General features: G+C 60.4%; 102 protein-coding genes and 1 pseudogene (1 of these 103 running past the window's edge). 50 read left to right on the top strand and 53 right to left on the bottom strand.

Annotation, left to right across the window (positions count from 1 at the left end; all coding sequences use genetic code 11):
* Positions 1-135: 135 nt before the first annotated feature.
* The 6 genes from ACZ445_RS15340 to modA form a co-directional block, all read right to left on the bottom strand.
* Complete coding sequence (locus tag ACZ445_RS15340) at positions 136-840, bottom strand: YoaK family protein (RefSeq protein WP_179028760.1); 705 nt, start codon at positions 838-840, stop codon at positions 136-138.
* A gap of 69 nt (positions 841-909) precedes the next feature.
* Positions 910-2,532 (bottom strand): ABC-F family ATP-binding cassette domain-containing protein, encoded by a 1,623-nt coding sequence (locus ACZ445_RS15335; RefSeq protein ID WP_464707209.1) that lies wholly within the window; start codon positions 2,530-2,532, stop codon positions 910-912.
* A 124-nt stretch (positions 2,533-2,656) separates the two neighbouring features.
* The gene (locus ACZ445_RS15330; RefSeq protein ID WP_058427864.1) at positions 2,657-3,694 is read right to left on the bottom strand and encodes a DNA topoisomerase IB; all 1,038 of its coding nucleotides are present in this window, start codon (positions 3,692-3,694) and stop codon (positions 2,657-2,659) included.
* Between the two features lie 78 nt (positions 3,695-3,772).
* Positions 3,773-4,852, bottom strand: coding sequence for a molybdenum ABC transporter ATP-binding protein (gene modC, locus ACZ445_RS15325; RefSeq protein ID WP_464708617.1), 1,080 nt, complete (start codon positions 4,850-4,852; stop codon positions 3,773-3,775).
* A 5-nt stretch (positions 4,853-4,857) separates the two neighbouring features.
* Positions 4,858-5,538 (bottom strand): molybdate ABC transporter permease subunit, encoded by a 681-nt coding sequence (modB, locus tag ACZ445_RS15320; RefSeq protein WP_058427865.1) that lies wholly within the window; start codon positions 5,536-5,538, stop codon positions 4,858-4,860.
* Positions 5,539-6,312 (bottom strand): molybdate ABC transporter substrate-binding protein, encoded by a 774-nt coding sequence (modA, locus tag ACZ445_RS15315; protein WP_464707208.1) that lies wholly within the window; start codon positions 6,310-6,312, stop codon positions 5,539-5,541.
* Between the two features lie 202 nt (positions 6,313-6,514).
* Between modA and ACZ445_RS15310 the strand changes: the two genes are divergently transcribed.
* Both ACZ445_RS15310 and ACZ445_RS15305 read left to right on the top strand, forming a co-directional pair.
* On the top strand, positions 6,515-7,294 hold the full coding sequence (locus ACZ445_RS15310) for a hypothetical protein (protein WP_179028759.1): 780 nt from the start codon (positions 6,515-6,517) through the stop codon (positions 7,292-7,294).
* Positions 7,295-7,387: 93 nt separating this feature from the next.
* On the top strand, positions 7,388-10,270 hold the full coding sequence (locus ACZ445_RS15305) for a hypothetical protein (protein WP_464707206.1): 2,883 nt from the start codon (positions 7,388-7,390) through the stop codon (positions 10,268-10,270).
* Here ACZ445_RS15305 and ACZ445_RS15300 read toward each other — a convergent pair.
* Both ACZ445_RS15300 and ACZ445_RS15295 read right to left on the bottom strand, forming a co-directional pair.
* On the bottom strand, positions 10,267-11,337 hold the full coding sequence (locus ACZ445_RS15300; protein ID WP_179028756.1) for an NAD(P)H-dependent flavin oxidoreductase: 1,071 nt from the start codon (positions 11,335-11,337) through the stop codon (positions 10,267-10,269). The genes ACZ445_RS15305 and ACZ445_RS15300 overlap by 4 nt on opposite strands.
* Positions 11,338-11,446: 109 nt before the next feature.
* A complete protein-coding gene (locus ACZ445_RS15295; protein WP_058427869.1) occupies positions 11,447-12,325 on the bottom strand; it encodes an alpha/beta fold hydrolase in 879 nt (292 codons plus the stop codon).
* Positions 12,326-12,498: 173 nt separating this feature from the next.
* On the opposite strand from ACZ445_RS15295, the gene ACZ445_RS15290 reads away from it, so the two are divergent.
* Both ACZ445_RS15290 and ACZ445_RS15285 read left to right on the top strand, forming a co-directional pair.
* Entirely contained in the window at positions 12,499-13,092 is a 594-nt protein-coding gene (locus ACZ445_RS15290; protein WP_058427870.1) for a CGNR zinc finger domain-containing protein, read from the top strand.
* Positions 13,093-13,097: 5 nt separating this feature from the next.
* Positions 13,098-13,481 carry a GyrI-like domain-containing protein gene (locus tag ACZ445_RS15285; protein WP_464707205.1) on the top strand — a complete coding sequence of 128 codons (384 nt, stop codon included), beginning with the start codon at positions 13,098-13,100 and terminating at the stop codon, positions 13,479-13,481.
* Here ACZ445_RS15285 and ada read toward each other — a convergent pair.
* From ada to ACZ445_RS15265, 4 genes are all read right to left on the bottom strand, one after another.
* Positions 13,478-14,530 carry a bifunctional DNA-binding transcriptional regulator/O6-methylguanine-DNA methyltransferase Ada gene (gene ada / locus ACZ445_RS15280; RefSeq protein WP_464707204.1) on the bottom strand — a complete coding sequence of 351 codons (1,053 nt, stop codon included), beginning with the start codon at positions 14,528-14,530 and terminating at the stop codon, positions 13,478-13,480. The two genes, ACZ445_RS15285 and ada, sit on opposite strands and share 4 nt — an antisense overlap.
* Positions 14,531-14,605: 75 nt before the next feature.
* Positions 14,606-15,271, bottom strand: a complete 666-nt coding sequence (gene alkB / locus ACZ445_RS15275; RefSeq protein WP_058427872.1) for a DNA oxidative demethylase AlkB — start codon at positions 15,269-15,271, stop codon at positions 14,606-14,608.
* Positions 15,272-15,275: 4 nt separating this feature from the next.
* Positions 15,276-15,443: a hypothetical protein gene (locus tag ACZ445_RS15270; protein WP_012724160.1), complete on the bottom strand. Its 168-nt coding sequence runs from the start codon at positions 15,441-15,443 to the stop codon at positions 15,276-15,278.
* A 25-nt stretch (positions 15,444-15,468) separates the two neighbouring features.
* The gene (locus ACZ445_RS15265) at positions 15,469-15,771 is read right to left on the bottom strand and encodes a DUF1883 domain-containing protein (RefSeq protein WP_003191319.1); all 303 of its coding nucleotides are present in this window, start codon (positions 15,769-15,771) and stop codon (positions 15,469-15,471) included.
* A 213-nt stretch (positions 15,772-15,984) separates the two neighbouring features.
* Between ACZ445_RS15265 and ACZ445_RS15260 the strand changes: the two genes are divergently transcribed.
* The 4 genes from ACZ445_RS15260 to ACZ445_RS15245 all read left to right on the top strand — a co-directional run bounded on the left by ACZ445_RS15260 (position 15,985) and on the right by ACZ445_RS15245 (position 18,380).
* Positions 15,985-16,338, top strand: a complete 354-nt coding sequence (locus ACZ445_RS15260) for a hypothetical protein (RefSeq protein ID WP_058427873.1) — start codon at positions 15,985-15,987, stop codon at positions 16,336-16,338.
* A 173-nt stretch (positions 16,339-16,511) separates the two neighbouring features.
* The gene (locus tag ACZ445_RS15255) at positions 16,512-17,159 is read left to right on the top strand and encodes a c-type cytochrome (RefSeq protein ID WP_058427874.1); all 648 of its coding nucleotides are present in this window, start codon (positions 16,512-16,514) and stop codon (positions 17,157-17,159) included.
* Positions 17,156-18,073 carry a c-type cytochrome gene (locus ACZ445_RS15250; RefSeq protein ID WP_464707202.1) on the top strand — a complete coding sequence of 306 codons (918 nt, stop codon included), beginning with the start codon at positions 17,156-17,158 and terminating at the stop codon, positions 18,071-18,073. The genes ACZ445_RS15255 and ACZ445_RS15250 overlap by 4 nt, the downstream gene beginning before the upstream one ends.
* Before the next feature lie 76 nt (positions 18,074-18,149).
* The gene (locus tag ACZ445_RS15245; RefSeq protein ID WP_058427876.1) at positions 18,150-18,380 is read left to right on the top strand and encodes a hypothetical protein; all 231 of its coding nucleotides are present in this window, start codon (positions 18,150-18,152) and stop codon (positions 18,378-18,380) included.
* 9 nt (positions 18,381-18,389) lie between these two features.
* Here ACZ445_RS15245 and ACZ445_RS15240 read toward each other — a convergent pair whose 3' ends face one another.
* Together ACZ445_RS15240 and ACZ445_RS15235 are read right to left on the bottom strand one after the other, a co-directional pair.
* Positions 18,390-18,671 (bottom strand): hypothetical protein, encoded by a 282-nt coding sequence (locus tag ACZ445_RS15240; RefSeq protein ID WP_058427877.1) that lies wholly within the window; start codon positions 18,669-18,671, stop codon positions 18,390-18,392.
* Between the two features lie 142 nt (positions 18,672-18,813).
* Positions 18,814-18,999, bottom strand: coding sequence for a hypothetical protein (locus ACZ445_RS15235; protein WP_012724166.1), 186 nt, complete (start codon positions 18,997-18,999; stop codon positions 18,814-18,816).
* 310 nt (positions 19,000-19,309) lie between these two features.
* Between ACZ445_RS15235 and galU the strand changes: the two genes are divergently transcribed.
* A complete protein-coding gene (gene galU, locus ACZ445_RS15230) occupies positions 19,310-20,149 on the top strand; it encodes a UTP--glucose-1-phosphate uridylyltransferase GalU (protein ID WP_003173830.1) in 840 nt (279 codons plus the stop codon).
* 105 nt (positions 20,150-20,254) lie between these two features.
* Positions 20,255-21,613, top strand: a complete 1,359-nt coding sequence (gorA, locus tag ACZ445_RS15225) for a glutathione-disulfide reductase (protein ID WP_464707201.1) — start codon at positions 20,255-20,257, stop codon at positions 21,611-21,613.
* Here the strand turns inward: gorA and ACZ445_RS15220 are convergent, their stop codons facing one another.
* Positions 21,614-22,621, bottom strand: a complete 1,008-nt coding sequence (locus ACZ445_RS15220; protein WP_464707200.1) for a DNA-binding protein — start codon at positions 22,619-22,621, stop codon at positions 21,614-21,616. It abuts the gene before it with no gap.
* Positions 22,622-22,791: 170 nt separating this feature from the next.
* Between ACZ445_RS15220 and ACZ445_RS15215 the strand changes: the two genes are divergently transcribed.
* The 3 genes from ACZ445_RS15215 (at position 22,792) to ahpF (ending at position 26,126) form a co-directional block, all read left to right on the top strand.
* Positions 22,792-23,724: a site-specific integrase gene (locus ACZ445_RS15215; protein ID WP_058425831.1), complete on the top strand. Its 933-nt coding sequence runs from the start codon at positions 22,792-22,794 to the stop codon at positions 23,722-23,724.
* 144 nt (positions 23,725-23,868) lie between these two features.
* Positions 23,869-24,432 carry an alkyl hydroperoxide reductase subunit C gene (ahpC, locus tag ACZ445_RS15210; protein WP_010210361.1) on the top strand — a complete coding sequence of 188 codons (564 nt, stop codon included), beginning with the start codon at positions 23,869-23,871 and terminating at the stop codon, positions 24,430-24,432.
* Positions 24,433-24,560: 128 nt separating this feature from the next.
* A complete protein-coding gene (gene ahpF / locus ACZ445_RS15205) occupies positions 24,561-26,126 on the top strand; it encodes an alkyl hydroperoxide reductase subunit F (RefSeq protein WP_071488244.1) in 1,566 nt (521 codons plus the stop codon).
* A gap of 50 nt (positions 26,127-26,176) precedes the next feature.
* Here ahpF and gloA read toward each other — a convergent pair whose 3' ends face one another.
* Positions 26,177-26,698, bottom strand: coding sequence for a lactoylglutathione lyase (gloA, locus tag ACZ445_RS15200; protein WP_464707198.1), 522 nt, complete (start codon positions 26,696-26,698; stop codon positions 26,177-26,179).
* Between the two features lie 195 nt (positions 26,699-26,893).
* Between gloA and ACZ445_RS15195 the strand changes: the two genes are divergently transcribed.
* On the top strand, positions 26,894-27,430 hold the full coding sequence (locus ACZ445_RS15195) for a DUF4946 domain-containing protein (RefSeq protein WP_058425834.1): 537 nt from the start codon (positions 26,894-26,896) through the stop codon (positions 27,428-27,430).
* Positions 27,431-27,543: 113 nt separating this feature from the next.
* Here the strand turns inward: ACZ445_RS15195 and ACZ445_RS15190 are convergent, their stop codons facing one another.
* Both ACZ445_RS15190 and ACZ445_RS15185 read right to left on the bottom strand, forming a co-directional pair.
* Positions 27,544-27,906 carry a histone-like nucleoid-structuring protein, MvaT/MvaU family gene (locus ACZ445_RS15190; protein ID WP_058425835.1) on the bottom strand — a complete coding sequence of 121 codons (363 nt, stop codon included), beginning with the start codon at positions 27,904-27,906 and terminating at the stop codon, positions 27,544-27,546.
* A 198-nt stretch (positions 27,907-28,104) separates the two neighbouring features.
* Positions 28,105-29,646: an EAL domain-containing protein gene (locus tag ACZ445_RS15185; protein WP_310863044.1), complete on the bottom strand. Its 1,542-nt coding sequence runs from the start codon at positions 29,644-29,646 to the stop codon at positions 28,105-28,107.
* 173 nt (positions 29,647-29,819) lie between these two features.
* On the opposite strand from ACZ445_RS15185, the gene ACZ445_RS15180 reads away from it, so the two are divergent.
* From ACZ445_RS15180 to ACZ445_RS15160, 5 genes are read left to right on the top strand one after another with little or no spacing between them, the layout of a single operon-like run.
* On the top strand, positions 29,820-30,377 hold the full coding sequence (locus tag ACZ445_RS15180) for a fimbrial protein (protein ID WP_058425837.1): 558 nt from the start codon (positions 29,820-29,822) through the stop codon (positions 30,375-30,377).
* Between the two features lie 27 nt (positions 30,378-30,404).
* Positions 30,405-31,187, top strand: coding sequence for a fimbrial biogenesis chaperone (locus ACZ445_RS15175; RefSeq protein WP_058425838.1), 783 nt, complete (start codon positions 30,405-30,407; stop codon positions 31,185-31,187).
* Positions 31,188-31,189: 2 nt separating this feature from the next.
* Complete coding sequence (locus tag ACZ445_RS15170; protein WP_147467365.1) at positions 31,190-33,763, top strand: fimbria/pilus outer membrane usher protein; 2,574 nt, start codon at positions 31,190-31,192, stop codon at positions 33,761-33,763.
* Positions 33,760-34,788, top strand: a complete 1,029-nt coding sequence (locus ACZ445_RS15165) for a fimbrial protein (protein ID WP_160329171.1) — start codon at positions 33,760-33,762, stop codon at positions 34,786-34,788. The genes ACZ445_RS15170 and ACZ445_RS15165 overlap by 4 nt, the downstream gene beginning before the upstream one ends.
* Positions 34,785-35,522, top strand: a complete 738-nt coding sequence (locus ACZ445_RS15160; RefSeq protein ID WP_179028750.1) for a fimbrial biogenesis chaperone — start codon at positions 34,785-34,787, stop codon at positions 35,520-35,522. Before ACZ445_RS15165 ends, ACZ445_RS15160 begins: the two co-directional genes overlap by 4 nt.
* A gap of 103 nt (positions 35,523-35,625) precedes the next feature.
* On the opposite strand, the gene ACZ445_RS15155 is transcribed toward ACZ445_RS15160, so the two are convergent.
* Positions 35,626-36,513, bottom strand: coding sequence for a LysR family transcriptional regulator (locus ACZ445_RS15155; protein ID WP_179030334.1), 888 nt, complete (start codon positions 36,511-36,513; stop codon positions 35,626-35,628).
* 78 nt (positions 36,514-36,591) lie between these two features.
* On the opposite strand from ACZ445_RS15155, the gene ACZ445_RS15150 reads away from it, so the two are divergent.
* Together ACZ445_RS15150 and hppD are read left to right on the top strand one after the other, a co-directional pair.
* Positions 36,592-37,515, top strand: a complete 924-nt coding sequence (locus tag ACZ445_RS15150) for a DMT family transporter (protein WP_058425842.1) — start codon at positions 36,592-36,594, stop codon at positions 37,513-37,515.
* A 246-nt stretch (positions 37,516-37,761) separates the two neighbouring features.
* A complete protein-coding gene (gene hppD / locus ACZ445_RS15145; RefSeq protein WP_058425843.1) occupies positions 37,762-38,838 on the top strand; it encodes a 4-hydroxyphenylpyruvate dioxygenase in 1,077 nt (358 codons plus the stop codon).
* A 57-nt stretch (positions 38,839-38,895) separates the two neighbouring features.
* On the opposite strand, the gene rarD is transcribed toward hppD, so the two are convergent.
* From rarD to ACZ445_RS15130, 3 genes are all read right to left on the bottom strand, one after another.
* A complete protein-coding gene (gene rarD / locus ACZ445_RS15140; RefSeq protein WP_464707197.1) occupies positions 38,896-39,777 on the bottom strand; it encodes an EamA family transporter RarD in 882 nt (293 codons plus the stop codon).
* Positions 39,778-40,050: 273 nt separating this feature from the next.
* Complete coding sequence (locus ACZ445_RS15135) at positions 40,051-41,061, bottom strand: aldo/keto reductase (protein WP_464707195.1); 1,011 nt, start codon at positions 41,059-41,061, stop codon at positions 40,051-40,053.
* A gap of 81 nt (positions 41,062-41,142) precedes the next feature.
* A complete protein-coding gene (locus ACZ445_RS15130; protein WP_310863048.1) occupies positions 41,143-42,045 on the bottom strand; it encodes a LysR family transcriptional regulator in 903 nt (300 codons plus the stop codon).
* Between the two features lie 101 nt (positions 42,046-42,146).
* Between ACZ445_RS15130 and ACZ445_RS15125 the strand changes: the two genes are divergently transcribed.
* Positions 42,147-42,851, top strand: coding sequence for an SDR family oxidoreductase (locus ACZ445_RS15125; RefSeq protein ID WP_464707194.1), 705 nt, complete (start codon positions 42,147-42,149; stop codon positions 42,849-42,851).
* Between the two features lie 13 nt (positions 42,852-42,864).
* On the opposite strand, the gene ACZ445_RS15120 is transcribed toward ACZ445_RS15125, so the two are convergent.
* Positions 42,865-44,175, bottom strand: coding sequence for an MFS transporter (locus ACZ445_RS15120; RefSeq protein ID WP_058425847.1), 1,311 nt, complete (start codon positions 44,173-44,175; stop codon positions 42,865-42,867).
* A 160-nt stretch (positions 44,176-44,335) separates the two neighbouring features.
* On the opposite strand from ACZ445_RS15120, the gene ACZ445_RS15115 reads away from it, so the two are divergent.
* From ACZ445_RS15115 to ACZ445_RS15100, 4 genes are all read left to right on the top strand, one after another.
* Positions 44,336-45,442 (top strand): sugar diacid recognition domain-containing protein, encoded by a 1,107-nt coding sequence (locus tag ACZ445_RS15115; RefSeq protein WP_179029534.1) that lies wholly within the window; start codon positions 44,336-44,338, stop codon positions 45,440-45,442.
* A gap of 91 nt (positions 45,443-45,533) precedes the next feature.
* Entirely contained in the window at positions 45,534-46,673 is a 1,140-nt protein-coding gene (locus ACZ445_RS15110) for a glycerate kinase (RefSeq protein WP_179029535.1), read from the top strand.
* A 53-nt stretch (positions 46,674-46,726) separates the two neighbouring features.
* Positions 46,727-47,791, top strand: a complete 1,065-nt coding sequence (locus ACZ445_RS15105) for a DUF1176 domain-containing protein (RefSeq protein WP_464707193.1) — start codon at positions 46,727-46,729, stop codon at positions 47,789-47,791.
* Between the two features lie 61 nt (positions 47,792-47,852).
* Positions 47,853-48,365, top strand: a complete 513-nt coding sequence (locus tag ACZ445_RS15100; RefSeq protein ID WP_058425851.1) for a GNAT family N-acetyltransferase — start codon at positions 47,853-47,855, stop codon at positions 48,363-48,365.
* Positions 48,366-48,453: 88 nt separating this feature from the next.
* Here ACZ445_RS15100 and ACZ445_RS15095 read toward each other — a convergent pair whose 3' ends face one another.
* The 4 genes from ACZ445_RS15095 to ccoN all read right to left on the bottom strand — a co-directional run bounded on the left by ACZ445_RS15095 (position 48,454) and on the right by ccoN (position 51,448).
* Positions 48,454-48,897, bottom strand: a complete 444-nt coding sequence (locus tag ACZ445_RS15095) for a hypothetical protein (protein ID WP_058425852.1) — start codon at positions 48,895-48,897, stop codon at positions 48,454-48,456.
* 132 nt (positions 48,898-49,029) lie between these two features.
* Complete coding sequence (locus ACZ445_RS15090) at positions 49,030-49,719, bottom strand: aspartate/glutamate racemase family protein (protein WP_058425853.1); 690 nt, start codon at positions 49,717-49,719, stop codon at positions 49,030-49,032.
* 90 nt (positions 49,720-49,809) lie between these two features.
* The gene (locus tag ACZ445_RS15085; RefSeq protein ID WP_058425854.1) at positions 49,810-50,019 is read right to left on the bottom strand and encodes a cbb3-type cytochrome c oxidase subunit 3; all 210 of its coding nucleotides are present in this window, start codon (positions 50,017-50,019) and stop codon (positions 49,810-49,812) included.
* A 1-nt stretch (position 50,020) separates the two neighbouring features.
* Positions 50,021-51,448 carry a cytochrome-c oxidase, cbb3-type subunit I gene (gene ccoN, locus ACZ445_RS15080; RefSeq protein WP_464703629.1) on the bottom strand — a complete coding sequence of 476 codons (1,428 nt, stop codon included), beginning with the start codon at positions 51,446-51,448 and terminating at the stop codon, positions 50,021-50,023.
* Between the two features lie 166 nt (positions 51,449-51,614).
* Between ccoN and ACZ445_RS15075 the strand changes: the two genes are divergently transcribed.
* Positions 51,615-52,109 carry a hypothetical protein gene (locus tag ACZ445_RS15075; RefSeq protein ID WP_464703627.1) on the top strand — a complete coding sequence of 165 codons (495 nt, stop codon included), beginning with the start codon at positions 51,615-51,617 and terminating at the stop codon, positions 52,107-52,109.
* 90 nt (positions 52,110-52,199) lie between these two features.
* A complete protein-coding gene (locus ACZ445_RS15070) occupies positions 52,200-52,868 on the top strand; it encodes a DUF3313 domain-containing protein (RefSeq protein ID WP_464707192.1) in 669 nt (222 codons plus the stop codon).
* Between the two features lie 60 nt (positions 52,869-52,928).
* Here the strand turns inward: ACZ445_RS15070 and ACZ445_RS15065 are convergent, their stop codons facing one another.
* The 3 genes from ACZ445_RS15065 to ACZ445_RS15055 all read right to left on the bottom strand — a co-directional run bounded on the left by ACZ445_RS15065 (position 52,929) and on the right by ACZ445_RS15055 (position 58,873).
* Positions 52,929-54,329, bottom strand: a complete 1,401-nt coding sequence (locus ACZ445_RS15065; RefSeq protein WP_058425858.1) for a DUF1254 domain-containing protein — start codon at positions 54,327-54,329, stop codon at positions 52,929-52,931.
* 147 nt (positions 54,330-54,476) lie between these two features.
* Complete coding sequence (locus tag ACZ445_RS15060; RefSeq protein ID WP_058425859.1) at positions 54,477-54,842, bottom strand: response regulator; 366 nt, start codon at positions 54,840-54,842, stop codon at positions 54,477-54,479.
* A 218-nt stretch (positions 54,843-55,060) separates the two neighbouring features.
* Entirely contained in the window at positions 55,061-58,873 is a 3,813-nt protein-coding gene (locus ACZ445_RS15055; protein WP_464707190.1) for a hypothetical protein, read from the bottom strand.
* A gap of 270 nt (positions 58,874-59,143) precedes the next feature.
* Here ACZ445_RS15055 and ACZ445_RS15050 point away from each other — a divergent pair, with 270 nt between their 5' ends.
* The 5 genes from ACZ445_RS15050 (at position 59,144) to ACZ445_RS15030 (ending at position 65,717) form a co-directional block, all read left to right on the top strand.
* Entirely contained in the window at positions 59,144-62,641 is a 3,498-nt protein-coding gene (locus ACZ445_RS15050; RefSeq protein ID WP_464707189.1) for a response regulator, read from the top strand.
* Positions 62,642-63,472 carry a CheR family methyltransferase gene (locus ACZ445_RS15045; RefSeq protein WP_012724198.1) on the top strand — a complete coding sequence of 277 codons (831 nt, stop codon included), beginning with the start codon at positions 62,642-62,644 and terminating at the stop codon, positions 63,470-63,472. It abuts the gene before it with no gap.
* Positions 63,469-64,074, top strand: a complete 606-nt coding sequence (locus ACZ445_RS15040) for a chemotaxis protein CheB (RefSeq protein WP_058425862.1) — start codon at positions 63,469-63,471, stop codon at positions 64,072-64,074. The genes ACZ445_RS15045 and ACZ445_RS15040 overlap by 4 nt, the downstream gene beginning before the upstream one ends.
* Entirely contained in the window at positions 64,068-65,261 is a 1,194-nt protein-coding gene (locus ACZ445_RS15035) for a hybrid sensor histidine kinase/response regulator (RefSeq protein ID WP_248481497.1), read from the top strand. The genes ACZ445_RS15040 and ACZ445_RS15035 overlap by 7 nt, the downstream gene beginning before the upstream one ends.
* A gap of 78 nt (positions 65,262-65,339) precedes the next feature.
* Complete coding sequence (locus tag ACZ445_RS15030) at positions 65,340-65,717, top strand: response regulator (RefSeq protein ID WP_058425864.1); 378 nt, start codon at positions 65,340-65,342, stop codon at positions 65,715-65,717.
* Between the two features lie 30 nt (positions 65,718-65,747).
* Here ACZ445_RS15030 and ACZ445_RS15025 read toward each other — a convergent pair whose 3' ends face one another.
* From ACZ445_RS15025 to ACZ445_RS15010, 4 genes are all read right to left on the bottom strand, one after another.
* Positions 65,748-67,418, bottom strand: coding sequence for an ATP-binding protein (locus tag ACZ445_RS15025; protein ID WP_464707188.1), 1,671 nt, complete (start codon positions 67,416-67,418; stop codon positions 65,748-65,750).
* On the bottom strand, positions 67,415-68,917 hold the full coding sequence (locus tag ACZ445_RS15020) for an ATPase domain-containing protein (RefSeq protein ID WP_058425866.1): 1,503 nt from the start codon (positions 68,915-68,917) through the stop codon (positions 67,415-67,417). Before ACZ445_RS15020 ends, ACZ445_RS15025 begins: the two co-directional genes overlap by 4 nt.
* 106 nt (positions 68,918-69,023) lie before the next feature.
* Positions 69,024-70,082, bottom strand: coding sequence for a tetratricopeptide repeat protein (locus ACZ445_RS15015; RefSeq protein ID WP_058425867.1), 1,059 nt, complete (start codon positions 70,080-70,082; stop codon positions 69,024-69,026).
* 70 nt (positions 70,083-70,152) lie between these two features.
* A complete protein-coding gene (locus ACZ445_RS15010; RefSeq protein WP_058425868.1) occupies positions 70,153-71,046 on the bottom strand; it encodes a bestrophin family protein in 894 nt (297 codons plus the stop codon).
* Positions 71,047-71,246: 200 nt separating this feature from the next.
* On the opposite strand from ACZ445_RS15010, the gene ACZ445_RS15005 reads away from it, so the two are divergent.
* The 4 genes from ACZ445_RS15005 to ACZ445_RS14990 are packed head-to-tail and all read left to right on the top strand — an operon-like array spanning position 71,247 to position 75,133.
* Positions 71,247-72,014: an SDR family NAD(P)-dependent oxidoreductase gene (locus ACZ445_RS15005; protein WP_058425869.1), complete on the top strand. Its 768-nt coding sequence runs from the start codon at positions 71,247-71,249 to the stop codon at positions 72,012-72,014.
* A 12-nt stretch (positions 72,015-72,026) separates the two neighbouring features.
* On the top strand, positions 72,027-73,211 hold the full coding sequence (locus tag ACZ445_RS15000) for an acetyl-CoA C-acyltransferase (protein ID WP_464703618.1): 1,185 nt from the start codon (positions 72,027-72,029) through the stop codon (positions 73,209-73,211).
* 9 nt (positions 73,212-73,220) lie between these two features.
* Complete coding sequence (locus tag ACZ445_RS14995; protein WP_058425871.1) at positions 73,221-74,348, top strand: acyl-CoA dehydrogenase; 1,128 nt, start codon at positions 73,221-73,223, stop codon at positions 74,346-74,348.
* A gap of 11 nt (positions 74,349-74,359) precedes the next feature.
* Positions 74,360-75,133: an enoyl-CoA hydratase gene (locus ACZ445_RS14990; protein WP_058425872.1), complete on the top strand. Its 774-nt coding sequence runs from the start codon at positions 74,360-74,362 to the stop codon at positions 75,131-75,133.
* A gap of 111 nt (positions 75,134-75,244) precedes the next feature.
* Here ACZ445_RS14990 and ACZ445_RS14985 read toward each other — a convergent pair whose 3' ends face one another.
* From ACZ445_RS14985 to arnC, 12 genes are all read right to left on the bottom strand, one after another.
* Positions 75,245-76,396 carry an acyl-CoA dehydrogenase family protein gene (locus tag ACZ445_RS14985; RefSeq protein ID WP_058425873.1) on the bottom strand — a complete coding sequence of 384 codons (1,152 nt, stop codon included), beginning with the start codon at positions 76,394-76,396 and terminating at the stop codon, positions 75,245-75,247.
* Positions 76,397-76,399: 3 nt separating this feature from the next.
* Positions 76,400-77,503: an enoyl-CoA hydratase/isomerase family protein gene (locus tag ACZ445_RS14980; RefSeq protein WP_058425874.1), complete on the bottom strand. Its 1,104-nt coding sequence runs from the start codon at positions 77,501-77,503 to the stop codon at positions 76,400-76,402.
* 141 nt (positions 77,504-77,644) lie between these two features.
* On the bottom strand, positions 77,645-78,355 hold the full coding sequence (locus ACZ445_RS14975; protein WP_058425875.1) for an HPP family protein: 711 nt from the start codon (positions 78,353-78,355) through the stop codon (positions 77,645-77,647).
* 175 nt (positions 78,356-78,530) lie between these two features.
* The gene (locus ACZ445_RS14970; protein WP_122304964.1) at positions 78,531-78,764 is read right to left on the bottom strand and encodes a type VI secretion system contractile sheath small subunit; all 234 of its coding nucleotides are present in this window, start codon (positions 78,762-78,764) and stop codon (positions 78,531-78,533) included.
* Between the two features lie 168 nt (positions 78,765-78,932).
* On the bottom strand, positions 78,933-80,555 hold the full coding sequence (locus ACZ445_RS14965) for an ArnT family glycosyltransferase (RefSeq protein WP_058425877.1): 1,623 nt from the start codon (positions 80,553-80,555) through the stop codon (positions 78,933-78,935).
* A gap of 3 nt (positions 80,556-80,558) precedes the next feature.
* Positions 80,559-81,950 carry a UDP-glucose dehydrogenase family protein gene (locus ACZ445_RS14960; protein ID WP_058425878.1) on the bottom strand — a complete coding sequence of 464 codons (1,392 nt, stop codon included), beginning with the start codon at positions 81,948-81,950 and terminating at the stop codon, positions 80,559-80,561.
* The gene (gene arnF, locus ACZ445_RS14955; protein ID WP_058425879.1) at positions 81,947-82,360 is read right to left on the bottom strand and encodes a 4-amino-4-deoxy-L-arabinose-phosphoundecaprenol flippase subunit ArnF; all 414 of its coding nucleotides are present in this window, start codon (positions 82,358-82,360) and stop codon (positions 81,947-81,949) included. Before arnF ends, ACZ445_RS14960 begins: the two co-directional genes overlap by 4 nt.
* A complete protein-coding gene (arnE, locus tag ACZ445_RS14950; protein ID WP_058425880.1) occupies positions 82,357-82,704 on the bottom strand; it encodes a 4-amino-4-deoxy-L-arabinose-phosphoundecaprenol flippase subunit ArnE in 348 nt (115 codons plus the stop codon). Before arnE ends, arnF begins: the two co-directional genes overlap by 4 nt.
* Positions 82,701-84,356, bottom strand: a complete 1,656-nt coding sequence (arnT, locus tag ACZ445_RS14945; protein ID WP_464707186.1) for a lipid IV(A) 4-amino-4-deoxy-L-arabinosyltransferase — start codon at positions 84,354-84,356, stop codon at positions 82,701-82,703. Before arnT ends, arnE begins: the two co-directional genes overlap by 4 nt.
* Entirely contained in the window at positions 84,353-85,237 is an 885-nt protein-coding gene (arnD, locus tag ACZ445_RS14940) for a 4-deoxy-4-formamido-L-arabinose-phosphoundecaprenol deformylase (RefSeq protein ID WP_058425882.1), read from the bottom strand. The genes arnT and arnD overlap by 4 nt, the downstream gene beginning before the upstream one ends.
* Positions 85,237-87,228, bottom strand: coding sequence for a bifunctional UDP-4-amino-4-deoxy-L-arabinose formyltransferase/UDP-glucuronic acid oxidase ArnA (arnA, locus tag ACZ445_RS14935; RefSeq protein WP_058425883.1), 1,992 nt, complete (start codon positions 87,226-87,228; stop codon positions 85,237-85,239). Before arnA ends, arnD begins: the two co-directional genes overlap by 1 nt.
* A gap of 2 nt (positions 87,229-87,230) precedes the next feature.
* Positions 87,231-88,256 carry an undecaprenyl-phosphate 4-deoxy-4-formamido-L-arabinose transferase gene (gene arnC / locus ACZ445_RS14930; protein WP_464707185.1) on the bottom strand — a complete coding sequence of 342 codons (1,026 nt, stop codon included), beginning with the start codon at positions 88,254-88,256 and terminating at the stop codon, positions 87,231-87,233.
* A gap of 457 nt (positions 88,257-88,713) precedes the next feature.
* On the opposite strand from arnC, the gene ACZ445_RS14925 reads away from it, so the two are divergent.
* The 3 genes from ACZ445_RS14925 (at position 88,714) to ACZ445_RS14915 (ending at position 91,201) form a co-directional block, all read left to right on the top strand.
* Positions 88,714-89,526: a M949_RS01915 family surface polysaccharide biosynthesis protein gene (locus ACZ445_RS14925; protein WP_058425885.1), complete on the top strand. Its 813-nt coding sequence runs from the start codon at positions 88,714-88,716 to the stop codon at positions 89,524-89,526.
* Positions 89,527-89,633: 107 nt separating this feature from the next.
* The gene (locus tag ACZ445_RS14920; protein ID WP_058425886.1) at positions 89,634-90,548 is read left to right on the top strand and encodes a site-specific integrase; all 915 of its coding nucleotides are present in this window, start codon (positions 89,634-89,636) and stop codon (positions 90,546-90,548) included.
* Positions 90,549-90,589: 41 nt separating this feature from the next.
* Entirely contained in the window at positions 90,590-91,201 is a 612-nt protein-coding gene (locus tag ACZ445_RS14915) for a hypothetical protein (protein ID WP_058425887.1), read from the top strand.
* Between the two features lie 21 nt (positions 91,202-91,222).
* Here the strand turns inward: ACZ445_RS14915 and ACZ445_RS14910 are convergent, their stop codons facing one another.
* Positions 91,223-92,431 carry a multidrug effflux MFS transporter gene (locus ACZ445_RS14910; RefSeq protein WP_058425888.1) on the bottom strand — a complete coding sequence of 403 codons (1,209 nt, stop codon included), beginning with the start codon at positions 92,429-92,431 and terminating at the stop codon, positions 91,223-91,225.
* A 59-nt stretch (positions 92,432-92,490) separates the two neighbouring features.
* On the opposite strand from ACZ445_RS14910, the pseudogene ACZ445_RS14905 reads away from it, so the two are divergent.
* Positions 92,491-93,444: pseudogene (locus ACZ445_RS14905) on the top strand (MCP four helix bundle domain-containing protein); the annotation flags it as partial.
* On the top strand, positions 93,439-94,302 hold the full coding sequence (locus ACZ445_RS14900) for a methyl-accepting chemotaxis protein (protein ID WP_464705478.1): 864 nt from the start codon (positions 93,439-93,441) through the stop codon (positions 94,300-94,302). The pseudogene ACZ445_RS14905 and the gene ACZ445_RS14900, both read left to right, overlap by 6 nt.
* A gap of 59 nt (positions 94,303-94,361) precedes the next feature.
* Here ACZ445_RS14900 and ACZ445_RS14895 read toward each other — a convergent pair whose 3' ends face one another.
* Positions 94,362-94,721 (bottom strand): winged helix-turn-helix transcriptional regulator, encoded by a 360-nt coding sequence (locus tag ACZ445_RS14895; RefSeq protein ID WP_058425890.1) that lies wholly within the window; start codon positions 94,719-94,721, stop codon positions 94,362-94,364.
* A 101-nt stretch (positions 94,722-94,822) separates the two neighbouring features.
* Here ACZ445_RS14895 and ACZ445_RS14890 point away from each other — a divergent pair, with 101 nt between their 5' ends.
* Positions 94,823-95,572, top strand: a complete 750-nt coding sequence (locus ACZ445_RS14890) for an SDR family NAD(P)-dependent oxidoreductase (protein ID WP_058425891.1) — start codon at positions 94,823-94,825, stop codon at positions 95,570-95,572.
* 107 nt (positions 95,573-95,679) lie between these two features.
* Here the strand turns inward: ACZ445_RS14890 and ACZ445_RS14885 are convergent, their stop codons facing one another.
* Positions 95,680-96,294: a dTMP kinase gene (locus ACZ445_RS14885; RefSeq protein ID WP_058425892.1), complete on the bottom strand. Its 615-nt coding sequence runs from the start codon at positions 96,292-96,294 to the stop codon at positions 95,680-95,682.
* 539 nt (positions 96,295-96,833) lie between these two features.
* On the opposite strand from ACZ445_RS14885, the gene ACZ445_RS14880 reads away from it, so the two are divergent.
* Positions 96,834-98,966, top strand: a complete 2,133-nt coding sequence (locus tag ACZ445_RS14880; protein ID WP_310863059.1) for a hypothetical protein — start codon at positions 96,834-96,836, stop codon at positions 98,964-98,966.
* 218 nt (positions 98,967-99,184) lie between these two features.
* Positions 99,185-100,054: an isocitrate lyase/PEP mutase family protein gene (locus ACZ445_RS14875; RefSeq protein WP_058425894.1), complete on the top strand. Its 870-nt coding sequence runs from the start codon at positions 99,185-99,187 to the stop codon at positions 100,052-100,054.
* Positions 100,055-100,096: 42 nt separating this feature from the next.
* Here the strand turns inward: ACZ445_RS14875 and ACZ445_RS14870 are convergent, their stop codons facing one another.
* Entirely contained in the window at positions 100,097-103,096 is a 3,000-nt protein-coding gene (locus ACZ445_RS14870) for a type III effector HrpK domain-containing protein (protein WP_464707184.1), read from the bottom strand.
* A 494-nt stretch (positions 103,097-103,590) separates the two neighbouring features.
* On the opposite strand from ACZ445_RS14870, the gene ACZ445_RS14865 reads away from it, so the two are divergent.
* The gene (locus ACZ445_RS14865) at positions 103,591-104,913 is read left to right on the top strand and encodes an OprD family porin (protein ID WP_464707182.1); all 1,323 of its coding nucleotides are present in this window, start codon (positions 103,591-103,593) and stop codon (positions 104,911-104,913) included.
* Positions 104,914-104,963: 50 nt separating this feature from the next.
* On the opposite strand, the gene ACZ445_RS14860 is transcribed toward ACZ445_RS14865, so the two are convergent.
* Positions 104,964-106,319, bottom strand: coding sequence for a methyl-accepting chemotaxis protein (locus ACZ445_RS14860; RefSeq protein ID WP_464707181.1), 1,356 nt, complete (start codon positions 106,317-106,319; stop codon positions 104,964-104,966).
* 114 nt (positions 106,320-106,433) lie between these two features.
* A complete protein-coding gene (locus tag ACZ445_RS14855; protein ID WP_179030056.1) occupies positions 106,434-106,922 on the bottom strand; it encodes a winged helix-turn-helix transcriptional regulator in 489 nt (162 codons plus the stop codon).
* Between the two features lie 107 nt (positions 106,923-107,029).
* Here ACZ445_RS14855 and fabF point away from each other — a divergent pair, with 107 nt between their 5' ends.
* From fabF to ACZ445_RS14840, 3 genes are all read left to right on the top strand, one after another.
* Positions 107,030-108,298, top strand: coding sequence for a beta-ketoacyl-ACP synthase II (gene fabF / locus ACZ445_RS14850; protein WP_058425899.1), 1,269 nt, complete (start codon positions 107,030-107,032; stop codon positions 108,296-108,298).
* Between the two features lie 65 nt (positions 108,299-108,363).
* Positions 108,364-108,744 carry a RidA family protein gene (locus ACZ445_RS14845; RefSeq protein WP_028616142.1) on the top strand — a complete coding sequence of 127 codons (381 nt, stop codon included), beginning with the start codon at positions 108,364-108,366 and terminating at the stop codon, positions 108,742-108,744.
* Positions 108,745-108,814: 70 nt separating this feature from the next.
* Positions 108,815-110,794 carry a peptidase U32 family protein gene (locus tag ACZ445_RS14840; protein ID WP_071495638.1) on the top strand — a complete coding sequence of 660 codons (1,980 nt, stop codon included), beginning with the start codon at positions 108,815-108,817 and terminating at the stop codon, positions 110,792-110,794.
* On the opposite strand, the gene ACZ445_RS14835 is transcribed toward ACZ445_RS14840, so the two are convergent.
* Positions 110,772-111,674, bottom strand: a complete 903-nt coding sequence (locus ACZ445_RS14835; protein ID WP_464707179.1) for a DMT family transporter — start codon at positions 111,672-111,674, stop codon at positions 110,772-110,774. The genes ACZ445_RS14840 and ACZ445_RS14835 overlap by 23 nt on opposite strands.
* A gap of 109 nt (positions 111,675-111,783) precedes the next feature.
* On the opposite strand from ACZ445_RS14835, the gene ACZ445_RS14830 reads away from it, so the two are divergent.
* On the top strand, positions 111,784-111,928 hold the 5' portion of the coding sequence (locus ACZ445_RS14830) for an Lrp/AsnC family transcriptional regulator (RefSeq protein WP_058425903.1). It continues 305 nt past the right edge of the window; 145 of the gene's 450 nt are visible here — the first part of the coding sequence; its start codon is at positions 111,784-111,786; its stop codon lies beyond the right edge, outside the window.

The raw sequence follows: 111,928 nt of genomic DNA, 5'->3' as shown, positions 1-111,928 counted from the left end.
TAGTCGATTTAGGAAATGCCTGGCACGACAGCCGCGAGGCATTCGCTTATGATTCACCCGCTCGTCCGACATGATGGCTCTTTACCAGTACACGGACGTCGAGGCCTAAACGTCGGGCGAGCTCCTTTTTATCCCTCAGCGCGGCATGAAACCCAGGTGCCAGCGCCGAGGGATCTTCAGCGATACCAGCCCCAGCAGCCCCGCCAATACACCGCTGACGATCAGCGCCTTGAGCCCCAAGTGCTGCTCCAGCAGCGCACCGATTACTGCCCCCACGAACATCCCGGCCCAAGGGATCAACTGCACGCGCCAGCCATTGCGGCGCTCGCCGAGCAGCCAGCGCCCCAGCCCGCGGCCAAAGCGTGACAGTGCGCCGGTGACATAAGTCAGGCCCACCGGCAGCCCGTTGACCTCTTCCACCGCAGCATTGAGCATGCCCATCGCAATGATCGCCGCCAGCAGCGCGGGCAAGGTATCGGCGAAGGGCAGCAGTGCACCGCCGCACAGCAAGGCGGCAATACACAGCAGCAAGGGCAGGGCATGGCGACGGCTGAGTCGGCTGACCACCACGCCGAGCGCGTTACCCACCACAAAGGTTGCCACCAGCAACAGCAGCCGTCCTGTCAGGCCGAGATCGCCTGCACTGATTGCCACCGCCAGCCGCGTGGTATTGCCACTCATGAACGAAACAAAGTCGCCGCTGGCCATGAAGCCGATGGCATCGGTCATGCCCGCCAGCACCGACAGGCTGGCCACCAGCATCAGTCCGACGCGGCCACGCCAACGCTGTCGATGGGCCAGTGCGGCATTGACGTAGGGCTTTCGTGGCGAAGGCAACATAGGGCCGGGTTCCTCGGTGAGATTATCCGGCCACTACCGTAGGACGCTTTAAGCGCGCATGCAATGACCTCAGGCAGGCGTCAGGGTCCAACCCGCAGGATGCCAATTCAGAAAGTGCGTCGGCCTGATCGCCTGCACAAACGCCGCGTCATGGGACACCACCAGCATTGCCCCGGCAAAACCTTGCATGGCTTGCTCAAACGCCATCACCGATTCCAAGTCCAAATGGTTGGTCGGCTCGTCCAGCAACAGCAATTGCGCCGGCACTGCGCGCCACAAGGCAACCGCCATCGCAGCCTTCAAGCGTTCGCCGCCGCTGAGTTGCCCGGCGGGTTGGGTCACACGCAGGGCATCCAGTTGCAGCAGGGCCAGGCGCGTGCGCAATTCGCCTTCCGCCAGCGGGGTGTCCAGCAGGATCAGTTGTTCGACGATGGAACGGTGGTCGTCGAGCAGCGCGAGGTGCTGATCGATATAGGCGCTGGGCACGTGCACGTGGCATTCGCCGCTTTCCGCACGCCATTCTCCCGCCAGCACTTTGAGCAGCGTGGACTTGCCGCAACCGTTGGGTCCATGCACCGCCACCCGCACCGGGCCGGTGAGGTGCACGTTGAGGCAGGTCGACGGCAGCCAGGGTAATTGCGCGTTGATCAACGACAGCACCTGTCGGCCGTTGGGTACCGCTGACGCAGGCAATGCCACCAGCGTCGGCGTTTCATCCTCGACCCGTGCATAGGCTTGGCGCACCTGGGCATCCAGCTCCTGTTTGTGTTGCTCATGCGCGCTGCGCATGGTGCTGACGATCTGCGTGGCAGCGCCTTTCCAGCGCGCTTTGGTGAAGCGATCGACGTTGGCCGTTTCCGCATGCTTGCGTGAGCGGGCGGCATGGCGTTGCAGGTTGTCGTGGCCTTTTTGCAGGCGCCGCTTTTCGCGGCTGCGTTCCAGGCGAGCGTGTTCCAGCGCTGCGACAGCGGCGGTTTGTTCAGCCTCGCGCTGTTGTCGATAGGCGTCGTAGTTCCCGCCATACAGGTTTACGCCGAGCGGCGACAGTTCAATGATGCGCCCCATGGCGTTGAGTAATTGCCGGTCATGGCTGACCACCACCAGGCCGCCACGCCATTCGTCGAGGACACGCAGCAGCCAGGCGCGGCCATCGCTATCGAGGTGGTTGGTGGGCTCATCGAGCACCAGCAACTGTGGCGCGGCCAGCAGCGCGCCGATGATCGCAACCCTGGCTAACTGGCCGCCGCTGAGTTGACGGGCTGGGGTATCAACAGAAAGCCGCGACAACCCTGCGGCATTCAAGCTACTGCGCAAACGCTCGGCCAAGTCCCAACGATCATCGATCAATTCGAGGTCATCGATCTGTGGGGTGCCTCGGGCCATGCGCTCAAGGGCGGTCAATATCGCTGCGGTGCCGGTAAGATCGGCGACGGTATCGCCTGGCGCTACCACGACGTTCTGCGCTACATAGATCACGCTGCGCGGGCAATTCAAAGAGCCGGAGGAGGGCGACAACAGTCCCGCGATCAATTTGGCGAGTACACTTTTTCCTCGACCATTGCGCCCCACGATACCGGTGGGGGTGTAATCGATGGACAGGTTGAGGTCATCCAGCAGCGTCTCGCCATTGGCGAACCGGAAGGATAAATGTTGCAGGGAAACAAGCACAGGCAGCCGGTTGACGTCAGTCATCAGCACCTCCAAAAAAATGTCGGACAGGCCAACAAGCGCGCCAGGCGGCTCGTTGCGGTTACATTTTGGAAGGCTTAGTGGTTCACTTCGGCGGTCGTCCTGCGCATCAGATGAGAGGCAAAGCCTAACCCGCCTTGGCTTTTTTCGGCAAGTCTTGCGCCAGTTGCTCCAGGAACATCGCCAAGGCCACTTCTTCGGCCTTGAGCCCTTTGCGCAGTCTTGGTTTGGGCAATTTGGAGAGTTCGCCGAGGCTGAAATGCTCCAGCACGGCCGGGTGGATATAGCATTTGCGGCACACCGCCGGCGTGTTGCCCAACTGCCTGGCGACATCCTTGACCATCGCCACCACATGCCGCTTGGCATCCGACTCAGGCTGCCATTCCAGCTCGCGCAACACCGCCAGCGCCATGGCGGTGCCGGCCCAGGTGCGGTAGTCCTTGGCGGTGAAGTCGGCGCCGGTGAGGCGGTGCAGGTAGTCATTGACGTCCTGGGAACTGACGGTGTGCCGTACACCGTCTTCGTCCAGGTACTGGAACAGGTTCTGCCCCGGCAGCTCCATGCAGCGTTTGACCACCGTGGCCAGGCGCCGGTCCTTGACGCTGATCTGGTGCTCTACGCCGCTCTTTCCACGAAACTGGAACTGAATCTCGCTGCCTTTGACATCCACATGACGGGTGCGCAGGGTGGTCAGCCCGTAGGACTTGTTGTCCCGCGCATACTGAGTATTGCCGACCCGGATCAGCGTCGCGTCCAGCAGCATGACGACCGTGGCCAGGACTTTTTCGCGGGTAAACCCGGGTTCGGCGATTTGCGCTTCCAACTGCTTGCGCAGCTTCGGCAAGGCGTTGCCGAATTCCTGCAGGCGCGAGTACTTGTCGCTGTCGCGCACCTCACGCCAACGCGGGTGATAGCGGTACTGCTTGCGCCCGCGCGCATCGCGGCCGGTGGCTTGCAGATGGCCTTGCGGGTCGGCGCAGATCCACACGTCGGTATAGGCCGGCGGTACGGCCAGGGCATTCAGGCGCTTGATCTCGTCTGCGTCGCGGATGCGCTCGCCCTTGGGATCGAAGTACTGGAACTTGCCCCGCAGCGTCTTGCGACGGATGCCGGGCTGGGTGTCGTCAACGTAATGCAGGTCGCGGGGCAGCGCAGAGTCGGACATGGGGCGGGTTCCTTGGCAACACATCAGGCCGGTATGTCTGATTGACCGCAGCCGTATGCGGTCGTGCCAAAAGATTGCTCAAGCCAGCACGGCGACCGCCTTGATCTGCGCCCACAGCGCCTGGCCGGTGTGCAGTTGCAGTTGGTCGCGGGAGAAGCGCGTGATGCGCGCCAGCAACGGCGTGCCTCCCGCGTCCAGGCGTACCAGCACGTGGGCGCTGTTGTCCGCGGCAATTTCCTGGGTGACGGTGACTGGCAGACGGTTGAGGATGCTGCTGTGCTCTTCGGCTTGCAGGCTGAGGCTCACATCCCGCGCCTGTACCTTGATGCGCAGCGCTTTGCCCAACGCCAGCGGTGCGTGGGCCACGCGCATGTGCAGGGCGCTGGCGGGCAGTTGCAGGGTGAGCAATTGGTAGTGGTCGTCGTAGGCGCTGACCGTGCCGTTGATGACCACACCTGCATCGTCACCCCGCGCCAGGGGCAGGTCGAGCCGCGCCAACGTTTCACCGATGGGGCCGCTGGCCAGGGCCTTGCCGTCGCTGAGCAGCACGATGTGATCGGCCAGGCGTGCCACTTCATCCTGCGCATGGCTGACGTACAGCACCGGGATATCCAGTTCATCGTGCAGGCGTTCGAGGTACGGCAGGATTTCACCCTTGCGCTGGCTGTCGAGGGCGGCCAGCGGCTCATCCATCAGCAGCAGGCTCGGGCTGGTGAGCAAGGCGCGGGCGATGCCGATGCGCTGACGCTCACCGCCGGAGAGGTGCTGGGGGTGGCGGTCAAGCAGATGGCCGATGCCCAGCAACTCAGTCGCCTGGGCCATATCCACCCGGCGCTGTTGGCGGGGAATGCGCTTGAGGCCGAACTCCAGGTTGGCGCGCACTGACAGGTGCGGGAACAGGCTGGCCTCCTGAAACACGTAACCCAGCGCACGCTTATGCGGCGGCACGAACAGCCCGTTCCGACTGTCTTGCCAGACTTCATCATTGATCTGGATGAAGCCGTCCTCGGCGCGCTCCAGCCCGGCGATGCAACGCAGGCAGGTGGTCTTGCCGGAACCGGAATGCCCGTACAACGCAGTCACGCCACGGCCCGGCAGGTGCAGGTCCACATCGAGGGCAAAGCCCGAGTACTTGAGGTTCAGGCGCACATTGATCATCGACATCAGCTCCAGCCCATCCTGGTTTTACGGCTGGAGTAGAGCGCCAGCAACACCAGGAACGCGAACACCACCATGGAGCCGGCCAGCCAATGGGCCTGGGCGTATTCCATGGCTTCCACATGGTCGTAGATCTGCACGGAGACCACGCGGGTCTTGTCCGGGATATTGCCGCCGATCATCAGCACCACGCCGAATTCACCGACGGTGTGCGCAAAGCCCAGGATCGAGGCGGTGATAAAGCCGGGTCGGGCCAGGGGCAAAATCACCGTGAAGAACGTGTCCCAAGGATTGGCGCGCAAGGTCGCGGCCACTTCCAGCGGGCGAGTGCCGATGGCGGAGAAGGCGTTTTGCAACGGCTGCACCACAAACGGCATGGAATAGATCACCGAGCCGATCACCAGCCCGGCGAAGCTGAAGGTGAGGGTGCCCAGGCCCAGCCATTGGGTGAACTGGCCGAAGTAGCCATGGGGGCCCATGGTCAACAGCAGGTAGAAACCGATCACCGTCGGTGGCAACACCAACGGCAAGGCGACGACGGCGCCGATGGGGCCGCGCCACCAGGAGCGGGTGCGGGACAGCCACAGGGCGATCGGAGTGCCGATGACTAGCAGGATCACGGTGGTCAGTGAGGCCAGTTTGATGGTCAACCATATAGCGGAAAAATCGGCACTCGATAACGGCATTTATTTGGCCAGCTCGTAACCATAAGACTTGATGACGGCAGCGGCTTTAGGCCCCTTGAGGTACTCAACCAACGCCTTGGCAGCGGCGCTGTCTTTGCCCTTGTTGAGGATCACCGCGTCCTGTTTGATCGGGTCGTGCATGGAGGCCGGGACGATCCACGCCGAACCGCTGGTGACTTTGCCGTCTTTATAGATCTGCGACAAGGCTACAAAGCCCAGTTCGGCGTTGCCGGTGGACACGAACTGATAGGCCTGGGTGATGTTCTGTCCTTCGACGATCTTGTCCTTGACCTTGTTGGCCAGGCCCTCCTTGGCCAACACCTGGGTGGCCGCCAGGCCATAGGGTGCGGCTTTCGGGTTGGCAATCGACAGGTGCTTGAACTGGTTTTTCTTCAGCACATCACCTTTGGCGTCGACGTAACCTTCCTTCGCCGACCACAGCGCCAGGGTGCCGACGGCGTAGGTGAAGCGCGAACCCTTGACGGTGTCGCCTTCGCTTTCAAGCTTCTGCGGGGTGGTGTCGTCGGCGCTCAGGAACACTTCGAACGGCGCGCCGTTCTTGATCTGGGTGTAGAACTGGCCGGTAGCACCGTAGGCCGCGACCAGTTTATGCCCGGTGTCTTTTTCGAAGTCGGCGGCAATCGCCTGGATCGGTGCGGTGAAGTTGGCGGCCACGGCCACTTGGACTTCATCGGCGTGGGCGGCGGTGGCCACCAACGCGATCCACGTCGCCAGGCAGGTCGATACTAAACGCGGGGTGGTGCTGAAAGTCATATACGGCTCCGATGCCTGTGTAGTTGGAGAAGTGCTGGAGGGCTGCAAAACGCTGTATGTATAGGTATATAGCGAGTAAATGGCAAGCAGAAAAAAAGCCGTCGTCGATGCGCCGAGATTTCTCTGCAACGCTCTAGGGGTGACCTACATCCATGGGCAGCCGATGCAAGGATAGTGAGGCGCTTTCGGGAAGGAACAACCCATGGAGAAAAGCTACGCCTATGTGAGCGTCGGGGCGACCAGCCTTGCCTCGTCCGAGAGCCAGATACAGCGCTGGATCGATGAGCGTGTGCTTCAACGGTCCAGGCTGACACCAGAGGCCAAGGCGCTGATCAAGACCACTTCACGGATTCCAGTGAAGTTCTCGGTCTACGTTGACCGTGACATTACCGACCAACCGCCGATTATTGAGGCCTGGGAAGAATTACCGCTGTGGCATGTGCTCAATGAACGCTATGACTGGAAGAACTTCGTTGGCAAATGGCAAAAAACCTCGGTACGGGTTGAGCCCCGGATGCCACGCTATTACGGCGCTGTCGCCGAGCAACTGACGTTCACCCGATTCTTTCTCGACAGCATCCGCACCGCCAGTCAATCCAGGGTCACCACCGGCACGTCTTATTACCTGGTCTTGCCCGAGCGAAACCTGGTGAAGACCGAAGTGGTGCTGTGCAGTGTCTGGAGTACCACCAAGCGGTTGCTGGCGAAGATCTGGTTCGATGTGCCCCTGAATGCGTTGTCGTTAAGGGATTGGCCCAAGGCAATCAGTACCGCGTGGCCCGGTTTGCGGATTGGCGCGCGGTCGGGTGACTACATCGACTATTCCAGGGACCCGACAAAGAACCAGGTTTGGCTCGTACCCTTCGAAGAGCCCGTCGCCGATGTCGACTTTATGATTCTGCCCCGCTGGGTTTCCGGTTCAGTGGTGCTGCCCGACATCGATATCGGCGTCGATCAATGCGTGGTCGTGACCCTGCGGTGACTGCCCGGAACACCTGCGGAACAGACCTACACCGTCAATATCCCGCAGGCCTATTGGTCGCGAGCCAAATGGGCCTATTACCTGAGCGTCTACATGAATCATCGCTGCCAGTGGGTCAACTGTGGCGTGCTGGCCGACGACCAACTGATCTCGGTCAGCAGTGATCAGGAAAACCGCTGGTATGTGCGAAATGATGCGGCGCAGGCATTGATTACTGTACAGATCGTCGCCCGGGACACTACACAATGGCCACAACGCCTTCCGCCCGTCGATCAACTGCCGAGAGCACCCAGGGCCTGGCAGAAGTGGGATGGCTTGGCCCGAAGTGTGGGCAACGCCCAGCTCACCAAGACCTACATTCAATCGCTGGTCAAACGGTGCCTGGCCAAGACCGGCCTGCCGAACGGAACCACCGAGCGGATAGAGACCGGGAAACGTTTTCGCTACAAGTACCTGGTGGGTTACCCCATGCACTCGTCGGGCATGTCGGCCTACAGTCCACCGCGCTACAAATATTTCTCCTTCGCCCAGGTGATGATCGGCGAGCCACAGCGCAGTGCGTTTTACCGGGAAAAAGTCGGCGAAATACATTTGGACGGCGAGCCGCTGTCACCCTCCGAAATCAAAGCGTTGTCCGGTTTGCGGGATACCCTGGTCGCGGAATTCCTGGTCGATGTCGACAGCCTTTCCCATAGTGCGGACTTCAAGAAGTTGTTCGATGACACCTGCGATGCCGTCGCCCGGGTTCGAGTTGGCCAGTTCCTGGCGGATACCCAAGAGCAGGACGCTGAATTGCGCTCAGTCGCCTTTCGATACCTCAAGGGCGACCTCAAGCCACAGGCGTTGCTGTTCAAGGAGAAGGTGGTACCGAACGCCTTGGTCGTGGCGTTTTCGTCGAACAAAGCGTTGCTGGTATCGCTGAATATCGCAGGCCCCAAGTGGGTTGAATGGCTGCCCAGTACGGCGCCAGGTCAACCCAGTGAGAAGCTGATGGCCTTCATCGGTGCGCACCTGCCGCCCGTGGATAAATTCAGCCTGACGCGCAAGGATTTCCACCCCCGGAAAAAACGCTATGGCTATCACTACCGACGCTTTCCACCGCAACCGATTACGTTTCGAGCCACCGAAGACCTTGCGCTTGAGTTGCGCCAGGCGGCCATCGCGGAAATCAAGCAGCAGATGGACTACGCCGTATTTTCTTCCGACGAAGAGCGGCGCCGCGCAAAAACAGGCATGTTCAAAAGCCTTGTGCGGGTGGTGTCGGCATTGGTCATCGCGTCCATTGGCCCCACCGGTGGATTGGGTGCGCTGTTACTGTCAGGGATGATCCGGTTCGTCGCCAACGTCAGCGACGTGAGCTTTGACTATGCACTGGCGCAGAACAGTGATCGCCCGGAGGAGTACGCGGCCTACATTCATGAGTGCAAATTGGGGGTGTTGCTCGGGTTGGTCGATCTGGGGGTGGACGTGACTGTCGCCAGCCGCAAGCTGCGTGTCCTGCTCAAGCAGTCAACCCTGGCCGCCAAGTTTGCCGTGCCCGTGCTGAACGTACCGCAGCCCGTCGATACACCGGCGAGCGTAGCGCTCAATGACGACAGCCAGGATGTGTTCCTGCTTACGCCCACCTGGCTGGCAGCGATGCGTGAGCGCTTGCGCAAGACTTTCCGTAGTGACAATGAGTTGGCCGAACTGACGGGCTACCGTGAGGTTTCCAGCACCTGTGGTTACACCCAGGCCAGCCGCTGCGCCGAACACCTGTTGAAGAACGGCTGGGAGGTCCAGGGGATTGGCCTGCTGGTTTTTTCCGAACTGCATGACAACCAACCGCAACCGCACTTTGCGCTCTGCCTGCGTCACGAGGGTGATACCGCCATCATGGACAGCGCCCTCAGCCATCTTGATCCGGACGCCGACAAGCGCATCTATTTCGGCACGCTGGGTAGTTGGGAGCAGTACCTCAAGGCGCTGCCTGGATTGCAGAATAAAGTGGTCTGCTACAAGTTCTATGAGTCGCTGGCACACGCCAGTCATGAGGTCGATGGCGTCTTTGCACTGGGCATCAGTTGGGCAGGGTTTTTCAACCAAGGCAGTTGCAGCGTGATCAACTTGCCGTCGCGTTATACGGAACAGATCCACCGGCAGATCCAGCGACTGTGGAGCGAGGTGTTCCACCAACTCGGCCCTAGCCCGTTCGACAACTCCGCGCCCGCACAGGAAACGCTCCATTCGTTCAGCCAGGCTGACCTGTTGAGCCAGGTCAGTAACCTCACCAGCCTGGTGAGCGAGTCGGAGGAGTTGTTGCGCCGTACCCTTGGCGTCGAAGCCGTTCGCGACCTGCGGACGCAACTGTTGGGCCTCCTGCAAACCTGGCAAGGGGAGCCGAAGCCGGAGATTCTCGACCTGATAAGCGAGGTCATGAGCGCAGAAGCGGCCATGGTGCAACACGCGCTGATGCACCTTGAAATGCTGCAATCAGGACTGCCGGCGAACCTCACCGCAGGCGGTGACGCGTTAGTGGACTGCATTGATTGGATCGCCATGCGCGCCGAGCAGGAAGATGACAAGTGGCGCGAAGGCGTGCGCCAACTCGTGCAGCGGTATGTCACTGGCGACAAGGCCTCCGCCAGTCTTTGCGCGACAGAAGCACTGGACCTGTTGTACGAGCAGGCAAAGACAGACGCCGTGCTCGCCTTTCATCATTCCCGTTCGGTGAGCTACGGGCGCTTGTCACCGGCCAGTGGTCGAGCGTTATTCGCCACAGGGCTGGCGTCCGTTAGAGGCGTGGATCTCGCGCGCCAGCCCGAGAGCCTCTTCGCCCTGATCCTGCGCAGCCAGCCCTATGCCCATGACAACGAGCACTTTGCGCGGGTGGTGTATGGCATCAGCGCACTGCGCCAGAACCGTTTTGCGGTGCTGAGCCCGGCCCACGAAAGCCGGCTCAGTGGGTTTGAGCCGGTTGACGCGGTGCTGTTCTAGCGGCCGAAGCGGGCAAGGCGCTGTAGCGTTTGCTCCGCCAATTCGCGGGTCAGTTCATAGGTCGTGGTGTCTTTGCCCAGGCGCAGCGCCTGGCCGGACCACAGGTTGCTGAAGCCCGCTTCATCCTTGGCCTTGAGCGGTATCAGCGCACCGCCGGAGGTGGGGAACGCCGGTGCGGCCGGGTTGATCGCGCCCAACTCGCGCATCACCCGGTTGACGATGCCCCGTGCCGGGCGACCGGTGAACAGATTGGTCAGCGCGGTTTCGCTGGCCTGGGCATGGCGCAATGCATAGTAATGTGAAGCCGTGACGTTGGCTTCGGGAGTAAACAGGTACGCCGTGCCAATCTGCACCGCCGAGGCGCCAAGCGCAAAGGCCGCGACAATCCCACGCGCATCACCGATGCCGCCAGCGGCAATCACCGGCACGTTGACGGCGTCGACGACTTGCGGCAACAGGGCGAACAGGCCGATCTGGGTATTGAGGTCCTCGCTGAGGAACAAGCCACGGTGCCCGCCAGCTTCGCTGCCCATGGCGATGATCGCGTCGCAGCCGTGCTGTTCCAGCCAGATGGCTTCCTCAACAGTGGTCGCCGATGACAGCACTTTGGCGCCGGTGGCTTTTACCCGGTCCAGCAGGGACTTTTCCGGCAGGCCAAAGTGAAAGCTGACCACCTCTGGGCGGAATTCTTCGACGACCTGGCACGCCGCGTCATTGAACGGTTCACGATTGGAAAGCGGGGTGGGCGCATCAAAGTCGGCGCCCAGTTCGCGGTAGTAGGGTTCCAGCAGTGCCTTCCAACGGCGATCACGCTCGGGGTCTGGCGCGGGCGGTTGGTGGCAGAAGAAATTGACGTTGATCGGGCGCGGGCTGGCCTGGCGAATGGCGATCAGCGATTCGCGCAGTTGCGAGAGGCTCAGTGCGGCTGCCGGTAATGAGCCCAGCGCGCCCGCCTGGTTGGCGGCGATGACCATAGCGGTGGTCGTGCCCACCGCCATGGGAGCCTGGATGATCGGCAATTCAATGCCCAGCAGGTCGAGAAGGCGGGTGTCTGGCCAGGTGCTCATGGAATGCGTCTCCAGCGTTAGTGAGGCTTTTCGCTGTTTTAGCAGGGCCCATGGCCCCCGGCCACTCTGTTTTATTCACTGGACGAACGCGTCGTTTCGTGGTGCATCATCAATCGATGGCGTCGCCCAGCACGGCGTGAATGCGTTCGGCGATATGGGTTGCATGGGTTTCCAGGGCGAAGTGGCCGGTGTCGAGCAGTTCTACCACGGCATTCGGGTTGTCGGTTTTATAGGCATGGGCGCCTGGCGGGATAAAGAACGGGTCGTTCTGGCCCCAGATCACCAGCGTCGGTACGTGCGTGGCCTTGAAGAACGCCTGGAACGCCGGGTAGAGCGCAAGGTTGTTGCGATAGTCGAGGAACAGGTCCAGTTGGATCTCGTCATTGCCGGGGCGCTGCATGAGCAGTACATCGAGCATGTAGGATTCCGGGGCTACCCGCTCTGGCTGCTTTACGCCGTGCAGGTACTGGTAGCGCGTGCCTTCCAGGCTGATCACTGCGTTGCGGATCACCTCGCGGTTGGCCTGGCTCGGCTCGGCCCAATAGGTACGAATCGGCGCCCAGGCATCACCCAGGCCTTCCAGGTAGGCGTTACCGTTCTGCGACACCAGCGCGCTGACCCGTTCCGGATGCGCCACGGCCAGGCGCAGGCCCACCGGCGCGCCGTAGTCGAAGACATACAACGCGTAACGGCTCAACGCCAGCGCCTCGACAAAATGCCCGACCGTGATTGCCAGGTTATCGAAGCTGTAAACGTAATCGCGCTCGGCTGGCACCTCGGTGAAACCGAAGCCCGGCAGGTCCGGTGCAATGACCCGGAAGCGCGTGGCAAGCAGGGGGATCAGGTCGCGGTACATGTGCGACGAACTGGGAAAGCCGTGCAGTAGCAAGATGACCGGTGCCGTTGCAGCGCCGGCTTCGCGGTAGAACATGCGCACGCCATCGGCATCGACGTGGCGGTAGTGAACGACAGGGGTTGGAGTGGTCATGATGGAGAGCCCTTTGTAACTTGATTGAATTGATTTACGGGTTACGTTTTAAAAAGCTGCGCCGAATATTGTAACCTGTCAAACTATTTATTCAGGTTAGCAATGTGCTTTTTGTAACTATCCTGGTGTCTAAATAGCGGTTACGATGTGGCCGCTCACAAGAGGATTGCCCCATGACCCTTTCCCCACCCACTGCCGCCCCCTCGGAACCTCACGTCCTGGCCGATGACCCGGTGCTGGACATGCTCAACACCCTGGCGAATATCGACGGCGTGCCGTGGGATTTCTGGCAGGCCGATGCCGACGTGGCCGCCTGGCTGGTGCGCCTGCAGTGGGTTGAACAGAACGGCATCCCGTTGTTTGAACCGGGCGCCTTGCTCAGCGCCGCACGGGAGCTGCGCGAGGTGATTCGTGAGTTGGTGGCTGCGCGCAAAGCGCAACAACCCGGTAATCCGGCGGCACTGAACAGCTTTTTACGCAAGGCAGTGAGCCATCCGCAGTTGGTATGGCGTGCTGGCGAGACGCCAACGCTTGAGCGCCAGCGCAAGCAGCAGACGGCGGAACAGTTCCTGGCGCCGATTGCCGAGGCGGCCGCCACGTTGCTGGTGGAAGGGGATTTCAATCTGATCCGGCGCTGCGAGCATCCGGAATGCATCTTGTGGTTTTATGATCGCACCAAGGCCCACAAGCGCCGCTGGTGCAGCATGGCGTTATGTGGCAATCGGCATAAGGTCGCTGAATTTCGTAAACGCAAACTGAAGCTTTAAAGGAGATGACACCGTCAAGTGCGAAGATCGGCCCGATGTGGCAGCGATTTTTCAGTGAGGGACTGTACGAGGGCATCCCGGGAAAACCGCCGGCGTCACCCTTTTATGGGGTGTACAGCGGCTATGAGTCGGATGCGCATGGCGAATTTGACGTGATGGCGGGCGTTGCCACCGCCGAGCCGGCGGACGGGTTTGAAAGCCAGGTGATAGAAGCGGGACGCTACCTGGTGTTCGAAGCCCGTGGCCAGATGCCAGAGGCGATCATCAGCACCTGGCAACAGATCTGGACCCACTTCCAGCAGCCTGGCGCGCAGGCCCGTGCCTTTGTCACTGATTTCGAGGCGTACCAGGCGGACGACCTGGCGTGGATCCACATCGGGATCCGCTAGGTCTTCGACGCCTGTTCTCGGGCGAGCAACTGCTGCTTGCGTTCCACACCCCAGCGGTAGCCCGACAGCTCGCCATTGCTGCGCACCACGCGGTGGCAAGGGATTGCCACCGCCAGGCTGTTGGCGCCACAGGCCTGGGCCACCGCACGGAACGACTTCGGTGCGCCGATGCGCTCGGCGATCTGCGCGTAGCTGGCCGTGCTGCCCGCTGGAATCTCGCGCAAGGCTTGCCACACCCGCTCCTGGAATGCCGTGCCGCGCAGGTCCAGCGGCAGGTCCAGGCCAAGTGCGGGCGCTTCGACAAACCCTACGACCTGCGCAATCAATTGCTCGAAACCCGGGTCGGCGCCCACCAGTTCGGCCTTGGGAAATTGATCCTGTAGATCGCGCACCAGTTGGTCCGGATCATCCCCCAGCAGAATAGCGCAGACGCCGCGAGCGCTCTGCGCCACCAGGATCGCTCCCAGTGAGCACTGCCCGACGGCGAACAGGATCGCCGTATGGGTGCCGCCGGCCTTGTAGTCGCTGGGCTTCATGCCAAGCAGTTGGTCGGCGGACTCATAAAAGCGACTGTTGGAGTTGAAGCCGGCGTCATACAGTGCATCCGTCACCGAGTGCGCGCCCTTGAGACCGTCGCGCACTTTGCGCGAACGATGGGCGCTGGCATAGCCCTTGGGTGTCAGGCCGGTAACGGCTTTGAACACGCGGTGAAAATGAAAAGGGCTGAGGTTGGCGTGCTGCGCCAACGTGTTCAGGTTGGGCGGGGTGTCGGCCTGTTCGATATGCCGGCAAGCGTCGGCCACCAACTGCGCATGCTGTGCTGCGAGTTGAGTCTGATCGCCGGCCACGCGTTTGCTGGCGCGATAACCGGCGGCTTCGGCCTGCGCCGGGGTGTCGAAGAACTCGATGTTTTCCGGACGTGGCAAGCGTGACGCGCTACTGGGGCGGCAGTACACGCCGGTGGTCTTCACACCGTAGACGAACAGCGCATCGGCCTTGGGGTCGCGGGCCAGTATGGCGGCCCAGCGCGGATCTTGTTCGGTAGTCATGGTCGGCACTCTTGACGGCTCCTGGCCAGATTAGCCGGGTCGCGAACACCTGGCACTCTGAAGCTTGCGGTCAAATCAGCCGGCGGTGCGAAAGGTCAGGTTGATGCGTTGCGGACCCATTACCGGGTGCATGCCTTGCTTGATCGGCATCACGCCATGAAAGCGCAGGCGGTCCACGCCGCCCCAGACCACCACGTCGCCATGGAACAGCGAGACTTTGCGGGTCTTGTCGCTGCGCGCATGTCCACCAAACAGAAAAATCGCTGGCAGGCCGAGCGAGACGGACACCACCGGTTCGCTGTAGCGACGCTCATTCTTGTCTTGATGCAGCGACATTTTTGCGCCGGGTACATAACGGTTGATCAGGCAGGCGTCCGGGGCAAAGTCAAGGAACCCGGCCTCTGCAGCCGCCAGCACCGCCAACTGGCGCAGGGCGTCCGGCATCTGCGGCCAGGGTTGCTGGCTACGTGGGTCCACAGGTGAGTAACGGTAACCGGAGGTATCGGTAGTCCAGCCCAGGTCGCCACAACTGCTCAATGCCGCCGACAGGGTGAAACCTCCCGGTGTGACCATTTGCCGAAACGGTGATTGAGCTAATACACGTCGCAGTTCCGGCAGAAGACGCTCAATCCAGGGCAGGGCGTAACCCTTTAATACGTAGGACTGGTCACCAATTTTTTCGCACCCGGCGGGTTGCTGCAAGGCGTCGTCGGCGAACAGATCTTCGGTGGGGCCGGGCATCGGCTTACAGCGCCTTGCTCACATTGATGTCGGTGATTTCATCACTGGCATCGTGAATTTTCGCCAGCGCTTGCTTGGCTTCTTCGACGCTGTTGGTCTGCAGTTGTGCGAACTCAAAGCGACGTTCGCCGTTGAGCTTGTACTTGATTACGTATTTGGTAGTGGCGGTCACGGTCATTTCCTGTGGGGTGTTCGGGTCAGCTCAACTTGGAGCTGGTACGGCGCACAATGCGGATCTTGTGGGACAGCGCGGGTTTGCGGGTCACGCTGATGGCACGGCGCGTGACTACGTCCAGGGTGATGTTCCAGAAGCCCGTGCTCGGTGCGGTGATTTTGGCGGGGAACTTATCGAATGCGCCACCGTGGTAAGTGTGACGGCCGCCATTCTTGAAGCTGCGAAAATTCGCATCGCTCATCAGGCGGATATTACAAGTCTGCGAGCATTCGATGACAACAATGTCTCCCTCGTTGAGGTGCTCGCGCTGGTGGATGAATTTCATGAGGGTGTCTCCAGAAGGGCTTTTTCTGAAAAATCAGAACGATACGTAGGTTAAGATGGAGTTTATCAGCCCCAGCGCGTTTATTATCGGCCCGTCTTCAACAACGTCGACAATTTAAAACAGTTATTTACTGAGTTATCAGGGATAAATCCTACGTGGGCGGGAGAAAAATACCATCCCCGCTGTCGTAGGGTCTTTATCGGAGGTTTTTGTATGAAGTGGAGTGTGTTGGTTCTGGCCCTGGCGATTGGTGGGTGTGCTTCGGTTGCAGATATCAAGCAGACCCCGCCGACCCTGGCGGTCATTTCCGGGAAGAAACCGCAGGAATATGCTGCCTGTGTCGTGCGCAAACTATCCGCCACGCGCCGTCCACCGCAGATCGAGCCCCATAAGGACGGTGTGCAGGTGATCGTGCCGCAGAAATTCTCGGCTGACCCTTCGGCGATTTTCGAGATCGAAGACCGCTCCAGCGGCAGCAGTATCAAGCTCTACGAGAGCATGTCCAACGTGCCGATCCGTCCCGGTGATGTGAAGAAGGCCGGCGAAGAGTGCATTTCCGGCTCATAAGCGCCGTTTCACCGAGCCACTTCAAATCCGATCAAAAAGCCTGGCCCCGCCATTGTGGGACCGGGCTTTTTTGATGGCGTGTTTTGGGAGTTGTCGCGAGGGGCTCATTCCCCTACCATTTGTAGGCTTATGCCATAAACGCCTAAGCATATAACTATAAAAATGGAGTCGTGATGATGTCTTTGGAACGAGTACTGGTGGGCAGTGCGCTGATGTTGCTACTGGGCAATGCCAGCGCGTTGGATGGGAAGAAGATCTTCACCGAAGGCGGTTCGCAGCCCGGCGCCATGCCCTGCGTCGCCTGCCACGGTGCCGATGGCGCAGGGCTGGCCGCAGCGGGTTTTCCCCGGTTGGCGGGATTGCCTGCGCCCTACCTGCGTAAACAGCTGGAAGACTTCAAGCGCGGCAGTCGCGCCAACCCGGTGATGCAACCCTTGGCGACTGCGCTCACCGACGCTGAAATCGACGCGGTCAGTCAGGCGCTGGCGGCAATGCCTGGTGCGGTCCCGCAAGCGGTTCCTCGCAGCGAGATGCCTGTCGGCGCCGCGCAAAAACTCGCGCAGCAGGGCGCTTGGGAGCGCCAAATTCCGGCGTGTGCCAGTTGTCACGGCCCAGCCGGCACAGGAGTTGGCGATGCGTTTCCGCCGTTGGCCGGCCAGCCTGCCACTTACTTGGCGGCCCAGTTGACGGCCTGGCAAAACGGAACCCGTCACAATGATCCGAATGACTTGATGGGGCATATCGCCAAAGCCCTGACCCCGGAAGAAGTGCAGGGTGTAGCCCAGTATTTCGCAGCGTTGAAGTTGGAGGTCAAGCCATGAGCCCGTTGATATTGGCCTTGGGCCTGTTGGGCATGCCGTCTGCCCACGCTGCCACGATCGCGATGGAAGACCAGTCGCAGTTGCAGCCTGCCGTTGGCCACGCGCCGGTCAGTCAGTTCCAGCCACCTCAGGAAAGTGAGCTGCCCGACAACGCCTACGGCAAGCTGGTCAGGGACGGCTATGCGCTGTTCGTGGATACCCGGCGCCTGGCGCCGAAATTTGTCGGCAACGGGCTCAATTGCAGCAATTGCCATCTGGACCAGGGGCGCCTCGCCAATTCAGCGCCGTTATGGGCCGCTTACCCGATGTACCCGGCGTACCGAAAGAAGAACGACAAGGTCAATACCTTTGCCGAGCGATTGCAAGGCTGTTTTCAATTCAGCATGAATGGCGGTACGCCGCCGGCTGCTGACAGCCCGGAAATTACCGCGCTTTCGGTGTATGCCTACTGGCTGGCCAGTAAGGCGCCTTTAGGCGTTGAATTGCCGGGCCGTGGTTACCCCAACGTGGCGCAGCCAGCCAAGGGATACGACATTGCCCAGGGCGCCCAGGTGTACAAAGGGCAATGCGCCGTCTGTCATGGGGCAGAAGGGCAGGGTCAGAAGGTCGGTGACAGCTATGTCATGCCACCCCTGTGGGGCAAGGATTCCTACAATTGGGGCGCCGGCATGCACCGCATCAATACGGCGGCGTCCTTCATCAAGCACAACATGCCATTGGGCAAGGGCGGCAGCCTGAGCGACCAGCAAGCCTGGGACGTTGCGGCCTACGTCAACAGCCACGAACGACCGCAGGACCCGCGGCTAGTTGACGGTTCCGTGGAGAAGACCCGGGTTAAATTCCACGCCAATGACGGCATCAATCTCTACGGCCAAACCGTAGAAGGCGTGCTGATTGGGCAGGGCATCCGTTAAACTCTCGGCCATTCAATGTAAAAATGCCGCGCAAACCCTCGGTTTGTGCGGCATTTGTTTTTTCGGGAAGTCTTTTATGAAGCGTGAACACGTCAGGGCTCGCCAGGCCGAAGGCCAGATATCGGCCACTCATATCATCCAGAATCCGGCCGACTTGGGGGAGTGGATCGTATTCTTCAAGAAAAGCGGCGGCCGCAGCTTTTTCCTGGTGGACGATCAGGATGAAGTCGAGTCTTTCCCACGGCTGGATGACCTGGTGGAGACCATTCGTGGCCTGGGTATCAAGTTCGCCGATATCCAGTTGTAGCCGCGACGCTTACTTGCACACCACCACGACACTGCGGCTTTTGAAGTTGCCGACGTCCTGGCCCAGGGTCTTTTCACTTTCCTTGAGCGAAGGTGTGCCTTCGGTGCCGACGATACGGTAGCCAGTGCCTGCGCAAGAGGCATCAGCCTTCTCATAGCAACTGGCCCAGGAATTGGCTTCGCCCGAGCAGTCGATGGTCAGGCCTTGCTCACCGTTTTTCAGGTAGACGTCAGAGGTGGTGGTGCATCCGGCGAGTGCCAGTGCTGCAGTCAGTGCCAGAATCTTGTTCATGTAGGTTCATCATCGAGGGTGTTGGAAGGGCGCTGACACTGTCGTGGGGCGTTTCGGCGAGATTATAGCGAACTGCCATCTACGTACAGACAAACACAAAAAAGCCCCGTTCATCGGGGCCTTTTGCACAGGGCGTTGACGTTTACTTTCCCTTGGGCCGTTTGCTCGAAGCGTGGCCCGCTTCATCCACAAACACCTCAGCTACAGCGATAGCCTGGCTTTCGCTGGCGAATGCGCCGGCGACGCTGTCGCCGTGGAAGTTGATCAGGTGCCAACCGTCCGCTCGCTTGGTGATCAGGTAGCCGTTCACGCCTTTTGGTTCTGACATCTATCAAGTATCTCGTGGTCTGGTTCAAGGGCCTAATGATAGCGCCAAATGTCGCGGGGGCGCGCAAGTTATTCTAGGTCAGTGTTACCGCTGCAAAAGCGTGCTAAAAAGGTCGCAGCCCTTGGAAACACTGAGGTGCAGGCTTTTTTGGCCGTGCCGGTGCCGATGCGCTTCGTAAGATGCGCGGAACTTACGCCGACATTTTTTCTCTATGATGACATCGCAACGCCAGCAGGACCCATTGTAAGGTGACTGCGGCCTGATTAGACTGCGCCGAATTCCGTACGCACAGCCCTTTGTAAGGACTTATATGATCAAGAAATGCTTGTTCCCAGCAGCCGGTTACGGCACTCGCTTCTTGCCAGCGACCAAGGCCATGCCCAAAGAGATGCTGCCGGTGGTGAACAAGCCACTGATTCAGTACGGCGTCGAAGAGGCACTGGATGCCGGCCTGAATGAAATCTCCATCGTGACCGGCCGTGGTAAACGCGCGCTGGAAGACCACTTCGACATCAGCTACGAGCTGGAAAACCAGATCAAGGGCACCGATAAGGAAAAATACCTGGTCGGCATCCGCAAGCTGCTGGACGAGTGCTCGTTCTCTTACACCCGCCAGACCCAGATGAAAGGTCTCGGCCACGCGATCCTGACCGGCCGCCCGCTGATCGGTGACGAACCGTTCGCCGTGGTCCTGGCGGATGACCTGTGCGTGAACCTGGAAGGCGACGGCGTACTGACCCAGATGGTCAAGCTGTACCAGAAGTACCGTTGCACCATCGTTGCAGTGATGGAAGTGAACCCAACCGAAACCAATAAGTATGGCGTTATTGCCGGTGACGACATTGGCGATGGCCTGATCCGCGTACGTGACATGGTCGAGAAACCAGCGCCGGAAGACGCACCTTCCAACTTGGCGATCATCGGTCGTTACATCCTGACTCCGGACATCTTCAAGCTGATCGAAGAAACCGAGCCAGGCAAGGGCGGCGAGATCCAGATCACCGATGCCCTGCTCAAGCAAGCCAAAGACGGTTGCGTGATTGCCTACAAATTCAAGGGCCAGCGTTTCGACTGCGGTGGCGCCGAGGGCTACATCGAGGCGACCAACTTCTGCTACGAGCACTTCTACAAGACTGGCAAGGCTTACTGATCCACGATGTAGGCAGCCTGTTCCAAAAAAGCCACCTTCGGGTGGCTTTTTCGTTTTTCAGCCCCATGTAAGTCGGTATGCTGATGTCCTGCCGAGGAGAGTGAAATGGCCTACGATTTTGACCTGTATGTAATTGGCGCCGGTTCCGGTGGTGTGCGTGCGGCACGTTTTGCCGCAGGCTTTGGTGCCAAGGTGGCCGTGGCGGAAAGCCGCTATCTGGGCGGCACTTGTGTCAACGTCGGCTGCGTGCCGAAAAAACTGTTGGTGTACGGCGCACATTTTGCCGAGGATTTTGAGCAGGCCAGCGGTTTTGGCTGGTCGTTGGGCGAGGCGAATTTTGATTGGGCCACCCTGATCGCCAACAAGGATCGCGAGATCAATCGCCTCAATGGCATCTATCGCAACCTGTTGGTCAACAGTGGCGTGACCCTGCATGAAGGGCATGCACGCCTAGTGGATCCGCATCAGGTCGAAATCAATGGCCAGCGCTTTACCGCCAAATATATTCTGATCGCAACGGGTGGCTGGCCGCAGATTCCGGAGATTCCCGGACGCGAGCACGCCATTGGCTCCAATGAAGCGTTTTTCCTAAAGGAATTGCCCAAGCGTGTGCTGGTGGTCGGCGGCGGTTACATTGCCGTTGAGTTTGCCGGTATTTTCCACGGCCTGGGTGCCCAGACCTCGTTGCTGTATCGCGGCGACTTGTTCCTGCGCGGCTTCGACGGTTCGGTACGCACGCACTTGAAGGAAGAACTGACCAAGCGCGGCCTGGACCTGCAATTCAATGCCGACATCGAGCGCATCGACAAGCAGGCCGATGGCAGTCTCAAGGCTACCCTCAAAGACGGCCGGGTGTTGGAAGCTGATTGTGTGTTCTACGCCACCGGGCGGCGTCCGATGCTGGATAACCTGGGGTTGGAGAACACCGGCGTCAAACTCGACAAGCGTGGCTTCGTTGAGGTGGATGACCTGTACCAGACCGCCGAGTCCTCGATCCTCGCTATCGGCGATGTGATCGGTCGTGTGCAATTGACGCCGGTTGCCCTGGCCGAAGGCATGGCCGTGGCGCGTCGCCTGTTCAAGCCTGAGCAGTATCGCCCGGTGGATTACGCGATGATCCCGACGGCGGTGTTCAGCCTGCCGAACATTGGCACCGTGGGGCTCTCCGAAGAAGACGCGAAAGAGAAAGGCCACAAGGTGCAGGTCTTCGAAAGCCGTTTCCGGCCGATGAAGCTGACCCTGACCGAGTGCCAGGAAAAGACTCTGATGAAGCTGGTGGTCGACGCCGACACCGACAAAGTGCTGGGTTGCCACATGGTCGGCCCGGATGCGGGGGAAATCGTGCAGGGCCTGGCGATCGCGCTCAAGGCGGGCGCGACCAAGCAGCATTTCGATGAAACTATCGGCGTGCACCCGACGGCGGCGGAAGAGTTCGTCACCATGCGCACGCCTGTAGCAGGCTGATCAGACCTTGGGCGTTGCCTCTGGCGCCGCTGCAACGGCGGCAGCCAGACGCAACGCCTCGACACTGGCCTGGGCCTTGATCAGCGCCAGTTCCAGGGTTTTATTGACGTGCTGCTGTTCGCCCAGCGCTTCCTGGCGTGACTGGCTCTCCAGCGCCGCTACCCGCAGGCGCTCCTGAAGCAGGGTGCGTTCGCTGTCAATCAGGCTTAGCTGTTCAGTCAGCTTGAGTTGCTGGGCCTGATCCTTGCGGGATTGCTCCTGCAGTGCGGTCAACTCCTTCGCTGTCACCCGATGCTCAATCAACAGCCGCTCATTGTCGCGATGCAGTTGGGTGATTTCATCCTGGCGCACCATGGCGCTCTGTTGGGCCTGGCGCAGTTCTGCCTGTACCTGTTGCAACTGGCCTTCATGGCGGCGCTGTTCCTGTTCGCGCTGCTCCTTGATGGCATTGCGGTAATGCTCCAGCGCATCCCGGGCATGCAGGTGCTTTTCTTCCAGCGAACGAATCTGCTCGTCCTTGTCGTTGATCCTTAGCTCGTAGTCACTGCACGCCTGGCTCAGCCCGGCGTTACGGGTTTGTTCGGTCTGCAGGCTGGTGCTGGCGGTTTGCAGGGCGGCGCTTTCTTCTGCCAGGGCGGTGGCCTGGATATCGAACTGCCGTTGGAGTTGGTCATGGGCCTCCTCAAGGGCTTGCACCTGGGCGAGCAGGGCGGCCTTCTGCTGTTCGAACTGCGCCAGGGCCAGGTCGATTGGCTCCTGGGCTTTCTCTTTCAGGCGCTGGGCCAGTCGCGCCACCAGTTCGCCAAGCTCGTCGTCGATCGGCGCTTCGGTGATGGTGGTGCGGGTTTCGCTTTCATCCAGCTCTTTCAAATAACGATGAATGGTGGTTTTCGAGCCGGTATTGCCCATTTCGATGCGTACTGCGTCGATGCTGGGGTTCTCGCCGCGAGCGAGGATTGCCAAGCGGGCCGTTTGAACTACTGCTTTGTTAATGCCGCCGCGAGCCATGGGGTCTCCGTCGATTTCGTATTGTGGTACATGGTATGTATATACGTACAATATCATGAACAATAGTTCGTTTAAATTCATCATTTAACAGATTGGATATTGGCGTATTATCCCGCGTCATGCGTCATGAATCCGCTAATGCGTCAGTCAACAGTACGAATAGGCCTCCCATGAGCGATCTGGATCGTTATCTCAACGCCGCTACCCGCGATAACACCCGGCGTAGCTACCGCGCAGCGATTGAGCATTTCGAAGTGAGTTGGGGCGGGTTCCTGCCGGCGACCAGCGACAGCGTGGCGCGCTATCTGGTCGCCCATGCCGGTGTGCTGGCGGTCAACACGCTGAAGTTGCGGCTCTCGGCACTGGCGCAATGGCATACGAGCCAGGGGTTTCCTGACCCAACCAAGGCGTCCGTGGTGCGCAAGGTGCTCAAGGGCATTCGTGCAGTGCACCCGGCGCGGGAGAAGCAAGCCGAACCGTTGCAACTCAAGCATCTGGAGCAAGTGGTTGCTTCTCTTGACGCTGAAGCGATAGAAGCGGCGCAAACACAGGACCAGCCCCGATTGCTGCGTGCCAAGCGTGATACCGCGTTGATCTTGCTGGGATTCTGGCGTGGCTTTCGCAGTGATGAGCTGTGTCGCCTCTCTATCGAGCATGTACAAGCAATGCCCGGTGCAGGGATCAGCCTGTACCTACCCCGCAGCAAAAGCGACCGCGACAATCTCGGCAAGACCTATCACACCCCGGCACTCTTGCGCCTCTGCCCGGTGCTGGCCTATAGCGAGTGGCTCAATGCCTCGGCATTAGTGCGTGGCCCGGTGTTTCGCGGTATTGATCGCTGGGGCAACCTGGGGGAGGAGGGCCTGCATCCCAATAGTGTGATCCCGCTGCTGCGCCAGGCGCTCGAGCGTGCCGGTATCCCCGCCGAGCACTACACCAGCCACTCGCTGCGCCGGGGCTTTGCCACCTGGGCTCATCGCAGCGGTTGGGATTTGAAGTCGTTGATGAGTTACGTCGGCTGGAGCGACATGAAATCCGCCATGCGCTATGTTGAAGCGACGCCCTTTCTCGGCATGACCCTGGCGACCCAGCCGCTGCTTTGAGATTTCTTCTATTAATACAGTCACCTGATAGGGAAAACCAATCGTCAGCATCAGGTTTGCCAATGAGCCATCGGCGTAGAGAGTGGGTAGGATTCACCTCATCAACTTACTAAGCCCTTCTACAAACCTGACGGAGAGTCAACGATGCCTATCATCAACAGCCAAGTAAAACCGTTCAAAGCTACCGCCTACAAAAACGGCAACTTCGTAGATGTGTCCGACGCTGACCTGAAAGGCAAGTGGTCTGTTGTGTTCTTCTACCCAGCCGACTTCACCTTCGTTTGCCCAACCGAGCTGGAAGACCTGGCTGACAACTACGCCGAGTTCCAGAAACTGGGCGTCGAAATCTACAGCGTTTCCACCGACACCCACTTCGCCCACGCTGCCTGGCACAACACGTCGCCAGCCATCGGCAAAATCCAGTACACCATGATCGGCGACCCGACCCTGACCATCTCCCGCAACTTCGACGTACTGATCGAAGAAGCTGGCCTGGCAGACCGCGGTACTTTCGTGATCAACCCGGAAGGTCAGATCAAGATCGTCGAACTGAACGACGGCGGTGTTGGCCGTGACGCTTCCGAGCTGCTGCGCAAAATCAAGGCTGCTCAGTACGTTGCTGCTCACCCAGGCGAAGTCTGCCCAGCCAAGTGGAAAGAAGGCGAGGCCACCCTGGCTCCGTCCCTGGACCTGGTCGGCAAGATCTAAGTCTGTGAAGTCTCAAGGGCGGGAATCCGCACTTAAGTAAGCTGCATCCGCCCCCAAAAACGCCCGGGCGAGATTCGCTCGGGCGTTTTTTTGTCTGCAATAAACCGAATGAACAGGAAATCGCCCGTATGTTGGACGCCAATCTTAAAGCTCAGTTGAAGTCATACCTGGAACGGGTCACCCAGCCGATCGAGATCGTCGCCTCCCTAGACGACGGCGCGAAATCCCAGGAAATGCTTGCCCTTTTGCAGGATGTGGTCAGCCTCACCACGCTGATTACCCTGAAAACCGATGGCAACGATGCGCGCAAGCCTTCGTTCTCCATTAACCGCCCGGGTGCCGAGATCAGCCTGCGTTTTGCCGGCATCCCCATGGGCCATGAATTCACTTCGCTGGTGCTGGCCCTGCTGCAAGTCGGTGGCCACCCGTCGAAGGCCAGTGTCGAAGTGATTGAACAGATCCGCGCCCTCAAAGGCGAGTTCAGCTTCGAGACTTACTTCTCGCTGTCCTGCCAGAACTGCCCGGACGTGGTCCAGGCGTTGAACCTGATGGCCGTGCTCAACCCGAACATCCGCCACGTCGCCATCGACGGTGCACTGTTCCAGGCTGAGGTTGATGAACGCCAGGTTATGGCGGTGCCCAGCGTGTACCTCAATGGTGTGAACTTCGGTCAGGGCCGCATGGGCCTGGAAGAGATTCTCGCCAAGCTCGACACCAGCGGCATCGAAAAAGCCGCCGAGAAAATCAGCGCCAAAGAGGCCTTCGATGTGCTCGTCGTCGGCGGCGGCCCAGCCGGTTCGTCGGCTGCGATCTACGCGGCACGCAAAGGTATTCGCACCGGCGTCGCCGCAGAGCGTTTCGGCGGGCAAGTGCTGGACACTATGTCCATCGAGAACTTTATCTCGGTACAGGAAACCGAGGGGCCGAAACTGGCCAGTGCCCTGGAAGCCCACGTGCGTCAGTACGACGTAGACATCATGAACCTGCAGCGCGCCAGTGCCTTGATCCCGGCGAAAAACGCCGGTGACCTGCACGAAATTCGCTTCGAAAGCGGTGCGACCCTCAAGTCCAAGACCGTGATCCTGGCGACCGGCGCTCGCTGGAGAGAAATGGGTGTCCCGGGCGAGCAGGAATACAAGGCCAAGGGCGTGTGCTTCTGCCCCCACTGTGACGGTCCGTTGTTCAAGGGTAAGCGTGTGGCGGTGATCGGCGGGGGTAACTCCGGCGTGGAAGCGGCCATTGACCTGGCCGGTATCGTCAGCCACGTGACCTTGCTCGAGTTCGACAGCAAGTTGCGCGCCGACGCGGTGTTGCAGCGCAAGCTCTACAGCCTGCCGAACGTCGACGTGATCACCAGCGCGCTGACCAGCGAAGTGAAAGGTGATGGTCAGAAAGTCACCGGCCTGGCGTACAAGGACCGGGACAGCGGCGAGTTCAAGACCATCGACCTGGAAGGGATCTTTGTCCAGATCGGCTTGTTGCCCAACACCGACTGGCTCAAAGGCACCGTGGAACTGACGCCGCGTGGCGAGATCATCGTCGATGCCCGTGGCGAGACCTCACTGCCGGGTGTATTTGCTGCCGGTGACGTCACGACCGTGCCCTACAAGCAGATCGTGATTGCGGTGGGCGAGGGTGCCAAGGCTTCCCTGAGTGCGTTCGACCACCTGATTCGAACTTCCGCCCCGGCGTAAGGACGGCCGCGCAAATGAAAAACCCCATGAGCGATCATGGGGTTTTTTCGTTACAGCGGCGCGGGCTGGATAATTTCGACCCAGTACGCATCCGGGTCCTTGATGAACGCCAGGCTCTTCATGCGGCCATCGCTCAGGCGCTTCTGGAAATCGCAGCCCAGGGCTTCGAAGCGCTCGCAGGCGGCGACGATATCCGGCACCGAGATGCAGATATGGCCGAAACCACGCGGGTCGGTATTGCCGTTGTGATAGGCGAAGTCGACGTCGTTTTCGGTGCCGTGGTTGTGGGTCAGTTCCAGGATGCCTGGAATCGACTTCATCCACTGGGTGCGCTCGGCAGCATCGGCCGGGATCTGGGATTTATCGACCAGGGCGAGGAAGTACAGGCTGAACTCGGCTTCCGGGAAGTCGCGTTTTTCAACCAGGGAAAAGCCCAGGACGCGAGTGTAGAAGTCCAGCGACTTGGTAATGTCCTTGACCCGCAGCATGGTGTGGTTGAACACGAAGTCGGCGGTGGCGGTATCAGGTTGGGCAGTGACGCCCGGAAAGGTGTTCAGTTCGTGCAGGCTCATGGGCCCTCCAGAAAAAATGGGGCAAACGCGGCTCTGAAATGTGAGCGGTTCCTTGGCTTGCGGCTGGCATCCGTGCAGCCGGGCCATGATACGCAAGGCTCGGCTCGGTCGCCAGATGAAAAAGCCACGCAGGCCTTGCAGCCTGTCGAGGCTGGGGCTCAAACTTTGGCCATTGAACCTTGGGTGTTTTTTGTAATGACCGAATTTCGTAAACCGTTGTTGAGCATGCTGTGCTTGTGGTTGGGCAGTTCCTGCGTAGTGGCCGCCGAGCCCGAAATTCATTGGCCTAGTGGGTGGCAGGTTGAAGAAGTCGTGGCAGATGACCAGGCACGTGCCAAACCCCAGGCAGTGTCGCGGCAGCGGGCAATCAAGAATGATGAAAACGGTACGACCCTGATGGTCATGGAGTTGACCGGGACGCCCATTGAAGTTGGCCACCAGGTTAATCTTCAAGGCGTACTGCTGGAGATGCGCAAATCCATCCAGAAAGATTTCGCCCAGGGTGGTTATCAAAGCGTGTGCAGCAAGATGCACCCTACAACATTGAGCCGTCTTGAAGCGTTGGAAACTACTTGCGTGATAACCGAGAACGGGCGACACGTGCTCTCGCAAACATTGGTGGGCGCGGTTGATACCGATAAAGCGTATGTTTTTTCATACGCAGGTCAGGCCGAGGCGTACGAAGCAGGCAAGGAAGAAGTCAGTTCGGTGCGCGACAGCCTGAAACTTTAAGTGCGTGAGGCCTGTCGATTTTGAACAAAGTGAAATGTTATTTAAGTTCGATTTCGAACCTATAAAATAAAAAAAGCCCCGCGTCAGCGGGGCTCTTTATAAGTGCAGTACGATCAACCGCGAAGCCAGGAATCTACAGTGGCAGCGCCGTACTGTTCTTTCCAGGCCTTGAGGCCACGGTGGTTGCCGCCTTTGGTTTCGATCAATTCACCGGTGTGCGGGTTCTGGTAAACCTTGACCACACGCGCACGGCGCTGTTTAGGTGCGGCGGCAACAGCGCTGGACTTGCCCGGGTTTGGATCAAGGATGGAAATGATGTCGCGCAGGCCTTTGCCATAGCTCTTCATCAGGGCTTGAAGCTTTTCTTCGAATTCGATTTCTTTCTTCAGGCCAGCATCGTTCTTCAGGGATTCCAGCTGGGCAAGCTGCTCTTGAAGGGCTTTTTCTGCTGCGCGAAATTCGGCGAGTCTGGACAAAATCTGTACTCCAATAGTGTAGTTGGCTGATATCAACTGCAGACAAAGCTATAAGCCAAGCGCTTTAAGGCGACCCAGGAAAGAAGTCATCCCGCGAGTTCTGCACAGGCAGGAAAAATTGTAGTAGTTAATGCGTCACGAGTAAATCATGTCTTTTCTCTAGACCCAACTATTTCAGTGCAGGTAGTGCATGGCTATTCAATGACGCGCCAGCGATTTAATAAATTCATCACAGGGTAAAGGCTTTCCAAACAGGTAACCTTGCAGGAAGTCCACCCCTTGAGCGGCCAAGTATTCACACTGTTCGCGCGTCTCCACACCTTCTGCAACGATGCCCAAGTCGAGCTTGCCAGACAGCGCTATGATGCTGTCCAGAATATGCCCCGATAGTGCATCTGCACCGATCATGGCGACAAAACTCTGGTCGATCTTCAAGTAGTCCACATTGAAGTTGCGTAAGTACCCCAGGCTGGAATGACCGGTGCCAAAATCGTCAATGGCGATCATCACTCCCAATTGATGCAACGCGTCGAACAAGCGTCGGGTAATGTCTGTGGGTTCGATCAGCTCGCGCTCGGTCAACTCGAGCACCAGGGTCACCTGGCCCTCGGGAAAGGCGGCGAGAAACTCGCGGCAGTCCTCCACCAGTGCCAGGTCTTGGCAGTGGCGGGCGGTGATATTCACACCAATATGGAATCCCGGGCTGAAACGCGTGGCATGAGGCGCCAGTTGCGCGGCGGTCTGGCGCAGGAGGGCACGAGTCATCGGCACGATCAGGCCCGAATGCTCGGCGAGGGGGATAAACAGATCGGGTCGCACCAGCCCTTCCTTCGGGTGTTGCCAGCGCATCAGTACTTCGCAGCCCGCCCATTCGCCGGTATCACCGCGTACCACGGGCTGGAAGTACGGAATGAATTCGTTGGCGCCCAATGCCCGATACAGTTCATGGGTCGGAGCCGAAGAGCGTTTTTGCAACCAATTGGCCAGCACCCCAGCCAGCACGCCAAAGAACACCAACAGGCTGAACAACGCCGGGTATCGAGCCTGCATGTAGCGCCAGACTTCGCCGGCAGGCATGCCAGCGTCGACGCTGTAGCGATAACGCGAGGATGCGAGATGATGGTGCGCCACGGCAAATACCGGCACCGCGGTGTCATGCACTGTTCCATCGGCCCCCAGCCAATGGGGCCCTACTTGCAGCACCAGGTCGGCGTAACGGCTGATCAGCCGCAGGGCGTTGGTCAGGTGGTAGCCGTCGATCGACGCAAAAGCGGCCTTGTCACCCTCGACCAGCCGGTACACCAGCAGTGCGGTATCGGGCGTCACCGGGTTGCCATCCATTAACCACAACTTGCCGTCTACATAGTCATCCGGGTTGACCGGTGACGCGTATTGGTCGCCAAACAGCGAGCTGCAGTAGATGTTTCTCTGCCAGGACAAGGTGGTCGCCCGCACGAACGGGCGGCGCGTGACCTGTTCGCGCAACGCCAGCTGTGCGCCGTTATCACACGGCTGCCCTGCCAACGGCAGCAATGCCTGGGCGGCGAGGGCGGTGTTATCGAGCATCAAATCGAATTGGCGCACGGCTTCCTGTGCGGTCTGGGCGGTGCTTTGTTCAAGGGTGCGTTCGGCTTGCCAGTGGAGGATCACCACGCCCAATGCCAGCGGCACCATGGCGCAGAACACGCTGATCAGGTTGCGGGTGGCACGGCTGCGCGGGCCTTGGACGGTCAGGGGCATGGGATGTAAGCCTGTTGCGAGATGAGAGAGGCGTCAGCACGGCAGTCCGGACTTGCCTCGATGATAGTTGGAGTCGCCGCAATAAGCTCGGGATACCTAGCCGTTCGGTCAGTAGGCAGCCTTGCGCACGTTACTTATGATCAAAACGTCGGTTTTTCCAAGGCGGACTCATCATGAAAAGCAAAAGGCTGGCAGCGGCGTTTCTCGCATTCATGGGCATCACCGTCGGGCCTGCCATGGCAGCAGACGGCACCATCACCCTCAGTGGCGATATTGTGGGTAGCACGTGCCCGATTACCGGGGGGACCGGATCAGGGCCGGGCACCGGGGCGAGCTTTCCGGTAGCGCTGGAGAAAGTGCAAGCCTCCGCGCTGAAGGCGGCCGGGGATACTGCCGGCAGCAAGCCTTTTTTCATCTATGTTGGCGGCACGGCATCCCCTTGCGCGGCGTCTACGGTAGCGGTGTTGTTCGAGAGCACCAGCCCTGGGGTCAACCCGCTGACAGGTAACCTGCTCAACACGGCCGCTTCCGGTGCGGCGAATGTCGAGGTGCAGATCATCGATGGGGTCGTGAACCGGCCCATCGACCTGCGGCTGGGCACGACATCCACCCCCGCAATTCCGGACGATGGCATTGCAACGCTGCCATTTGCAGCGCGGTACATCGCTACTGGCGCGGCCGGCAATGGGCCAGTGCAGGCGGCGGTGCAGTACTCCGTGACCTTTCCCTGAGCGAGCCGGGAACAGGAGTGCGCAGCCATGGTGTCTTCGACAAAGGCCCGGCGCTACCTGGGCCTGCTGCTGGCAGTGTTGCTGCCCGGCGAACCGGCGACGGTGGATGCCGGTGTGATCATCAATGGTACGCGCCATATCTACCCTGAGCGCCAGGCTGAGATCACCATCCAGTTGACCAACGAAGACGGCGCCGCGCCACGCCTGGTGCAAGCGTGGGTCGAGCCCGCTGATCGGCGGACCGGGCCGGAAGACAGCCATGTGCCATTCAGCCTCTCGCCGCCGGTGTTTCGTATCGAGGCGGGCAAGGGCCACGCGATGCGACTGGTCTATTCCCGAGAGCCCTTGCCCGAAGACCGCGAAACACTGTTCTGGCTCAATGTACTGGAGGTGCCACCGCGGTTTCACCCATTGCCTACGCTGGGCGACGAGCAAGCCAATCAACTGCGGTTTGCGTTCCGCATCCGCACCAAGGTGTTTTTCCGTCCGGACCGGTTACCAGGGAAGCCTGATGGCGCACCCGGGCAGTTGCGCTGGTCGCTCTACAAGACGGCGGAGGGACGGGGGCTGGAGGTGTATAACCCGTCAGCCTTTCATGTCACGTTCAATGAGGTTGCGCTGGCCTTGGGGCCACGGGCCGATGCCCGCCTGTTGCGCAGCGACACCGGCATGGTTGCGCCGGGCGACACCTTGCGCCTGGCGGTGCACGAAGCCGCCATGCACATCCCGGCCGATGCCCAGGTGCATTTCCAGTACATCAACGACTATGGCGCGTTCTCACCGCCGCAGCGTGCTGCGCTGAGGTTCTGACCGTGAACAGGCAGTCAATGCTTGCCGGGCTGATCAGTGCAGCATTGACGTCGATTGAACACGTGACAGCCGCGGAGCCGGTGTTTGACCTGCAAGCCTTTTCCAGCGAGGGCGCGGCAGTCGATGTGTCTCGGTTCAGTCGCTACGACCTGATCAGCCCTGGCACCCATCTTATGGAGATCATTGTCAACGGCCAGCCCATGGGTCGCCGCGAAGTAACGTTCATGACCCCTGACGCACAAGCCGATGCTGTGCCCTGTGTCGATCGCGACTTGCTGCTGCAACTCGGTGTCGCACCGGAGCGCATCGGCACGCTGCTCACGGCTTCCGAGTGTCCCGCGCTGGAGGATTGGCTGCCCGCGGCGACGAGCCGTGTTGACGCCGCAGCCTTGGAATGGGCAGTGAGCCTGCCCCAGGTGTACGTCAAACAACTCCCCCGTGGCTTTATCGACCCGTCTTATTGGGATGAAGGCATCGACGCCGGCCTGCTCAATTACACCTTCAGCACTACCCGCATGACGGCGGGCGCGGGCACCGATCGCGCTTACCTGGGCCTGAATGCGGGCCTCAACCTCGGCCGCTGGCGCCTGCGGCACCAAGGCGCGCAGGCCTGGGATTCGGCGACCGGCCAGCCGCCCTATCAAAACACCTCGACCTTTGCGCAACGCAGCCTCCCAATGTGGCAGGCGCAGTTGCGCCTCGGCGACAGTTTCAGCAGCGGGCAGATCCTGGAAGGCATACGCGTACGGGGCGTGACCCTGGCCAGCGATGAGCGGATGCTGGCCCCGTCCCTTCAAGGTTATGCGCCCCTGGTGCGTGGCATGGCGGAGGGCAATGCCACCGTGACCATTCGCCAGAATGGCTACACACTCTACGAGACGACGGTGGCGCCAGGTCCGTTCGAGATCAATGACCTGCCAGCCACCGGTTATGGCGGTGACTTGACCGTCAGCGTGACTGAAGTGGATGGGCGCCGGAACACCTTTACGGTACCGTACTCCGCGACCCCGCTGTTATTGCGGGCCGGGGCTCGCCACTATCATGTGAGCCTGGGCCAGGTGAACCAGCTCGGGATGACTGCAGGCATGCCAGCGATGGTGCAGGGTACGCTGGCCCAAGGTGTGGCGGACGGGCTGACGGTATACGGTGGCGGCACCAAGACCCAGGGCTATCACCAGGGCAAATTGGGCGTTGCGCTGAGCACTGCGCTGGGCGTGTTGTCCCTGGAGGCAACCGGCTCCCGTACGCTGCTGGACGGGCAGGGCAACCGCTCGGGGCACAGCCTGGGCCTGGGTTATTACAAAAGCGTGCCGACCTCCGGTACTCACTTCGCACTGGGCATGTACCGCTACTCCACGCCGGGGTATTTCAGTTTGTACGATGCCCTGAGCGCACAGGAAGGCCTGAGAAAAGGCTATGGCGCGGACCGATTGGCCAGGCAGAAAAGTCGCCTCGATCTTAATGTCAGCCAGCAATTGGGCGGCGGCACGTTAACCCTGTCCGGCAGTTCCACCGCCTATTGGCAGCGGCAGCAGGGGCGCCAGACCACCTTTTCAGTGAGCTACGGGGCTACCTGGAAACGCCTGGGCTGGAATGTCTCGATGCAGCGTTCCCGTATCGAAGACACTCGCCTGCGCGACGAGCAGCGACGCAGCCCGAGGGAACACAGCGACGCGCTCTTCTTTGGTGATGTGGGCCAGCGCGGGCGGCTGGACAACCGCATCACCCTGACCTTGTCGATGCCGTTGGGGGCGGGACTGCGCGCCCCCACATTGACCAGCACCCAGCATTGGGACCGTGGCGACCGGCGCGGCAGCCAGCAGCAACTGGGTATCAATGGCCTGCTGGGGGAGGACGCCAGCGCACACTATGGCGTCTGGGCCAGCCGCAGTGCGGCGGCAGGTTCACGGGCCAGCGCAGTGAATGCCTACACTGGCTATCGCGGTGAGGCCGTGGCGATGCGCCTGGGTTATGGCCAATCCAGCCAGGGCGCGCAGCTGGCATTCAGCGCGGATGGCGCGGTGGTCGCTCATCCCGACGGATTGATCCTGTCCCAGAGCCTGGGCGAATCCGCCGCCCTGGTACACGCCCCCAACGCGCAGGGGGCGGCACTCAACAGCGGCAACGCGCATATCGGCGCGGATGGTTATGCGGTGGCGCCCAATCTGCAAGCGTTCCGGCGCAATGTGGTGACGCTCGATCCAAATGGCATGCCCGTGGACGTCGAGCTGCTGGAGTCCAGCCAAAGTGTCGTGCCCACCCTGGGCGCATTGACGCTGTTGCGCTTCAAGGTCGCCAGTGGTCGCGCCGTGATCGTCAAGGCGCGCCGGGACAACGGCCAGCCCTTGCCGTTTGCCGCGCAAGTGTTCGACGAACAAGGGCGCGAAGTCGGGGTAGTAGGGCAGGCCAGCAAGGCGTTTGTCAGGGATATCAGCGATAGCGGTCGGCTCACCGTCCGCTGGAGCGATGCGGTAGATGGACGTTGCGCCATTGTTTACCAATTGCCATCCAGACCTTCCGCCGAGCGCCAGCGCAGCGCGCAGGTGTGGGAGGGGCGATGCGTGGCCATCCCATGAAGTGCCTTGCTACCTGTGGACTGGCGTTGCTATCGACGGCGCTGACGCTGCCAATGGCTCAGGCAGGCGGGGACTGCGATGCCGCCGGCCCGACGGTAATCAACGTGCCCGCCATCGACCCGCTGCCCGCCAACCCCAGGCCCGGGCAGGTACTGGGCAACCCGGATGGCTACACGTTTGACGTTCCCAATGCGATGGTTTGCCGATACGACGATGTGTTCAGTGAGTATTGGAGCTACATATCCCTGAGCAGTGACCTGAACTTCACGGGTAGCTATTTTTTTCACTATGGGGTGCGGATGCCCATTTACCGGACGACGGTGGTGGGTGTTGGAATGGGCATGATTGCCGAAGACCGTGACAACAGGGCGCCCCAGGCGGTCAGTACCGGTATCAGCGTCTTGCATCCACCCATATACCCGGGGCTACCCAGATGGGGCTTGCGGGGCAGGTTGTTCTTCTTTGTCACCGGTACTATCCAGGGCGGCCTTATTGACCCCCGACCGATCGCCCGCTTCGCCGTGCGCTCGGCAACAGGTGAGCACATGATCACCCTGGGCGGCACATTGATCGGGCCGCCGCGCAAACCGACCTGTTCCGTCTCCACACCCAGCCTGGCAATGCGCCTGGGGACGGTGTCGGCGCGTGATTTCAGCGGCATCGGCAGCACCGCCGGAGCCGTCACCGAGACCATCGTGTTGCAATGTGCCGGCGGCACCGGTGCCAGCCTGGATGTGCTGGTGACCCTGACCGACCAGACCGCGCCGGCCAATCGCAGCAATCGCCTGTCTCTCACTGGCGATTCGACGGCCCGGGGCGTGGCCCTGCAGTTGCTGCACCAGGAGCGGCTGCTGAGCTACGGCCCGGACTCCAGCGCAATCGGCACGCCCAACCAGTGGTTGGCGGGCACTACGGATAACGGCACCTTTACCATTCCACTCACTGCACGCTACGTGCAAACGGCTGCACGCATCCAGGCCGGTACGGCCAATGGGCAGGCGACGTTCACCCTGAGTTATCGATGAGTAAGGGCGTGTTACGCTGGACGACGGCGTGTTTCAGTGTGCTGTGGACTGCCATCGCCAGCAGCGATGTGGTGCTGGACCGCACACGCATAATCTACCCCATGGGCACCCGTGAAGTGAGCGTGCAACTGACCAACGAAGCCGACAGCCCGAGGCTGGTCCAGGCCTGGATCGATACCGGTGACGCGCAATTGCCACCGGAATACAGCGATGTGCCGTTCACCCTCACGCCGCCGATCAAGCGCATCGACCCAGGCAAAGGTGCACCGTTGCGTATTGTCTACCAGCCAAGCGAAGCGCCTGTACCGGTTGCCGACCAGGAAGCCCTGTACTGGCTCAACGTGCTGAGTGTTCGACCCACTGCCACCGACGCCACGGGCGGCAATACCTTGCAATGGGCGATTCGGACGCGGATCAAACTGTTCCTGCGGCCGGTGGCGCTTGCCAACGGCGCAGCGGATGCCGCGAGCGGATTGACCTGGCGCCTGGTCGGCGGGCAGCGAACAGTTGTGCAAGTGCACAACCCCAGCGCGTTTCACGTGACCCTGGCGTCGGTGGTACTGGTTGTCGAAGGCGTCGAATACCCACATCACAACCCACCCATGGTCGCACCACGGTCTGCTACCCAACTGTCCTTCGACGCGCCCCTGAAGGCGCCATCCGGCGCTGCCAGCCTGCGCTTCAGTACCGTGGATGACAGCGGAGCGCTGCGCCATCACCGCCAGCCGCTATAACGGTCAGCCCTTTCAACGTCTTTCATTAATGGCGAACACTGCAACTGTGGCTCGCCACAGGGTACTTATCGCCTGTTCTGCCTAAAGACCTTGAAAAGGCCGGCTATGACGGTGCGACAGGTGCGAAGTCCAGGCCCTGTGCCACACGAATAAACGCCAGTGTGGCAGGGGACGCCTGGCGGCGATCCAGTACTGCCAGGCCGATCGAACGGGTAATGGCCGGTGCCAGTGGGCGCGCCACATAACACGGGTCGGGTGTGACCGGTAGGGAACCCTGGGCCACCACGCTGACGCCATCGCCACGGCTCACCGCTTCCAGCGTGCTGAGCAGTTGCGCGTAACGGTAACGCACATTCGGCGTCAGCCGGGCGCTGACGAACAGGCGCGAGACCAGCTCCGACGAACCGGCCTCGGTCAGGATAAAGGGCGCCTCGCACAGGTCTTCAAGGCGCAGGGCAGGCTGCTCTGCCAGAGGATGGCTGGCCGGCAACAGCGCGACCATCTGATCGGTGAACAACGCGAAGGTGTCGAACCGCTCCTGCTCCAGCACCACGAAGCCCACGTCGATGCGCCGCTCATCCAGCCATTGGATGACCTGGCGGTCCGGGCCTTCATCGACATGCACCTCAATGTCAGGGTAGGCCTGGCGAAACGGCCGAAGGATCTGCGGCAACAGCCGATTGGACGACGTTGGCCCGAAGGAGCCGATACGCAGCGTGCCGCGCTTCAAGCCTCGGGCATCGGCGGCCTCCTGCTCCAGGGTGTTGGCCAGGCCAAGCATGGCGCGGGCGCGCAACAGCAACTGTTCGCCAATGTCGGTCAACGCCACATGGGCTTGATGACGACGGAACAACTCCACCCCCAACGCCTGTTCCAGGCCCTTGATGGCATGGGACACCGCCGATTGGCTGATACCCAGGCGGTTGGCGGCATGGGTAAAGCCTTGCAGCTCCGCGACCAGGGAGAAAATTTCCAGTTGGGTCAGGGTCATGAGTGTTTACTCATTTTACGATGATCAGGTATTGGGCAGACACTAGGCTAACCCGTCCAGCGCCAGAGCAATACCCCGATGAAACCTTCCACCGATTGTTTGACCTACCTGAAGCTCGCTGCCGTCTCCATGATCTGGGGCGGCACCTTTGCCGCCGGGCGTTATTTGTCCGGTGCCTTCGACCCGCTGCTGGCGGCCAGCCTGCGTTTTGTGCTGGCCAGCGTCGCGCTGTTGCTGTTCATGGCGTTTGCGCGCATTCCCCTGGCCCGTCCAAACCTGCCGCAGTTGGGGCGGCTGGCAGTGCTGGGATTTTTCGGCATCTTTTTCTACAACCTGTGCTTTTTCTATGGCTTGCAGTACATCGGCGCGTCGCGGGCGTCGCTGATCGTTGCCTTGAACCCAGCGGTGATTGGCATGGCATCCTGCCTGTTATTCAAGGAGCGCCTGGGGCCTGGCAAGGCGCTGGGAATCGCGTTGTGCCTGGCGGGCGCGGCGGTTGTCATCGTCAACCGCGACCCACGGGGGCTGCAGGGTGCGACCGACGCCTGGCGCGGCGATCTGCTGATCGCCGGCTGCGTGGCGGGGTGGGGCATCTATTCGCTGGGTGCACGCGCACTTAACCAGAGCCTGGGCCCCTTGCAGACCGTCACCTGGTCGGTGTTGCTGGGAACGCTGATGCTCACGGCCACCACGCTGCTGAGCGGACGGCTCACCCTGGTTGCGCTCACTGCCATCCACCTGCCGCAGTTGTACAGCCTGCTTTACCTCGGCGTGCTGGGCTCGGCCCTGGCGTATATCGGCTATTACGATGGCATCCGGCGTATCGGCGCGACCCGCAGCGGCGTGTTCATCGCGCTCAATCCGCTGACGGCGGTGATCTGTGGCGCCGTGCTGCTGGACGAGCCGTTCACCCTGCCCATGCTGCTGGGTGGGGCGGTCATCCTGGCGGGCATCTACCTGTGCAATAAACCCCTTGCACGGGTGCGGGTAATGGGGATTTGATAAGAGTACGGACAAACGCGGTTACGCTGTGTAGAATCGATTTACGCATACAAGAATATGGGCTTGCGCTCACGCAAGCCTAAGCCGTCAGAGACCGATGACATCATGAAGCTACTCGGCTCCCCCCTCATCTTTGGTGACTTCCTCGCCCGCAGTGTGCGAGGTCTTTCCTGTGCGCCGCCCGTGCTCCCCATCCTTGCTGGCAATTGAAACCTTCAAAACACAAGAATGATGAGGCGCCAAATCATGGCAGATCTATACGAAAACCCAATGGGCCTGATGGGCTTTGAATTCATCGAATTCGCGTCGCCGACGCCAGGCACCCTGGAGCCGATCTTCGAGATCATGGGCTTCACCAAGGTCGCGACCCACCGTTCCAAGAACGTGCACCTGTATCGCCAGGGCGAGATCAACCTGATCCTCAATAACGAACCCAACAGCATCGCTTCCTACTTCGCGGCCGAACACGGCCCGTCGGTGTGCGGCATGGCGTTCCGCGTCAAGGACTCGCAAAAAGCCTACAACCGCGCGCTGGAACTGGGCGCCCAGCCGATCCACATCGAAACCGGCCCGATGGAGCTGAACCTGCCAGCCATCAAGGGTATCGGCGGCGCGCCGCTGTACCTGATCGACCGTTTCGGCGAAGGCAGCTCGATCTACGACATCGACTTCGTCTACCTCGAAGGCGTGGAGCGCAACCCAGTGGGTGCGGGGCTGAAGGTCATCGACCATCTCACCCACAACGTGTATCGCGGCCGCATGGTCTATTGGGCGAACTTCTACGAGAAGCTGTTCAATTTCCGTGAAGCGCGTTACTTCGATATCAAGGGCGAGTACACCGGCCTGACGTCCAAGGCCATGAGCGCGCCGGATGGCATGATCCGCATCCCACTGAACGAAGAGTCGTCCAAGGGCGCCGGCCAGATCGAAGAGTTCCTGATGCAGTTCAACGGCGAGGGCATCCAGCACGTGGCGTTCCTCACCGACGACCTGGTCAAGACCTGGGACGCGTTGAAGAAAATCGGCATGCGTTTCATGACCGCGCCGCCAGACACCTACTACGAAATGCTCGAAGGCCGCCTGCCCAACCATGGCGAACCGGTGGATCAACTGCAGGCACGCGGCATTCTGCTGGACGGTTCCTCGGTCGAAGGCGACAAGCGCCTGCTGCTGCAGATCTTCTCGGAAACCCTCATGGGGCCGGTGTTCTTCGAGTTCATCCAGCGTAAAGGCGATGATGGCTTTGGCGAGGGCAACTTCAAGGCGTTGTTCGAGTCGATCGAACGCGACCAGGTGCGTCGTGGTGTACTGACCACCGACTAACGCACACAAAAAAGCCCGGCCGAGGGTAACCTGGCCGGGCTTTTTGCTGCCTGCCGATCAGGCTTTGCGCTGGCGTACCAGGTGTTTGAAGCCTTCGAACACCAGCACCATCACCGCCAGCCAGATCGGGATGTAGGTCAACCATTCGCCGCCCTTGATCCCTTCACCCAGGATCAACGCCACCCCCAGCAACAGCACCGGCTCAACGTAGCTGAGCAGCCCGAACAGGCTGAACGCCAGCAAGCGGCTGGCGATGATGTAGCTCACCAGCGCCGAAGCGCTGATCAGGCCCAGCATCGGAATCAGCGCGTACAGCTTGGGGTGCGCATCCAGCACCGCAAAGCCTTGCTCGCCGCTTTGCACAAACCACCAGGCCACCGGCAGCATCAACGCCATGTCCAGCCAGAGGCCGCCCAGGTGGTCGGTCTTGAGGTACTTGCGCACGATGAAATAGACCGGATAGCCGATGATCACCACCAGCGTGGCCCAGGAAAACCCGCCAGCCTGGTACAACTCGTTGAGCACCCCCAGGCCTGCAAAAAAGACGGCGATCTGTTGCAAGTACGACAATTGTTCGCCCCATACCAGGCGGCCGGTCAGGACCATGGTCAGCGGCAACAGGAAGTAACCCACCGACACATCCAGGCTGCGCCCATTCAGCGGTGCCCACATGAACAGCCACAGCTGCACGCCCAGCAGGGCGGAAGACACCAGCACACCACCAATCAATGCGGGCCTGGCAGCCAGCATCCGCAGCAGCTCCCACACTCGTCGCCATTCGCCACTGACCATCATGAACACCGTCATGCACGGCACGGTGAGCAACATGCGCCAGCCGAAAATCTCCAGGCCACTCAAGGGCGTGAGTAGCGACGTGAAGTAATACATCACGGCAAACAATACCGAGGCCAAGACCGATAACACGACACCTTTAGACACGCTGTCCTCGCGAAAAAACATTGATACGAAAAGAGGGGGATTTAAGCAGGGGATTATGGTGCTTTTACTACGAGAGGGTTGCGCTGTTTTGGGGCATTTTTTAGCAAATTTTCGCGTTAGTCCGCTGCGGGGGCGGGCTAACTGTGGCGAGCGGGCTTGCCCCGCGTTGGAATGCGCAGCGCTCCCAGCTTTTTTGGGGCGGCTACGCAACCCAACGCGGGACAAGCCCGCTCGCCACAATACTGTGTTCTGCTCAATAACAGGGTTACCGGCTTAAGCGCGCGCCACGCGCCCCGACACGAAGTGCCCGACATCATTGAACCCCGGCGTCGACGAATGCCCCGGCGTCACCAGCGAATCGATGAACGCTTCATCCTCCGCCGTGATCTTCACCTCCAACGCTCCAAGGTAGGCATCCCATTGCGCCTCGGTGCGTGGCCCGACAATCGCCGAGCTCACCGCCGAATTGTTCAATACCCACGCAATCGCAAACTCCACGATTCCCACGCCACGCCCTTGGGTGTATTGCTGGATCTGCTGGGCGATGCGTAGCGATTCGACGCGCCATTCGGTTTCCAGGATGCGTTTGTCCTGGCGCGCCGCACGGCTGCCGGCCTCGGGGGTGACGTCCGGCGCGTATTTGCCACTGAGCACGCCACGGGCCAATGGGCTGTAAGGCACCACGCCCAGGCCGTAGGCGGCTGCGGCAGTGATCTGCTCGACTTCGGCCTGGCGATTGACGATGTTGTACAGCGGTTGGCTGATGATCGGCTTGTCGACACCCAGGCGTTCGGCCACGCGAATCACCTCGGCAATGCGCCAGCCGCGATAGTTCGACAGGCCCCAGTAGCGGATCTTGCCCTGGCGGATCAGGTCTCCAATCGCCGCCACCGTCACTTCCAGCGGGGTGTTGTGGTCTTCACGGTGCAGGTAGTAGATGTCCAGGTAATCGGTATCGAGCCGGGTCAGGCTGGCTTCCAGTGCGTTGAACATGCGCTTGCGGCTCAAGCCGCTGCGGTTGGGCAAACCGTCCACCGGGCCGATGCCGACCTTGGACGCCACCACCCAATCCTGGCGATTGCGCACGATGGCTTCGCCGACGATTTCCTCGGAACGTCCGCCGGTGTAGACGTCTGCCGTGTCGATGAAATTGATGCCCTGGTCCCAGGCCTTGTCGATGATGCGCAGCGAGTCCTCGGTGTTGGTCTGTTCGCCAAACATCATGGTGCCCAGGGTCAAGGCGCTGACCTTCAACCCGGAATGGCCCAATGTGCGGTAAATCATGGATAACTCCTCAAGGCGGGGAAACGTGCCCCATGCAATACCAGACTCAGCGGCTCTGGGACAAGCCCTGGGCGCGTTTCTTCATGGGCTCAGCAGGGTCTTGCAGCGCGCTTGTAAAAAACGATGCAGCACCTTCACCCGTTCCGATACTTGAAGACGGTGAGGGCACATCAGGTTGAACGGCGTCGGCTCGCCTTGCCAATCCGGCAGCAACGGCACCAGCCGTCCGGCCTGGATGTCCTGGGCGATATCCAGGTTGGCTTTGTAGGCGATGCCGTGACCGGCCAACGCCCAGCGCCGCACGATTTCACCGTCATCGCTCAAGTAATCGCCCGAGACTTCAACCTCCTGCAGCAGCGCGCCCTGGCGAAAATACCAAGTGTTGTTGGCCCGTCCCTGACGCATGTAGCGCAGCGCGTTGTGCTGCGCCAGATCAGCCGGAACCCGGGGAGTGCCGTGACGCGCCAGGTAATCCGGGCTGGCGCAGGGGATGCGGTGGTGGTCAGGCACCACTGGCAGCGCGACCAGGCTGGAATCCCGGGGGACGCCAAAGCGCAAGGCGATGTCCACGGTGTCGCGGAACAGGTCAGCGTTGCTGTCGTTGAGCAGCAATTGCAGGCGAATGTTCGGGTGTTCGAGCTTGAACGCATCCAGCCAGCCCAGCAGCACATTGCGCCCGAAGTCCGAGGGCGCTGCCAGTTGCAGCAAACCGCTGAGGCTCTGGCCCTGCTGCTTGATCGCCTGTTCGCCCTCGGACAGCGCTTCCAGCGCTACGCGCACGCTCTCCAGGTAGCGGCGACCTTCTTCGGTCAGGCGCATGCTGCGGGTGGAGCGCGCCAGCAGGCGAATGCCCAGGCGGGTTTCCAGGCGCTTGAGGGCGATACTCGCGGCAGCCGGGGTCAAGCCGAGGCCGCGGGCGGCTGCAGACAGGCTTCCGGTGTCGGCGGTGCGCACGAAGACTTCAAGGTCGAGGGTCGAGCTCATTTGTAAAAATCCTTTAAAGATCTTGTCGTTTTACCGGGATTTTTCGCTGATTGCCAAGCTGTGAAGATGAACGCTCACTTTCTTAATTCAGGAATTTCCCCATGACTTCTTCCCTCAACGGCAAAACCGTCATCGTGATTGGCGGCAGCAGCGGAATCGGCGCGGCCGTGGCCAAGGCCGCTGCTGCGCGCGGGGCGCAGGTGGTGTTGGCCGGGCGGCGTTTGACCAGCGGCGTGGAAAACGGCCTGCGCAGCGAACCGGTGGACGTCACCGACGCAGGGTCCTTGCAACAATTGTTCGAACGCGTGGGGCGGTTCGATCACCTGGTCTACACCTCAGGGCCCACCGTGCGTGCCAAGACCTTGATCGAAACCGATCTGAGCGAGGCCCAGGACAACTTCAACGTAAAACTCTGGGGCTCGCTGCGGGCGATCCAACTGGCGCTGCCGTTCCTGGATGAGCACGGCAGCATCAGCCTGACCTCTGGGCAACTGGGACGTAAATTGGCGCCAGGCCAGTTCATCAAGACCGGCATCAACGCCGCCACCGAAGCGCTGGGCAAACAGTTGGCGAAGGAGTTGGCACCGCGCCGGGTCAACGTGGTCAGCCCAGGGGTGATCGATACACCGGCGTATGCCGGGCTTGCAGAGGCGCAGCGCCTGGCGATGTTTGCCAAGGCCGGCGCCGCGCTGCCGGTCGGGCGAGTAGGGCAAGCAGAGGAAGTGGCGGCGGGGTATGTGCTGGCCATGGAAAATGGCTTTATGACCGGCGCCGTGATCGATATCGACGGCGGTGGTCTGCTCTGATTGCCGCAGCGACCTAAGCCTTCAGGGTACGCGTCATCCGCAACGCCAATACGCTACCGGCGACAATCACCGCCGCCAGCAAGTACAGCGCCACATCCGTGGACCCGGTGGCATCCTTCACAAAGCCCACGATGTAGGGGCTGAGGAAGCCGGCCATCTGGCCCATGGAGTTGATCAACGCCAGGCCGCCTGCCGCCGCGCCCGCACTGAGCATGGCGGTGGGCACCGGCCAGAACATCGGCAGGCCGGTCAGCGCACCCATGGTCGCGATGGTCAGGCCGAGGATCGCAATCGCCGGCGTGGTGGCGAAGTTCACCGCAATCACCAGGCCAATAGCGCCCATCAACATCGGTACCACCAAGTGCCAGCGGCGCTCCTTGCGCAAGTCGGCGGAGCGACCCACCAGCAGCATGAACACCGCGGCCAGCAGGTAGGGGATTGCACTGAGCCAGCCGATCACCAGGTTATCGCTGAACCCCAGGTTCTTGATGATCGACGGCAGCCAGAAATTGATGGCGTACACGCCGCTCTGGATGCAGAAGTAGATCAGGCCGAACGCCCAAATTGCCGGGTTCTTGAACACTTCGGCCAGCGAATCAGTGGTGGTTTTCGGCTTGTTGGCCAGATCGGTCGCCTGGTCGGCTTCCAGCACCGCGCGTTCGTGGGGCTTGAGCCACTTGGCGTGGGCAAAGCTGTCGCTGAGCAGGAAGTAGGCGAGGGCGCCCAGGATCACGGTCGGAATGCCTTGCAGCAGGAACATCCACTGCCAGCCGGCCAAGCCGCCCTGGCCGGCAGCAAAGTGGTTGAGGATCCAGCCGGAGAACGGGCTGCCGAGCAAACCGGAGACCGGAATGGCCGACATGAACAGCGCCATGATCCGCCCACGGCGGAAGGTCGGGAACCATTGCGAGAGGTACAGCACCACGCCGGGGAAGAAGCCCGCTTCAGCGGCACCGGTGAACAGGCGCAGGGTGTAGAAGTGCGTCGGTGTGGTGACGAACAGCAGGCAGGTGGACAGCGTGCCCCAGACGATCATCATCAACGCAATCCAGCGGCGTGGACCGAATTTGGTCAACGCCAGGTTGCTCGGCACACCGCACAGCACGTAGCCGATAAAGAAGATCCCGGCACCGAGGCCGTACACGGTTTCGCTGAATTTCAACGCGTCGAGCATTTGCAGCTTGGCAAAGCCGACGTTTACCCGGTCGAGGTAGTTGAACAGATAGCAGATGAAAATGAAGGGGATCAGGCGCAGGGTAATGCGCTTGTAGATGGCGTTTTTATCGTCATCGGTGGCCAGTGTGGCTGCGGCGCTCTGTGACATGGGAGTCTCTCTTTATTATGATTTTTCGCGATGCGAGGGTAACGTTGATCGCCTGAAGAGTCTCGGCCCTCCGGCGGGCCGCTGTCTTTGTGCTTGCGCACAGCGAACCCTGCTTTGCGCTGTGCCGATGAACAACCACCCATTCAAGGAATTTAGCCGCATGTTCGAGCTGGATCATGACCTGGCGCAGGATATCGTCGATCGGACCATGGCGATCCTGCCCCACAACGTCAACGTCATGGACAGCCAGGGCCTGATTCTCGGCAGCGGCGAACCCGAACGTATCAACACCCGCCATGAAGGCGCGCAACTGGTGCTCGCCAATGGCCGTGTGGTGGAAATCGATGGCCAGACCGCCAAGCACCTCAAGGGCGTGCAACCGGGCATCAACCTGCCGCTGCTGCATGACGGGCGCCTGATCGGCGTGCTGGGCATCACAGGCGAGCCGGAAGGCCTGCGCACCTACGCCGAGCTGGTACGTATGACCGCCGAGATGCTGGTGAGCCACCGCCACCAGCAGGCCGAGCAACAGTGGCGGCGCCAGCGTTGCGATGACCTGCTGGCCCTGCTGCTGGCAGAAAGCGGCGACTCGCCACGGCTGGTGGACGAAGCCCAGCAACTGGGGCTCAAGCCGCAGATGGCGCGCACGCCGTATCTGTTCGAGCTCGGTACGGGGCAATCGGCAGAGGCGTTGGGTAGCTGGCTGACTTCGCGTTATCCGGACAGTTGGTGTGTCAGCTCGGCGCAGTACTCGTTGTTGTGGTGCCGTCCGGCCGCGGTGCCGGTCGACAACCCACGCCTGCTGGAAAAACTCGAAGGCCTTGGCTGGAGCATCCTGCGCGTCGCCGTGGGCGGGCAAGCGGATGGGCTGGCGGGGCTGCGCCGCTGCTACCGGCGCGTCGGTGATTTGCTCGCTTACGGTCGCGATGTGCTACCGCAGTCACGCCTGCTCACGCTCAACCGCTATCGCCTGCCAGTGATGCTCTGGCGCCATCGCAACGACGACGCCCTCGATGAACTGCTCAACCCGCTGCGCAAAGTGTTGGCCAAGGACGGCAATGGTCAACTACTGGCCACGCTGCGCAGTTGGTGCGAACACGACGGGCAAAGCCAGGCCTGCGCCGACGCCCTGGGTATTCACCGCAACAGCCTGCGCTACCGCATGGAGCGCATCGCTGAACTCAGTGGCGTCGACCCGCTGACCCTGGATGGCATGCTCGCCCTTTACCTGGGTGTACAGCTGCTGCCCCAGCCTTTGTCGGAATGAACAACAAAGCACCGCCGCACTTGTGCATCGGACCGGCGTCAGCGGCGGTGGCAACTGGCAGCATGGGCGTCATAAAAACCGGAGAAAGCCCATGAAAATCATCATCGCCCCCGACTCGTTCAAGGACAGCCTGAGTGCCGAAGGCGTCGCCCAGGCTATTGCCGAAGGGCTGGTACAGGTGTGGCCCGATGCCGAGTTGGTCCAATGCCCAATGGCGGACGGTGGTGAAGGCACAGTGGATGCGGTGCTGGCGGCGTGCAAGGGCCAATTGCGCCGACACAGCGTGTGCGGGCCGCTCGGCGCCCCTGTTGAAGCGCGCTGGGGTTGGTTGGCCGACAGCCACACCGCGATCATCGAAATGGCCGAGGCCAGCGGCCTGCAACTGGTGCCGCCGAGCCTGCGCGACGCATGCACAACCACCACCCACGGCACCGGCGAACTGATCCGCGCGGCACTGGATGCCGGCGCTGAACGCATCATCCTGGCGATTGGCGGCAGTGCCACCAACGATGGCGGCGCCGGCGCGATGCAGGCACTCGGTGTGCAACTGTTCGACGCCGACGACCAACCGCTGGCACCTGGTGGCCTGGCCCTGGCCCGCCTGGCGCGGGTCAGCCTGGAACAGCTTGACCCACGCCTTTCGCAGGTACGCTTTGAAATCGCCGCAGACGTCAACAACCCGCTGTGCGGCCCCCACGGCGCCTCGGCGATTTTCGGCCCGCAAAAAGGCGCGAATCCCGAGCAAGTCCAACAACTCGACGCCGCCCTTGGCCACTTCGCCGATCATTGCGCCAACGTGCTATCCAAAGATGTACGCGACGAACCCGGCAGCGGCGCCGCAGGTGGCTTGGGCTTTGCGGCCAAGGCCTTCCTGGGCGCGCAGTTCCGCGCTGGCGTAGAGGTAGTGGCCGAACTGGTTGGCCTGGACGCCGCCGTACGCGGCGCCGACCTGGTGATCACCGGCGAAGGCCGTTTCGACGCCCAGACCCTGCGCGGCAAAACCCCGTTCGGCGTGGCGCGCATCGCCCGGCAGCACAGCGTACCCGTCATCGTGATCGCCGGCACTTTGGGCGATGGCTACGAGCAGATGTATGCCCATGGCGTGGATGCGGCATTTGCCTTGCCTAGCGGTCCGATGAGTCTGGAGCAGGCCTGCGCTGAGGCGCCGCGTCTGCTCAGCGAACGGGCAGCCGATATTGCGCGACTGTGGCGCACCGCAGGCAAGCACTGACGTATAACCCCGAACATGGGACAATCCGCGCCTTTTCGACACGGAGAGTCCCCATGCTGCGCCCCGCCTTCCTGGTCCTGTTACTCACCGGCGCCACCACCCCGGTCTTCGCCCAACCATCCTCCGAAACCGTACCGCTGCTGCGCGAGATCAAGCAGTGGGTGGTCGGTTGCGACAACCTGCGCAATTGTCATGCCCTCAGCGCGCCCAGCGGCGTGGATGAAGAGGACTACAGCTCGTTGACGTTGCACATCTGGCATCAGGCTGGCCCGCAAGGGTATCCGCGTTTGCGCTTCGATCATCGAGGTCAGGACGTGGACCTTTCAACTTTGACGCTGGACGGCCAGCCCCTGGGCCTGGAGCTGACGCGGGAATTGCACGTCGAGCGAGATGACCAGGGCGGTGATCCCGAGGTGCAGTCGTATGGGGTGATTGATGACGCAGGGACGCGGCGCTGGTTGCAGCGGCTGCGCAACGGCCAGCGCCTGCAGTTGCCGGGTGATGAGCAGGCGCATGTATCGCTGAGCGGGTTGAGTGCTGCGCTGCTGTTGATGGATGCAGTGCAGGGTCGCGTGGACAACGTGACGGCCCTGGCCCGACCCGGCAAGGGCGCGGCCAGCGAGGTGCCGCCACGGGTACCAGCGCCGGTACTGCGCAAGTTTACGGCTGCACCGCCGTTGACCGCGCGGGAGCAGGCCGGGCTGGTGGCTGCCGCCTTGCAGGCCGTTACGCCGGAAGAGGGGGATCCCGAGGCAAAAGCGGGTGCCCTGACGGCGCGCCAGGCCATGACCGTGACACGTTATGACTGTGCGGCCTACAACTGCGAGTTCAATGTCAGCAGCCGTGAGCGACAGGCGCCCTATACGGAAACCTTGATGGACCTGCAGCCGCTGCCCTTGGAAGACGCCGCGCTGCAGGGCTCGGTCGGGTATGACGAGACGTCTGGCACCCTGAGTTACTTCTATAAGCAGCGTGGCGTCGGTGACTGTGGCGGCGGGGCCGCCTGGGTGTTCGACGGCAAGCGTTTCCAGCTCAGCGAGTTCCACCGGATGCCGCGTTGCACCGGAGTCGGCTACGGTGACTGGCCATCGCTATGGTCAACCGTGCCAGCCCCCTAGCCATCGGCTCAATGTCGCCCCTACACTGGTCGGCCACGTGTCTTTCAAAGGATGAAACACCATGCACACGCCTGAACCCCATGTCGTGATCCAGCGCTTCACCGAGGCCCACCTTGACGGCGTCGCCGCGCTCTACAACGAACCGGCCGTGTGCCGTCAGGTGCTGCAAATGCCTTTCCAGTCGGTCGAAATGTGGCGCAAACGCCTGGTGATGGACAACGAGCGGCGCCTGCAACTGGTGGCGGTGCATGGCGGTGAGGTGATCGGCCAGTTGGGCCTGGAACAGTACCTGCGCGTGCGCCAGGCCCATGTCGGTTCGTTCGGCATGGGCGTGGCAACGGCGTGGCAAGGCAAAGGTGTTGGCTCACGGCTGTTGACGGCCGCGCTGGACGTGGCCGACAACTGGATGAACCTGCACCGCGTTGAACTCACGGTGTACGCCGACAATGAGTCGGCACAGCGGCTGTATCGCAAGTTCGGCTTTGAGGTTGAAGGGGTATTGCGTGATTACGCCTTGCGTGACGGCCGGTTTGTCGACACCGTGAGCATGGCTCGCCTGCGCCAGTCGGCTTAGCCCTGCAAACCGAACGCCACCGTCGTCGGAGTGAGGCAGGCCTGCCCGACAGCGGTGGCGTTTACCTTGTTAGTGTTCACACAAAAAATCACAAAGCTACATTGCACGTTCCCGAAATCTTGCACGTGCTTTTGATATCGGGTTCGGATGTACGGAATGTGAAATCTTTAAACTCAACCCTGAACTGTGTTCTGTTGTTACTGACTGTCAGGGTGAAAAATTGAGATTCATCAGCACCGTAAATCTGGTCGATATTAGGCGCTCCCCAGTATGTAATTGAGTACGCAGCGCCAGTCCATACGGTGTGGGTGCCGTCAACCTGGTCGTCTCTAAAAATAAGTATCATCCTTCGCGCCAACGCACCGTTATCCAGCATATCCGCCCTGAGGATATGTTTGAAATAGAGATGGTCAGAGTGAAAAACCTGCGTACTACGGAAGGGATCGTGTGGGGGCGGCGGGACGACATCCGTGATAATCGCGTTGAACTCACCCGTCGCATTCTTTGCGAGGGTAGTTGGCAAAATAATCATAGCGAGTTCTCCCTAGTTAATATGAAGGTGGTGCGTCGCTAGTGTTGGTTCATTCTGCCTAACCGTAAACTGTCATTTCTAACAGGGTGTTTGCAGTCGACACCGTGAGCCGACGCGCCTGCGCAAGTTGGCTTAGTCCAGGGCAAACGCCACCGCAGCCTGCGCATGCAGCTCGGTGGTGTCCAGCAGCGGCAGGTGGCTGTGTTCGGGCTTGATCAGCAAGCCGATTTCCGTGCAACCGAGGATGATCGCCTGGGCACCACGTGCGGCCAGGGACTTGATGACGCCTTGGTAGACCTTGCGTGACGCATCGCTGATGACGCCGACGCACAATTCCTCGTAGATGATCCGGTGCACGGCCTGGCGCTCTTCGGCCTCCGGCACCAGCACGGTCAGGCCTTGGGCGGCCAGGCGCGACTTGAGGAAATCCTGCTCCATGGTAAACGCCGTACCGAGCAGGCCGACCGTCAGCGTGCCGGCCTCCACGGCAGCCGCACCCGCCGCATCGGCGATATGCAGGAAGGGAATCGACACCGCCGCCTCGATACGCGGAGCCACCAAATGCATGGTGTTGGTACACAGCACCACACAGTCGGCGCCACCGGCTTGCAAACGGCGCGCAGCGTCTTCGAGGATCAACGCGGCATCATCCCAGCGTCCGGCGTGTTGCGCCTGTTCCACCGGGCCAAAGTCCACGCTGTACATCAACAGTTGCGCCGAGCGCAGCGGGCCGAGCTGGTCGCGTATGCGCTGGTTGATGATGCGGTAGTACTCGGCGCTGGACTCCCAGCTCATGCCGCCGATAAGGCCGATGGTACGCATGCGATGCTCCTGACAAGGAAAGTCGCTTCACCTTACCCATCGACCATTGATCAGTCATACGCAGTTGCCCACGAAATGACCGGTGCAGTTTCACATGTCCAGGTTGGTCCACCCGGGTTTGGCCTCTTCCGGTGCCACTGCGTTCACCTGCTTGCCGGTCGCCAACTCCACCCGCCGCGCCACTTCCGGGTCATCGGCGAAAGGCATCAGGCTGGCGTCGTCCAGGCTCTGTTCGGACTGACCGCGCAAGCAATACTCCACCGCGCCATACAGGCACACCACCATCAGCAGGCCCCACATGTCAGGCGATCCGCGCATCAAGCTGCGCCATTTGCAGATTCGCGACACGCACGGTGCGCCAGGTGTTGTAGGCCATCAACAGCATACCTGTCAGAAAGAACACACCACCGGCAAACCGCACCACAAACCCCGGGTGGCTGGCCTGCAAGGCCTCGACAAACGAATAGGTAAGGGTGCCGTCATCGTTGACCGCGCGCCACATCAAGCCCTGGGTGATGCCGTTGACCCACATCGACGCGATGTAGAGCACGGTGCCGATGGTGGCCAGCCAGAAGTGCAGGTTGATCAGCCCCACGCTGTGCATCTGTTCGCGGCCGAACACCTTTGGGATCATGTGGTACAGCGAGCCGAAGGTGATCATCGCCACCCAACCCAGGGCCCCGGCGTGTACGTGGCCGATGGTCCAGTCGGTGTAGTGGGAGAGGGCGTTGACGGTCTTGATCGCCATCATCGGCCCCTCGAACGTCGACATGCCGTAGAACGCCAGGGACAGCACCAGAAAGCGCAGGATCGGGTCGGTGCGCAACTGATGCCAGGCGCCGGACAAGGTCATCATGCCGTTGATCATCCCGCCCCAGCTTGGCGCCAGCAGGATCAGCGACATGGCCATGCCCAGCGATTGCGCCCAGTCGGGCAGGGCGGTGTAGTGCAAATGGTGCGGGCCGGCCCAGATATACAGCGTAATCAGCGCCCAGAAATGCACGATGGACAAGCGATAGGAGTACACCGGGCGTCCTACCTGTTTCGGTACGAAGTAATACATCATCCCCAGGAAACCGGTGGTCAGGAAAAACCCCACGGCGTTATGCCCGTACCACCATTGCACCATGGCATCGGTCGCCCCGGAATACACCGGATAGGACTTGAACCAATCCACCGGAATCGCCAGGTGGTTGACCACATGCAGCATGGCGATCACCAGAATGAACGCGCCGAAGAACCAGTTGCCCACGTAGATGTGCTGTGTCTTGCGCCGCACCACGGTGGTGAAAAACACAATGGCATAGGCCACCCAGACCACCGCCATCCACACCGCGCCGGAGAATTCGATCTCGGCATACTCCTTGGTGGTGGTGTAGCCCAGCGGCAGGCTGACCAGCATGATCACGATCACCGACTGCCAACCCCAAAAGGTAAACGCCGCGAGACGGTCGGAAAACAGCCGCACCTGGCAGGTACGCTGTACCGCGTAATAGCTGGCGGCAAACTGCGCGCTGCCGGCAAAACCGAAAATCACCAGGCTGGTGTGCAGGGGGCGTAAGCGGCCAAAGGTGGTCCAGGGCAAATCCAGGTTCATCTGCGGCCAGACCAGTTGCGAGGCGATCCACACGCCCATGGCCATGCCCACCACGCCCCAGGCGATCGTGGCAATGATGAATTGGCGGACGACTTTATAGTTGTAGGCCTGTCCGATTGTTGTGCTGCTCATGCTCAGTCCTCCCACGGTTCCAAGTGGCGGCACTGTAGGAAGCATGGGTAAAACAAAACAGGCTCAGAAAAACCTCATTGTTGCGGATCAGTTTTAAGCCGTACGTCGAATGGCTGCATCTGCCATGATCAGGCTTCGCAACCAGGCTCACCCAAGGAACGCCGCAATGGACGATGTACAGCAACTGGGCGAGATGCTTCGTCATTACGCCGACAGCGAAGCGCACAAGAAGCAGCAGTTCGACGTGCAGTCGGCCCGTTGGGCGCAGAAGCTCGATCAGCTGTTCGGACAGATCGAACAGTGGCTCGAGCCCGTGAAAACGGTCGGGTTGCTGGAGGTGCATCGTGAGGCGTACGTCGCCAGCGGGCCGAGCGTGCCGGTGGAGACCTCGACGTTCAAGACCGAGAAACTGACTGTACAGATCACTGGCAAACCGGTGGAGTTCGTGCCGGAGGTGATGGGCGTGGGGGGCTTGATCTCTGTGTCGGTCATGGGCCTGACCGCGGCACGTCACGGCAGCGTGTCGTTGGTATTGCCCGCGGATAAGAACGACTGGCTGTGGAAGAAGACCAATGGCCTCAAAGACCCGGACACGTTTGGCTTCGACGCCAACTTGTTGGCCTCGCAGTTGCAAAGCCTGATCCCCCGCGAACGCAGCTGAACCGTCGAATGATGGGCGCAGGGTTATTTTGCCAGGATTGGCTATACCTACAGCTCAGTGTTCCAACGTCGACCGCCAGGGAGTTCAAAGATGAAACTTAGGCATTTGCTCAGCACGTTGTGCATCGCTTCGCTCGGGCTGGCGGGGTGTGCCAGCAAGATTACCCCGCCGGATGAGTATTCCGGCTTTCTCTCGGACTACAGCCGGCTCAAGGAAGCCCAGTCTCCATCGGGAGCCGAGGTGATGCGCTGGGTCGATCCCGAGCTGGACCTGAGCCGCTATCACGCGGTGTACGTCGAACCGACCCAGTTTTACCCTAAGCCCCAGGCCACAGCGAAAATTCCGCAGGCCACCCTCAACGACATCAACACCTACTACAACCAGGCACTCAAGCGTGAGCTGGAAAAATCCCTGCCCTTGGCCCATGCGCCAGGCCCTGGCGTGATCGTGGTGCGTGCGGCAATCACCGCCGTGAGCAGCAAGACCGAAGGCCTCAAACCCTATGAGTATATTCCGGTGGCCTTGGTCGTGGCGGCGGTAAGCACCGGCACCGGCATCCGTGATCAGGAAACCACCCTGGGCACCGAGGCGCAGTTCCTCGATGGCGCCAATGGCAAGGTGCTCGCCCAGGTGGTGCGCAAAGGCACTGGCAACCCGCTGTCCAACGATTCGCAGGTGATGAAGGCCGATGACGTGAAAAGCGTGATTGATGGCTGGGCGTCGGACCTGCATCAGTCGTACGTGAAACTTACCCGCTAGAACGTGCGAGAAGGTGAGGGCTGCGGTGCCCTCACCATTGTTGCGACCGGGTACGTGGCGTTACTTGAGCGGCGTCAACGGCGGCAGCTTCCATTGACCGTTACCCACCTCAGGCTTGGGCAGGTAAATGCGCAATACCGCGTAGAACGGACCGGGTGGCGCCGGCAACCAGTTGCTTTGCTCAGCCTTCGGTGGCTCGTGGTGCTGCAGGGCCAATGTCAGGCCGCCATCGGCGTCACGCTTGAGGTTGGGCAGCATCCGCGAATTGATCAGGTAGCGTTTCTTGTGGTTGGGCACCAACAGCTTGGTCTTGGCGTCGTACATGGTCAGCGACCAGAACGCATCGGCCGGCGGCAGTTGGTCCTTGGCAAAGTGCACGGTGTAGCTGTGGCGTGCGCCGTTGGCGGGTTTGCCTTCGCTGTCGACGAAGTAGCTCATGTAGGCGGCTTCGTCGGAGGAGTTACCGAAAATGCCGATGTTGGCGCCGGCATAGCGGTACAGGTAGTTGTTGTTCAGGTGGTCGCGGCTGCCGAACAGATCACCGCTGGTGATCTGGTGAGTGTCGACTTTGTCTTTCTTGAACGCGGCAAATTCGGCATGGGCGTCGGCAATGCCTTCATCCAGGGCCTTGCGCTGTTCGGCGGTCAGCTCCTTGACCTTGAACGGCGCGCCCGGGGCGATACCGATCTTGGCAAACCGGGCCAGCAGGTCTTTTTCGCTGTCCTGCGGCGCGGCGAAGGCCAGCATGAAGTTCAGGTAGCGAAACAGTTGAGGGCCTTCGGTCATGGTCGCCGTGGGCTTTGGCCATTCGACCTTGGGGGCCTTGGCTGGCGCGGGTTGTTTCACGTAGCTGCTCAGTGGCTGCACTTTGTAGCCGGCCTGGATCTGCTTGACCTTGCCCAGGTCTTTTTCATCAAACAACTGCGTGCGGTACAGGGCGTAGGCGATATTGCTTTCGCTGTAGATCACGCGGTCGACATTCACCGGCTGCTGACCCTTCCAGTCCGGGCCGGCGATCATGTAGTGGCCGCCGTTGTTACCGGTGCTGCGGGTGCCCAGGTAAGCGAAGTTCTGCGTATAAAGGTCGATCAACTGCACCGAGTAGTAGCGGTCGTCTTCGATCCTGGGCAGGGTCAGCACCAGCGGTTCGCGGCGCAGGTCCATCCAGACGAACGAGTAGGGCGTGTCAGAGTTGGGCGTGACGAATGCCGTGTCCTTGGGCGTGAACACCTGTGCGGTATTGCCGATCTGGTTGAACGGCGCCTTGAAGTTGGCACCGCCCTTGTCAACGGCCTGGGTATAGAGCGTCTTGTACATGTCCACCACCGGAAACCCATACAGGTAGGCTTCCTTGGCAATGGCCCGGGCTTCGGCCGGGGTTGCCGTGAAGTCGGCCCAGGCGCCGGTACTCATGAGTATCGAGAGGCTCGCCAACAGCAGGCGCGTCGGTTTTCCAATCATGTTGTTGCGTCCTTCCTGAGTGCGTTTTGTAGGGAAGCGTCTGAATAGCGCTGAGTTTCCGATGTTATTGACCGAAGGTCACGTTAATCTCTGAACACTTGACGCAAAAATGCCGCCCATGCAGGCGGCACCGTGTACAGGTCTGAATTAAAGTGCGGGTAGCATCGATTTGACTTTGTCGCGTAATTGATCGATCGAGAACGGCTTGGCGATCACCTGCATGCCGGCGGGCACGTCGATGTTCTCCGCATAGCCGCTGGCGAAAAGAATCGGCAGGGCTGCACGCAATTCGCGGACCTTGGCAGCCAGTTGCTTGCCGTCCATGTCCGGCAAGCCAACGTCGGTCATCATCAGATCGATCACCTGGTCGGTGTCTTGCACCAGTGCGAGCGCCTCTTCAGCATCGCCGGCCTCCAGCACGTTGAATTCCAACTCCTCCAGGACATCGACGATAAGCATGCGCACGATGGCATCGTCTTCGACGACAAGGATGGTGGAGGCGGTGGTGGACATAAAAAATTCCCGAGAGTTGAAAGGATTGGCCGTGAACAGTGGAAAGACCATCCTCTAATGAGTCGCGGCGATCTCGGCAAGTTCCCTCGCCGAGGTCGGTATTGTGCCGGTGTTGGGAAGGAATGTCCCGTCTGAGTCTGTGGTCGGGTTTCTACCGGGCTCGCAAGGGACTGCGGCATCTCCAGGAATCGGATGATGCCGGTACTACCCGTCAGACGTCAGGCGACACTTGAGGCCAATCGGGGGGCGGGGATTGATAGCGGGATGGCCACCAGATCATGCACGCCGTTGATGCTGCCGACGGTGTTCATCAGGTTCAACTCACTGAAGTCCGAGACAGAATAGGTCAAGGCCCCCGGATTCGGACGGAATAATGCGCTCGTTGAACCGGTGCTCATTGCACTTTCCACACCGGCGCGCATAGACGCCTCGGACTTGAATGTTGCCAACCCGAAGTTGGGGTCGAAGTAGAACCATTCTTTTTCGCCGCCCTTGACGACAACGCCTGCGGTAATACCGTGTGTTGTATTACCTATCATCAGGCTGGTCGACGTGTTGGCATTCGCCAGTTGCTCGATGATTTGCGCAGCCGTCCGCTGCTGTTTGTATTGGCCTACATGAAAGTCATGCCTGAGCTTGGCCTGGAAACTTTGCATAGTCTTTTGAAATGTCTGGGTGGCGGGATGCTCGGGATGAGCCATTACTGTGAAAAGATTCTCCAACAGCGTGGTTTGCTTGCCCTCCTGAATGGCGTAGGCCATCGAGTTAGCAAACACCGCACACTGCCCACCCGAGAGAGGACTGACTTGGCTGAGGTACAAACCTTGTGGCATCGGGACGAACGTTCCGCCCGCGGCCTTGATGTTATCGCCGAATTTTTTGGCCAGGGACAAGTTGAGCGTGATCGCGCGCTTTTCAACCTGTCGGTACAGACAGCCCATTTGTTGCGTCGTCAACCCACGTTGCAAAGCCAGCTCCTGGAGTTCAGGGACTCTCAACCCTTCCTCGTACCCCTTTATCGAGTCGGGCGTTCCGTACTTGTAACCCTGTTTGAAACTGTCCGCATCCAGCGCCTTGAGGTTTTCCATTTTGGTGTAGAACGTATTCGGCAGTTCTTCCAAGTCTTCGATGCGGCGAATCAGGCTTCCCAACTGTTGCGCACTTGGACCGGCTTGCAGTGAAAGTGTCTTGAGCTGTTCAACGCTCAGGGAGGTTGAGTACCCCGTAATCGACGGCGGTGTCTGGCTGTTATAACCACGGTTGAATCCTTCGGCATCCGTTTTCAATGCGCTTAACCGCAAGTCTTCGAATGCCTTTGCGAAATTGGGGTTGGGTTGGGTGCCGGGACGGGGGGAACTCCACCAACCGGTGAACCACTCGATGCTTCCCGACTCCGTCAACCCTTTGATTTCCCCCCCGGAGGCCGCGACAGAGGGCGTGAAGTTCTCCAGCGGGGCTCCGTAGGGTTGAGCCTTGATCGGGTCGTAGCGGTACCATTGTCCATCGTTGAACACGGCAGCCGTCTGGACCTTTGTTTCGCCGACCTTATAGCTGCCTATTGCGGCTATGTCGTACTGATGGCTGAGGTTTTTCAGCAGCCCATGACTGTCTGATGTGCCCCGCAGCATTTGTATGCCTTTCTCCAGTGCCCGAGGGCTTTTGCCCAGTAGCCTTGCGCCGCCAAATACGAGGTCGTCTGCGCCGCCCAACGGGTTGAATGCACTGAGGGTCGCCGCTCCAATCACGCGCGCGCCCTTGGCCAGCTTTATGGCCGAAGAGCCGGCGATTGCACCCACCTTGACCAGCTTGGCGGCAGTCGCTGCGCCAGCGGTCAGGAACCCCAGGACATCCATCGTCAGATCGAGAGCGCCCGCAACATAGTTGCCGCTTATGAAATTGGCAATGGCCGATCTAAGCGGGACCAGGTCCAGGAAAAAGTTGGCCGCGCGATCCTGTGCTTCAAACTGTTTGTCCAACTGCGTAGTGCCTTTGGCCTCTTTCACAACATCGGCGTTGTCGATATCCAGATGCTCAACGAACGCATCGGCAATGTATTGGCTGCGGTCGCTGCTGAAGCTTTTTGGCGTGACTGCGCTGTCGCCCTTGCTTTCCTTTTGGCTTTCCTGGCTATAGCGGGGCGGCCGGAACTCGGTTCGTTGAGTTTGCCGTGAGCCTGGACCATAGCTGGTTTCGTCGTAACTATTACCGCTGCTCAGCTTGGTGATCGTGCCTTCCTTGATGTCAACTTCATAAACAGACGCCACGCCGTCGCGCTCGGTTTTTATCGAAAAGGTGGCGTATTTGTGGAGAAGTGTTTTATCCGTGAGATTGATTCTGTACACGGACTCATGAAAGAAGCGCAGCTTTCCATATTCCAGGTCTTTGCGTTGATCCAGGGGGAGTTTGGATATGAGGTGCCTGACGGTTGCACTCAAGCCTTTCTTTCGCGAAACAATGGCTTCGTCGAATTGTTGTTTGAATGCTGCATTCACGCCGAGAACAGGATCTTTATTGATCTCGGAGAGGGGGATACGGGAGTCACTGGTCGTCCAGGTGTAATGAGGGTTTTCCATCATCGCGATGTCCAGCATCGAGAAATACCCTTCTGGCCGCAAGTTCGGGTCATAGAGCGGCATCGCCGCGGATTGATGGCCGGATGTCTGGAGTTTCAACAGGGGTTGCTCAAACGGAATGCCTTCACCAAAGCGTTCTTTCAGTTTGGCGATGGCGATGTCCTTACGGCTGGGTATCTCAGCATTGGCTAATGTTTGTGCGTTGATCTGCTCTGCAAACTCGCGGTTGTATTGGGTCCTCAGCCCATCCAGTTCTACGTCTGTGTACTGTTTGTCATCTTTTCTCTCGATCAGGCCGTTGACAATCCCCCAATCGACCAGTGCGGTTTTCTGGGCAACCTCGGTTACCGCTGGATCAACCTGGGCGGCCTTTTCGGCCTTGATCATGATTTCGTCAAAGCCCATGGTCATCGCCGACCCGGGGGACAGCGCTTCCTGGATATCCACTGCGATCTGCAGACGGGCCCAGGCCGGGCTGCCATACGTGATGTTGTCGGGAAGGCCTTTTACCTTAAACGCAGGCGCTGTCTGCCCGAAAATTATCGTTGCGGCAGCGTCGGCCATCTCCGGGCTGGCCCGGCCATCGTCTATCAGGGATTTGACTGTCGCATTGACCACGCTTGACGGGCGTGCTCCCCAAAGGTGCGGTTCAACCCTTTTTCGCTGCGGGTTTGTAATAGCTTCGGGGTTCAGGACCAGGTTGATCGCCGCCAGGGCGTAGTCATGGGTGCTGGTGTCTGTGTCGATACCCTTCATATGCGCTTGCATTGCCCGACCAAACGCCTGCCCTCGGGGGCTGTTCAGGATTGACTCCAACGCTTTGATGGGGTCTGCCTTGGCCTCACCAGCCAAGGGTTTGTTGTCATTGAGGAACTCAAGGATTCCCAGGCTGTGGCCCGTCTCGGGTAAGTCCGTGTGATCCTTGATGTAGTGGAGAGCCGCTGCCTGCAGCATTCGCTGATCGTCAGTACTCAAGGGTACAGGCCAGGACAGCGCTCCCCCGAAATTCCCAAACGGGTTCGCCAACCCTCTCTCGTCGACGGCATCTGCTAAAGCGGTCAAGGAAAAATGGTTGGTGGGTAGGCCCAGGCCGATGCCGCGGATGAAACGCTCCAGTGTGACAGGGGTGTCAGGCTGTGCTGGAAAGGATGAATGCGGGTGGATGTCCATTGCTGTGGTCTTGAGTGCGTTCAGCACCGCCGGGGGAGATGCATTGTGTCCCAGTGTCCTGGCAATTTTGTGCAGCGCGTGCGACAGGCTATGCAGGTTGCGCGCATTGCCAATCAAGGTTTTGCCGGAGGGGGTGGCGGTTGTGAGAGAAGTTGGTTGTGACGCGGCGTTGGGCTGTTGTTCTGCGACGCTTTTGGACGAGGTGGATTGGGGCAGTTGATGGGGTTGACTGACCACATGCGTGGGTAGGTTGAGAGCTGATGTGGACACCGAGGAGAGACTGGTCATGGCTGGATACCCTTTGAAGTTGGACGTTATCCGCGCATTTGCTTGCGCACGGCTCCCTTTTTCAAGGCGCATCATTGAGTGCCATGCCCTGCGACCTGCGTTCCTGTGCCTGGGCGTTCGCTAATGTAAGAAGCCAAATCAGTGTCTTGATTTGACGTGCGGTCTCACAATCGGCGGTGATTCACCTGACAGTATTTGGCATAAAAATAGCGTTCGACCCCAACTTTGGGGCAAACTCCTGGGTTTTCTGCACTTGGCCAAGGCATGCCCATGACTCCCGCTTCCTCCGTCGACGAAAAGAGCTTTCGTAATCTGCTGAGCCGAAACGTTGCATTGCCCTTGGGTGTGGGCGTGCTCAGCGCGGTGTTTTTCGTGTGCCTGATCACTTACCTGTTGTCGGTGATCCAATGGGTTGAACACACCGACCGGGTTATCAATAACCTCAATGAATCGTCCAAACTGACCGTGGACCTGGAAACCGGTATGCGTGGCTTCCTGATCACCGGCGACGAGCATTTCCTCGACCCGTACGAAGTGGCCAAGCCGCGCATCATCGCCGACCTGCGTAACCTGCAGGAACTGGTGGCGGACAACCCGCAGCAGGTGGATCGCCTCAAGCGCCTGGAAGCCCTGCAGGCTGAGTGGAACAACTACGCCCAGTCGATGATAGATATGCAGCGCACCAGCGGTGACTACCGCAGCGCGGTCAAGGCCGGCCGTGGCAAGCGCCTGACCGATGAAATCCGCAAGGAATACGAAGACGCGGTGGCGATGGAGCAGCAGTTTCGCATCACCCGCAATGAACAAGTCACTCGCACCACGGTGATCAGTGTCACCCTGTACTTGGCCTTTGTACTGGGCTTGAGTGGCTTTCTGGCGTATATCGGTCGGAAAAACTTAATAGCACTTTCAGAGAGTTACAGCGCAAACCTCGCGTCCCAACAGAAGATTGCGCGACGCCTGGAGCAACAAGCCTGGTTGCGAAACGGCCAGACCGAACTGGCTGAACAGGTGCTCGGCCAACTGACCCTGAATATGCTCGGGCGCAACATCCTTCAATTTTTTGCCCAGTACATGGGCTCGGCCGTTGCCGCGCTCTATGTGCGTGAAGAACACGGCGGCCTCAAGCGCGTGGCCACCTATGGTTTCTCCCGCGAACAGGAACAGCGGGAACAAGCGATCTACAGCGATGAAGGCATCGTTGGTCAGGCGGCCCAGCTTGATCGCCTGATTCGCCTGGATGACGTGCCCGTGGATTACTTCAAGGTCAGCTCCGGCCTGGGTGAAGGGCCGACACGCAGCGTACTGGTCATGCCCACCAGTGATGATGACCGCGTCAATGGCGTGGTCGAACTGGGCTTCCTGCGCCCTCTGGAAGAACGTGACGAAGAACTGCTGGAGTTGATCGCCGGCAATATCGGCACCTCCATCGAAGCCGCACGTTATCGCCAGCGCCTACAGGAAGTGTTGGCCGAGACCCAGCAGCTCAACGAAGAGCTGCAAGTGCAGCAGGAAGAACTCAAGACCGCCAACGAAGAGCTGGAAGAACAGTCGCGCATCCTCAAGGAGTCCCAGGCCCACCTGGAAACCCAGCAGGCCGAACTGGAGCAGACTAACGAGCAACTCGCCGAACAGGCCGAGACCCTGGCCGAACAACGCGACGCCATGGACCGCAAGAACATCGAGCTCAACCAGGCCCAGCTCGAACTGGAGGACCGCGCCGAAGAATTGCAGCGCTCCAGCAAATACAAATCCGAATTCCTCGCCAACATGTCCCACGAGCTGCGCACGCCGCTGAACAGTTCGTTGATCCTGGCCAAGTTGCTGGCCGAGAACCCCCAGGAAAACCTCAGCGCCGAACAGGTCAAGTTTGCCGAGTCGATCTATTCCGCCGGCAATGACCTGCTCAACCTGATCAACGACATCCTGGATATTTCCAAGGTAGAGGCCGGCAAGCTGGAAATGCGCCCGGAAAATTCCAGCGTGGCACGGCTTGTCGACGGCCTGCGCGGCATGTTCGAGCCGCTGGCGGCCGATCGCAAGCTGGGCTTCCAGGTAGAGGTGCAGGAAGGCACGCCGACTATGCTGTTTACCGACCGCCAGCGCCTGGAGCAGATCCTCAAGAACCTGCTGTCCAATGCGGTCAAGTTCACCGAACAGGGCGAGGTCAGCCTGTCGGTGTCGCGAGCATCGGAGGAGGGGATTGCCTTTACCGTGCGCGACTCCGGCATCGGCATTGCGCCGGACCAGCAGGAAAGCATCTTCGAAGCGTTCCGCCAGGCCGACGGCACCACCAATCGCCGTTACGGCGGCACCGGCCTGGGCCTGTCGATTTCCCGCGACCTGGCGGCCCTGTTGGGTGGCTATATCAGCGTGACCAGTGCCCCTGGCAAAGGCAGCACCTTTACGCTGGTACTGCCGGAACATTATGCAGAGCCGGGGGAAGACGCAGCGCCGATCGAGCCGCCGCGCCAAGTGGTGGTGGCGCCCGCACCGGCTCCGGCCAAGGTGTCGCCGCTGCCGGTGGCCGATGCCAGCCTGATCCCGCGCTTCGCCGATGACCGCGACAAGGCCCCGTTCACCACGCGCTGCATCCTGGTGGTGGAAGACGAACCGAACTTCGCCCGCATCCTGTTCGACCTGGCCCATGAGCTGGGCTACCACTGCCTGGTGGCCCACGGGGCGGACGAGGGCTACAGCCTGGCCGAGGAATATGTACCTGACGCCATCCTGCTGGACATGCGCCTGCCGGACCATTCCGGGCTGACCGTACTGCAACGCCTCAAGGAACACGCCAATACCCGGCACATCCCGGTGCATGTGATTTCCGTGGAAGACCGCGTCGAAGCCGCCATGCATATGGGCGCCATCGGCTATGCGGTCAAACCCACCACCCGCGAAGAGCTCAAGGACGTGTTCGCGCGCCTGGAAGCCAAGCTGACCCAGAAGGTCAAGCGCGTGCTGCTGGTGGAGGACGATGACCTGCAACGCGACAGCATTGCCCGCCTGATCGGCGACGATGACATCGAGATCACCGACGTTGGCTATGCCCAGGCCGCCCTGGACCTGCTGCGCACCAATGTCTATGACTGCATGATCATCGACCTCAAGCTGCCGGACATGCTCGGCAACGAGTTGCTCAAGCGCATGGCCACCGAGGACATCTGCTCGTTCCCACCGGTGATCGTCTACACCGGACGCAACCTGACCCGCGATGAAGAAGCCGAACTGCGCAAGTATTCGCGCTCGATCATCATCAAGGGTGCCCGCTCGCCGGAGCGCCTGCTGGATGAGGTCACACTCTTTCTGCACAAAGTCGAATCCCAGCTGTCCCATGATCGCCAGAAGATGCTCAAGACCGCTCGCAGCCGCGACAAGGTCTTCGAGGGGCGCAAGATCCTGCTGGTGGACGACGATGTGCGCAATATCTTCGCCCTGACCAGCGCCCTGGAGCACAAAGGCGCGGTGGTAGTCATCGGGCGTAACGGCCGTGAGGCCATCGACAAACTCAATGAAGTCGAGGATATCGACCTGGTGCTGATGGACGTGATGATGCCGGAAATGGACGGTTACGAGGCCACTGCCTTGATCCGCCAGGACCCGCGCTGGAAAAAGCTGCCGATCATCGCGGTGACGGCCAAGGCCATGAAAGACGATCAGGAGCGCTGCCTCGCGGCCGGTTCCAACGATTACCTGGCCAAGCCGATCGACCTGGATCGCCTGTTCTCACTGATTCGCGTGTGGCTACCGAAGATGGAACGCATTTAAGTGGAGCGAAGTTTCTTGGAAAAAAGCAGCGATATTGAGCTGCGCCTGTTGATCGAGGCGATTTACCTCAAGTACAGCTATGACTTCCGGGACTACTCCGGGGCGTCGGTCAAGCGCCGTGTGGCGCATGCCTTGCGCCAGTTTGATTGCGCGACCATTTCCGCCTTGCAGGAGCGGGTGCTGCACGACCCGGCGGCGTTCATGCAGTTGCTGCAGTTCCTGACGATCCCGGTCAGCGAGATGTTTCGCGACCCGTCGCACTTTCTGGCGATCCGCCAGGAAGTGGTGCCGCTGCTCAAGACCTACCCGTCGATCAAGATCTGGATCGCCGGCTGCAGCACCGGCGAGGAGGTGTACTCCATGGCCATCCTGCTGCGCGAAGAGGGGTTGCTGGAGCGTACGATCATCTACGCCACCGACATCAACCCGGCGTCGCTGGACAAGGCCAAGCAGGGGATCTTTTCGCTGGAGAACGTACGCGCCTATACCGCCAACTATCAGCAGGCCGGTGGGCAACGTTCATTTGCCGACTACTACACTGCGGCTTACGATTACGCGATCTTCGATAAAACGCTGCGTGAGAATGTCACGTTTGCCGACCACAGCCTGGCGACCGATAGTGTATTCTCAGAAACTCAATTAATTTCATGTCGTAACGTATTGATTTATTTCAATAAAAAGTTGCAGGATCGAGCGTTTGGATTGTTCCATGAGTCGCTGTGTCATCGCGGCTTCCTGGTGCTGGGCAGCAAGGAGACCCTGGATTTCTCCGCGTATGGCAAGCAATTCGAACCGTTGGTCAAACAGGAACGGATCTACCGAAAGCTATGAATCAAGAGGCTGCCAGCCCGGCACAGGTCCGGGGCATAGAGGCTATTGTCATCGGCGCCTCCGCCGGTGGCGTAGAGGCATTGCTGACGGTATTTGCCCAATTGCCTGCTGACTTCGGCCTGCCGATCATCACCGTGCTGCACCTGCCCGACGAGCGCCGCAGCCAGTTGGCCGAGGTGTTTGATCGCCGCGTTGCCATGCCGGTGGTGGAAGCGCGCGACAAGGAAGTGCTCAAGCCAGGCACGCTGTACTTCGCCGGGCCTGGTTATCACCTGTCGGTGGAGCATGATCGCAGCCTGTCCCTGAGTCAGGAGGACCGCGTGCATCATTCGCGCCCGGCAATCGACTTCCTGTTTCAATCCGCCGCCGATGCCTACGGCACGGGCTTGCTCGCCATCCTCTTGACCGGTGCCAACCAGGACGGCGCCCATGGCCTGGCCCATGTCAAGCAGCAGGGCGGAACCACCGTGGTGCAAGAGCCCACTGAAGCACGTGTCGCCGTCATGCCCCGTGCGGCCCTGGCACTGCACACACCCGATTACATTCTGACGTTGAGCCGAATCGGCTCATTGCTGGCTTCGCTGGAATATTCCCCATGTTAAGTACTGTCCAGGCCAAACTGCTGATCGTCGACGATCTGCCGGAAAACCTGCTCGCCCTTGAAGCGCTGATCAAGCGCGAGGACCGCCAGGTATTCAAGGCATTGAGCGCCGACGAGGCCTTGTCCCTGTTGCTGGAGCACGAGTTCGCCATGGCGATCCTCGACGTGCAGATGCCCGGCATGAACGGGTTTGAACTGGCCGAACTGATGCGCGGTACCGAGAAAACCAAGAACATCCCGATTGTGTTCGTCAGCGCCGCCGGCCGCGAACTCAATTACGCCTTCAAGGGCTACGAAAGCGGCGCCGTGGACTTCCTGCACAAGCCGCTGGATATCCATGCGGTGAAGAGCAAGGTCAACGTGTTCGTCGACCTGTACCGTCAGAGCAAGGCCATGAAGCTACAGGTCGAAGCCCTGGAGCGCAGCCGTCGCGAGCAGGAACTGCTGCTGACGCGTCTGCAGGCCACCCAGGCCGAACTGGAGCAGGCGGTGCGCATGCGTGACGACTTCATGTCGATCGTCGCCCACGAAGTGCGTACGCCGCTCAATGGGCTGATCCTCGAAACCCAGTTGCGCAAGATGCACCTGGCCCGGGACAACGCCGCCGCGTTCACCCTGGAGAAGATGCACGCCATGGTCGACCGGGACGAGCGACAGATCCAGAGCCTGATCCGCCTGATTGAAGACATGCTCGACGTGTCACGCATTCGTACCGGCAAACTGTCGATCCGTCCGGCACGTTTTGACCTGACACAGCTTGTCAGCAGCCTGGTGCAGAACTTCGCGCCCCAGGTAGCGGCGGCGGATTCATCCATGACGCTGGTTGCCGACGGCCCGGTAGAGGGGCACTGGGATGAGTTCCGTATCGAGCAAGTGGTCACTAACCTATTGACCAATGCCCTGCGCTACGGGGCCAAGAGCCCGGTGGAAGTGCGCGTGTACAGCGAGCATGACGAAGCCCGCGTAGAGGTGCGCGATCACGGCATTGGTATCAGCGAAGACAACCAGAAGCGTATCTTCCAGCAGTTCGAACGGGTATCGGCCAGCCAGGTTGCGGCCGGCTTGGGCCTGGGGCTGTTCATTTCCGAGCAGATCGTTGCAGCCCATGGTGGCACCATAGAAGTCGAGAGCCGGATAGGCGAGGGCGCCTTGTTCAGGGTGTGCCTGCCCCTGCAGGCGACGGCATGAATTCAATCGTCACCTCGACGCAACCTCTGCGTGACCCCATGGTCGTAATTGCAGCTATTGACCAGACAAAGGCTTCCCATGAGTGAAGATGCACAAGATGTCGTTCTGATCGTCGAGGACGACGAATCCATTATGTTTGTGCTGGGTGAATACCTGGCCGGCCTGGGCTATCGGGTGTTGAAGGCGATCGACGGGGAGCAGGCCTTCGAAATCCTCGCCACCAAGCCGCACCTGGACCTGATGGTCACTGATTACCGCTTGCCGGGAGGGATCTCTGGTGTGCAGATCGCCGAGCCCGCGCTGCTGTTGCGGCCGGAGCTGAAGGTGATCTTTATCAGCGGATACCCGCAGGAAATCCTCGAGTGCAACAGCCCGATCACGCGCAACGCGCCGATCCTGGCCAAGCCGTTTGATCTGGATACGCTGCAAGAGCATATCCAGCGGTTGCTGGCGTGAAACCCTGAGAAGGGCTGCTTCCTTGCAGCCCTAATCCCTGATCATTTCCCGTACTTTTGCCGTCAACAGATCGAAAGTGAACGGCTTGGTAATCAGTTGCATACCCGGGTCCAGGAACCCGCCCCGCACCGCCGCATGTTCGGCATACCCCGTGATAAAAAGCACCTTGAGCTCGGGGCGGATCTGTCTGCCGATTTCCGCCAATTGACGACCATTCATACCGGGCAGGCCAACGTCGCTGATCATCAGGTCGATGCGCTGTTCCGACTCGATAATAGGCACGGCGGTATTGGCGTCGACAGCTTCCACAAACCCATAGCCCAACTCTTTGAGCACCGCGCTGACCAGCACGCGCACGGCCGGGTCGTCTTCGACGATCAACACGGTTTCACCGGCATTGGCGAACGGCAACAACGCCGGATCCACCACGGCATCGGCGACAACTTCACCGATGAACCTTGGCAGGAAAAGGCTCACCGTGGTGCCTTTTCCCACTTCACTGTGGATGGTCACATGCCCATGGGACTGGCGGGCAAAGCCATAGATCATTGAAAGCCCAAGGCCCGTACCCTGGCCGATGGGCTTGGTGGTGAAAAACGGATCGAACACGCGCCCCATCACGCTTTCTGGGATGCCACAGCCGGTGTCGCTGACGCTCAACTCAACATAGTCACCGGGTTTCAAGGTGCCGTAGGCGGCGGTGAACACGCTGTCGAGGTGGCGGTTGGTGGTCTCAACGCACAAGCTGCCGCCGCCGGGCATGGCGTCGCGGGCATTGATGACCAGGTTGAGCAGGGCGCTTTCCAATTGGTTGGGATCGGCCTCGGCCGTCCACAGGTCAGTCGCAAGGCGCATGTCCAAGCGAATGCTTTCGTTGATGCTGCGTTGCAGCAGCTCCCCCATCGAAGTCACCAGCCGGTTGATCTCCACGGGTTTGGAGTCGAGGGATTGGCGGCGGGAAAAAGCCAGCAGGCGGTGGGTGAGGCCGGCGGCACGGTTGGCCGAGGTCACCCCGAGGTCGATCAGGCTGTCGAGATCGTCCAACTTGCCACGGGCCACGCGCCTGCGCAGCAGCTCCAGGCTGCCGATGATGCCGGTGAGCATATTGTTGAAGTCATGGGCGATACCGCCGGTCAATTGGCCGACCGCTTCCATTTTTTGTGATTGGCGCAGTGCCTCTTCGTTGCTGCGCAATTGGGCGGTACGTTCCTCGACTTGCTGTTCAAGAGTTTCCAGCGTGCGTTGCAGGCGCAGTTCACTTTCGCTGAGGTCGATCAGGCGGTCGCGGGCGTCGTATTGCCGACGACGACCGCGCAGGGCGGCGCTGACCAGGCTGATCAACGTCACCGGATGGAACGGCCGCTCCAGGAAGGTCACGTTGCCGAGCATGCCGCTCAGGTGGGACGAACCATTCTGCTCGCTGCCGCCATGGTGGGTCATCAGCACGATGGGCAGGTCCGACCAGGCCGCCTGTTGATGCAGGTATTCCAGCAATGGTTCCAGGTCCACCCCGCGCAAAGCCTCCGCGGCAATGATCAGCAGCCCGGCACCGTCTTCCAGCGCCTCGCACAACGCCCCCAGGTCGCTGGCGACGATACCGCTGTAGCCGGCTTCGTTAAGCATCATCAGCGCCAATGAGCCGTCACGCCCCATCGGCGCCAATACAATTGCTCGCTCGGAGACTGGAGAGAGGCCCGTCACGCGTCCTCATCCTTGAGTAGGGGCGAGCCGGCGCCCATGTAGGTCGGGATGCCGCGCAGTACGCCCTGGAAGTTATCCAGCGGTTCGCCGACGGTCATGCCCTGGCTGCCGATCCGGTATTCGCGAATAGTGGCCTCATGGGAGCCGGTGCGTTTCTTGATGATCGAGATCGCCCGGCGCACCTTGCCCAATGCCTCGAAGTAACGCAGCAGAATGACAGTATCCGCCAGGTAAGTGATGTCGACGGGGGTCTGCATATCGCCGACCAGTCCGTGTTGCGCGACGGTCATGAACGTGGCGGCGCCCCGGCGGTTGAGGTACAGCAGTAACTCGTGCATGTGCAGGATCAACGCGTTTTCTTCGGGCATGGCCGCCTGGTAGCCGTTGATACTGTCGATGACCACGGTTTTGATCCCGCGCTCATCCACGCAGCGTCGCACCCGATGTGAAAACTCGCCCGGCGACAACTCGGCAGCATCGACTTGTTCGATCAGCAAATTACCGGTTTGCTGCAGGGCCGCCAGGTCGATACCCATGTTCTTCATGCGTTCGAACAACAGCCCCAGCTCTTCATCGAAGATAAACAGCGCAGCTTTCTCGCCACGCGCTACGGCGGCGGCGGCGAAAATCATCGAGATCAACGATTTGCCGGTGCCGGCCGGGCCGAGGATCAGGCTGCTGGAGCCGGTCTCGACGCCTCCGCCCATGAGGGCATCCAATTCCTTGATGCCACTGCTCAAGGTATCGCGTTGATAGCCGCCGCGATGCTCAGCCGCCACTAGGCGTGGGAACACGTGGACGCCGTCCTGCATGATAGTGAAGTCGTGGAAGCCGCCACGATATTTCTGGCCACGGTACTTCACCACCCGTACACGCCGGCGTTCGGCGCCGTAGTTGGGGGTCAGTTCTTCCAGGCGGATAACACCGTGGGCAACACTGTGCACGGTCTTGTCGAGGGACTCGGTGGTCAGGTCGTCCAGCAACAGGACGGTGGCGTCGTAGCGCACAAAGTAGTGTTTGATCGCCAGGATCTGCCGGCGATAACGCAGGGAGCTTTGCGCAAGCAGGCGGATTTCCGAGAGGCTGTCGATCACCACCCGGGTTGGCTTGACCCGTTCCACCACTTCGAAGATCTGCCGGGTGGCTTCGCCCAGCTCAAGGTCGGAGGAATACAGCAGGCTCTGCTGGTGGTCAGCGTTGAGCAGACTCTCCGGTGGCGTCAGCTCGAAGATATGAATGTTGTCATCCAGGTCCCAACCGTGGGACTTGGCGCCTTGCCGCAATTCGCGTTCGGTTTCCGACAGGGTGATGTACAGCGATCGCTCGCCTTCGCGGGCCCCTGCCTGCAGGAAGTGCAGGGCAACCGTGGTTTTACCGGTGCCGGGCTCACCTTCCAGCAGAAACAGGTGGCTGCGCGAGAGTCCTCCGGCAAGAATGTCATCAAGACCTTCAATGCCGGTGGCTGCTTTTTCGGATAACTGCGCTTTGGATGTAGACAAGAAGTGCCCTCAGGTCACATACGAGTAGAGGATGCACGCCCATGTGGACGTGCCATGTTCTCTTGACCGTAGCGATTTGTGGCGGTTCAACAAATTCTGAGTCGGCCTACAGGCCTTGCTGCAATGCAGGGTCGTCCGGATTCTGTTGCTCAAGCTGCGCGAGCAGTACCTGGACGTTCTGCAACTGGCCGCCCTCTTTCCAGTAATTGACCAGCAAAACCCGGGCTTTGCGATTGGCCGGGTGGCGTTGGATGATTTCTTCCAATTGGCGTTGCGCAGCCTCCAATTCCTCTTGTGCATGCAGCGTCGTCGCGAGGTCGTAGCGATAATCCTGATTGTCAGGCTCCAGTTCTACCGCCTTGGACAGGCCGAGCAACGCATAGGGGCGTTCGCCATGGTGCAGCAGCCACATGCCCAGCGCATGTTGCAGGTAGGCCGACTCCGGGTGTGCGGCCAACTGGCGTGCCAGCAATTGGCGGGATTCCTCGGTCTTGCCTTGTTTGTCCAGCAACTCGATCTGCGCGACCACGGCTTGCAGGTTATCCGGTTGCAGGCGCATGGCCTGTTCAAGTGCGTTTTGCGCCTCCGGTAACAGGGCGCTGTGGATATACAGGCGCGCCAGTTGAATCCAGCCTTCGGCCGTTTCGGGCTGGGCCTTGAGCTTTTTCACGAACTCATCCAGCACCTGCTGCAACGGCCCGAAGTACAGGCCCAGGGTATCGGGCGACAGGCCAAGCAAGGCGTTGGCGGCGGCAAACCGCACGTCCTGCTCGGGGTCGTCCAGCACCGGGCCGAGCAGCAGTGTGCGTTGGCCGGTGGGCACCAGGCCGACAATACTGTGGATAGCGGCCTCGCGTACCAGCGGTGATTCGCTGGCCAGGTCCTTGTCCGCCAGCTTCAGGGCCTGGGGGCTGGGGTAGTTGGGCAGTTCGGCATGCAACGCCGCGCGGCGCTCGGGCGACAGATCCGGTCGGCCCAGTTGCTGGTACAGCACGCGTGCTGCTCCGGGTTCACCGTTGCGCGCCTGTTTCAAGGCTTTTGAATACCCATGGGCAATGGCCGCAGGCACGGCCACCGGGGTGGCGCGGGAGAAATACCAGGTGATCAGCACAATCAACAGCAGGGCGCACAGGCCGACGATGGAGTAACGGCGTGACTTTGACATGCAGGCGTCCGAAAGCGTGGGCAGCAAAGCCGACAGCTTCGGTCAGACCACGGCGGGTGTCAAACCTGCGTCAGGTGAGCACGTACTCCACCGGTTCCAGGGGCGGCGGCAGTGCGGTTTCGCCGAGGGCGGCCAATACTTCGCGTTCCAGGGTGCGCAGGATGGCGTTGCAGGGCAGGTCATTCTCGTCAAAACCGAACGGGTCCTCCAAGTCATCACCGATTTCATCGAGGCCGAAGAATGTATAGCTGACGATGGCGGTGAACACGGGCGTCAACCAGCCCAGCGGCTCAGCCATGGCAAACGGCAGCAAAATGCAGAACAGGTAAATGGTGCGATGCAGCAGCAGGGTGTAGGGGAAGGGCAGCGGCGTGTTCTTGATGCGCTCGCAGGACGCCTGTACCTGGCTGAGGCTGATCAGCCGGGTTTCCCATTGGGTGTAGCGCCACTCGCTGATCACCCCTTGCTCGGCGAGCACCGAAAACCGCGCGCCCAGCTGTTGCAGCAGGCTGTCGGGGAGGTTGGGGTGGTTGGCCTGGAACGTGCCCCACGGCTTGATGGCCCGGGCTTCATCCTCATGGCGCAAGCGTGCGATCAGGCCGTGGGCAAAGCCACACACGCTACGCAGCAGGCCCGTCCGCTCGGCCGGATCACTGAGTACCTGGGTTTCGCGGATCAGCGAACGCACTTCGATGACCATCTGGCCCAATTGCTTGCGGCCTTCCCACCAGCGGTCATAGCAGGCGTTGTTGCGAAAACTCATGAAGATCGACAACGACAGCCCGAGCAAGGTGAACGGCGTGGCATTGACCTTGGAGAAGTACGCCGGGTGCAGGGTTTCCACCAGCACGATCACCGACGCCAGCAGCGTGACCAGCAGGCTGCGCAGGGCGATACGCTTGGCAATCGAGCCCTTGAGTGAGAACAGGATGCCGAGGAGGTTGGGTTTGGGGCGGACTATCATGCAGGGGCGGACTTCTTTGGTGGCGCAGGCCATCAGGTTAGAAGCAAGTGTCGTCGCCGTCCAATCGCTTGGACCGACCGGCTGATCGGTGGGGTCGATGACTGGCCAAAACAGTCAGGCAGGTTGAAGGCTTTGACCATTGTCGGCGGGCGGCTCTGGGGCGACTATCTCGACGATTCGGACCGTTCAAGGAAACAACAATGCAGATTGAAAACAAGAGCTTCCTGGTCAGCGGCGGCGCATCAGGCCTCGGCGCGGCGACTGCCGAGATGCTGATTGGCGCCGGCGCCAAGGTCATGCTGGTGGACCTGAATGCCGACGCCGTGGCAGCCAAGGCCAGGCAGCTTGGCGACAACGCCCGCAGCTGCGTGGCGGATATCAGCCAGGAAGCGGCTGCCGAGGCGGCGGTGCAGGCGACGCTTGCGGCGTTTGGCGGTTTGCACGGGCTGGTGAACTGCGCCGGTGTGGTGCGTGGCGAGAAAATCCTTGGCAAGAACGGCCCCCACGGGCTGCCGAGCTTTGCCCAGGTGATCAACGTCAACCTGATCGGCAGCTTCAACCTGCTGCGCCTGGCCGCCGCCGCCATCGCCGAAACCGAGCCGAATGCCGACGGCGAACGCGGCGTGATCATCAATACCGCGTCGGTGGCCGCATTTGACGGGCAGATCGGCCAGGCGGCGTATGCCGCGTCCAAGGGCGCCATTGCCAGTCTGACGCTGCCTGCGGCCCGCGAGCTGGCGCGCTTTGGTATTCGCGTGATGACCATCGCCCCCGGCATCTTTGAGACCCCGATGATGGCCGGCATGACGCCGGAAGTGCGCGACTCCCTGGCCGCTGGCGTGCCATTCCCGCCGCGCCTGGGCAAACCCGCCGAATACGCCGCGCTGGTGCGGCACATCATTGAAAACAGCATGCTCAATGGTGAGGTGATCCGTCTTGACGGCGCCTTGCGCATGGCGGCCAAGTAAGGAGCAATTCCCATGACCGATCCTATCGTTATCGTCAGCGCCGTGCGCACGCCCATGGGCGGCTTCCAGGGTGACCTCAAGGGCCTGACCGCGCCGCAGCTGGGTTCCGCTGCGATTCGCGCCGCCGTCGAGCGTGCCGGTGTTGCCCCCGATGCCGTCGATGAAGTGCTGTTCGGCTGCGTACTGCCTGCCGGCCTCGGCCAGGCGCCGGCACGTCAGGCCGCGCTGGGCGCCGGGCTGGACAACGGCACGCGCTGCACCACCCTCAACAAGATGTGCGGTTCGGGGATGGAGGCGGCGATCCTGGCCCATGATTCATTGCTGGCCGGCAGCGTCGACGTGGTGATTGCCGGTGGCATGGAAAGCATGTCCAACGCGCCGTACCTGCTCGACCGTGCGCGCAGCGGCTACCGCATGGGCCACGGCAAGGTGCTCGATCACATGTTCCTCGACGGCCTGGAAGACGCCTACGACAAGGGCCGCTTGATGGGCACCTTTGCCGAAGACTGCGCCCTGCATAACGGATTTACGCGCGAGGCCCAGGACGCGTTCGCTATCGCTTCGCTGACCCGTGCGCAAGACGCCATTACCCATGGCAGCTTTGCCGCAGAAATCGTTCCGGTACAGGTCACCGTGGGCAAAGAGCAGAAAACCATCCTGCATGACGAACAGCCGCCCAAGGCCAAGCTGGACAAGATCACCAGCCTGAAACCGGCCTTCCGCGAAGGCGGCACCGTAACAGCGGCCAACGCCAGTTCGATTTCCGACGGTGCGGCGGCCTTGTTGCTGATGCGCCAGTCCGAAGCGCAGAAACGTGGCCTCAGGCCCTTGGCGGTGATCCATGGGCATGCAGCATTCGCCGACGAACCGGGGCTGTTCCCGGTGGCACCGGTGGGGGCGATCCGCAAGCTGATGAACAAGACCGGCTGGAGCCTGGATGAAGTCGATCTGTTCGAGATCAACGAAGCCTTTGCCGTGGTCAGCCTGGTGACCATGAGCAAGCTGGAGATTCCCCACGCCAAGGTCAATGTGCATGGCGGTGCCTGCGCCCTGGGCCATCCGATCGGTGCCTCCGGTGCGCGGATCCTCGTGACCTTGCTCTCGGCCCTGCGCCAGAAGGGCCTCAAGCGTGGCGTCGCCGCTATCTGCATCGGCGGTGGTGAAGCCACGGCCATGGCCGTCGAATGCCTGTATTAAGGAACCACCATGCTGCCCAATGACGAACAACTGCAAATCAGCGACGCTGCCCGGCAATTTGCCCAGGAGCGCCTGAAACCTTTTGCTGCCGAGTGGGATCGCGAGCACCGCTTCCCCAAGGAAGCGATTGGTGAGATGGCCGAGCTGGGCTTTTTCGGCATGCTGGTGCCGGAACAATGGGGCGGATGCGACACCGGCTACCTGGCCTACGCCATGGCGCTGGAAGAAATCGCCGCCGGTGACGGCGCCTGCTCGACCATCATGAGCGTGCACAACTCGGTGGGTTGCGTGCCGATTCTCAAGTTTGGTAACGACCAGCAGAAAGAGCAGTTCCTCAAGCCCCTGGCCAGTGGTGTCATGCTCGGCGCGTTCGCATTGACCGAGCCGCAGGCCGGCTCTGATGCCAGTAGCCTGAAAACCCGCGCACGCCTTGAAGGCGACCATTACGTGCTGAACGGCTGCAAACAGTTCATCACCTCCGGGCAGAACGCCGGCGTGGTGATTGTGTTTGCCGTGACCGACCCGGCAGCGGGCAAGCGCGGGATCAGCGCGTTTATCGTGCCGACTGATTCGCCGGGCTACCGCGTGGCGCGAGTTGAAGACAAGCTCGGCCAGCATGCCTCCGATACCTGCCAGATCCTGTTTGAAGACGTAAAGGTTCCTGTTGCCAACCGCCTGGGGGAGGAGGGCGAAGGCTACAGGATTGCCCTGGCCAACCTCGAAGGTGGCCGCGTGGGCATCGCCTCGCAATCGGTGGGCATGGCCCGCGCCGCTTTTGAAGCGGCTCGTGATTACGCAAGGGAGCGCGAAAGCTTCGGCAAGCCGATCATCGAGCACCAGGCCGTCGCTTTTCGCCTGGCGGACATGGCCACGCAAATCGCGGTTGCCCGGCAGATGGTGCATTACGCCGCCGCACTGCGCGACAGCGGCAAGCCGGCACTGGTGGAAGCCTCAATGGCCAAGCTGTTTGCTTCGGAAATGGCCGAGAAAGTCTGTTCGGCCGCCTTGCAAACCCTGGGCGGTTACGGTTACCTGAGCGACTTCCCACTGGAGCGGATCTACCGCGACGTGCGGGTCTGCCAGATTTACGAAGGCACCAGCGATATCCAGCGCATGGTCATCTCACGCAATCTCTAAGGAGCCGATACATGAGTTACGAAACCATTTTGCTCGAAATCCAGGGCCGCGTCGGGCTGATTACCCTCAATCGCCCGCAGGCCTTGAACGCCCTGAACGCGCAACTGGTCAGCGAGCTGAACCAGGCACTGGACGGCCTGGAGGCCAACCCGGAAATCGGCTGCATCGTATTGACCGGCTCGAAAAAAGCCTTCGCCGCCGGGGCTGACATCAAGGAAATGGCCGAGCTGACCTACCCGCAGATCTACCTCGACGACCTGTTCAGCGACAGCGACCGCGTGGCCAACCGCCGCAAGCCGATCATCGCCGCCGTCAACGGCTTCGCCCTGGGCGGCGGTTGCGAACTGGCGTTGATGTGCGACTTTATCCTGGCCGGTGACGGCGCCAAGTTCGGCCAGCCGGAAATCAACCTCGGCGTACTGCCGGGCATGGGCGGCACTCAACGCCTGACCCGTGCGGTGGGCAAAGCCAAGGCCATGGAAATGTGCCTGACCGGCCGCTTTATCGATGCGGTGGAGGCGGAGCGTTGCGGGATCGTCGCGCGTATCGTACCGGCCGATGAACTGCTGGAAGAAGCGCTGAAAGTCGCAACGCTGATTGCCGGCAAGTCGGTGCCGATCAGCATGATGGTCAAGGAAAGCGTGAACCGTGCGTTTGAAGTGAGCCTGTCCGAAGGCGTGCGCTTTGAGCGCCGGGTGTTCCATGCGGCGTTCGCCACGCAGGATCAGAAGGAAGGCATGGCGGCGTTTGTGGCCAAGCGGGCGCCGGCGTTCAAAGACAAATAACCCGACACTCAGTACTAAATGTGGGAGGGGGCTTGCCCCCGATAGCAGTGGATCAGTCAGTTTACCTGTTACTGACCCACTGCTATCGGGGGAAAGCCCCCTCCCACACTGTTAGAGCTGATAGTTCTTCAGCTCCCTGGCAATCACCATCCGCTGAATCTCGCTGGTCCCTTCGTAAATCTGCGTGATCCGCGCATCCCGGTAGTAACGCTCCACCGGGTAATCCTCCAGGTATCCGTACCCACCGTGAATTTGCATCGCCGATGAGCACACCTTCTCGGCCATTTCCGAGGCAAACAGCTTGGCCTGGGACGCTTCCGACAAGCAGGGTTTGCCGGCACTGCGCAGGCGTGCGGCGTGCAGGATCAGCAAGCGCGCGGCGTTGAGCTGGGTTTGCATGTCGGCCAGCAAATTGGCCACGCTCTGGTGCTCGATGATTGCCTTGTTGAACTGCATCCGATCCCGTGCATAGACAAGCGCGGCTTCAAACGCCGCGCGTGCAATGCCTAAAGCCTGGGCGGCAATACCGATGCGGCCACCCTCCAGGTTGGACAGCGCAATGGCCAGGCCTTTGCCACGCTCGCCCAGCAGATTCGCCTCAGGCACGCTGCATTGGTTGAGGGTCACGGCGCAGGTATCGGACGCACGGATGCCCATCTTGTGCTCGGTACGATCCACTACGAATCCCGGGGTTTCGGTGGGCACCAGGAACGCCGAGAGGCCTTTCTTGCCCAGGTCGGGATCAGTCACCGCAAATACGATTGCCAGTTTGGCGCGCTTGCCATTGCTGACGAACTGCTTGGCCCCGTTGATCACCCACTGGCCGTTGCGCAGTTCGGCACGGGTACGCAGGTTGTGTGCTTCGGAACCGGCTTGGGGTTCGGTCAGGCAGAAGCAGCCAATCGCCTGGCCGCTGGCGAGATCGGCCAGCCAGGTCTGTTTTTGTGCATCTGTGCCATAGTTGAGAATCGGTCCGCAACCCACTGAATTATGGATACTCATCAGTGCGCCAGTGGCGCCGTCACCCGCGGAAATTTCTTCGACGGCGAGGGCATAGGCGACGTAATCGACATAAGTGCCGCCCCATTCTTCCGGCACCACCATGCCCAGCAGGCCCAGTTCGCCCATCTTTGCGACCAGGGCGTCGTCGATCCAGCCGGCTTTCTCCCAGGCTTGGGCATGCGGGGCGATTTCACCCCGGGCGAAGTCACGCGCCATGTCGCGGATCATCACTTGTTCTTCTGTGTATTCAATGTCTTGCATGGCTTATTTCGCAACCTTCTCGAAGTGATGAAAGAAGCTCTCGACGTGGCTGAGGGCCAGCCCGTGCAGGGTGGGCGGGTTCCAGCGTGGGCTTTTGTCTTTGTCGATGATCAGGGCACGCACACCTTCAATCAGGTCGCCGCGCTCGAACCATTGGCGATCAAGGTGCAGCTCCAGGGCAAAACAGTCTTCCAGGGGCAGGCGGCGGCCGCGGCGCAACATCTCCAATGTGACCGCCATGGCCAGGGGCGAGCGGGTCAGCATTAGGTTGGCGGTGGTCAGCGCCCATTCATGGCTGTCGGCAACGGTGACTTGCTGCAGTTGCTCGACGATGCTCGGTACATCCGGCAGCGCAAAAAAGTGGTCGATGGCGGGGCGCAGAGCGGCCAGCGGCGCATCGGGCAATTGCTGCACGGCCAGTTTGGCGAGCACGCCTTGCAGGTCCTTGAGCGGCGAGTCGTGCCATTGCAGGCGGTCGAGCTTCTGGTCAAGATCTGTGAACTTGTGGCTTTCCAGGTACCAATCGGCCAACCCGCAATACAGCGCGTCGGCGGCGCGGATCTGTACCCCGGTGACGCCCAGGTAGATTCCCAACTCGCCGGGGATACGCGGCAGGAAGTAGCTGCCGCCCACATCAGGGAAGTAACCGATGGCCACTTCCGGCATCGCGAGGCGACTGCGCTCGGTGACCACACGCAGATCAGCGCCTTGCACCAGGCCCATGCCGCCGCCCAGGACAAACCCGTCCATCAGTGCCACGACTGGCTTGCGGTAGTGGTGGATGGCCAGATCGAGTGCGTATTCCTCGACGAAAAAGTCCTGATGCAGGGTGTCGCCGTTCTTGAAACTGTCGTACAGCGAGCGGATATCGCCACCGGCACAGAAGGCTTTTTCACCGGCGCCGCGCAGGACTATGGCATACACCTGCGGATCATCAGCCCACGCCTGCAACTGGGACGTGAGGCTGCGCACCATGTTCAGGGTGATGGCGTTCAAGCCGGCGGGGCGATTGAGGGTGAGGTGGCCGATGTGGTTGCGGACCTCGGCGAGAACTTCGTCCTGAAGTATTTCGGCGTGGCTTGCTTCGGATGAAACCTGAGCAGTCATCGATAACTCCCTGCTTTTATTGTTCTTTATCAAGATGTTCACGGATGAACCTTCTCGCGATCGTACCAGTGCAAATTTGCCCAGTACAACCTTCAATCCTGCAGGTCGTTTTTGCATTTATGCAATAGGCACGCGCCGGGCTCAAGGCACCCGGCTGGCCAGTGTTTCACCGATGCTGCGGCGCCTGGCGTGGGTTTCCGCCGCATGGATCAACTCTTCCAGTTCGCTGGGTTCCACATCGTAGAACTGCTCCATGTCCGCCAGTGCCAATTTCAAATCAGCGGCGGTAATGGCAGGGTCTCGGCCGGCTCTGGGGTTGAACGGGAGAGGTGCCGGTGCTGGCGCCGCGCCTTTGGGATAACGCGTGCGCGTGGCGTTGTTGTACGCCAGTGCGCAGGCCAGCAGCGCACCTGCGCCGAGCAATACCGCGCCCAGTTCGTACCAGCCCAGGGCTGCTGAAGCCGGGTCTGCCAGGACCAGCGTCATGGCCAGGCCGCCGGCGGGTGGGTGCAGGCAGCGCAACCAGCACATCAGCATGACGGTCATGCCCGCCGCCAGGCAGGCCCCGCCCAGGGACGCACCGAGGACACGCGTCACCAGCAAGGCAATCACGCCAGCGCACAGGTAGCTGCCGATAATCGACCAGGGTTGCGCCAAGGCACCCGATGACACGGCGAACAACAAGACGGCCGACGCACCCAGCGGGCCAAGCAGGTGCAGCGCGACATCCATGCCAAACACCTGGGAGCACACCCAGACGCTGAACAAGGTGCCAAGCGCCATACCGATTGCGGCACGGCTCCATTCGGTGGGGCGGGTGTTGATAGCAGCGGGGAACCAGCGAGCGAGCATTGGAAGGCAGTCCATAAACAGCGGGCAAAAAAAAGGCTTGTCTGGTTGCCCGGAAAAGCCCTTTGAAAGTTCCAACATTTGGGGGAAGGAACCCATGCAGTGTGCCGTGCGTGGAACAGAGGCGCCAATGCATATTAATGAAGGTTGAATGCAAAAATAATGAATTGGAATACGGTCAGACGGCTATCGAGCAGCAGACCTTACCCAGCACTCGATTACTGAACTCTTCATCCAAAAAACGCTTGCGCAGGTTCTCCTGCAAACCAGGCTCACTCGCCAGCGGGCCTTTCAACGCCACCAACGCGTCGCGCAATCCCATCAGCCGGTCCAGCGGTGGCAGGGAAATATAGCCGACATGCACTTCGGTGCTGGTCAAGGCTGGGTTATCAAGCGAAGCATCATCTGGCACGGTGTTGTCCTCTCGTCCTTGTGGTCACCCATGACCTGTGGCGGTACATGAATACCGCACCAGGCAAGCGAGTTTACCGTCGGGTTTTGGACGCAGGAAAGTGAAACGGTACCAGTCATTACGTAAAGCTGCGTGGGAATTTTCCGCGCCGGCAGTACCGGTGCAGGTTCAAGGTTGCACAGGTTTGGCCAGGTGCAGCAGCACGTAAGGGTTACGGTCGAATTCGCCGGTCAGGGTCGGCGTGATGGAACGAAAGCGCGGGTCTTGCAATCCTTCGTAATCCGCTTGGCTCATCACCAGCCAGGCGGGTCCCTGGAGTGGCTTGAGGTCGGCGGCTTGCTGAGTGAACAACGGCACCTGGTCGCAGTCGAGGTTGACCATGTACTTGATGGCCTTGGCGTCTTTGCCCAAGCCATGCAGCACCACCGGCGCGCGCTGCTGCATCACTTGCTCATGAACCTGCAAGGTAAAGGTGCGGGTGTCGTAGATACTGCGCTCCAGCGGCTCGACCACCAGGATATAGGTGGCCCAAACCGCCAGTACCGCGGCAAAGGCCGGCCCGACCGGACGCAGGCGGCGCTTGAAGAGTGTCACCAAGGCCACCACCTGCAGGCCCGCCAGCACGCCGAACACCCCGCCCAGATGGCTCAACTGCTCAGGGTAGCGCGGTCGTGCCAATAAAAGGCCGATGATCAACAGCGTCGGCAGCAGCGTCCAGATCCCCAGCAGCAGCCCACGCAGCCCGGCGAAGAGCCGTCCGTGTGCGACCTGGAACGGGTACGCCGCAATGATCGCCGCCATGGGCAACATCGGCAGCACGTAACGTGCTTTTTTCGCCTGGGGAATCGACAGGCCGACCATCACCAGCAAGCCAGCGGCGGCGCAATACCACACCAACTGCAATGCCGGTCCCGGTGCGCGGCGCCCGCTGAGCAGCATGGCCAGCAGTACCAGCAGCGCCATCGGATACGCCAAGGCGTAGTTGCCCAGCGAACTGGTGAAGTAGTACAGCGTGCCGCTCGAACCTTCGCTGCCATCCATGCGACCGAGGAACTGCATGCGGATCACGTCCTGCATGAAGCTTTCGCCGCCGCTCAACTTGGCCATCAGCAACAGCAGGCCCACGCATGCCACCAGCAGCGCCAGGGCCAGCAAGCCGAAACTGAACAGCTGGCGCCATTGTCGGTTGATCAGGTAGTAGCTGCAGAGCACGCCCGTAGGAATCACCAGGCCAATCGGCCCGCGCACGGCAAAGCCCAGGATCAGCAGCAGGTACAGCCAATGCAGGCGTTTAGCCGCGCCGAAGTGGTCATGGGCATAACCCAGGTAAAACACCGCCAGGGCGATGGCGGCCAGCATCTGGTCGAGGGACACCGCACGGGTTTCGCTGATGAAGTTGCTGCTCAACAACAGGAGCGCAATGCTCAGCAGCCCCCAGCGTTGGGAGTAGGGTGCCGTCAGGCGATAAACCAGGGTGACGATAAACGCCGAGGCGATCGCCGTGGGCAACCAGGCCGTGAGGCTGGTGACCTGGCCCAGGGGCAATGAAACCAGCCAGGTCAACAGTGTCGAGGTGGCCAGGTAATCCGCGTAAGGCTGCCCATAGGTGGTGGGGAAGACGCTGGGGCCATGCCGCAGCATTTCCTGGGCAAACAACACGAAGCGCGAGTCGAAGCCAATGATTGCCTGGTGCCAGTTGCCGGCGATAAACAGCAACAACGCCAGCAATCCCAAACCGAGGGATTGGCGGCGAATCGTTGCATTCAGCGGGGACGGTTGAACTCTGTTCACGTCTCAGGCTTCCACGACCTGGCCTGCACCCTGGGCGACCCATTGCTGCTGGGGAATCGGCAGTTGGCAGGAATCGCCACGGCCGATCGGGTAGTACTGGAAGCCTTTGCGCGCCAGGCGCTCGCCGTCGTAGAGGTTGCGCCCGTCGAAGATCACCGGGGTTTTCAGGCGCTGGTGGATCAGGTCGAAGTCCGGCGCCTTGAATTGCTGCCATTCGGTGCAGACGATCAGCGCATCGGCGCCGCCCAGGGTCGATTCCGGGGTGCCCATGAGCATCAGCCGTGGGTCATCGCCGTAGATGCGCTGGGTTTCCTGCATGGCTTCCGGGTCGAATGCCCGCACGTTGGCGCCGGCAGCCCACAATGCCTCCATCAGCACTCGGCTGGGGGCATCGCGCATGTCGTCGGTGTTGGGCTTGAACGCCAGACCCCACAGGGCAAAGGTCTTGCCGCGCAGGTCGCCCTTGAAGAATGCATTGATCCGTTCGAACAGCTTGCTCTTCTGGCGCTGGTTGATGGCTTCCACCGCTTCCAGCAGGTCGCTGGAGCAGTTGGCTTGCTTGGCGCTGTGGATCAGGGCGCGCATGTCCTTGGGGAAACACGAACCGCCGTAGCCGCAACCGGGGTAGATAAAGTGGTAGCCGATACGTGAGTCGGCACCGATGCCCAGGCGCACGGCTTCGATGTCGGCACCCAGGTGCTCGGCCAGCTCGGCGATCTGGTTGATAAAGCTGATCTTGGTCGCCAGCATGCAGTTGGCGGCGTACTTGGTCAGCTCGGCGCTGCGCAGGTCCATGAAAATGATGCGGTCATGGTTGCGGTTGAACGGTGCGTACAGGTCGCGCATCACGTCGCGCACCTCTTCGCGTTCACAACCGATGATGATGCGGTCCGGGCGGCGGCAGTCGGCAACGGCCGAGCCTTCCTTGAGGAATTCCGGGTTGGAGACGATATCGAACTCCAGGTGCCGGCCGGCCAGGTGCAGGGCTTTTTCGATGTGGGCGCGCAGGGTGTCGCCGGTACCGACCGGCACGGTGGATTTTTCCACCAGGATCACCGGCTCTTTGCGGTGGCGGGCCACGGCGTCGCCTACCGACAGCACGTATTTCAGGTCGGCCGAGCCGTCTTCGTCCGAAGGCGTGCCCACGGCAATGAACAGGACTTCGCCGTGTTCCACCGCCAGCTTTTCATCATGGGTGAAGTGCAGCCGCCCACTCTCCAGGTTTTCCTTGACCATCGCAGCCAGCCCCGGCTCGAAGATGGTCACATGGCCTTTTTGCAGTGACTCGACCTTGTTCTTGTCAACGTCCATGCAAATGACATCGTGGCCGACTTCAGCCAACACGGTGGCCTGCACCAGACCGACGTAACCGCTACCAAATACACTGATTTTCATGGGGCATTCCTGGGACTTGTGGCGCTAGCACGACGAGAGTTGATAACCAGAACACCGAGGATGACCAGCGCCACCCCCAGGGTTTTTGAAACGGAAAAATGTTCGTTGAACACCGGCAGGCTGGCAGCCAGCAGGTATACCAAGGCGTAGCTGATGCTCAGCAGTGAATAGGCACGGCCCAGCGGCAAATGCTTGAGCGCGCCGAGCCAGCAGAGCATCGACAACGCGTAGGCCAGGATCGCCAGGGTCACGACGCCGAGGGCGCCCAAGTCGATGCGGTTCTGGCTGAAGGCGTCCAGCCAATCGCTGGGCAACGGCAGGCGCGTCATGCTCCAGCGCATGCCCAGTTGGGCGGCACTGACCAGGCCGACGCTGCCCAGGGCCAGGGCAAACCCCTGAACCCGGCTCATACCTGGCGCCCCAGCAGCACGACACCACCGATCACCAGCGCCACACCCAGCCAATGGCGGGTGTCGATGGGCTCCTTGAATACAAAACGCGCGACCAGCGTGACCAACACGAAGTTGAGGCTGAGCATCGGGTAGGCAATGCCGACTTCCAGGCGTTGCAACACCAGCAGCCACACCAGCAGGCCGAGGCCCAGGCACACCAGCGCCGACCACAACCAGGGCGAGCGCAGTTTCAGCGCCCAGCCATCCGGCAGGTCGCGCCAGCTTTCCACGGCGAACTTCTGGGAGACCTGGCCCATACACGTGAACAGGCAGGCGGCCAGTAACAGCAGCAAGGTGATCATTGCGCAGCCTGCGGGAAGATCAGGATCACGATGTTGCCTTGTTCGTAGCGCTTGCCGTCCTTGGGCAGCAAGTCGACTTCGGCGATTTCGTCATCGCCCTTGACCCGCATGACCACGCCGACCGGCCCCTTTTGGCGCGCAACGCTCATCCATTGCTGGACTTGGGTGGTATCCACCTTGTGGTGCGTGGCGTCCGCGTAGGCCAGGCCGTATTTGACTTCGCCGACGGTGTTGTAGAGCGTCACGTCCGGGCGCGCGAGGCGCCACGAGAGTGCCGACGCTGCGCCCAGGTCATTGCTCAACAGGGCCGTGGCCGGTTGCAGTTCCTGCAGGTGGTCGATGATGAATTGGTCCGGCGTCTTGTTGTACACCACCGAGTGCGGCAACGCGGCGGGCAGCAATGCCACCATCAGCCAACTGCCGAGGACCGGCGCGGCCCACAGGTGCAACGGCCGGGCCGCCTGCAACAGGTTGACGAGGATCCAGGCAAACAGAAAGGTGAACACCAGCACCAGGCTTAGGGTTTCCTGGCCGTGCTCGTACACCGGCTTCTTCAATTGGACCCAGGTCAGAGCGAGCAATGCCACCACGCCGATGATCAGGTTCAGCCAGCCGTTGAGGCGCAGCGCACGGCTGCGTCCCTGGGCCAACTTGTCGGCCAGGGTATTGCCCATCAACAAGGCCAGGGGCAGCAGGCACGGCATGATGTAGGACGGCAGCTTGCCCTTGGCCAGGCTGAAGAAGGCCAGAGGCATCAGCAGCCACAGCACGACAAAACCGATTTTTGCGCTGCGCTTGTCCTGCCACGCCTGTTTGACGGTGGACGGCAACAACGCAACCCACGGCAGGCTGAAGGCAACCAACAGCGGCAGGTAATACCAGAACGGCTCGGCGTGCTGGGCATCGTCACCGGCGAAGCGCTGGATATGCTCGTGCCAGAAGAAGAAATTCCAATAGTCCGGTTCTTGCAGGTGCACCGCCAGCGCCCACGGCAAGCTGACGACAACCGCCACCACCACGGCGACCACGCCGTAGCCCAGCAGCTCACGCACACGCTTCTGCCAGATCGCATAGGGCAGGGCGATCAACACGGGTAGCAACCACGCAAGAAAGCCTTTGGTCATGAAGCCCATGCCGCAGGCGAGGCCGAGTAACGCCCAGGCCCCAAGGCGCCCATTGCGGGTGGTGCTGTCGAAACAAAACCACAGGGCGGCTCCGGTCAGGTTGACCCAGAAGGTGAACTGCGGATCGAGGTTGGCATAGCCACCGAGCAGCGCCACGCTGACAAAACTCATGTACAGCACGGTGCTGACCAGGGTTTTGCGCGGGTCATTCCACAGCCGGCGCGACACCCCGTACACCAGCAGAATGCTCAAGCCAGTGCTCAGCGCCGAGGCAAACCGTACGCCGAACAGGTTCTGCCCGAAGATCGCCTGGCCCAGCGCGATCATCCAGTAGCCCGCCGCCGGTTTTTCAAAGTAGCGGATGCCCATGAAGTGCGGCGACGCCCACTTGCCGGTCAGCAGCATTTCCTGGCTGATCTGTGCGTAACGGGTTTCATCCGGAATCCACAGGCCATGGGTGGCCAGCGGCAGCAGGTAGAACACGCCAAACGCCAACAGGAGCAGGGGCAGGGCCCAACGGCGGATCATGCCTGTTGCACTCCGAGCCAACCCTCGCGGCCAGGCAAGGCGCCACGTACCAGCTGTTGCTGGGGCAGGGTGGTCACGTCCGCAGGCAACAGGTCGCCCAGCGGTTTGAAGTCGATGCCGCGCTGCCCGGCCTGGGCGAGCAACTGGCGAAAATCGTTGGCCATCAGAATCCCTTCTACTTCGGCGTGAATCGTGTAGACGTTCAGTTTGGACTCGGTGAAACGGTCCAGAATGAAGCCATTGAAGTCTTTGGCAGCCACCACCGGCCCGACGACTTCGTCGAAGGTCGGCAGGTCTACCGGAATTTGTGGGCTGCCCGCACTGCCATCGGCCAGGGTTGGACGAAACAGGCTGGTGCCCCGGCAATCGCTGTTGTAGCGAAAGTTGAAACCTTGCTTGGCTTGCACCACACGTTCATCCGCGCGCCAACCGGCGGCGGCGGAACAGTCGATGCGCTCACCGAGGATGTCGCTGAGGGTGTCGACGCCACGGCGGATCTGCTCGATCAACTGCGCCTCGCTCCAGCGCCCGGTGTTGGCCTGCCAGCCATGGTGATCCCAGGCGTGCAGGCCCACTTCGTGCCCGGCGGCCTTGGCCTGGCGCATCAAGTGCCCCAGGTCACGGCCGATTGGCTTGCCTGGCCAGGCAGTGCCGGCCAGCAAGATGTCCAGGCCATACAGGCCGACCGCATTGGAACGCAACATCTTCCACAGGAACTGGGGCCGGATGAGACGCCACAAGTGGCGCCCCATGTTGTCCGGTCCGACACTGAAGAAGAACGTCGCTTTCACCCCGGCTTCATCCAGGGATTCGAGCAACTGTGGCACACCTTCACGGGTGCCACGGTAGGTATCGACGTCGATGCGTAGGCCTGCCTGCATTACTTTTTGTCCGCGATTTCGAGCATGGCTTCACGCAGGAAGAAATCCAGGGTGTTGCCGATGGTTTCGCTCATCTCCACGGTCGGCTCCCAGTTCAGCAGGCGCTTGGCGTTTTCGATGCTTGGCTTGCGGTGCGCCACGTCCTGGTAACCGGTGCCGTAGAACGCCTTGCTTTCTACGTCGCGGAAACCGGCGAACGGTGGGAAGTTGCCACGCAAGGGGTGCGCTTCGAACTGACGCAGCAGTTCTTCGCCTAACTGACGGATGCTGGCTTCGTTTTCCGGGTTGCCGATGTTGACGATCTGGCCGTCGCACACGCCATTTTCGTTGTCAATGATGCGGGCCAGGGCTTCGATGCCGTCGGCGATGTCGGTGAAGCAGCGCTTCTGCTCACCACCGTCGAACAGGCGGATCGGCGTACCTTCCACCAGGTTCAGGATCAGCTGGGTGATTGCACGGGAGCTGCCGATACGTGCCGAGTCCAGGCGGTCCAGGCGCGGCCCCATCCAGTTGAACGGACGGAACAGGGTGAATTTCAGGCCTTTGTCGCCGTAGGCCCAGATCACACGGTCCAGCAATTGCTTGGAGACCGAGTAGATCCAGCGCTGTTTGTTGACCGGCCCCACCACCAGGTTGGAGGTGTCTTCGTCGAAGTACTGGTCCTGGCACATGCCGTAGACTTCAGACGTCGACGGGAAGATCACGCGCTTGTTGTACTTGACGCAGTAGCGCACCAGCTTGAGGTTTTCTTCAAAGTCCAGTTCGAACACGCGCAGCGGGTTGCGGGTGTATTCGATTGGCGTGGCGATAGCCACCAGCGGCAGGACCACGTCGCACTTCTTGATGTGGTATTCGATCCACTCGGTGTGGATGCTGATATCACCTTCCACGTAATGGAAGTTCGGGTGGCTGCGCAGGCGCTCGATGGCGTCGGAGCCGATGTCCAGGCCGTAGACTTCGTAACGGTCGTCACGCAGCAGGCGCTCGGACAGGTGGTTACCGATAAAGCCGTTCACACCCAGGATCAGCACGCGGGTACGACGCGGCTTGCGACCGGACTCGGCACCGCGCAGTACGGAACCGTCGACCAGGCCCAGTGCGTCCGCCAGGGCGGGGCCGGCCAGGAACAGGCCGTCAGCGTTACGCTGGCCGAACTTGACCACCAGAGAGTCTTCACCGCAGGCGATGCGCAGCGGGTTGACGCTGATTACGCGGCCAGGGGCCAGGCCTTCGTTGCCTTTGACCACTTCGGCCTGCCACACGATCAGTTTGTGCTCGCCCACGGCACAGAAGGCGCCCGGGTAAGGTTGGGTGACGGCCCGCACCAGGTTGAACAGTTCTTCAGCCGGCTTTTTCCACTCCAGCTTGCCATCGGCGGCAGTGCGGCGGCCGAAGTAAGTGGCCTGGCTTTCGTCCTGGGCGGTTTCGGCCAGTTTGCCCTGGGCCAGTTGCGGCAGGGCGTCGCGCAGCAGGGTAATGGCGGCGTCGCGCAGTTTGGCGTGCAGGGTCAGGCCGGTGTCGCTGCGTTCGATGATGACTTTCTGCTGGGCCAGGATCGCGCCGGCATCGGCACGCTTGACCATGCGGTGCAGGGTCACGCCGGTTTCGGTCTCGCCGTTGACCAGCACCCAGTTGGCCGGGGCGCGGCCACGGTATTTCGGCAGCAACGAGCCGTGCAGGTTGAACGCGCCTTTGCCGGCGGTGGCCAGCAGCGGCTCGCTGAGCAGGTTGCGGTAGTAGAACGAGAAGATGTAGTCCGGGTTCAGCTTGGCGATGCGCTCGATCCACAATGGGTGGTTGGCGTCTTCCGGGGCATGCACCGGGATGCCGTTGCGGGCGCACAGTTGCGCGACGGAACCGTAGAAGTTGTTTTCCTTGGGGTCATCGGCATGGGTGAACACGGCAGCAATTTCGTAACCGGTGCTGAGCAGCGCTTCAATGCCTGCACAACCAATATCGTGGTACGCGAATACAACAGCTTTTGAACTCATGATTAGACCTGATCAGCAGAAGTAGAGGTATGGGAGGACACCAGGCCGTCAACGACGACCACGGGAGCCGGTGCTGCCGGTTGGTTGCGCAGCACTTTTTCGATAAAGAAGCGCGGACGGGCGCGCACGTCGCTGTACATGCGGCCCAGGTATTCACCCAGAAGGCCCATGCCGATGAACTGGCCGCCGGTGAACACGAACAGCACCGCGAACAGCACGAACAAACCGTCGCCAGCCCAGTCGGCACCAAAGGCCAGGCGCATGACGATCAACGCCAGGGCAAACAGAATGCCCAGGGCCGCCAGGCTGAAGCCGACAATGGAGAGCAGACGCAGTGGAGTAGTGGTCATGCACGTCAGCAGGTCAAACATCAGGCTGATCAGGCGCATGGCGCTGTATTTGGATTCGCCGTGTTCGCGCTCGGCGTGGTGCACCAGGATTTCCGTGGTGTGCCGGGCAAAGCCGTTGGCCAGGATCGGGATAAAGGTACTGCGCTCGCGGCAGGCGAGCATCGCGTCGACGATGGTGCGGCGGTAGGCACGCAGCATGCAGCCGTAGTCGGTCATGGCCACGCCGGTGGAGCGCTGCACGGCCAGGTTGATCAGGCGTGACGGCCAGCGGCGGAAGGCCGAGTCCTGGCGGTTATTACGTACGGTGGCAACCACGTCGTAGCCCAGGGCAGCCTGTTCGACCAGGCGCGGGATTTCTTCCGGCGGGTTTTGCAAGTCGGCGTCGAGGGTGATCACCACTTCGCCCCGGCACTGCTCAAAACCGGCCATGATCGCCGCATGCTGGCCATAGTTGCGATTGAGGATCACCGCGACCACGTTGCTGCCGTCTTCTGAGGCGGCGTCTTCCAGCAGTTGGGCCGAATTGTCGCGGCTACCGTCATCCACCAGGATGATTTCGTATTCGTAGGCCAGTTGCTTGCACGCTGCGGTGGTACGGCGCAGCAATTCAGGCAGGCTCTCTTGTTCGTTGTAGACCGGGATAACGATCGACACGCAATGAATAGGGTAGGGTTTCAAAGATTCATGACCTCGGGGTTAGAGCAACTTGGAGCGCTGAAACAGCAGCAATCAGTGGGCGAAAGTGCAGGCAACTGATTAAAAGGCAGTGGTGTGCGTGGTGTTCATTCGACATTCCTGAGCGCTGGCCGTGTGTTCTTCCTGATGAACTGCAGTAAAGACGATATTGCGTAAAGGTAAAGTGGAATCAATGGGTTAGTTGGAGAAGCGCGGATGGCCCTCAACTCAACAGGGCCAAGATTAAGCGTAAAAATGTAGTACGAATATGAAACGCAGATGAAAAACTCGTTTATTTGACAGGTAGACAGCTAGGGTTCAGCTAAGTGGACGCGGCTCCGGGCAGGGCGTCCAGGGGATCACAGCGCAATGTTGTCCAATCCTGTTTTCAGTGAAGAATATTCTCTGCAATGCCCTCCAAGTGCCGGTAAAGTAAGCCGTCTCTTGCCAGGGTGATCGGATGAATAGCGTGCAGCTTTTACGCGGCCAGTTGCGGCCAGTGTTGATGGGGTTGTTGATGGGCCTGGCGTGTATCACCACCGTACGCGCCGATGACGGGGTGGCGCTCACCAGCATCGACCAGGTACCGGACGGTGTCGAAGTGCGCGGCAAGCAGATCGCCGCGTATACCTGGGACGATAAGCAAGGCAAGAACCTGCTGGTGCTCGCCGAGCAAGTCAGCGAGCGCGATGACGACGGCACCCAGTCGGCGTTCGTGTATGCGGCCCAGTACCTGATCGACGGCAACCGCCCCAAGCGCGTGTGGATGCTCTACGACGATGTGCAGCATTGCGAGTTCGACGCATCCCTGCGCTTTGACCGTGCTGCGACCAAGGTCACCGACCTCTCTGGCGACGGCATCACCCAGGCCACCGTGGGCTATTCGCGCACCTGCACCAGCGATGTCAGCCCCAACGAATTCAAGTTGATCATGCATGTCGGCAAGTCGCAGAAGTACCGTCTGCGCGGGGTCGACCGCGTCGGTGCGGCCTGGTGGGACGAAGAGGCCGGCGCCCTGCGCGGCATGCCGCTGCCCAAGGACTGCAGCGTGGCCGCGCAGCAGGCGCTGGTCAGCCAGTACAAGGAGCAGGGCACCGAGTTGCCATTGCCGGGCTGTTATGCCGATGAGAAGGACTTTGCCAAGGCGCCCGAGGCGTACCTGACGTTCATGCGCCAGCACTGGTTCGCATTGATGCAGAAGCAGGACAGCGAGTGGAGCCAGACCCAGGTCCAGCCTCAGGAGCCCACCGAGGACGACGATACGGCCCCGTGATTTTGTGCCAGGGCCGGTCCTGGGTTAGACTCGGCCCTCGCCATTCACTAAATACCTCGATTAAACAAAGGCTTGTTCGAGGTATTTAATCCAAAGGCTGATCTAACTTGACTGAGTCTATCCGCAACCCACTGACCCTATACCTCACCCGCCTGGCCCCCTCCAGCCAATTGACCATGCGCTACGTGCTGCAAGATGCGGCCGACCGCCTGGGCTTTGAGGATATCAACCTCGAAGACATCGACTGGCACTTGCTGCAACCCGAACACGTCATCGCCCTGGTCGCCGCACTGCGCGAGGACGGTTATGCGCCGAATACCTCCTCGTTGTACGTAAATGCGGTGCGCGGGGTGATGAATGAAGCCTGGCGCCTGAACCTGATCAGCCAGGAGCACCTGCTGCGCATGCGCACCGTCAAGGCTGCACCGGGCACGCGCCTGGGCCAGGGCCGCAACCTGCGGCGCAGCCTGATTCGGGAAATGATGGAAGTCTGCGCCGCCGACCCACGCCCCCAGGGCCTGCGGGATGCCGCGGTGATCGGCATACTCTACGGCTCCGGCATGCGCAAGTCGGAATCGGTCAACCTCGACCTGGCGCAAATCAACGTTGAAGAACGCAGCCTGCGGGTGATCGGCAAGGGCAACAAGGAGTTGATCAAGTACGCGCCGGACTGGGCGTTCGCCAAACTGCAGGCGTGGTTGGCGTTTCGGCGCGAGCAGCTCAAGGAGGGCGAGCAGGACGACAGCTTCCTGTTCAACCGTATCCGCCGCGGCAGCCACATCACTCGCGAGCGCATCACCAAACATGCCATCTACTACATCGCCCGCCAGCGCGGCGAACAGGTGGGGGTGAAGATCATGCCCCATGACTTCCGGCGCTCATTCATCACCCGGGTGATCGAGGAGCATGACCTGTCGATCGCGCAGAAGCTCGCGCACCACACCAATATCCAGACCACCGCCAGTTATGACGTGCGTGACGATAATGAGCGGCGGCGGGCGGTGGATCGGTTTGATCTGTAATGAATGGACACTGATTTCAATCAACCAAGGAAGACGAAGCAATGACAACGTTCACAACATTTTGGTGGTCAACAAGCGGAGTGCTGACCCTTTGGGCACTCTTGACACTAGGCGTCTGCGTCTTGGTGCGAAGCGGCAAAGTCATCTGGCCGTTGACGGCGGCGCGGCAAAACGTGCTCCTTGGCTTGTCGCTGGTGCTGCTTTCCGTCTCGGCGTCAGCGTATTGCGCGAATCAGCTCAGCCGCTACAAGGTCGACCACAAGGCAGAAACAGCTCAGAGCCAGGCCGAATTGGATAGGTTGAACGACCAGACACAGCAGAAGCGCTGTGCGCGACTCGCTACCCAAGACCTGACATGTGAACCCGCAAAACCGAGTTATGACCTTGCCGCCAACGACGAGCCCGTGTTCGAGATCCTGGGCAATACCGTTGAGGTCATTGGCGTGCTTCTAGGGCTCCTTGGCGGCGCTTTAGGCGTCAACATCCTGACTGACGGCTTGCTCAAAAAAGACCCTCCTCGGTATAGCCCCGTTCGAGCGCGGGACATCCGCGTGACGCGGACCCTCGGCCTCAAGGGCTGGAGGCTCGAACACGTTACCGTCCGTTCTTACCCTGCGTCCTCGGATGAGAAGGCCGAGCCGCCCATTGCATGATCCTGACAGTCAGGCCGCGAATCAGGAGGAGGGCGGGACACTCGCCAAGTGAGCCGGCAGGCGGCGCAGCGTCCACAGCGTGGTGAGCAGCGCCGCAATGGCGCACAGCGCAATGCCGATCAACATCGGCGCCGGAGTGTGATCGGCGAACACGCCGATCAGGGTCATGGACACGGCACCGATGATCATCTGGATAGCCCCAAGCAATGCCGACGCAGACCCGGCTACCGCGCCATGATCCTCCAGAGACAGCACCCCGGCGGCCGGCAGCAGCAGGCCGAGAAAGCCGAAGCCGATAAACAGCAGGGTCATGGTCAGGGCCAGGCTTTCGAGCCACAGCGTTGTGCCAGCCAAGACGGCCATCACGGCTGCCACGGCCGTTACCGACCAACGAATCAGCGGCGCCAGGCCAAAGCGCGCACTGAGGCGTGCAGTGAGTTGGCTCATGGCAAAAAACGACGCAGCGTTCAACGCAAAGGCGAGGCTGAACTGTGTGGGTGTGAGGCCGTAATGCTCGATGTACACGAACGGCGCGCTGCCGATAAACACGAAGAAGGTCGCCAGGCCAAAACCGCAGACCACTGACAGGCCGATGAATACCGGGTCACGCAGCAATGCGCCATAGCTGCTGAAGGCGTTGCCCAGGGTCTTGCCCAACCGGCGTTCGGCCGGGTGGGTTTCCGGCAGTTGCACAATGGTCATCACCAGGCACGCCGCCGCCAGCACCGCCAGCACGGCAAACACTTCACGCCAGCTCCACAGCGCAATCACCAGGCTACCGGCCAATGGCGCGAGGATCGGCGAGACGCTCATCACCAGCATCAGCAACGCCATCAGCCTGGCGGCCTCATGCCCGGTGTAGAGGTCCCGAACGATGGCACGGGGAATCACCATGCCCGCGCAGGCGCCGAACGCCTGCAGGGCACGAAACGCGATCAGTGTCTCGATGGTCGGCGCCAAGGCACACCCCACACTGGCCACGATAAAAATCACCAGGCCGGCATAGATCGGCGGCTTGCGCCCGAACACATCACTGATCGGCCCGTAGAACAACTGGCACAGGCCGACGATGACGAAGAACACCGTGAGGCTCATCTGCACCAGCGCCGGCGAGGCCTGCAGGCTGGCGCCCAGGGTTGGCAGCGCGGGCAAGTAGATGTCGATGGCAAAGGGGCCGACGGCGGTGATCAAGCCCAGGAGGAGGGCGAGGTGGGCAATGCTTCGAGACATGGAATTCCGGTACCTTCAAGGGATCGGCCAGCTTAGTGGGCCGCCTGCGGCTGTACAAGATGACGCTTACAGAGTCATTACAACTTCGATGTAGCCCTGACACGCCGAGGCAAAGAGCTGCCCTGCACGTGAGCACAAGGGAATCGCGCAGATTCCCTGACTTGGGCTTCACTAATAAGCAACGGCTGCCGATAACGGTATTAGACGCTCAAGCGGTTGGGTTCCCAACCGACGGTCCAGGCTATGGGGATACCTGCATGACGATCAAACTGCGCTTGATGTTGTTGATTGCGACCGGATTGCTGACCGCCTTGATCATGAGCCTTGCCGGCTACCTGGGAAATACCCGGATGGGCAATGCCGTGCAGAACAGCGAGTTGAGCATGACGGTGCTGCGCAATCACATGGAAGCCGACATGATGCACGACGCCCTGCGTGCCGATGTACTGTCAGCCATGCTGGTGGGCCTGGGTAAAAGCACCAGCACCAAAGCGCAGGTGAACAGCTCCCTGAAGGAGCACGCCGAGCACTTTCGCCAGGTGCTGGCAGACAACCTCAAGCTGCCGTTGGACGACACGCTCAAGGCGAACCTGGAAAAAATCAAACCGAGCCTGGACAACTATATTGCCGCCGGTGAGCGCATTGTCGCCCTGGCGCTGGACAATCCCGACGCCGCACGCAATGAACTGGGCACGTTCAACACCGCCTTCACCCAGCTTGAAGATCAAATGGCCGCGCTGAGCGAGCTGATCGAGACCAACACCCAGCAGACCAGCCTCGGTACACAGCAGACCATCAGCAACGCCAATTTCACTCTCGGCGTGGTGTTGATCGCCAGCCTCTTACTGCTGCTGGCTCAGGGCCGCTGGGTCATGCTCAGCATCATGGGGCCGTTGCAGGCCGCCAGCCGTATTGCCGCCAGCATTGCGCGGGGCAACTTGAGCGAAGCGATTGTCGAACCCCGGCGCAAAGATGAAGCCAGCACATTGATTCGCAGCCTCGCCACCATGCAACGGGATCTGCGCGGCATGATCGAAGTGGTGCGCAGCAACGCCCACGGGGTCAATGGCATGAGCGAACAACTGAGCCACGGCTGCCATGAAGTGGCCGGCAGCAGCCAGCAACAAAGTGCGGCGGCCAGCACCATGGCCGCGGCTGCGAGTGAAATGACCGCCAGTATCGAGGAAATCACTCGGCATGCCGGGCGAGCGTTGGACATGGCCAACCAGGCCGAAACCTTGGCCAAGGACGGTGGCCGGGTGATTCATCAGGTGGTCAACGACATGAGCGGCATTGCCCGCTCCGCACAGCAATCGGCCCAGGTGATCCGCACGCTGGACAAAGAGTCCGAAGCAATTTTCAGCATTATCCAGGTAATCAAGGGGATCGCCGACCAGACCAACCTGCTGGCCCTGAATGCCGCGATCGAGGCCGCCCGCGCCGGTGAACAGGGGCGAGGGTTCGCGGTGGTCGCCGATGAAGTGCGCAGCCTGGCCGGTCGCACCAGTGCCTCAACCCTGGAAATCGCCAGCATGGTCGAGCGTATCCAGCAAAGTACCCGCGAAGCGGTGACCAGCATGGAGGAGGGCGTGGCTCAGGTGGACAAGGGCATGGCGGTAACCGCCGAGGTGGAGAGGGCGATTCGCGAGATTCTGCAAGCCACCTTGAACACCACGGAAATGGTCAACGATATCTCGCGCACCATCGGTGAACAGAGCTTGGCCAGCAATGAAATTGCACACCAGGTGGAGATGATTGCCGGCATGTCGGAAAACAACAGCCGGGTCATTGGCCAGACAGCGTCAACAACGGACGAATTGTCCAGCCTCGCGGGCAAGCTGTCGCAGTCGGTGGATCGCTTTCAGCTGTAACTTATTGATTTAACTCAACTAAATAGTTATTTAGTTGAGTTAGGCATCAGGGCAGGAGCTCAGGACTGGGAGAGGGCAGACGTCCGCCGTGCGGCGATGCGCTCTACCGTTTGCATATGCTGCGTACCCCATTGGCACAACCCACCCAACGCCGAGGCCAGGGACTCCCCGAACGGCGTTAGGGAATACTCGACTTTGGGCGGTATTTCCTGGAAGTCCACGCGAAAAATGATCTCGTCGCGCTCCAACTCCTTGAGTTGCTGGATCAGCACCTTATCGGTCACACCACCAATCGCGCGCCTTAATTCTCCATATCGATGAACATTCTGCGCCAGGTTGAACAGCACCAGCGGCTTCCACTTGCCGCCAATCACCGCCAGGGCAGCCTCGAGCCCGCAATTGAATGATTTATTGGCCATGATTGAGGTGCCTCCTAAGGGTACTTACTAAAAGGTGCATACTATTCAAAAGAATAGAGCGGATCTAGAGTTGCGCCTCAACATTCTTTTTTGGAGTCATCATGAGCAAGCTCAACGGAAAAGTTGCAGTGGTTACCGGCGGCAACAGCGGCATCGGCCTGGCCACCGCGATTCGATTTGCAGCGGAAGGCGCACAGGTGGTGATTGTAGGCCGTCGACAGTCAGAACTGGACAAGGCGCTCAAGCTGATCGGGCCTGACGCCATCGCCATCCAGGCCGACATTGCCAAGCTGGACGACCTGGACCGTGTGTTCACCCAGGTCAAAGCCGCCAAGGGCCGTGTTGACATACTGTTTGCCAATGCAGGCTTGGGGGATTTCCAACCGATCGGGTCGATCACCGAGGAATCGTTCGACCGCACGTTCGGCATCAACGTCAAAGGCACGCTGTTCACCGTGCAAAAAGCCTTGCCACTGATGCGGGCCGGCAGTTCCGTGATCCTGACTGGATCAACCACCGGCGTGATGGGCACACCGGCGTTCAGCGTGTACAGCGCCACCAAAGCGGCGCTGCGTAATTTCGCCAGAAGCTGGGCCCTGGATCTCAAAGGCACCGGCATTCGTGTGAACGTACTTTCACCCGGACCGATCTCGACACCGGGTCTGGACTTGGCGTTGTCAGGCACGGGTCAAAAGGAAGCAATCATCGACGACATGACGGCGCAGGTGCCACTGGGCCGTATCGGTCAGCCTGAAGAAGTGGCAGCCGCCGCGTTGTTCCTGGCATCGGATGAGAGCAGCTTCATGACGGGCAGTGAAATGTTTGTCGATGGAGGCTTTGCTCAGGTTTGAACCTGACAGGGGTTTTGCCTGTTGAAATCTGACGGGCACTGCCCCTGATTACGCAATATGATGTTACGCATAATGTATATTATGTTAAATCATGTATGACTCTATGCTTATCGCTCAGCTACTTTATGGATCTCAGCAACTACCTGCTTCACTGCCTCTTCAATCGCACCTTCATTACGGCACAAAACCCAGCCCTGACCCACAACCGCCCGTTCGAATATCTCTGTGCACGCAACATGCTCGGCATACTTCTGAATCACCGTGCCGCCTATTCCTCGTGATCGTGCCATTGCTCTCGCCCATGAAATATCCGGCGCGGTGACAACGCCGACATGCAGATCCGGCACTCGCACGCTTCGCTGCAGGTTCAACTGCAGAATCTCTGCAAACGGGATCGTGTGTCGAAACGCAGCCTCAGACGGATACCAGCGATCAATCAGGATAATGCTGCCCGACGGCTGCCGAGTCAGTACGTTCCGGGAGATCCAGCGGCGACTCTCGGCAAAGCGCTCACACACAGCCCATTCCAGATCCCGTGAGGGATTTCTGGCAAGTTCATTGACCAGGGCCATGGTTTCCCCTCTGTAGGGATCGCTTTTGCGCTCGCAAAGCCGAATGACTTTCTTGTTGTCCGACCTAAGAGCTACCGTTACGGCCTCCAGCAGCGTGGTTTTGCCGGTGCCTTTGGGGCCATCCAGAGAAACAAAAAGCGGAGCATTCATTTTTCACCGCGATCGAGACAAAGATCACCACTCTAACTGCATTAGTCTCGGAGGTGGTGCTCAATCAGGTACGTGGTTTCTTTCCCGGCGGGGAAAATAATGAAGCCACGCTGGAGCTGAGCTCTTTGAGGACTACTTCAACGCCTTCCCATCCGTTTAAGCGCAAGTACACGTGAGCAGAAACGGCACCTTTCCCCAGATCAGGCCGCGAATTCGTGGTCAGCATCCTGTCTGTCTGGGTGTGACCATTTCGTGAATAATGGCTATATGCTACTATCGGATCCTGATTTCTTGCAAGGACGAACAGTTATGGCGATAAATGGAGCAATAAACAGCGTCACGCGAGTTATCGCGCCATCTACGGCGCTCAATGGAATCTTAAGTCCACTTACTTGCCGAACAGTCGGTACTGATCTCTGTCATCAAAGTAACGTCTTGCCTCTTCCCAGTTCTGCATAAATTACAACCGCTCTGCAGAAAGTACTGTTGTGCCCTCTAAAAATACATTCAAGTTAGTCAGATCAAACCGAGGCTTATACATGATAGATATCGCAAAAGCTTATGAAACTTTCGAAGCATTGAATACCCCTTCTGAGATGGTGGACGCTTTTGATCCAGCCATTACCCCCAGCAGCACTAGAACTACTTATAAAAACTATTTAAAAAAACTTCCTGTGCACCTTGAAAACCAACACACTCATGAGTCGGTTGCGCTCGCTCTTGCATTGCTGCAAGCCAACAGGAGCCAAGCTATTTATGACATGCGTGAGAAAGGATTTTTCCGACTCTCAAGATATGGTTTTGGTGATTCGGCGTGTGCAACGGTGGACGCATTATTGCTTGCGGGTGAGCGTTGTGGTCTCAACGAGGAAACCTTGGAATATCTTGTGTCTGTGCAAGCGCTGCACAGCCTCAGACCTCAAATAACGCCACTCTATTCTTATATTTCAGATCAGGTCAATAGGTATAAAAAAACAATATTGAAGTCGATGTTTGTGGTGATTGATCGGATGTTTTTAGGTGCGTGGCAAGGTGGTGACAGGAATCTTCCGAGTGACCAGCCACTGCATCACAGCATGGAGGATTTTGCTGAGGCATTTTCTACGGTCATTGGGGTGTTTAGAAAGTCTCACGGTATTACGCTATCGGACTGGCAGGATGCTGATCCAGACGGACTGAATAGTACGAACATCTACTTGTTTGTGTTGACTGCTGCGGCTCAGCTGAACAGTTTCAAACAAGCTGAAACAATGTTGGATGGGCTGCCATACAAAGCTGGATTAAGAGGAAAAGATGTTTACATCAGTTCGATAGATCCCTTGTTCGAAAAGACAGTCCGCTTAGGGTATGTGCAGCAAGAAAAACAGTCAGAGATACGCTTTCGAAAAATGGCGGAGTTTTATCATTCGCCAGATGCAGGACTGCCCTCATTGATGAAGGAGACAAAAAGACTTTTTGACGCTGGTTTGCATCAGTTCGTTTATGTCAACGAGCATCCTCAACGCCGACTGGTGTTTGCGATTCCTGAAGGCCTTGGTGTTGAAGGTCTGATTGGATATGAAGGTACGTTCTTAGAAGAAGAACTGGCCATCATGAGAATGGATGTTGACGATTTCTCTGATGATAACCCACTGTTGCGAGAAATAAAGCCAGGCATTCGGGCTTTTCATTTTTTGCGCGCGCAAAGATTCTTCTCTTTCATTGCATACATGTATGAATTCGCCTTTGAAAATTTGCCCGACGAAGATAAGCAATTCATCACTGCCCAATCAGCTATTAACATAATGCCTCGGAAGGGTTTAATAAAATCCTTGTCGTTGGCTATTCCGGAGGAAATTGTAGATTCGGTAATCGAGATGCTGGTACTTCCAGCGGCAGGTGACTTAATAGATATCCAATATTTTCCGCTGATTGCGGCAGAGGATGACATCATTTGCTCATCTAGGGTTCTTTCTGCTTCAAACATTATAAGAAACCTCTACGTCTCCAATCGACTTCATAAGGGCTGGGAAAAAGGCTGCGATCCGATGATCATACGACTCAAGTCGGCCTTGATAAAGGCAGGGTTCCGAGTGGAAATGGAGGTGGACTTACCCTTTGGGGAAAGTCTTGACGCCGATCTGTTGGCCTATAAAGATGGGTTGCTTTTATTGTTAGAATGTAAGCATATGTACCATCCATGTAATATGCATGAGCTTCGCAATCCATTGTGGCACGTACAGAAAGGGGCGGACCAGTTAAATGTTAGACTCCCCTTCCTCGATAAGAAAAAACATCTTGATGACGTACTCTCCTTGGTTAAATGGGGGGAGGTCGAAATTAACGAAATCCGTGGGGCTATTGTGACCTCTACGCGTGTACTTCATGGATGGCGTACTGGCGGATATCCAGTGATTCAAGCCAAAGAATTTATCAACGTATTGACAGGTGGCATTATAGTCGGTCCTGAAGGTAATTATCATTTCTGGGAGGGTGAGAAACTTACTGTAGGGGATGTCGGGCGATATTTGGATGGCTCGACAGTTATAGAGGATCAACTGGAGAGTATGGAGCCTAGGTTGGAGTATCATCCTTATGGTGGTAGTCAACTGGTATATGAAACCTGGAAAAACAACGAAGAAGAACATGGAAAAAGATTGGCAAAAAAATATAAATTTACGGCACGATCATAACGTCGGAGTTGATTTTTAAGATACAAGTGTTGAGCCATAGAGCGGCGCCCGCCCCGGGCGCCTATCAACAACAGCCGGGCCTTATTAAAAGAGTCTGCCTCACTCCATCCTCACCAATGCTGAAACGTCATCATCTCCCCCTCGCCCGCATGTTAATCTGGCCCCACCACGAATAGACATTGATCGTCACAAGACGATGACCAGAACCAGGAAAGCCCATGCCAAAGATTTCTCACTCAGCCCTGCGCCGCAACTTCCGTGAATTGCTCGCCACCCCAACCTGCGTTGAAACCGCTTCCGTCTTTGACCCGATGTCGGCGCGTATCGCCGCTGACCTGGGTTTTGAAGTCGGCATCCTCGGTGGCTCCGTCGCCTCGTTGCAGGTATTGGCCGCACCTGATTTTGCGTTGATCACCCTGAGTGAGTTCGTTGAGCAAGCCACCCGCATCGGCCGCGTTGCCCAGTTGCCGTTCATCGCCGACGCCGACCACGGCTACGGTAACGCCCTGAACGTGATGCGCACCGTCGAAGAACTTGAGCGTGCCGGTGTGGCCGCGTTGACCATTGAAGACACGTTGCTGCCGGCGCAGTTCGGGCGCAAGTCCACCGACCTGATCTCCATTGAAGAAGGCATCGGCAAGGTCCGCGCGGCGCTGGAAGCACGTGTCGATCCGGAGTTGTCGATCATTGCCCGGACCAACGCCGGCGTGTTGCCGACCGAAGCCGTTATCGAACGCACCCTGGCCTACCAGAAGGCCGGCGCCGATGGGATTTGCATGGTCGGTGTGGCCGATTTCGAGCACCTGGAGAAGATCGCGGAAAACCTCACGGTGCCGCTGATGCTGGTGACCTACGGCAACCCTAAGCTGAATGACGCCCAGCGTCTGGCCAGCCTTGGCGTGCGCATAGTGGTTGCCGGCCACGGGGCTTACTTTGCCGCGATCAAGGCGACGTATGACAGCCTGCGTGCCCAGCGCCAGTTGACCCACAGCACCGATAACCTCAGCGCCACCGAGCTGACGCATACCTACACGTTGCCGGAAAGCTACGTGGCCTGGGCTGAAGAGTTCATGGACGTCAAAGAGTAAAGACAACATCGGAGCGAGGGGGGCTCCCCCCTCCTCCCGTTCTCACGATGTCCACTGCTCCCCGCCTGGCCAATCCTTGGTGGGAATATCCGCAATGGTCCCGTCCTTGACCCCATCGATGCCATAACGCTCGATTGAATCCCCCAATATCTCGCCGAACTTGTCCGACTTGGCCTGTGCCTGTCCTTCCTTGACCAGCCCGGGCACGATGGCCGTCAGTACCGCCACGCCAGCCGCCAGGAAGCCCAGCACGCCCGCCGTGGCCGCCAGGCCCGGGAGAAAGCGCGGCAGGTTCGCCCCGAGCAAGCCAAGGCCACCCTCCGCGGCCGAGGCGCTGCCGGCCAGTACACCCAGCGAGCCTGCGGTGATGCCAAAGCCTCCAGTCAGCTTGTCGCCCCGGCGCAACGCGTTGACGCCATCAAAAATGCCATAAGCCCCGGCGACGATACCGGCCAGGCCGCCGATACCTTTGGCGGCTTCCTCGAAGTTCTTCGCCACGACCTTGGCGTGCTTGCCGTCCTTGACGTTGTCCTTGACCTCATCGAGCAGGTCGAGCATGACCTTGCCGTCCTTCATATCCTTGAGGGTCTGCTCACCGCTCTTGATCGACTTGGCGAGGTGTTCCTGGTAGCCCTTGGTGCCGCCCTCGATCAGCACGGTGGTGGTCTGCACGGAACCGGTGGTGATGTCGACGATGTTGCGTGTGGTCAGCTTTCCACCGCTCTGCGCCCCACGTGCAATGGTCACACCCGCCAGGAACAGCCCGCTCACCCCGTGCAGCACACCGCTGCCGTAGGCGCCCTTGGCGCCGCCATTGGGGTCGAAGTCCGACAGCTTGCCCATTTTGTCCAGGGCCTTGGTGCCCTGGCGGAGCATGTCCCAGTTACCACGAAAGCCCGCCAGGACCTGGTCGGTGGTGGCCACGGTGCCGTCCTGGTTCAGCAGCAGCTCGGGGCTTTCCTGGCGCATCTGGTCGACCAGCTTGCGGACCTTGTCTTCGTCCAACTCCGCGCCGCCGTCCTTGCCGAAAGCGGTCTTGATGTCGTCGAAGCCAGCCCCCTTGAACAGGTTCTCCTGGGCGATGCTGGAGAAATTCTCGTTGAGCTGTTGATCGTGCTGGGCCGTGAAGGCCGGATCAAGCGCGGCGTTATAGAGCGCCACTTCCAGGCTGAACTCCGAAGCGGCCTGCTCCGGCGTGTTGTCCTTGAGCAACTCGCGCAGGCGGTCGCCACTGGCCAACTGGTCCTTGTAGAAGGTCTTGAATGCTTCGTTATGCGAGGATTTGGCGACCGCGCCCTGGATCGCCTTGGCATCGTCAATCCCAAGCATCGACTGCAGGCTGGTGGCGGTGGCGTAGAAACCGGCCAGCGCTGTGTGCTGGTCGGTCTTGCCGTCCTTGGTGTTGGCGTCCCACGCGGCGTCCAGTGCCCTGCCCGACTTCACCTGATCCTCGTAGGTCTTGGTGACCGCATTCTTCAGGCCGGGATTGTCTTCAAACAACGTCTTCACCGCCTGGTCGCCTGCGTTCCTGATGTACTCGGCGGTGGGTTTGTCGCCCTGCAAGATGGCCATGTGGTCATTGATGTCCTGCAGCAGCTTTTGCGGCTCCCAGATCGCGCCGGAGCGGTTGGCGATGGAGACCTTGCCGTAATCGCTGTTCCAGACCCCGGCGTTGGCGCCGTCGACCACCAGTTTCTGCGCTTCCTGCAGTTCCAGCAGCACCGCAGCCTTTTGCTCGGCCGTGTAGTTTTCCGGATGTTCGAAGATGTCCTTGTCGAGCTTGCGGGTGTCGACCTTGCCCGTGACAGTGCCGGTGGCCACGTCGGTGATCAGGCTGGCCAGGCTCTGGGCATCGGTGGGGGCGGCGGTCTTCAGCCAGGCTTGCACGTCGCTGCGGCTGACCTTGCCGTCGGGCTTGTCGCCGATACTGTTGCCGGCCGTATCGAGCTTGCGGAAGGCGCCGGGCTGGGCAAAGAAGTTGAGGGCCTCTTTCTCTTCCTTGTTCAACTGCGGATTTTGCTTGAGGTAGTCCTGGATGTTCTGTTCGGTGACGGCACCCTCGCCGCCGGTCTTGCCACGGATCGAATCGAACCTGGCCTCCAGGATTGCACCGTATTGGGCGATCTGCCTGGAACCTGCGTCGGCCTCCGGGTGGATCTTGAGAAAGTCCTTGTAGCTACCGATCTGGTCATTGGCCGGGGGCTTGGCCAGCGCCTCGAAACCGTATTTGCCGAAATCCTGCAAGCGCCCGGCTTCGGTGCCATGGCGCGCTTCGCCGCTCTTGGTAAAGCCGTCGACACTGCTGTTGGCCACGTCCTTGCCGGTCAGCGCGTTACCGTTCTCGTCAAAACCCACTACCCGGTCGAGCACCTGGCTGGCACGGAAGGCCGCGTTCGGGTCCTTGTCGAAATCGCCGACCTGTTCCTTCAATGCATCCTTCACCCCACTCTGGTTGCCAAGGTTTTTCAGCAGCGGGTTGTCATTGATGATGTCCTGGGCCGAGCGCCTGTCACCCTCGGGCAGTTCCCAGACGATGCCGGCCTTTTCCGCCGCATCACGGCGTTGGCCGTCCTGGCCCACGGCGTCCACGTGTTGCAGTTCACCCTTGAGGTTCTCCCAACCATACTTGCCGAAGTCTTGCAGGCGCCCGGCCTCGGTACCATGCCTGGCGTCACCGCCTTTGGTGAAACCATCGACGCGGCCGTTGTCGATGGCATTGCCGGCCAGGCGTGCGCCGTTTTCGTCGAAGCGTTCGACATGCTCCAGCACCTGATTGGCCCGGTAGGCCGCGTCCGCATCGTGTTCGAAATCGCCGACCCGTTCGCGCAACTTGTCCTTCACCCCGCTCTGGTTGCCGAGGTTTTTCAGCAGTGGGCTGCCGTCGATGATGTCCTGGGCCGAGCGAGCGTCATCCTTGGGCCGCTGCCATTCGATGCCGGCATCCCTGGCCTTGGCCCTATCGACCGCGTTGCCCCATTCGGCGCTGGAGTCGTTGCCCGTGATGCTCTTGATCGTGGGGGCGTTACTGACCGGTGATGACATGCGTGTGCTCCTTGAAGACGGGAGGCCGGGGCATGATCGTCAGGGGCGATCATGTCGGACCAGTCAGGAGAGCAAAGACCTTGAGGGTTACTGAAAGATGACAGGCCGACCTATCGGGTCGACGCCGCGCGCCTTGCAAGCCACTGATGCACCGATGCCGAAGGGATGAAACCCAGCTTGTGAAATGTTGTGAAAAAATCCGCCGCAGAATCTGCGGCGGCAACCAAAGGATGTTGTCGAAGCAGAGCGGCTAAGACAGGTTCAACGTACACCCGAAATAAATTAAACAGCGTGAAGTTAAATTAATTGAGTTTCATCCCTTGACCCGCTGCCGGCCGCGCAGACTGTGCCTGGAATCCACCTCGGCAACCACGCCGAACACAATAAAAAACCGTAACAGCTCACCTGCAAACATCTGCCCAAACAACGTTATGCGCCATCCAATCAGTGCGGTGTTTTTGTGCGCGCGTTCATTATTCCGGGGAAGTCACAACATGATTAAACAGTCGAGCCTATTGGCACTGGCGGTGTGTGCCGGTATCAGCCAGATGGCCTTTGCCGAGTCGGTCACCGACCAGGCGGATGCCAAGGGATTTGTCGAGGGCAGCAGCGTCAACGGGTTGTTGCGCAACTACTACATGAACCGCAACCGTGAAGGCGGCCGGGCCGATAACATCGACTGGACCCAGGGCGCGATGCTCAACTATGCCTCGGGTTTCACCCAGGGCACCCTCGGCTTCGGCGTGGACGCCTATGCCTACGGCGGGCTGAAACTCGATGCCACCCATGCGGACGCCGGCACCGGCAACCTGCCGACCGACCGCCATGGTGATCCCGAAGACGCCTACGGCTCAGTCGGCGCCGCAGTGAAGATCAAAGTCTCCAAGACCCAGCTCAAATTCGGCGACATGCAGCCCACCGCCCCGGTCTTCGCCACCGGCGGCACGCGCCTGTTGCCGCAGACCGCCACCGGGTTTGACCTGACCAGCAGCGAAATCGCTGGCCTGGACCTGGAAGCCGGGCATTTCACTAGCACCAACAGTGGCATGACCAGCAACCATGACCACGATATCTACGCCACCTACGCCAACATCGCCGCCAACAGCGCAAGCTTTGTCGGCGGCAAGTACAGCTTCAGCCCGTCCCTGAGCGCCACGCTTTATGCCGGTGAGCTTGAAGACATCTGGCGCCAGTACTACACCAACCTCAACTACGTGATCCCGTTGGCGCATGACCAGTCCCTGGCGCTGGACGGCAACCTGTACCGCACCCTCGACACCGGCAGCGCCAAGGCCGGGGCGATCAACAACACCACCTACTCGGTGGCGGCGGCGTATTCGTTCCTGCAGGCGCACACCCTGACCCTGTCGTTCCAGAAGGTGCATGGCGACACGCCGTTCGACTACATCGGCACCGGCAACAACGGCGCCGGCGAAGGTGGCGATTCGGTGTACTTGGCCAACTCGGTGCAATGGAACGACTTCAACGGCCCGGGCGAGCAGTCCTGGGGGATCCGCTATGACCTGAACATGGCCAGTTATGGCGTGCCGGGGTTGAGTTTCATGGGCCGCTATATCAACGGCTCGGATATCGATGGCACCCACACGCCGGCCCATAGCGCCTATGTCGGCAACTACGGTGCGGATGGCGCGCACCACGAGACCGACCTGGAAGCCAAGTACGTGATCCAGAGCGGCCCGGCGAAGAATCTGTCGTTGCGTGTGCGTGATGCGATCGTGGCGTCGAATGCCGACCAGCGCGATGGTGACCTGAACGAGCTGCGGTTGATCGCCGACTATCCGTTCACCCTGCTCTAAACCACGCCCACTGGAGGAGCGAGCGTGCTCGCTCCTCCAAATGGAAAGCGTCAGCTTACCCAGCCGACCGCAGTCTTGGGAATGACTTCCGATTCATCCAGCTTCGAGGCAAACATGCTCACCGCCTGCACGGCATCGCTGGTGCTGGTGCGAATCTGCAGGATCACCGACCCCGCCTGATCGGCCAGGCTGACGCCGCGTTGTGCGCCTTCCTGGGTCGCGTTCATGCTGGTCACGGCGTCGCGGGTTTCCGAGAGGATCATGCCGATCATCTCGGCGATTTCCGCCGTGGAGCGGCTGGTGCGTCCGGCCAGTTGCCGGACCTCATCGGCCACCACCGCAAAGCCACGCCCCTGGTCCCCGGCGCGCGCCGCCTCGATGGCTGCGTTGAGCGCCAACAGGTTGGTCTGGTCGGCGATACCGCGAATGGTGTTGACGATGGCGGTGATCTGTTCGGAACGGTCGCCCAGTTGCCCCACCAGCCGCGCAGACGCGCCGATATTCTCGGCTATACGGCGCATTTCCGTAGCGGTCTCCTGGATCACCTGGGTGCCGTGCTCGGCAAAACGCTCGGTCTCGGAGGAAATATGGTAGGCCCGGGAGGCGCCACGGGAGTCTTCCTCGAACTTCTCTACGCGCTCGGTGATGTCGCTGGCAAACTTGGCGATCTTGATCAGTTTGCCGTCGCCGTCGTACACCGGGTTGTAGCTGGCCTCCAGCCACACCACACGCCCATGCTTGCCAAGGCGCTTGAATTGCCCGGTAAAGAACTCACCGTTATTCAAGCGGCGCCAGAAGTCGGCGTACTCATGGCTGGTAACCAGCGCGGGCTCGCAAAACAACCGGTGGTGCTTGCCTTTGATTTCCGCCAGGGAGTAGCCCATGACATTGAGGAAATTCGCGTTGGCGTCCAGCACCTGGCCACTCAAATCGAACTCGATAACGGCCATCGCACGGTCCACGGCCGTCAATTTGCTGCGGGTGGCCGCGTCCTGCTCCACTTGGGCAGTGACGTCCAGTGCGTACTTGACCACCTTCAACACCTGGCCACGCTCATCCAGCACCGGGTTGTAGCTGGCTTCCAGCCAGATGGTCCGGCCGTTGGCATCCACGCGCTTGAACGTACCGGAGACAAACTTGCCGGCTTTCAAATCACTCCAGAACTGGCTGTAGGCCGGGCTGCTGGTCAGCGCCGGCAGGCAAAAATCGCGATGGGACTTGCCGGCCAGTTGATTGGCGCTGTAGCCCAGGGCCTTGAGGAAGTTGTCGTTGGCCCGCAACACGTTGCCGTTGAGGTCGAATTCGACCACGGCCATGGAGCGTTCCAGTGCGCTGATCAGTCCTTTGTACTCGGTGGCCTCGGCCGTCCTGGCCGCCAGTTCTGTTTTGAGTGTTGTGTTGAACATGACGTACCCTCAGCCGTGCGAAAAAACCCGTGTCTTGATAGGGCTATCGGCTGTGAAATACGCGACTTTACCGGCCTTGCGTGGATTATTTTCTGGCGTCAAATACTTGCGCAATCAGGGTTTTGCGCCTAGAAAAGCGAGGCGCTCGCGCATGCCGGCACTGGCCGCCGGACCAGCCTGCAACACGCACTGGTCAAACGCCACCAACTGCCCATCCGCGCGGGCGAGCGCCGGCTGCACCGGCCTGCCTGTCTTACGCTCCACCAACTCGACACTGGTGCCCTCTTCGGCGTAGTGCCGGTTGCCCCAGGCAACCAGTGACATCAGCACCATGCCGAAATCCTCACCCTTGGCCGTCGGCACATATTCATGGCGCGGCGGTCGTTCGCTGTAGGCACGGCGCTCCAGCATGCCCGCCTCCACCAGCGCGTTCAGGCGGCGCGTGAGCATATTCGGCGCAATGCCCAGGCTGCGCGAGAACTCATCGAAGCGGCGCAGGCCGTGCAACGCATCGCGCATGATCAAAATGCTCCACCACTCCCCTACCCGCTCAAGGCTGCGGGCGATGGGGCATTCGTCGCTGATGAGGGACTTGCGTTGCATGGGGATTCCTGTGGGTCAGTGCCAATGTGCGTGATGCCATGTTACTTTCATGATGATAGTGACGTCCATAAGGTCTGTTCCTTCACCGCAACTGGAGTCGATTGATCATGAGTAAACGCATCGTTGTAACAGGTATGGGCGCACTGACGCCGTTGGGCGCTGACGTGGAATCTACCTGGCGACGCCTGTTGGCCGGGCAATCGGGTATTCGTCGCCTGCCGCAAGCGTTGATCGGTGATTTGGCCGTCAGCATCGGTGGCCAGGTGCAGACCGTACTCGAGGACCCAGAAGCTGGTTTTGATCCCGATCGCCTGCTGGCAGCCAAGGAACAGCGCAAGATGGACCGCTTCATCCTGTTCGCCCTGGCGGCGGCGGATGAAGCCTTGAAGCAGGCCGGCTGGGCGCCGAACACGCCTGAAGCGCAGGAGCGCACCGCGACCATCATCGCCTCGGGTGTCGGCGGCTTCCCGGCGATTGCCGACGCGGTACGCACCACCGACAGCAAAGGCCCTCGGCGGTTGTCGCCGTTCACCATTCCGTCGTTCCTGAGCAACATGGCCGCCGGACACGTGTCGATCAACTACGGCTTGAAAGGCCCGCTGGGTGCGCCGGTGACGGCCTGTGCAGCGGGTGTACAGGCCATCGGCGATGCGGCGCGCATGATTCGCGCCGGTGAAGTGGATGTGGCGGTGTGCGGTGGTGCCGAAGCGGCCATCCATCGGGTCAGCCTCGCCGGGTTCGCGGCGGCGCGAGCGTTGTCCAGTGACTTCAATGACAGCCCGGAGCAGGCTTCACGACCCTTCGACCAGGCGCGGGACGGCTTCGTCATGGGCGAAGGCGCTGGCATCCTGGTCATCGAGGAACTGGAGCACGCCCTGGCCCGAGGTGCGCAGCCGATTGCCGAATTGGTCGGCTACGGCACCAGTGCCGATGCCTATCACATGACCGCTGGCCCGGAAGACGGCGACGGCGCACGCCGTGCGATGCAGCAGGCCTTGCGCCAGGCCGGGATCGGCGCAGACCAGGTGCAATACTTGAATGCCCATGCCACGTCGACGCCAGTGGGTGACAAAGGCGAATTGGCCGCGATCAGGACGGTATTCGGTGCGAACGGCAGCCCGGCGATCAGTTCGACCAAATCCGCCACCGGCCATCTGCTGGGGGCTGCGGGCGGTATCGAGGCGATCTTCACCGTGCTTGCCCTGCGCGACCAGATCGCCCCGGTCACCCTTAACCTGCAACACCCCGACGCTCTCGCCGAGGGCCTCGACATGCTGCGCGGTGCTGCCCGGCCGATGCCGATTGACTATGCGCTGTCCAACGGCTTCGGCTTTGGCGGTGTGAATGCCAGCGTGCTGTTTCGCCGCTGGGCGTAGTTTGCCCCTGCGGTGATTTTCGGGGACCATGGGCGCCTTTCTGAACCTGCCAACGCGAGGCGCCCATGGCCAACCACGACCTGCACTACACCCCGGACCCCGATGCCGACTCGATTTCTTCGGATGTGATCGGTTTCAACGGCATCCTGGTGTCCACCCAGATCCCGACCCGCGCCGACGGCAGCCTGGAACTGGGCGATATCACCCTGCAAAGCGAATGCACCCTGCAAGCCCTGAAAGTCGCCCTGGAAAAAGCTGGCAGCTCCATGGACCGGGTGATGCACCTGACCATTTATCTGACGGACATGGCCGATCGCGCCGCCTTCAACGAGGTCTACAAACGCTTCTTTGCCAAGCCCTGGCCCGTGCGCGCAGCGGTTGGCGTGGCCGCCCTGGCGGTCGACGGCATGCGCGTGGAAGTCACGGCGATGGCCGCTCAAGCCTGAGTGCGTGCCGGTCAGGCATTTCACAGCTACAATGCGCGCCTCAACCGTGACAAGCCTGACTAAAAAAACTATGTCCTTGCCCAAGCACCACCTTGAATTGCTCAGCCCTGCCCGCGATGTCGCCATCGCGCGCGAGGCCATCCTGCATGGCGCCGACGCCGTGTACATCGGCGGCCCGAGCTTCGGCGCGCGCCATAATGCCTGTAACGACGTGAGCGACATCGCGCAGCTGGTGGAATTCGCCCGCCGTTACCATGCCCGCGTGTTCACCACGATCAACACCATCTTGCACGACAACGAACTGGAACCCGCACGCAAGCTGATCCATCAGCTCTACGATGCCGGCGTCGATGCGTTGATCGTGCAAGACCTGGGCGTGATGGAGCTGGATATTCCGCCCATCGAGCTGCATGCCAGCACCCAGACCGATATTCGTACCCTGGGCCGTGCCAAGTTCCTCGACCAGGCCGGTTTCTCGCAGTTGGTATTGGCCCGTGAGCTGAACCTGCAAGAGATCCGCGCCATTGCCGACGAAACCGATGCCGCCATCGAGTTCTTCATCCACGGCGCCCTGTGCGTGGCGTTCTCCGGGCAGTGCAATATCTCCCACGCGCAGAACGGCCGCAGCGCCAACCGTGGCGACTGCTCCCAGGCCTGCCGCCTGCCGTATACCCTGAAGGACGATCAAGGCCGCGTCGTGGCCTTTGAAAAGCACCTGCTGTCGATGAAAGACAATAACCAGAGCGCCAACATCCGCGCGCTGGTCGAAGCCGGCGTGCGTTCGTTCAAGATCGAAGGCCGCTACAAGGACATGGGTTATGTGAAGAACATCACTGCCTATTACCGCCAGCGCCTGGATGACGTGCTGGAAGACCGCCCGGACCTGGCGCGTGCGTCCAGTGGCCGTACCGCGCACTTCTTCCTGCCCGACCCGGAAAAAACCTTCCACCGTGGCAGCACCGACTATTTCGTCACCGACCGCAAGGTCGATATCGGCGCCTTCGACACCCCGACCTTCACCGGCCTGCCGGTGGGTGTGGTGGAAAAAGCTGGCAAGCGCGACCTGCAAGTGGTCACCCATGAGCCGCTGTCCAACGGCGATGGCCTGAATGTGCTGGTCAAGCGCGAAGTGGTGGGGTTCCGCGCCAATATTGCCGAGCCTAAAGGCGAGTTCGAGGAAGACGGCGAGAAGCGCTACCGCTACCGCGTCGAGCCGAACGAGATGCCGGCCGGCCTGCATCAATTGCGCCCGAACCACCCGCTGAACCGCAACCTGGACCACAACTGGCAACAGGCGCTGCTCAAGACCTCATCCGAGCGTCGTATAGGCCTGACCTGGGCCGCTCGCTTGCGCGAAGCGCAGCTGGAAGTCACCGCCACCAGCGAAGAAGGCATCAGCGCCAGCGTCACCCTGCCCGGCCCGTTCGGCGTGGCCAACAAGCCGGAACAGGCGCTGGACACCCTGCGCGACCTGCTCGGCCAACTGGGCACCACCGAATACCACGCGACCGACATCCAACTGGATGCGCCGCAGGCGTTCTTCATCCCCAACTCACAGCTCAAGGCCCTGCGCCGTGAAGTGATCGAAGCGCTGACCGCCGCCCGTGTGGCCGCGCACCCGCGTGGTGGACGCAAAGCCGAAACCACTCCGCCGCCGGTGTACCCGGACGCGCACCTGTCGTTCCTGGCCAATGTCTACAACCAGAAAGCCCGCGACTTCTACCACCGCCACGGGGTGAAGCTGATCGACGCGGCCTTCGAAGCCCACGAAGAAACCGGCGAAGTACCGGTGATGATCACCAAGCACTGCCTGCGTTTCTCGTTCAACCTCTGCCCTAAACAGGCCAAGGGGGTCACGGGCGTGAAGACCAAGGTGGCGCCGATGCAGTTGATCCATGGCGATGAAGTGCTGACCCTGAAGTTCGACTGCAAACCCTGCGAGATGCACGTGGTGGGCAAGATCAAGGGGCATATCCTTGGCTTGCCACAGCCGGGCAGCGCGGTGGAGCACTTCAACCCGGAAAACATTATTTTCCAGGGCACGCACTGACCCTTTGCACGCGGGGCCACCACCAGCCCCGCTGCAACCCCGCAGCCGCCACTAGAATCGCAGCCACACCCAGCCATTGCAGCCAGCCCAGGCGATGCCCGAAGGCGATCCAATCGACGAAGATCGCCGCAATCGGGTAGATAAACGACAGTGCACCGGTCAGGGCCGTCGGCAGTTTCTGGATCGCGCCGTACAACAACACGTACATCACGCCGGTGTGCACCACGCCGAGTGTCACCAGTGCGCCCCACGCGCTGGTCGTAGCCGGCAAGCTGTTCCAAGGCACCAGCGGCGCCAGTAACAACGCGCCGGTGGTTACCTGGACCAACGCCATCAAATGTGGCGGCACTGCTTTCAAGCGCTTGATGATCAGCGCGGCAATCGCGTACAGCAACGCTGCACCCAGCGCCAACGCGATACCCGCCAGGTAATCGTCGCCAGCCGGTTGATCACCATGGGCAGTGACAATCGCCAACATGCCCAGGAATGCCACGCTCAGCCAGGCGAGTTTCTGCACAGTGATTTTCTCGCCCAGAAACAGCGCCGCCAGCATCACCAGCATGAACGGCTGCACGTTGTACACCGCCGTACTGATGGCAATCGATGCGCGCGAATAGGATTCGAACAGCAGCAACCAGTTGCCGACAATTGCCACGCCACTGAGCATCGCCAGGCCGAGCGTGGCCCAACTGAGCAGGTCCAGGCGCAGATAACCGAGCAACGCGCACACCAGCAACAGCGTCAGCCCGCCGATCACACAGCGCCAGAACACCACTTCGATCACCGACACGCCGGACACCAGGACAAACCAGCCAATGGTGCCCGAGATCAGCATGGCGGCGACCATTTCCCACGACCCGCGACGGATGGATGTATCCATGATTGAGGCTCCTCAAGTGAGGCTCAATTATGGCAATCTGCCTGGTAACGGCTCCAGCGACTAAAATAGGCAATATGCCTGGCTTGCCTTTACTTATTAGGCGGAAACCATGATTGACACCATCGACCAGCAACTGATCGCCGCTTTGATGGACGACTCGCGCCTGTCCCTTAAAGCCCTGGCGGGGATTACCGGCTTGTCTTCGCCGAGCGTCGGTGAACGCCTGCGCCGTCTCGAAGAGCGCGGCGTGCTGA

The sequence above is a fragment of the Pseudomonas allii genome (genome assembly GCF_055380095.1).
The sequence above is the reverse complement of the archived record's forward strand: the minus strand, read 5'-3'. Positions and strand labels throughout refer to the sequence as shown.

What these genes read in the sequence shown, in the direction of transcription:
- ACZ445_RS15165 (WP_160329171.1), top strand. Translation starts at nt 33,760, where the DNA reads ATGAAGTGCCTTGCTACCTGTGGACTGGCGTTGCTATCGACGGCGCTG.
- ACZ445_RS15185 (WP_310863044.1), bottom strand. Translation starts at nt 29,646, where the DNA reads ATGCCCCTGACCGTCCAAGGCCCGCGCAGCCGTGCCACCCGCAACCTG.
- ACZ445_RS14960 (WP_058425878.1), bottom strand. Translation starts at nt 81,950, where the DNA reads ATGAAAATCAGTGTATTTGGTAGCGGTTACGTCGGTCTGGTGCAGGCC.
- ACZ445_RS15300 (WP_179028756.1), bottom strand. Translation starts at nt 11,337, where the DNA reads ATGAGCACCTGGCCAGACACCCGCCTTCTCGACCTGCTGGGCATTGAA.
- ACZ445_RS15060 (WP_058425859.1), bottom strand. Translation starts at nt 54,842, where the DNA reads ATGTCCACCACCGCCTCCACCATCCTTGTCGTCGAAGACGATGCCATC.
- ACZ445_RS15125 (WP_464707194.1), top strand. Translation starts at nt 42,147, where the DNA reads ATGACTTCTTCCCTCAACGGCAAAACCGTCATCGTGATTGGCGGCAGC.
- ACZ445_RS15115 (WP_179029534.1), top strand. Translation starts at nt 44,336, where the DNA reads ATGTTCGAGCTGGATCATGACCTGGCGCAGGATATCGTCGATCGGACC.
- arnA (WP_058425883.1), bottom strand. Translation starts at nt 87,228, where the DNA reads ATGAGTTCAAAAGCTGTTGTATTCGCGTACCACGATATTGGTTGTGCA.
- ACZ445_RS15340 (WP_179028760.1), bottom strand. Translation starts at nt 840, where the DNA reads ATGTTGCCTTCGCCACGAAAGCCCTACGTCAATGCCGCACTGGCCCAT.
- ACZ445_RS15295 (WP_058427869.1), bottom strand. Translation starts at nt 12,325, where the DNA reads ATGACCACTCCAACCCCTGTCGTTCACTACCGCCACGTCGATGCCGAT.
- galU (WP_003173830.1), top strand. Translation starts at nt 19,310, where the DNA reads ATGATCAAGAAATGCTTGTTCCCAGCAGCCGGTTACGGCACTCGCTTC.
- ACZ445_RS15010 (WP_058425868.1), bottom strand. Translation starts at nt 71,046, where the DNA reads ATGATAGTCCGCCCCAAACCCAACCTCCTCGGCATCCTGTTCTCACTC.
- ACZ445_RS14865 (WP_464707182.1), top strand. Translation starts at nt 103,591, where the DNA reads ATGATTAAACAGTCGAGCCTATTGGCACTGGCGGTGTGTGCCGGTATC.
- ACZ445_RS15240 (WP_058427877.1), bottom strand. Translation starts at nt 18,671, where the DNA reads ATGAACAAGATTCTGGCACTGACTGCAGCACTGGCACTCGCCGGATGC.
- ACZ445_RS15085 (WP_058425854.1), bottom strand. Translation starts at nt 50,019, where the DNA reads ATGTGGGGCCTGCTGATGGTGGTGTGCCTGTATGGCGCGGTGGAGTAT.
- ACZ445_RS15180 (WP_058425837.1), top strand. Translation starts at nt 29,820, where the DNA reads ATGAAAAGCAAAAGGCTGGCAGCGGCGTTTCTCGCATTCATGGGCATC.
- arnE (WP_058425880.1), bottom strand. Translation starts at nt 82,704, where the DNA reads ATGATCACCTTGCTGCTGTTACTGGCCGCCTGCCTGTTCACGTGTATG.
- ACZ445_RS15150 (WP_058425842.1), top strand. Translation starts at nt 36,592, where the DNA reads ATGAAACCTTCCACCGATTGTTTGACCTACCTGAAGCTCGCTGCCGTC.
- ACZ445_RS14915 (WP_058425887.1), top strand. Translation starts at nt 90,590, where the DNA reads ATGACAACGTTCACAACATTTTGGTGGTCAACAAGCGGAGTGCTGACC.
- arnT (WP_464707186.1), bottom strand. Translation starts at nt 84,356, where the DNA reads ATGATCCGCCGTTGGGCCCTGCCCCTGCTCCTGTTGGCGTTTGGCGTG.
- alkB (WP_058427872.1), bottom strand. Translation starts at nt 15,271, where the DNA reads ATGCCCGGCCCCACCGAAGATCTGTTCGCCGACGACGCCTTGCAGCAA.
- hppD (WP_058425843.1), top strand. Translation starts at nt 37,762, where the DNA reads ATGGCAGATCTATACGAAAACCCAATGGGCCTGATGGGCTTTGAATTC.
- ACZ445_RS15255 (WP_058427874.1), top strand. Translation starts at nt 16,512, where the DNA reads ATGATGTCTTTGGAACGAGTACTGGTGGGCAGTGCGCTGATGTTGCTA.
- ACZ445_RS14995 (WP_058425871.1), top strand. Translation starts at nt 73,221, where the DNA reads ATGCTGCCCAATGACGAACAACTGCAAATCAGCGACGCTGCCCGGCAA.
- ccoN (WP_464703629.1), bottom strand. Translation starts at nt 51,448, where the DNA reads ATGAGCAGCACAACAATCGGACAGGCCTACAACTATAAAGTCGTCCGC.
- ACZ445_RS14860 (WP_464707181.1), bottom strand. Translation starts at nt 106,319, where the DNA reads ATGTTCAACACAACACTCAAAACAGAACTGGCGGCCAGGACGGCCGAG.
- ACZ445_RS15245 (WP_058427876.1), top strand. Translation starts at nt 18,150, where the DNA reads ATGAAGCGTGAACACGTCAGGGCTCGCCAGGCCGAAGGCCAGATATCG.
- ACZ445_RS14990 (WP_058425872.1), top strand. Translation starts at nt 74,360, where the DNA reads ATGAGTTACGAAACCATTTTGCTCGAAATCCAGGGCCGCGTCGGGCTG.
- ACZ445_RS15050 (WP_464707189.1), top strand. Translation starts at nt 59,144, where the DNA reads ATGACTCCCGCTTCCTCCGTCGACGAAAAGAGCTTTCGTAATCTGCTG.
- ACZ445_RS14880 (WP_310863059.1), top strand. Translation starts at nt 96,834, where the DNA reads ATGATAGATATCGCAAAAGCTTATGAAACTTTCGAAGCATTGAATACC.
- arnD (WP_058425882.1), bottom strand. Translation starts at nt 85,237, where the DNA reads ATGCAGGCAGGCCTACGCATCGACGTCGATACCTACCGTGGCACCCGT.
- ada (WP_464707204.1), bottom strand. Translation starts at nt 14,530, where the DNA reads ATGACTACCGAACAAGATCCGCGCTGGGCCGCCATACTGGCCCGCGAC.
- ACZ445_RS14835 (WP_464707179.1), bottom strand. Translation starts at nt 111,674, where the DNA reads ATGGATACATCCATCCGTCGCGGGTCGTGGGAAATGGTCGCCGCCATG.
- ACZ445_RS14910 (WP_058425888.1), bottom strand. Translation starts at nt 92,431, where the DNA reads ATGTCTCGAAGCATTGCCCACCTCGCCCTCCTCCTGGGCTTGATCACC.
- gorA (WP_464707201.1), top strand. Translation starts at nt 20,255, where the DNA reads ATGGCCTACGATTTTGACCTGTATGTAATTGGCGCCGGTTCCGGTGGT.
- ahpC (WP_010210361.1), top strand. Translation starts at nt 23,869, where the DNA reads ATGCCTATCATCAACAGCCAAGTAAAACCGTTCAAAGCTACCGCCTAC.
- ACZ445_RS15335 (WP_464707209.1), bottom strand. Translation starts at nt 2,532, where the DNA reads ATGACTGACGTCAACCGGCTGCCTGTGCTTGTTTCCCTGCAACATTTA.
- ACZ445_RS14885 (WP_058425892.1), bottom strand. Translation starts at nt 96,294, where the DNA reads ATGAATGCTCCGCTTTTTGTTTCTCTGGATGGCCCCAAAGGCACCGGC.
- ACZ445_RS14840 (WP_071495638.1), top strand. Translation starts at nt 108,815, where the DNA reads ATGTCCTTGCCCAAGCACCACCTTGAATTGCTCAGCCCTGCCCGCGAT.
- ACZ445_RS15290 (WP_058427870.1), top strand. Translation starts at nt 12,499, where the DNA reads ATGACCCTTTCCCCACCCACTGCCGCCCCCTCGGAACCTCACGTCCTG.
- ACZ445_RS15055 (WP_464707190.1), bottom strand. Translation starts at nt 58,873, where the DNA reads ATGACCAGTCTCTCCTCGGTGTCCACATCAGCTCTCAACCTACCCACG.
- ACZ445_RS15330 (WP_058427864.1), bottom strand. Translation starts at nt 3,694, where the DNA reads ATGTCCGACTCTGCGCTGCCCCGCGACCTGCATTACGTTGACGACACC.
- ACZ445_RS14895 (WP_058425890.1), bottom strand. Translation starts at nt 94,721, where the DNA reads ATGGCCAATAAATCATTCAATTGCGGGCTCGAGGCTGCCCTGGCGGTG.
- ACZ445_RS14900 (WP_464705478.1), top strand. Translation starts at nt 93,439, where the DNA reads ATGCAACGGGATCTGCGCGGCATGATCGAAGTGGTGCGCAGCAACGCC.
- ACZ445_RS15075 (WP_464703627.1), top strand. Translation starts at nt 51,615, where the DNA reads ATGGACGATGTACAGCAACTGGGCGAGATGCTTCGTCATTACGCCGAC.
- ACZ445_RS15220 (WP_464707200.1), bottom strand. Translation starts at nt 22,621, where the DNA reads ATGGCTCGCGGCGGCATTAACAAAGCAGTAGTTCAAACGGCCCGCTTG.
- gloA (WP_464707198.1), bottom strand. Translation starts at nt 26,698, where the DNA reads ATGAGCCTGCACGAACTGAACACCTTTCCGGGCGTCACTGCCCAACCT.
- ACZ445_RS15015 (WP_058425867.1), bottom strand. Translation starts at nt 70,082, where the DNA reads ATGTCAAAGTCACGCCGTTACTCCATCGTCGGCCTGTGCGCCCTGCTG.
- ACZ445_RS15030 (WP_058425864.1), top strand. Translation starts at nt 65,340, where the DNA reads ATGAGTGAAGATGCACAAGATGTCGTTCTGATCGTCGAGGACGACGAA.
- ACZ445_RS15000 (WP_464703618.1), top strand. Translation starts at nt 72,027, where the DNA reads ATGACCGATCCTATCGTTATCGTCAGCGCCGTGCGCACGCCCATGGGC.
- ACZ445_RS15120 (WP_058425847.1), bottom strand. Translation starts at nt 44,175, where the DNA reads ATGTCACAGAGCGCCGCAGCCACACTGGCCACCGATGACGATAAAAAC.
- ACZ445_RS15155 (WP_179030334.1), bottom strand. Translation starts at nt 36,513, where the DNA reads ATGACCCTGACCCAACTGGAAATTTTCTCCCTGGTCGCGGAGCTGCAA.
- ACZ445_RS15105 (WP_464707193.1), top strand. Translation starts at nt 46,727, where the DNA reads ATGCTGCGCCCCGCCTTCCTGGTCCTGTTACTCACCGGCGCCACCACC.
- ACZ445_RS15100 (WP_058425851.1), top strand. Translation starts at nt 47,853, where the DNA reads ATGCACACGCCTGAACCCCATGTCGTGATCCAGCGCTTCACCGAGGCC.
- ACZ445_RS14925 (WP_058425885.1), top strand. Translation starts at nt 88,714, where the DNA reads ATGAATAGCGTGCAGCTTTTACGCGGCCAGTTGCGGCCAGTGTTGATG.
- ACZ445_RS15310 (WP_179028759.1), top strand. Translation starts at nt 6,515, where the DNA reads ATGGAGAAAAGCTACGCCTATGTGAGCGTCGGGGCGACCAGCCTTGCC.
- ACZ445_RS15265 (WP_003191319.1), bottom strand. Translation starts at nt 15,771, where the DNA reads ATGAAATTCATCCACCAGCGCGAGCACCTCAACGAGGGAGACATTGTT.
- ACZ445_RS14980 (WP_058425874.1), bottom strand. Translation starts at nt 77,503, where the DNA reads ATGACTGCTCAGGTTTCATCCGAAGCAAGCCACGCCGAAATACTTCAG.
- ACZ445_RS15090 (WP_058425853.1), bottom strand. Translation starts at nt 49,719, where the DNA reads ATGCGTACCATCGGCCTTATCGGCGGCATGAGCTGGGAGTCCAGCGCC.
- ACZ445_RS15215 (WP_058425831.1), top strand. Translation starts at nt 22,792, where the DNA reads ATGAGCGATCTGGATCGTTATCTCAACGCCGCTACCCGCGATAACACC.
- ACZ445_RS15095 (WP_058425852.1), bottom strand. Translation starts at nt 48,897, where the DNA reads ATGATTATTTTGCCAACTACCCTCGCAAAGAATGCGACGGGTGAGTTC.
- ACZ445_RS14890 (WP_058425891.1), top strand. Translation starts at nt 94,823, where the DNA reads ATGAGCAAGCTCAACGGAAAAGTTGCAGTGGTTACCGGCGGCAACAGC.
- ACZ445_RS14845 (WP_028616142.1), top strand. Translation starts at nt 108,364, where the DNA reads ATGGCCAACCACGACCTGCACTACACCCCGGACCCCGATGCCGACTCG.
- ACZ445_RS14975 (WP_058425875.1), bottom strand. Translation starts at nt 78,355, where the DNA reads ATGCTCGCTCGCTGGTTCCCCGCTGCTATCAACACCCGCCCCACCGAA.
- ACZ445_RS15110 (WP_179029535.1), top strand. Translation starts at nt 45,534, where the DNA reads ATGAAAATCATCATCGCCCCCGACTCGTTCAAGGACAGCCTGAGTGCC.
- ACZ445_RS15040 (WP_058425862.1), top strand. Translation starts at nt 63,469, where the DNA reads ATGAATCAAGAGGCTGCCAGCCCGGCACAGGTCCGGGGCATAGAGGCT.
- ACZ445_RS14870 (WP_464707184.1), bottom strand. Translation starts at nt 103,096, where the DNA reads ATGTCATCACCGGTCAGTAACGCCCCCACGATCAAGAGCATCACGGGC.
- ACZ445_RS14985 (WP_058425873.1), bottom strand. Translation starts at nt 76,396, where the DNA reads ATGCAAGACATTGAATACACAGAAGAACAAGTGATGATCCGCGACATG.
- ACZ445_RS15175 (WP_058425838.1), top strand. Translation starts at nt 30,405, where the DNA reads ATGGTGTCTTCGACAAAGGCCCGGCGCTACCTGGGCCTGCTGCTGGCA.
- ACZ445_RS15250 (WP_464707202.1), top strand. Translation starts at nt 17,156, where the DNA reads ATGAGCCCGTTGATATTGGCCTTGGGCCTGTTGGGCATGCCGTCTGCC.
- ACZ445_RS15135 (WP_464707195.1), bottom strand. Translation starts at nt 41,061, where the DNA reads ATGATTTACCGCACATTGGGCCATTCCGGGTTGAAGGTCAGCGCCTTG.
- ACZ445_RS15130 (WP_310863048.1), bottom strand. Translation starts at nt 42,045, where the DNA reads ATGAGCTCGACCCTCGACCTTGAAGTCTTCGTGCGCACCGCCGACACC.
- ACZ445_RS14875 (WP_058425894.1), top strand. Translation starts at nt 99,185, where the DNA reads ATGCCAAAGATTTCTCACTCAGCCCTGCGCCGCAACTTCCGTGAATTG.
- ACZ445_RS15260 (WP_058427873.1), top strand. Translation starts at nt 15,985, where the DNA reads ATGAAGTGGAGTGTGTTGGTTCTGGCCCTGGCGATTGGTGGGTGTGCT.
- ACZ445_RS14855 (WP_179030056.1), bottom strand. Translation starts at nt 106,922, where the DNA reads ATGCAACGCAAGTCCCTCATCAGCGACGAATGCCCCATCGCCCGCAGC.
- modA (WP_464707208.1), bottom strand. Translation starts at nt 6,312, where the DNA reads ATGACTTTCAGCACCACCCCGCGTTTAGTATCGACCTGCCTGGCGACG.
- ACZ445_RS15160 (WP_179028750.1), top strand. Translation starts at nt 34,785, where the DNA reads ATGAGTAAGGGCGTGTTACGCTGGACGACGGCGTGTTTCAGTGTGCTG.
- ACZ445_RS15005 (WP_058425869.1), top strand. Translation starts at nt 71,247, where the DNA reads ATGCAGATTGAAAACAAGAGCTTCCTGGTCAGCGGCGGCGCATCAGGC.
- modC (WP_464708617.1), bottom strand. Translation starts at nt 4,852, where the DNA reads ATGATCAATGTGCGCCTGAACCTCAAGTACTCGGGCTTTGCCCTCGAT.
- ACZ445_RS15065 (WP_058425858.1), bottom strand. Translation starts at nt 54,329, where the DNA reads ATGATTGGAAAACCGACGCGCCTGCTGTTGGCGAGCCTCTCGATACTC.
- fabF (WP_058425899.1), top strand. Translation starts at nt 107,030, where the DNA reads ATGAGTAAACGCATCGTTGTAACAGGTATGGGCGCACTGACGCCGTTG.
- ahpF (WP_071488244.1), top strand. Translation starts at nt 24,561, where the DNA reads ATGTTGGACGCCAATCTTAAAGCTCAGTTGAAGTCATACCTGGAACGG.
- ACZ445_RS15235 (WP_012724166.1), bottom strand. Translation starts at nt 18,999, where the DNA reads ATGTCAGAACCAAAAGGCGTGAACGGCTACCTGATCACCAAGCGAGCG.
- ACZ445_RS15035 (WP_248481497.1), top strand. Translation starts at nt 64,068, where the DNA reads ATGTTAAGTACTGTCCAGGCCAAACTGCTGATCGTCGACGATCTGCCG.
- arnF (WP_058425879.1), bottom strand. Translation starts at nt 82,360, where the DNA reads ATGAGCCGGGTTCAGGGGTTTGCCCTGGCCCTGGGCAGCGTCGGCCTG.
- ACZ445_RS15285 (WP_464707205.1), top strand. Translation starts at nt 13,098, where the DNA reads ATGACACCGTCAAGTGCGAAGATCGGCCCGATGTGGCAGCGATTTTTC.
- modB (WP_058427865.1), bottom strand. Translation starts at nt 5,538, where the DNA reads ATGCCGTTATCGAGTGCCGATTTTTCCGCTATATGGTTGACCATCAAA.
- ACZ445_RS15195 (WP_058425834.1), top strand. Translation starts at nt 26,894, where the DNA reads ATGACCGAATTTCGTAAACCGTTGTTGAGCATGCTGTGCTTGTGGTTG.
- ACZ445_RS15305 (WP_464707206.1), top strand. Translation starts at nt 7,388, where the DNA reads ATGAATCATCGCTGCCAGTGGGTCAACTGTGGCGTGCTGGCCGACGAC.
- ACZ445_RS15070 (WP_464707192.1), top strand. Translation starts at nt 52,200, where the DNA reads ATGAAACTTAGGCATTTGCTCAGCACGTTGTGCATCGCTTCGCTCGGG.